Origin of the sequence: Streptomyces sp. SID8374 (assembly GCF_009865135.1) — a bacterium.
Classification (GTDB): Bacteria; Actinomycetota; Actinomycetes; order Streptomycetales; family Streptomycetaceae; genus Streptomyces.
The window spans coordinates 626,849-742,191 of sequence record NZ_WWGH01000002.1; the positions used below are offsets into that span (position 1 = coordinate 626,849).

Annotated in this window: 85 protein-coding genes, 1 tRNA gene, 3 rRNA genes and 1 pseudogene (2 of these 90 running past the window's edge); 53 read left to right on the forward strand and 37 right to left on the reverse strand. The window is 70.8% G+C overall.

All coding sequences use genetic code 11. The features are described from left to right. From GTY67_RS26535 to GTY67_RS26555, 5 genes are all read left to right on the forward strand, one after another. Positions 1–405, forward strand: the 3' end of a protein-coding gene (locus tag GTY67_RS26535) for a site-2 protease family protein (protein WP_093686699.1). 906 nt of this gene lie to the left of the window's left edge; only the last 405 of its 1,311 coding nucleotides appear in the window; its start codon lies beyond the left edge, outside the window; its stop codon occupies positions 403–405. 187 nt (positions 406–592) lie between these two features. Then, the gene (ispG, locus tag GTY67_RS26540; RefSeq protein ID WP_161280531.1) at positions 593–1,747 is read left to right on the forward strand and encodes a flavodoxin-dependent (E)-4-hydroxy-3-methylbut-2-enyl-diphosphate synthase; all 1,155 of its coding nucleotides are present in this window, start codon (positions 593–595) and stop codon (positions 1,745–1,747) included. Between the two features lie 166 nt (positions 1,748–1,913). Beyond that, on the forward strand, positions 1,914–2,756 hold the full coding sequence (locus GTY67_RS26545; protein ID WP_093686700.1) for a GNAT family N-acetyltransferase: 843 nt from the start codon (positions 1,914–1,916) through the stop codon (positions 2,754–2,756). Positions 2,757–2,846: 90 nt separating this feature from the next. After that, positions 2,847–3,422 carry a GNAT family N-acetyltransferase gene (locus GTY67_RS26550; protein ID WP_093686701.1) on the forward strand — a complete coding sequence of 192 codons (576 nt, stop codon included), beginning with the start codon at positions 2,847–2,849 and terminating at the stop codon, positions 3,420–3,422. Between the two features lie 69 nt (positions 3,423–3,491). Beyond that, complete coding sequence (locus GTY67_RS26555; protein WP_093686702.1) at positions 3,492–5,195, forward strand: proline--tRNA ligase; 1,704 nt, start codon at positions 3,492–3,494, stop codon at positions 5,193–5,195. Between the two features lie 191 nt (positions 5,196–5,386). Here the strand turns inward: GTY67_RS26555 and GTY67_RS26560 are convergent, their stop codons facing one another. The 3 genes from GTY67_RS26560 to GTY67_RS26570 are packed head-to-tail and all read right to left on the reverse strand — an operon-like array spanning position 5,387 to position 7,358. Continuing rightward, positions 5,387–6,304, reverse strand: a complete 918-nt coding sequence (locus GTY67_RS26560) for an aminoglycoside phosphotransferase family protein (RefSeq protein WP_161280532.1) — start codon at positions 6,302–6,304, stop codon at positions 5,387–5,389. Between the two features lie 29 nt (positions 6,305–6,333). Continuing rightward, a complete protein-coding gene (locus GTY67_RS26565; RefSeq protein WP_093686704.1) occupies positions 6,334–6,843 on the reverse strand; it encodes a ferritin-like domain-containing protein in 510 nt (169 codons plus the stop codon). Further along, on the reverse strand, positions 6,840–7,358 hold the full coding sequence (locus tag GTY67_RS26570) for a hypothetical protein (protein WP_161280533.1): 519 nt from the start codon (positions 7,356–7,358) through the stop codon (positions 6,840–6,842). The genes GTY67_RS26565 and GTY67_RS26570 overlap by 4 nt, the downstream gene beginning before the upstream one ends. Before the next feature lie 176 nt (positions 7,359–7,534). Between GTY67_RS26570 and rimP the strand changes: the two genes are divergently transcribed. The 10 genes from rimP to GTY67_RS26620 all read left to right on the forward strand — a co-directional run bounded on the left by rimP (position 7,535) and on the right by GTY67_RS26620 (position 20,706). Beyond that, positions 7,535–8,038 carry a ribosome maturation factor RimP gene (rimP, locus tag GTY67_RS26575; RefSeq protein ID WP_093686706.1) on the forward strand — a complete coding sequence of 168 codons (504 nt, stop codon included), beginning with the start codon at positions 7,535–7,537 and terminating at the stop codon, positions 8,036–8,038. A gap of 2 nt (positions 8,039–8,040) precedes the next feature. Beyond that, positions 8,041–9,081: a transcription termination factor NusA gene (nusA, locus tag GTY67_RS26580; RefSeq protein WP_093686707.1), complete on the forward strand. Its 1,041-nt coding sequence runs from the start codon at positions 8,041–8,043 to the stop codon at positions 9,079–9,081. Between the two features lie 113 nt (positions 9,082–9,194). After that, a complete protein-coding gene (locus tag GTY67_RS26585; RefSeq protein ID WP_176727377.1) occupies positions 9,195–9,473 on the forward strand; it encodes a YlxR family protein in 279 nt (92 codons plus the stop codon). A 153-nt stretch (positions 9,474–9,626) separates the two neighbouring features. Continuing rightward, complete coding sequence (gene infB, locus GTY67_RS26590) at positions 9,627–12,758, forward strand: translation initiation factor IF-2 (protein WP_161280534.1); 3,132 nt, start codon at positions 9,627–9,629, stop codon at positions 12,756–12,758. Between the two features lie 177 nt (positions 12,759–12,935). Then, on the forward strand, positions 12,936–13,229 hold the full coding sequence (locus tag GTY67_RS26595; RefSeq protein WP_015611818.1) for a DUF503 domain-containing protein: 294 nt from the start codon (positions 12,936–12,938) through the stop codon (positions 13,227–13,229). 36 nt (positions 13,230–13,265) lie between these two features. Next, positions 13,266–13,742, forward strand: coding sequence for a 30S ribosome-binding factor RbfA (gene rbfA / locus GTY67_RS26600; protein WP_093693584.1), 477 nt, complete (start codon positions 13,266–13,268; stop codon positions 13,740–13,742). Then, complete coding sequence (gene truB, locus GTY67_RS26605) at positions 13,739–14,695, forward strand: tRNA pseudouridine(55) synthase TruB (protein ID WP_202462354.1); 957 nt, start codon at positions 13,739–13,741, stop codon at positions 14,693–14,695. Before rbfA ends, truB begins: the two co-directional genes overlap by 4 nt. A gap of 218 nt (positions 14,696–14,913) precedes the next feature. Further along, positions 14,914–18,492, forward strand: coding sequence for a serine protease (locus tag GTY67_RS26610; RefSeq protein WP_161280535.1), 3,579 nt, complete (start codon positions 14,914–14,916; stop codon positions 18,490–18,492). A gap of 47 nt (positions 18,493–18,539) precedes the next feature. Beyond that, the gene (locus tag GTY67_RS26615; protein ID WP_161280536.1) at positions 18,540–19,496 is read left to right on the forward strand and encodes a bifunctional riboflavin kinase/FAD synthetase; all 957 of its coding nucleotides are present in this window, start codon (positions 18,540–18,542) and stop codon (positions 19,494–19,496) included. Between the two features lie 49 nt (positions 19,497–19,545). Further along, positions 19,546–20,706 (forward strand): XdhC/CoxI family protein, encoded by a 1,161-nt coding sequence (locus GTY67_RS26620; protein WP_343238769.1) that lies wholly within the window; start codon positions 19,546–19,548, stop codon positions 20,704–20,706. On the opposite strand, the pseudogene GTY67_RS26625 reads toward GTY67_RS26620, so the two are convergent. The 11 genes and pseudogenes from GTY67_RS26625 to eccE form a co-directional block, all read right to left on the reverse strand. After that, positions 20,657–21,922: pseudogene (locus GTY67_RS26625) on the reverse strand (MFS transporter); the annotation flags it as partial. The gene GTY67_RS26620 and the pseudogene GTY67_RS26625 sit on opposite strands and share 50 nt — an antisense overlap. After that, complete coding sequence (locus GTY67_RS26630) at positions 21,919–22,551, reverse strand: helix-turn-helix domain-containing protein (RefSeq protein WP_161280538.1); 633 nt, start codon at positions 22,549–22,551, stop codon at positions 21,919–21,921. The pseudogene GTY67_RS26625 and the gene GTY67_RS26630, both read right to left, overlap by 4 nt. A gap of 81 nt (positions 22,552–22,632) precedes the next feature. Continuing rightward, entirely contained in the window at positions 22,633–23,673 is a 1,041-nt protein-coding gene (locus GTY67_RS26635; RefSeq protein ID WP_161280539.1) for an ABC transporter ATP-binding protein, read from the reverse strand. Then, positions 23,670–24,722, reverse strand: coding sequence for an ABC transporter ATP-binding protein (locus GTY67_RS26640; RefSeq protein ID WP_161280540.1), 1,053 nt, complete (start codon positions 24,720–24,722; stop codon positions 23,670–23,672). The genes GTY67_RS26635 and GTY67_RS26640 overlap by 4 nt, the downstream gene beginning before the upstream one ends. Continuing rightward, positions 24,719–25,648, reverse strand: coding sequence for an ABC transporter permease (locus GTY67_RS26645; RefSeq protein WP_161280541.1), 930 nt, complete (start codon positions 25,646–25,648; stop codon positions 24,719–24,721). Before GTY67_RS26645 ends, GTY67_RS26640 begins: the two co-directional genes overlap by 4 nt. Further along, on the reverse strand, positions 25,645–26,736 hold the full coding sequence (locus tag GTY67_RS26650) for an ABC transporter permease (RefSeq protein ID WP_093693576.1): 1,092 nt from the start codon (positions 26,734–26,736) through the stop codon (positions 25,645–25,647). Before GTY67_RS26650 ends, GTY67_RS26645 begins: the two co-directional genes overlap by 4 nt. Positions 26,737–26,739: 3 nt before the next feature. Beyond that, a complete protein-coding gene (locus GTY67_RS26655) occupies positions 26,740–28,617 on the reverse strand; it encodes an ABC transporter substrate-binding protein (protein ID WP_161280542.1) in 1,878 nt (625 codons plus the stop codon). 196 nt (positions 28,618–28,813) lie between these two features. Further along, a complete protein-coding gene (locus tag GTY67_RS26660; RefSeq protein WP_161280543.1) occupies positions 28,814–31,951 on the reverse strand; it encodes an SCO5717 family growth-regulating ATPase in 3,138 nt (1,045 codons plus the stop codon). A 243-nt stretch (positions 31,952–32,194) separates the two neighbouring features. After that, entirely contained in the window at positions 32,195–32,428 is a 234-nt protein-coding gene (locus GTY67_RS26665) for a DUF397 domain-containing protein (RefSeq protein WP_093692929.1), read from the reverse strand. A gap of 97 nt (positions 32,429–32,525) precedes the next feature. Continuing rightward, on the reverse strand, positions 32,526–33,248 hold the full coding sequence (locus GTY67_RS26670) for a hypothetical protein (RefSeq protein ID WP_161280544.1): 723 nt from the start codon (positions 33,246–33,248) through the stop codon (positions 32,526–32,528). Positions 33,249–33,277: 29 nt separating this feature from the next. Next, entirely contained in the window at positions 33,278–34,615 is a 1,338-nt protein-coding gene (eccE, locus tag GTY67_RS26675) for a type VII secretion protein EccE (RefSeq protein WP_202462355.1), read from the reverse strand. Between the two features lie 182 nt (positions 34,616–34,797). Between eccE and eccB the strand changes: the two genes are divergently transcribed. From eccB to GTY67_RS26710, 7 genes are all read left to right on the forward strand, one after another. Next, complete coding sequence (gene eccB / locus GTY67_RS26680; protein WP_093692946.1) at positions 34,798–36,324, forward strand: type VII secretion protein EccB; 1,527 nt, start codon at positions 34,798–34,800, stop codon at positions 36,322–36,324. A 14-nt stretch (positions 36,325–36,338) separates the two neighbouring features. Next, entirely contained in the window at positions 36,339–37,592 is a 1,254-nt protein-coding gene (mycP, locus tag GTY67_RS26685; RefSeq protein WP_161280545.1) for a type VII secretion-associated serine protease mycosin, read from the forward strand. 149 nt (positions 37,593–37,741) lie between these two features. Next, positions 37,742–38,191 (forward strand): hypothetical protein, encoded by a 450-nt coding sequence (locus GTY67_RS26690; RefSeq protein WP_161280546.1) that lies wholly within the window; start codon positions 37,742–37,744, stop codon positions 38,189–38,191. Next, positions 38,188–39,858, forward strand: a complete 1,671-nt coding sequence (locus tag GTY67_RS26695; protein WP_161280547.1) for a hypothetical protein — start codon at positions 38,188–38,190, stop codon at positions 39,856–39,858. The genes GTY67_RS26690 and GTY67_RS26695 overlap by 4 nt, the downstream gene beginning before the upstream one ends. 28 nt (positions 39,859–39,886) lie before the next feature. Next, positions 39,887–41,128 (forward strand): S8 family serine peptidase, encoded by a 1,242-nt coding sequence (locus GTY67_RS26700; protein ID WP_161280548.1) that lies wholly within the window; start codon positions 39,887–39,889, stop codon positions 41,126–41,128. Between the two features lie 73 nt (positions 41,129–41,201). Next, positions 41,202–41,564: a WXG100 family type VII secretion target gene (locus GTY67_RS26705; RefSeq protein ID WP_093692934.1), complete on the forward strand. Its 363-nt coding sequence runs from the start codon at positions 41,202–41,204 to the stop codon at positions 41,562–41,564. Between the two features lie 34 nt (positions 41,565–41,598). Next, positions 41,599–41,898, forward strand: coding sequence for a WXG100 family type VII secretion target (locus GTY67_RS26710; protein ID WP_161280549.1), 300 nt, complete (start codon positions 41,599–41,601; stop codon positions 41,896–41,898). A gap of 241 nt (positions 41,899–42,139) precedes the next feature. On the opposite strand, the gene eccCa is transcribed toward GTY67_RS26710, so the two are convergent. Then, positions 42,140–46,114, reverse strand: a complete 3,975-nt coding sequence (gene eccCa / locus GTY67_RS26715) for a type VII secretion protein EccCa (RefSeq protein WP_161280550.1) — start codon at positions 46,112–46,114, stop codon at positions 42,140–42,142. A 350-nt stretch (positions 46,115–46,464) separates the two neighbouring features. Between eccCa and eccD the strand changes: the two genes are divergently transcribed. The 6 genes from eccD (at position 46,465) to GTY67_RS26745 (ending at position 53,578) form a co-directional block, all read left to right on the forward strand. Continuing rightward, positions 46,465–47,967, forward strand: a complete 1,503-nt coding sequence (gene eccD / locus GTY67_RS26720; RefSeq protein ID WP_093692937.1) for a type VII secretion integral membrane protein EccD — start codon at positions 46,465–46,467, stop codon at positions 47,965–47,967. Between the two features lie 195 nt (positions 47,968–48,162). After that, entirely contained in the window at positions 48,163–48,453 is a 291-nt protein-coding gene (gene rpsO, locus GTY67_RS26725; protein WP_003965855.1) for a 30S ribosomal protein S15, read from the forward strand. A gap of 303 nt (positions 48,454–48,756) precedes the next feature. Further along, the gene (locus GTY67_RS26730; RefSeq protein WP_093692938.1) at positions 48,757–50,970 is read left to right on the forward strand and encodes a polyribonucleotide nucleotidyltransferase; all 2,214 of its coding nucleotides are present in this window, start codon (positions 48,757–48,759) and stop codon (positions 50,968–50,970) included. Further along, entirely contained in the window at positions 50,967–52,346 is a 1,380-nt protein-coding gene (locus tag GTY67_RS26735; RefSeq protein ID WP_093692939.1) for a pitrilysin family protein, read from the forward strand. The genes GTY67_RS26730 and GTY67_RS26735 overlap by 4 nt, the downstream gene beginning before the upstream one ends. Before the next feature lie 17 nt (positions 52,347–52,363). Continuing rightward, positions 52,364–53,116, forward strand: coding sequence for a 4-hydroxy-tetrahydrodipicolinate reductase (gene dapB / locus GTY67_RS26740; protein WP_161280551.1), 753 nt, complete (start codon positions 52,364–52,366; stop codon positions 53,114–53,116). Positions 53,117–53,125: 9 nt separating this feature from the next. Beyond that, positions 53,126–53,578, forward strand: a complete 453-nt coding sequence (locus tag GTY67_RS26745; RefSeq protein ID WP_093692941.1) for a tetratricopeptide repeat protein — start codon at positions 53,126–53,128, stop codon at positions 53,576–53,578. A gap of 85 nt (positions 53,579–53,663) precedes the next feature. Here the strand turns inward: GTY67_RS26745 and GTY67_RS26750 are convergent, their stop codons facing one another. Together GTY67_RS26750 and GTY67_RS26755 are read right to left on the reverse strand one after the other, a co-directional pair. After that, a complete protein-coding gene (locus GTY67_RS26750) occupies positions 53,664–54,215 on the reverse strand; it encodes a hypothetical protein (RefSeq protein ID WP_093692942.1) in 552 nt (183 codons plus the stop codon). Positions 54,216–54,333: 118 nt separating this feature from the next. Next, positions 54,334–54,573: a hypothetical protein gene (locus GTY67_RS26755; protein WP_093692943.1), complete on the reverse strand. Its 240-nt coding sequence runs from the start codon at positions 54,571–54,573 to the stop codon at positions 54,334–54,336. 197 nt (positions 54,574–54,770) lie between these two features. Between GTY67_RS26755 and thyX the strand changes: the two genes are divergently transcribed. The 7 genes from thyX to GTY67_RS26790 all read left to right on the forward strand — a co-directional run bounded on the left by thyX (position 54,771) and on the right by GTY67_RS26790 (position 64,437). Then, positions 54,771–55,508, forward strand: coding sequence for an FAD-dependent thymidylate synthase (gene thyX, locus GTY67_RS26760; RefSeq protein ID WP_030569294.1), 738 nt, complete (start codon positions 54,771–54,773; stop codon positions 55,506–55,508). 152 nt (positions 55,509–55,660) lie between these two features. Further along, complete coding sequence (gene dapA, locus GTY67_RS26765; protein WP_018512715.1) at positions 55,661–56,560, forward strand: 4-hydroxy-tetrahydrodipicolinate synthase; 900 nt, start codon at positions 55,661–55,663, stop codon at positions 56,558–56,560. A gap of 139 nt (positions 56,561–56,699) precedes the next feature. Continuing rightward, positions 56,700–58,385, forward strand: a complete 1,686-nt coding sequence (locus tag GTY67_RS26770; RefSeq protein WP_030569288.1) for a ribonuclease J — start codon at positions 56,700–56,702, stop codon at positions 58,383–58,385. 643 nt (positions 58,386–59,028) lie between these two features. Next, positions 59,029–60,554, forward strand: a 16S ribosomal RNA gene (locus GTY67_RS26775). A 307-nt stretch (positions 60,555–60,861) separates the two neighbouring features. Next, positions 60,862–63,986 (forward strand): 23S ribosomal RNA (locus tag GTY67_RS26780). 79 nt (positions 63,987–64,065) lie between these two features. Next, positions 64,066–64,182: ribosomal RNA gene (rrf, locus tag GTY67_RS26785) — 5S ribosomal RNA — on the forward strand. The 16S, 23S and 5S rRNA genes sit together here with 1 tRNA gene alongside, the layout of an rRNA operon. Positions 64,183–64,364: 182 nt before the next feature. Then, a tRNA-Thr gene (locus GTY67_RS26790) sits at positions 64,365–64,437 on the forward strand. A 60-nt stretch (positions 64,438–64,497) separates the two neighbouring features. Here GTY67_RS26790 and GTY67_RS26795 read toward each other — a convergent pair. Beyond that, complete coding sequence (locus GTY67_RS26795; RefSeq protein ID WP_161280552.1) at positions 64,498–67,125, reverse strand: SpoIIE family protein phosphatase; 2,628 nt, start codon at positions 67,123–67,125, stop codon at positions 64,498–64,500. A gap of 400 nt (positions 67,126–67,525) precedes the next feature. Here GTY67_RS26795 and GTY67_RS26800 point away from each other — a divergent pair, with 400 nt between their 5' ends. The 10 genes from GTY67_RS26800 (at position 67,526) to GTY67_RS26845 (ending at position 82,470) form a co-directional block, all read left to right on the forward strand. Further along, the gene (locus GTY67_RS26800; RefSeq protein WP_161280553.1) at positions 67,526–72,958 is read left to right on the forward strand and encodes a HAMP domain-containing protein; all 5,433 of its coding nucleotides are present in this window, start codon (positions 67,526–67,528) and stop codon (positions 72,956–72,958) included. Between the two features lie 244 nt (positions 72,959–73,202). Continuing rightward, positions 73,203–73,886, forward strand: a complete 684-nt coding sequence (locus tag GTY67_RS26805) for a response regulator (protein ID WP_093692369.1) — start codon at positions 73,203–73,205, stop codon at positions 73,884–73,886. Between the two features lie 201 nt (positions 73,887–74,087). After that, positions 74,088–76,910, forward strand: a complete 2,823-nt coding sequence (locus GTY67_RS26810) for a DNA translocase FtsK (RefSeq protein ID WP_161280554.1) — start codon at positions 74,088–74,090, stop codon at positions 76,908–76,910. Positions 76,911–77,218: 308 nt separating this feature from the next. Then, positions 77,219–78,022, forward strand: coding sequence for a helix-turn-helix domain-containing protein (locus tag GTY67_RS26815; protein WP_093692368.1), 804 nt, complete (start codon positions 77,219–77,221; stop codon positions 78,020–78,022). Positions 78,023–78,181: 159 nt separating this feature from the next. Beyond that, positions 78,182–79,663: a 30S ribosomal protein S12 methylthiotransferase RimO gene (gene rimO / locus GTY67_RS26820; RefSeq protein WP_093692367.1), complete on the forward strand. Its 1,482-nt coding sequence runs from the start codon at positions 78,182–78,184 to the stop codon at positions 79,661–79,663. Continuing rightward, positions 79,660–80,529, forward strand: a complete 870-nt coding sequence (gene pgsA, locus GTY67_RS26825; RefSeq protein ID WP_093692366.1) for a CDP-diacylglycerol--glycerol-3-phosphate 3-phosphatidyltransferase — start codon at positions 79,660–79,662, stop codon at positions 80,527–80,529. The genes rimO and pgsA overlap by 4 nt, the downstream gene beginning before the upstream one ends. Beyond that, positions 80,526–81,053: a nicotinamide-nucleotide amidohydrolase family protein gene (locus tag GTY67_RS26830; RefSeq protein WP_161280555.1), complete on the forward strand. Its 528-nt coding sequence runs from the start codon at positions 80,526–80,528 to the stop codon at positions 81,051–81,053. Before pgsA ends, GTY67_RS26830 begins: the two co-directional genes overlap by 4 nt. 109 nt (positions 81,054–81,162) lie before the next feature. Continuing rightward, a complete protein-coding gene (locus GTY67_RS26835) occupies positions 81,163–81,546 on the forward strand; it encodes a helix-turn-helix transcriptional regulator (protein ID WP_003965837.1) in 384 nt (127 codons plus the stop codon). A gap of 243 nt (positions 81,547–81,789) precedes the next feature. After that, on the forward strand, positions 81,790–82,260 hold the full coding sequence (locus tag GTY67_RS26840; RefSeq protein WP_093692364.1) for a DNA starvation/stationary phase protection protein: 471 nt from the start codon (positions 81,790–81,792) through the stop codon (positions 82,258–82,260). A gap of 36 nt (positions 82,261–82,296) precedes the next feature. Next, a complete protein-coding gene (locus GTY67_RS26845; protein WP_093692363.1) occupies positions 82,297–82,470 on the forward strand; it encodes a CsbD family protein in 174 nt (57 codons plus the stop codon). Positions 82,471–82,997: 527 nt separating this feature from the next. Here GTY67_RS26845 and GTY67_RS26850 read toward each other — a convergent pair. From GTY67_RS26850 to GTY67_RS26860, 3 genes are all read right to left on the reverse strand, one after another. Further along, positions 82,998–83,771, reverse strand: coding sequence for an SDR family NAD(P)-dependent oxidoreductase (locus tag GTY67_RS26850; protein WP_161280556.1), 774 nt, complete (start codon positions 83,769–83,771; stop codon positions 82,998–83,000). Positions 83,772–83,888: 117 nt separating this feature from the next. Beyond that, on the reverse strand, positions 83,889–84,761 hold the full coding sequence (locus GTY67_RS26855; RefSeq protein WP_161280557.1) for an Fpg/Nei family DNA glycosylase: 873 nt from the start codon (positions 84,759–84,761) through the stop codon (positions 83,889–83,891). A 143-nt stretch (positions 84,762–84,904) separates the two neighbouring features. After that, positions 84,905–89,611: a DEAD/DEAH box helicase gene (locus tag GTY67_RS26860; protein ID WP_161280558.1), complete on the reverse strand. Its 4,707-nt coding sequence runs from the start codon at positions 89,609–89,611 to the stop codon at positions 84,905–84,907. Positions 89,612–89,701: 90 nt separating this feature from the next. Between GTY67_RS26860 and GTY67_RS26865 the strand changes: the two genes are divergently transcribed. The 3 genes from GTY67_RS26865 (at position 89,702) to GTY67_RS26875 (ending at position 91,773) form a co-directional block, all read left to right on the forward strand. Continuing rightward, positions 89,702–90,559 (forward strand): AraC family transcriptional regulator, encoded by an 858-nt coding sequence (locus tag GTY67_RS26865; protein ID WP_161280559.1) that lies wholly within the window; start codon positions 89,702–89,704, stop codon positions 90,557–90,559. A gap of 111 nt (positions 90,560–90,670) precedes the next feature. After that, on the forward strand, positions 90,671–91,471 hold the full coding sequence (locus GTY67_RS26870) for an AzlC family ABC transporter permease (RefSeq protein ID WP_161280560.1): 801 nt from the start codon (positions 90,671–90,673) through the stop codon (positions 91,469–91,471). Beyond that, a complete protein-coding gene (locus tag GTY67_RS26875; protein ID WP_093692357.1) occupies positions 91,468–91,773 on the forward strand; it encodes an AzlD domain-containing protein in 306 nt (101 codons plus the stop codon). The genes GTY67_RS26870 and GTY67_RS26875 overlap by 4 nt, the downstream gene beginning before the upstream one ends. A gap of 11 nt (positions 91,774–91,784) precedes the next feature. Here GTY67_RS26875 and GTY67_RS26880 read toward each other — a convergent pair whose 3' ends face one another. Next, complete coding sequence (locus tag GTY67_RS26880; protein ID WP_161280561.1) at positions 91,785–92,699, reverse strand: hypothetical protein; 915 nt, start codon at positions 92,697–92,699, stop codon at positions 91,785–91,787. A 79-nt stretch (positions 92,700–92,778) separates the two neighbouring features. Between GTY67_RS26880 and GTY67_RS26885 the strand changes: the two genes are divergently transcribed. Both GTY67_RS26885 and GTY67_RS26890 read left to right on the forward strand, forming a co-directional pair. Continuing rightward, complete coding sequence (locus tag GTY67_RS26885; protein ID WP_093692355.1) at positions 92,779–92,973, forward strand: DUF3046 domain-containing protein; 195 nt, start codon at positions 92,779–92,781, stop codon at positions 92,971–92,973. Between the two features lie 153 nt (positions 92,974–93,126). Next, a complete protein-coding gene (locus GTY67_RS26890; protein ID WP_093692354.1) occupies positions 93,127–94,272 on the forward strand; it encodes an AI-2E family transporter in 1,146 nt (381 codons plus the stop codon). Between the two features lie 11 nt (positions 94,273–94,283). Here GTY67_RS26890 and GTY67_RS26895 read toward each other — a convergent pair whose 3' ends face one another. From GTY67_RS26895 to GTY67_RS26925, 7 genes are all read right to left on the reverse strand, one after another. Next, positions 94,284–95,060 carry a cytochrome d ubiquinol oxidase subunit II gene (locus tag GTY67_RS26895; protein ID WP_161280562.1) on the reverse strand — a complete coding sequence of 259 codons (777 nt, stop codon included), beginning with the start codon at positions 95,058–95,060 and terminating at the stop codon, positions 94,284–94,286. Between the two features lie 9 nt (positions 95,061–95,069). Further along, entirely contained in the window at positions 95,070–96,368 is a 1,299-nt protein-coding gene (locus GTY67_RS35580) for a cytochrome ubiquinol oxidase subunit I (RefSeq protein WP_161280563.1), read from the reverse strand. Between the two features lie 156 nt (positions 96,369–96,524). Then, positions 96,525–97,190 (reverse strand): response regulator transcription factor, encoded by a 666-nt coding sequence (locus GTY67_RS26905; RefSeq protein ID WP_161280564.1) that lies wholly within the window; start codon positions 97,188–97,190, stop codon positions 96,525–96,527. Then, positions 97,187–98,404: a sensor histidine kinase gene (locus GTY67_RS26910; protein ID WP_093692350.1), complete on the reverse strand. Its 1,218-nt coding sequence runs from the start codon at positions 98,402–98,404 to the stop codon at positions 97,187–97,189. The genes GTY67_RS26905 and GTY67_RS26910 overlap by 4 nt, the downstream gene beginning before the upstream one ends. A gap of 81 nt (positions 98,405–98,485) precedes the next feature. After that, the gene (locus tag GTY67_RS26915; RefSeq protein WP_161280565.1) at positions 98,486–99,430 is read right to left on the reverse strand and encodes an SDR family oxidoreductase; all 945 of its coding nucleotides are present in this window, start codon (positions 99,428–99,430) and stop codon (positions 98,486–98,488) included. Positions 99,431–99,553: 123 nt separating this feature from the next. Beyond that, positions 99,554–102,415: a helix-turn-helix transcriptional regulator gene (locus tag GTY67_RS26920; RefSeq protein WP_161280566.1), complete on the reverse strand. Its 2,862-nt coding sequence runs from the start codon at positions 102,413–102,415 to the stop codon at positions 99,554–99,556. A 327-nt stretch (positions 102,416–102,742) separates the two neighbouring features. Further along, a complete protein-coding gene (locus GTY67_RS26925) occupies positions 102,743–104,332 on the reverse strand; it encodes a S8 family peptidase (RefSeq protein WP_161280567.1) in 1,590 nt (529 codons plus the stop codon). A gap of 530 nt (positions 104,333–104,862) precedes the next feature. Here GTY67_RS26925 and recA point away from each other — a divergent pair. Together recA and recX are read left to right on the forward strand one after the other, a co-directional pair. Then, positions 104,863–105,993, forward strand: coding sequence for a recombinase RecA (gene recA, locus GTY67_RS26930; RefSeq protein WP_161280568.1), 1,131 nt, complete (start codon positions 104,863–104,865; stop codon positions 105,991–105,993). Between the two features lie 3 nt (positions 105,994–105,996). After that, positions 105,997–106,767: a recombination regulator RecX gene (gene recX / locus GTY67_RS26935; RefSeq protein WP_093692345.1), complete on the forward strand. Its 771-nt coding sequence runs from the start codon at positions 105,997–105,999 to the stop codon at positions 106,765–106,767. A gap of 156 nt (positions 106,768–106,923) precedes the next feature. Here recX and GTY67_RS26940 read toward each other — a convergent pair whose 3' ends face one another. The 8 genes from GTY67_RS26940 to GTY67_RS26975 form a co-directional block, all read right to left on the reverse strand. After that, complete coding sequence (locus GTY67_RS26940; protein WP_161280569.1) at positions 106,924–107,583, reverse strand: hypothetical protein; 660 nt, start codon at positions 107,581–107,583, stop codon at positions 106,924–106,926. Positions 107,584–107,764: 181 nt separating this feature from the next. After that, positions 107,765–108,208: a rhodanese-like domain-containing protein gene (locus GTY67_RS26945; RefSeq protein ID WP_202462533.1), complete on the reverse strand. Its 444-nt coding sequence runs from the start codon at positions 108,206–108,208 to the stop codon at positions 107,765–107,767. A gap of 11 nt (positions 108,209–108,219) precedes the next feature. After that, positions 108,220–108,840 carry a cysteine dioxygenase gene (locus GTY67_RS26950; RefSeq protein ID WP_161280570.1) on the reverse strand — a complete coding sequence of 207 codons (621 nt, stop codon included), beginning with the start codon at positions 108,838–108,840 and terminating at the stop codon, positions 108,220–108,222. A gap of 192 nt (positions 108,841–109,032) precedes the next feature. Further along, complete coding sequence (locus tag GTY67_RS26955; RefSeq protein WP_161280571.1) at positions 109,033–110,739, reverse strand: FAD-dependent monooxygenase; 1,707 nt, start codon at positions 110,737–110,739, stop codon at positions 109,033–109,035. 166 nt (positions 110,740–110,905) lie between these two features. After that, entirely contained in the window at positions 110,906–111,859 is a 954-nt protein-coding gene (locus GTY67_RS26960) for an amino acid ABC transporter permease (RefSeq protein WP_093692341.1), read from the reverse strand. Beyond that, a complete protein-coding gene (locus GTY67_RS26965) occupies positions 111,856–112,503 on the reverse strand; it encodes an amino acid ABC transporter permease (protein WP_093692340.1) in 648 nt (215 codons plus the stop codon). Before GTY67_RS26965 ends, GTY67_RS26960 begins: the two co-directional genes overlap by 4 nt. Positions 112,504–112,657: 154 nt before the next feature. After that, on the reverse strand, positions 112,658–113,581 hold the full coding sequence (locus tag GTY67_RS26970) for a glutamate ABC transporter substrate-binding protein (RefSeq protein ID WP_093692339.1): 924 nt from the start codon (positions 113,579–113,581) through the stop codon (positions 112,658–112,660). 46 nt (positions 113,582–113,627) lie between these two features. After that, positions 113,628–114,413, reverse strand: a complete 786-nt coding sequence (locus GTY67_RS26975) for an amino acid ABC transporter ATP-binding protein (RefSeq protein WP_093692338.1) — start codon at positions 114,411–114,413, stop codon at positions 113,628–113,630. 407 nt (positions 114,414–114,820) lie between these two features. Here GTY67_RS26975 and GTY67_RS26980 point away from each other — a divergent pair, with 407 nt between their 5' ends. Then, positions 114,821–115,343, forward strand: the 5' portion of a protein-coding gene (locus GTY67_RS26980) for a response regulator transcription factor (protein ID WP_093692337.1). It continues 170 nt past the right edge of the window; 523 of the gene's 693 nt are visible here — the first part of the coding sequence; its start codon is at positions 114,821–114,823; its stop codon lies off the right edge, out of view.

Here is a 115,343-nt window from a genome sequence, read left to right on the forward strand (position 1 = left end):
TCCAAGATCCCGGACCTGTGGAACGCGGCGTTCAGCGACGGCCAGCGCGCCGACGACTCACCGGTCGGTGTCGTGGGCGCCGCCCGGATCGGCGGCGAGGTGATGAACCTCGACATCCCGGCGCAGAACCAGGTCGCGATGATGCTGTTCCTGCTGGCGGGGTTCAACCTGTCGTTGTTCCTGTTCAACATGTTGCCGCTGCTCCCACTGGACGGGGGGCACATCGCGGGCGCGCTCTGGGAGTCGCTGCGGCGCAATGTGGCCAAGGTCTTCCGGCGCCCCGACCCGGGCCCGTTCGACGTGGCCAAGCTGATGCCGGTCGCCTATGTGGTCGCCGGGCTCTTCATCTGCTTCACGCTGCTGGTCCTGGTGGCCGACATCGTGAATCCGGTCAAGATCACCTGATGGTCCGATAAGTGAACGCCTCATCCGCCCCAGAAGTGGCCGCCGGGCACACGCGTCGTGTCCGGTCGGTCACCATCTGGTTGACTTGTCCGTACGGTGCGTGCGCCCCGGCTCCGGTGCCGTAACCTCGAAGCCTGGAGCCCGCCGACATCGGGACCTTGATCCACACCTTGGGGATGCACAGCGCATGACTGCGATTTCTCTCGGAATGCCGGCCGTTCCGACCAAGCTCGCCGACCGACGGGTCAGCCGACAGATCCAGGTCGGCTCGGTCGCGGTCGGCGGTGACGCGCCCGTTTCCGTGCAGTCGATGACGACGACACGTACGTCGGACATCGGTGCCACCCTCCAGCAGATCGCCGAGCTGACGGCCTCCGGCTGCCAGATCGTCCGGGTGGCCTGCCCGACCCAGGACGACGCCGACGCCCTCGCCACGATCGCCCGCAAGTCGCAGATCCCGGTGATCGCCGACATCCACTTCCAGCCGAAGTACGTCTTCGCCGCGATCGACGCGGGCTGCGCGGCGGTCCGGGTGAACCCCGGCAACATCAAGCAGTTCGACGACAAGGTCAAGGAGATCGCCAAGGCGGCCTCCGAGACCCGCACCCCGATCCGGATCGGCGTCAACGCCGGCTCCCTGGACGCGCGGCTCCTGAAGAAGTACGGCAAGGCCACCCCCGAGGCCCTCGTCGAGTCCGCCCTGTGGGAGGCGTCCCTCTTCGAGGAGCACGGCTTCGGCGACATCAAGATCTCGGTCAAGCACAACGACCCGGTCGTCATGGTCAACGCCTACCGCCAGCTCGCCGCCCGGAGCGACTACCCGCTCCACCTCGGCGTCACCGAGGCCGGACCGGCGTTCCAGGGCACCATCAAGTCGGCCGTCGCCTTCGGTGCCCTGCTCTCCGAGGGCATCGGCGACACCATCCGCGTCTCCCTCTCGGCCCCGCCCGCCGAGGAGGTCAAGGTCGGCCTCCAGATCCTGGAGGCGCTGAACCTCAAGCAGCGCCGCCTGGAGATCGTCTCCTGCCCCTCCTGCGGCCGCGCCCAGGTCGACGTCTACAAGCTCGCCGACCAGGTCAGCGCCGGTCTGGAGGGCATGGAGGTCCCGCTGCGCGTCGCGGTCATGGGCTGCGTCGTCAACGGCCCCGGCGAGGCCCGCGAGGCCGACCTCGGGGTCGCCTCCGGCAACGGCAAGGGCCAGATCTTCGTCAAGGGCGAGGTCATCAAGACCGTCCCCGAGTCGAAGATCGTCGAGACCCTCATCGAGGAAGCCCTCAAGATCGCCGAGCAGATGGAGAAGGACGGCATCGCCTCGGGCGAGCCCCAGGTCTCCATCAGCTGACCTGCGTCTTCGACGGTTCCCACCGCCCCGCCGAGCCTCGTGCCCGGCGGGGCGGCGGCGTGTCCACGGCCGGTCCGAGAGCCCGCTTCCGGACCCGGGCAGCGTTCTCCGGCCTTGTTGGGTACAGTGCGGAAATCAGCAGACCGCATGGTGAGGCCCCCTCGTGTTGACGCAGACCACCACCCGGGTCCTCGAACCCAGCGACCTCGGCGCAGCGCTCGCCATCCTGGAGAGCGAGCCCGTGGCCAACGCCTTCGTCACGTCCCGCGTGCAGGTCGCGGGACTCGATCCCTGGCGCCTCGGCGGCGAGATGTGGGGCTGGTACGCCGACGGCAGGCTCCGCTCCCTCTGCTACGCCGGTGCCAACCTGGTACCCATCTGCGCCGGGCCCGAAGCCGTACGCGCCTTCGCCGACCGGGCCCGCCGGGCCGGCCGCCGCTGCTCCTCCATCGTCGGCCCCGCCGAACCCACCGCCCTGCTCTGGCGCCTGCTGGAGCCGGGCTGGGGACCCGCCCGCGAGGTCCGCGCCAACCAGCCCCTCATGGTCACCGAGAGCCCGTCCGCCGACGTGACCCCCGACCCGCTCGTCCGCCGCATCCGCAAGGACGAGACCGAGGTCCTGATGCCGGCCTGCGTGGCGATGTTCACCGAGGAGGTCGGCATCTCCCCGCTCGCCGGGGACGGCGGCCTCCTCTACCAGGCCCGGGTCGCCGAACTCATCGGCGCCGGACGCTCCTTCGCCCGCATCGACGACGGCAAGGTCGTCTTCAAGGCGGAGATCGGCGCCGCCACCACCCAGGCCTGCCAGATCCAGGGCGTCTGGGTCGCCCCCGAACACCGCGGCAAGGGCCTCTCCGAGACCGGCATGGCCGCCGTCCTGCGCTATGCCCTCGCCGACGTCGCCCCCGTCGTCAGCCTCTACGTGAACGACTACAACACCCCCGCCCGCAAGGCCTACCACCGCGTCGGCTTCCGCGAGACGGGCACCTTCATGAGCGTTCTGTTCTGAGCGGCCCATACGTCTGAGCTGCCCGTACGGGGGTCTCTTCCCGGCCGCCGCGCGTTCCGGCCCCACCGCCCCGGCCAGTAGGGTTCGCGCATGGCACCAGCAGTCACCGGGAACGGCCCCGCGGACCCCGGCATCGAGGTCGGCCCCATCGACCTGGCCGCACGCGTCGACGAAGCCCTCCACGTCCAGGCCGCCGCCTTCGGGCTCAGCCAGGACGAGATCGACGTACGCCGCCACATCGTCCTGCGCCACCTCGACCACCCCGGGGCCCGCGCGCTCGGCGCCCTCACCCCCGACGGGCGGCTCGTCGGCTTCGTCTACGGGCTGCCCAACGACCGCGCCCACTGGTGGTCCACCGTCGTGGAGCCCTACCTGCGGGCCACCGGCTCCGACGGCTGGCTGGACGACTCCTTCGTCATCACCGAGCTGCACGTCCACCCCGACCACCAGCAGCACGGCCTCGGCCGCACCCTGATCACCACCATCACCGACGGCGTCCCGCACCCCCGGTCGATCCTCTCCGCGATCGACAAGGACAGCCCCGCCCGCGCCCTCTACCGCGCCCTCGGCTACCGCGACCTGGCCCGCCAGGTGGTCTTCCCCAGCGCCCCGCTGCCGTACGCGGTGATGGGCGCGCCCCTGCCGCTCCGGCGGCCCCGGGGCTGAATCGATTTCCGCCTGCCCGCACCCCCCGGCTAACCTCGGGCTCACCACCCTTGCGAGCAGGAGTTCATCATGGCCCAGGTCCAGCGCATGTCCCGATTGATGATCAAGACACTGCGCGACGACCCGGCGGACGCCGAGACGCTCAGCCACAAGCTGCTGGTCCGCGCCGGGTACGTGCGCCGCAACGCGGCCGGCATCTGGTCCTGGCTGCCGCTCGGCAAGAAGGTCCTGGACAACATCTCCAACGTGGTCCGCGAGGAGATGGACGCCATCGGCGCCCAGGAGGTCCTGCTCCCCGCCCTGCTGCCCAAGGAGCCCTACGAGGCGTCCGGCCGCTGGGAGGAGTACGGCGACCTGCTCTTCCGCCTCCAGGACCGCAAGGGCGGCGACTACCTCCTCGGCCCGACCCACGAGGAGATCTTCACCCAGACCGTCAAGGACCAGTGCACGTCCTACAAGGACCTGCCGGTGATGCTCTACCAGATCCAGACGAAGTACCGCGACGAGGCGCGCCCCCGCTCCGGTGTGCTCCGCGGCCGCGAGTTCCAGATGAAGGACTCGTACAGCTTCGACACCACCGACGAGGGCCTCGCGCACTCCTACGCCCTGCACCGGGCCGCGTACATCAAGATCTTCGAGCGCCTGGGCCTGGACCACCGCATCGTCTCCGCCGTCTCCGGCGCGATGGGCGGCTCGGCCTCCGAGGAGTTCCTGGCGCCCGCCGCCGCCGGGGAGGACACCTTCGCGGACTGCCCCAACTGCGACTACGCCGCCAACACCGAGGCCGTGACCTTCGCGCTCGCCCCGGTCGACGGCTCGGCGCACGGCGCGGTCGAGGAGCTGGACACCCCCGACACCCCGACCATCGAGACCCTCGCCGCGCACCTGGGCGTCCCCGCCTCGGCCACCCTGAAGAACCTGCTGGTCAAGGTGGACGGCGAGATCGTGGCCGTCGGCGTCCCCGGCCACCGCGAGGTCGACCTCGGCAAGCTCGGCGAGCACCTGGCGCCCGCCGTCGTGGAGCTGGTCACCGCCGAGGACTTCGTCGGCCGTGACGACCTCGTACGCGGCTACGTCGGCCCCCAGGGCCTGGAGAAGGTCCGCTACCTCGCGGACCCCCGCGTCGCCCCCGGCACCGCCTGGATCACCGGTGCCAACAAGGACGGCAAGCACGCCAAGAACGTCGTCGCGGGCCGTGACTTCGAGGTCGACCAGTACCTCGACGTCGTCGTGGTCGAGGAGGGCGACCCCTGCCCCAAGTGCGGCGCCGGCCTCACCCTGGACCGCGCCATCGAGATCGGCCACATCTTCCAGCTCGGCCGCAAGTACGCCGACACCTTCCAGCTGGACGTGCTGGGCCAGCAGGGCAAGCCGGTCCGCGTCACGATGGGCTCGTACGGCATCGGCGTCTCCCGCGCGGTGGCCGCCCTCACCGAGCAGACCGCCGACGACAAGGGCCTGTGCTGGCCCCGCGAGGTCGCCCCGGCCGACGTCCACGTCGTCGCCGCGGGCAAGGCCCTCCAGACGGAGCTGGCCCTCGACGTCTCGGAGAAGCTCAACGCGGCGGGCCTGCGCGTCCTGGTCGACGACCGCCCCGGCGTCTCGCCCGGCGTGAAGTTCACCGACTCCGAGCTGATCGGCGTGCCGAAGATCCTGGTCGCCGGCCGCCGCTCGGCCGACGGCGTCCTGGAGCTGAAGGACCGCCGCACCGGCGAGCGCGAGGAGCTGACCGTCGACGAGGCGATCGCCCGCCTCACGGCCGACCTGGCCTGACCGGCTGCCGTACGTACGGACCTGGCGAAGGCCCCCGCACCGCGCGGGGGCCTTCGCTCCGTCCCGGCCTGTGCACCGCATACGACGAGGGCACCCGCACGCGGTGTGCGAGGGTCCCGGTCCGATCCCGTACGTACGAGGAGGGCCCCGCACACCGCGTGCGGGGCCCTCCTCGTACGTACGGCGAACCGTTACAGCCAGCCCGCGAACTCCAGGTTGACCTCGCCCATCTGCCGCCGCCCCTCGGCCAGCGCGCGGGTCCCCGACTCGACCGCCCGGAACAGCGTCCAGCCGTGCAGCCGGGCCTGCTCCACCTCCAGCGACTCCGCCAGCCTCTTGACCCGCCGCCGCGCCGTCACCGGGCCGCCGGGGGAGGCGATCAGATCCTCCGCCCGGTCCCGCACCAGCCGCGCCAGGTCGTAGGCGCGCTCGCCCACCAGCGGCTCAGGGCCCACCGTCAGCCAGGGCGCGCGCTCGCCGGAGAGCACCTTGCTCTGGCGGAAGTTGCCGTGCAGCAGCAGGAGTTCGGGGGAGCCCTCGACCAGCTCCGTACGGGCCGCGAGGGCCGCGTCCACCAGCGGGGCGAGCTCCGGATCGGCCTCGGCGGCCGCCCGCATGCCCTCCGTCTGCCGCCCGGTCCGCTCGGCCACCGTCTCGAAGGGGTGGCCGGCGGGCGGCTCCACCCACAGCCGCCGGACCGTGCCCGCCGCCTCCAGCAGGGCCTTGGCCTCCGGCAGCGAACGCAGCGACACCTCGTGGTGCAGCCGCTCCAGCAGCAGCGCCCCGGACGCGTCGGGGGCGGGCGCGTCCAGCAGCTTCACCGCGCCCCAGCCGTTCCAGTGCGCCAGCGCCGCCCGCTCCTGCTCCGGTTCGGCGCGCGGGGGAGCGATCTTCAGCGCGGCCGGGGTCCCGTCGGCCCGCCGGACCAGGAGCACCAGGGCGCTGCGGCCGCCGGGGGCGGCCACCCGCTCCACGGTGAGGTCCGGCCCGGCGGCGTCGATCGCCTGTTCGGTGAGCGTGGGGAGGCGGTCCAGCCAGTCGGCCGCCGCACCGTCCCCGTACATCTCGCCGAGCGCGCGCACCAGGCGCTGCGGCGGTTCGAAACCCATACGTCCGTTGTTCCCTTTCCAGTCCCTCGTCAGGCCGTGCCGTCCGCTCCCGCGGCCTCCACCGGGCCCGTCGTCGAGGCCGGATCGGCGCCCGGGGCCCGCTCGGCGAGCCCCGGAAAGGCTACGTTGCCGCCCCGCCAGCGGGCCGCCCGCACGGCCGCCTCCCGCAGTGCGCCCGCCGCGTCGGCGCGCGCGGGCCCTTCGGTGGCCCGTACGAGATCGGAGTACACGCCCGCCACCCGGTCCTCCAGGACGGCGGCGAGGCGCAGTGCCGACGCGGTGTCGGTAACCGCGAAGGGCAGAGCGTACGCGGCCTCCGCGGCGACCGGCGCACCGCCCAGGTCACGCACGGTGCGCATGAGCGTGTCCCGGCGTGCGCGGTGCCCGTCGTACGCCGCGTTCGCCTCGGTGCGCCGCTTCTCGGCCACCCGGCCGCCGAGCACGCCGTACCCGTAGACGGCCGCGTGTTCGGCGGCGAGCGCGGCCTGGGCGGCGGTGAGGGCGGGGGAGGGGGCCTCGTCCTCGGAGGGCAGGGTCATGACGCGGTCTCCTTGGCCAGCTCGGTCAGCAGATAGGCGTGGACCGCCGCGGCGGCGGCCACCGAGGCCAGCAGGCGGGCCAGTTCGGGTTCCGCGGTGAGCAGCGCCTCGGCGTGTGCGTCGGCCCTGCGGCGCTCGGCGGCGGCCAGTTCCTTGACGGCGGCCTTCGCGTCGGCGGAGACGGGACCGGGCGCGGGTGGGGCGGCGGCCTTCCCGCCACCCGCCGCCAGGGCCTTGGTGTGCTCCCGTACGGCCGCCCGCAGGGGCGCCAGGCCCTCCGCGAGGGCGGGGTGGGCCTCGGCGGCCAGGTCGTAGTGGGCGAGCGTCAGGGCGGCGGTGCGCGCCGCCGCCGTACGCAGGGCCTTCTCCACCCGCACGGCTTCGGCCTCGGTGCGTACGGGTCCGCTCCGGCCCGTGCTCTTGTCGTCCTCCCCGCAGCCGGTCAGCACCGCACCCAGTGCGAGAGCCCCCGTCGCGGTGAGCGCCCCCCTGCGGGTCGTCCCCGTGCGCCGCACGTTTCTCCTTCGGGCCGGGACCGATCCTGACAGGATCTGTCCTGAAGTGATCACCGCAGGCGAGCGTACCCGCGGTGACAGGGCAGGCGGACGGCAACACCCCTGGCGACCGGATACCCTTTGACCTGACACACGACGATCCCCACAACAGCACACGCGGCCGAGGAGTCACCCGGATGAGCACCACCCAGAGCGAGAGGCTGCGCGGGTTGCTGGAACCGCTCGTCAGCGCGCAGCAGCTGGACCTCGAGGAGATCGAGGTGTCCCGGGCCGGCCGACGTGGAGTGCTGCGGGTCATCGTGGACTCCGACGAGGGCGTGGAGCTGGACACCTGTGCGGAGCTGAGCCGCGCGATCTCCCAGAAGCTGGACGAGACCGACGCGATGGGCGAGGGCGAGTACGTCCTCGAAGTCAGCTCCCCCGGCGCCGACCGCCCGCTGACCGAGCACCGCCACTACGTCCGCGCCACCGGCCGGCTGGCCAGGTTCCACCTCGCCGCCGACGGCTCCGGTGAGCTGGTCGCCCGCATCCTCGCCGTGGACGAGGACGGGCTGGACCTCGAAGTGCCCGGCGTCAAGGGCCGCAAGCCCACGTCCCGCCGCCTCGCCTTCGACGAGATCGCCAAGGCGCGCGTGGAGATCGAATTCAACCGCAAGGACAAGAAGGAAGAGGAGGCGTAGCCGTGGACATCGATGTGAAGCTTTTGAAGGGCTTGGCGCAGGACAAGGAGATCCCCTTCGACGTGCTCGTCGGGGCGATCGAGTCGGCCCTCCTCATCGCGTACCACCGCACCGACGGCAGCCACCGCCGGGCGCGCGTGAAACTCGACGAGAACGGCCACGTCACCGTGTGGGCCAAGGAGGACCCGGCCGACCTCGAAGAGGGCCAGGAGCCCAAGGAGTTCGACGACACCCCCTCCGGGTTCGGCCGGATCGCCGCGACCACCGCCAAGCAGGTCATCCTCCAGCGGCTGCGCGACGCCGAGGACGACCGCACCTTCGGGGAGTACGCGGGCCACGAGGGCGATGTCGTCACCGGCGTCGTCCAGCAGGGCAAGGACCCCAAGAACGTCCTGGTCGACATCGGCAAGATGGAGGCCATGCTGCCGGTCCAGGAGCAGGTCCCGGGCGAGGAGTACACCCACGGCCTGCGTCTTCGTACGTATGTCGTACGGGTCGCCAAGGGCGTCCGCGGCCCCTCGGTGACGCTCTCGCGCACCCACCCGAACCTGGTGAAGAAGCTCTTCGCGCTGGAGGTCCCCGAGATCGCCGACGGTTCGGTGGTCATCGAGGCCATCGCCCGCGAGGCCGGCCACCGCACCAAGATCGCGGTCCGCTCCACCCGTTCGGGCCTCAACGCCAAGGGCGCCTGCATCGGCCCGATGGGCGGCCGTGTGCGCAATGTCATGGCCGAGCTGCACGGCGAGAAGATCGACATCGTCGACTGGTCGGACGACCCGGCCGAGATGGTCGCCAACGCGCTCTCGCCCGCCCGGGTGAGCAAGGTCGAGGTCGTCGACCTCGGCGCCCGCTCCGCCCGCGTCACCGTGCCGGACTACCAGCTGTCGCTGGCGATCGGCAAGGAGGGCCAGAACGCCCGTCTCGCCGCCCGTCTCACCGGCTGGCGCATCGACATCCGTCCCGACACCGAGACGGACGAGGAGCGCGAGACCGCCGACCGCGAGCGGGCCGAGCGGGCCCGGGAGCGCTCGGAAAGGCGTTGACCCGGAGCCGCTCCAGGGAATAGATCTTGGCCGTACGCCGCTGAGATCACGACAACATCCGTTCGATTTTTGCCCCAAAGGGGTGAGGTCGGTACGGGGAGGTAGACTTAAACGTGTCTGGCCGGACGCAAGCCCGCGCTTGCCCCGAGCGAACCTGTGTGGGATGCCGGGAGCGAGCGGCCAAGAGCGAGCTGCTGCGCATCGTGGTGGACGAGGGCGCCTGCGCCCCTGATCCACGCGGTACGCTGCCCGGCCGGGGTGCTTATGTGCACCCCACCTCTGTCTGTCTCGACCTGGCGGTTCGCCGCCGGGCGTTCCCCCGGGCCTTCAAGGCCAAGGGGCCGTTCGACACCGCGGCACTCACGCGGTTCGTCGAGCGGGCGACACCGTAAGAAACGAAAGTGAACGGCACGGGACCCCGTGCGGTCAGGTACCTCGCGAGTTGGAAGTAGGTCGAGATTGCGATGAGCACTCGATGAGTACGCGATGAGTACGCCCATGAAGTAGCGACGGTCCGGCGGTAACCCGGACCTAAAAGGAGCGAAGTGGCTAAGGTCCGGGTATACGAACTCGCCAAGGAGTTCGGCGTCGAGAGCAAGGTCGTCATGGCCAAGCTCCAAGAACTCGGTGAATTCGTCCGTTCGGCGTCCTCGACGATCGAGGCGCCGGTTGTACGTAAGTTGACCGACGCACTGCAGGGGCCCGGCGGCAACGCCGGCAAGTCCGCTGCCAAGCCTGGCGCGCCCCGCAAGGCGACGCCCGCAAAGCCCGCAGCGCCCTCCCCGGCCGCTGCGGCACGTCCTGCTGCCCCGAAGCCCGGCGCACCGGCCCCCAAGCCGGCCGCTGCCGAGGCCCCGGAGACCAGCACCCCCGCGGCGCCCTCCGCGCCGTCGGCGGGCCCCCGTCCGGGCCCGAAGCCCGCGCCGAAGGCGGCCCCGGTGACCCCGGTCCCGGCCGCCGAGTTCTCGGCACCGGCTCCGGCCCAGCCGGCCGCCCCCCAGCAGCCCCAGGCCCCGCGCCCCGCGGCCGCCGCCCCGGGACCCCGTCCCGCCGGCAGCCCCGCCCGTCCGGCTCCGGCCGGCGGTCAGCGCGACGGTGGCCAGCGTGACGGCGGCCGTGGTGGCGAGCGTGGCGGCGACCGCCCCGCACGTCCCGCGGGCCAGGGCGCCCCGCGCCCCGGCGGCGCCCGTCCGGCCGGTCCCCGTCCGGGCAACAACCCCTTCACCTCCGGCGGTTCCACCGGCATGGCGCGCCCCTCGGCGCCCCGTCCCGGCGGTGCCCCGCGCCCCGGTGGCGGCTCGGAGCGCCCCGGCGCCCCGCGTCCCCAGGGCGGCCCCGGTGGCGCCCCGCGTCCCCAGGGCGGTCAGGGCCAGGGCGGTGCCCGTCCCACCCCGGGCGGCATGCCCCGCCCGCAGGCTCCGCGTCCCGGCGGCGGTCCCGCCGGTAACCGGCCGAACCCGGGCATGATGCCGCAGCGTCCTGCTGCCGGCCCGCGTCCCGGTGGCGGCCCCGGCGGTGGCCGTGGTCCCGGCGGTGGCGGCGGTCGCCCCGGTGGCGGCGGCGGTGCCGGCCGTCCCGGTGGCGGCGGTGGCGGTTTCGCCGGTCGTCCCGGTGGCGGTGGCGGCGGCTTCGCAGGCCGTCCGGCAGGTCCCGGTGGCGGCGGCGGTGCCGGTCGTCCCGGTGGTGGCGGCGGCTTCGGTGGTCGTCCCGGCTTCGGCGGTCGTCCGGGTGGTCCCGGTGGCCGTGGTGGCACACAGGGTGCGTTCGGCCGTCCCGGCGGTCCCGCGCGTCGTGGCCGCAAGTCGAAGCGGCAGAGGCGCCAGGAGTACGAGGCCATGCAGGCCCCGTCCGTCGGCGGCGTCATGCTGCCTCGCGGCAACGGACAGGCCGTCCGGCTGTCGCGCGGTGCCTCGCTCACCGACTTCGCGGAGAAGATCAACGCCAACCCGGCGTCGCTCGTCGCCGTGATGATGAACCTCGGCGAGATGGTCACGGCGACGCAGTCCGTCTCCGACGAGACGCTCCGGCTGCTCGCGGACGAGATGAACTACGTCCTGGAGATCGTCAGCCCCGAGGAGGAGGACCGCGAGCTGCTCGAGTCCTTCGACATCGAGTTCGGCGAGGACGAGGGCGGCGAAGAGGCCCTGGTCTCCCGTCCGCCGGTCGTGACCGTCATGGGTCACGTCGACCACGGTAAGACCCGACTGCTGGACGCGATCCGCAAGACGAACGTCATCGCGGGCGAGGCCGGCGGCATCACGCAGCACATCGGTGCGTACCAGGTCTCCTCCGAGGTCAACGGCGAGGACCGCAAGATCACCTTCATCGACACCCCGGGTCACGAGGCGTTCACCGCCATGCGTGCCCGTGGTGCGAAGTCGACCGACATCGCGATCCTCGTGGTGGCGGCCAACGACGGTGTGATGCCCCAGACGATCGAGGCGCTGAACCACGCCAAGGCGGCCGAGGTGCCGATCGTGGTCGCGGTCAACAAGATCGACGTCGAGGGTGCCGACCCGACCAAGGTGCGCGGTCAGCTCACCGAGTTCGGCCTGGTGGCCGAGGAGTACGGCGGCGACACCATGTTCGTCGACATCTCCGCCAAGCAGGGCCTCAACATCGAGGCGCTCCTGGAGGCCGTCGTCCTCACCGCCGACGCCTCGCTGGACCTGCGGGCCAACCCGGAGCAGGACGCGCAGGGTATTGCGATCGAGTCCCACCTCGACCGCGGTCGCGGTGCCGTCTCGACCGTCCTGGTCCAGCGCGGAACGCTGCGCATCGGCGACACGATGGTCGTGGGCGACGCCTACGGCCGGGTGCGCGCCATGCTCGACGACAACGGTCAGAACGTGCAGGAAGCGGGTCCCTCGACCCCCGTCCTGGTCCTCGGTCTCACCAACGTCCCGGGCGCCGGCGACAACTTCCTGGTCGTCGACGAGGACCGTACGGCCCGTCAGATCGCCGAGAAGCGTGCCGCCCGTGAGCGCAACGCCAACTTCGCCCGCAAGGGTGTCCGGTTCTCCCTGGAGAACCTGGACGAGGCGCTCAAGGCCGGTCTGGTCCAGGAGCTCAACCTCATCATCAAGGGCGACGCGTCCGGTTCGGTGGAGGCCCTCGAGTCCTCGCTGCTCCAGCTCGACGTCGGTGAAGAGGTCGACATCCGGGTCCTGCACCGCGGTGTGGGTGCGGTCACCGAGTCGGACATCAACCTGGCGACGGGTTCCGACGCCATCGTGATCGGCTTCAACGTGCGCGCCGCGGGGCGCGCCGAGCAGATGGCCGAGCGCGAAGGCGTGGACGTCCGGTACTACTCGGTCATCTACCAGGCGATCGAAGAGATCGAAGCGGCCCTCAAGGGCATGCTCAAGCCGGAGTACGAAGAGGTCGAGTTGGGCACGGCGGAGATCCGCGAGATCTTCCGCTCGTCCAAGCTGGGCAACATCGCCGGTGTGCTGGTCCGCTCCGGCGAGGTCAAGCGCAACACCAAGGCGCGCCTGCTGCGCGATGGCAAGGTCATCGCGGAGAACCTCAACATCTCCGGTCTGCGCCGCTTCAAGGACGACGTCACCGAGATCCGCGAAGGCTTCGAGGGCGGTATCAACCTCGGAAACTTCAACGACATCAAGATCGACGACGTCATCGCGACGTACGAGATGCGCGAGAAGCCGCGAGGCTGATCCGCAGAGATCCGACCGGGTTCCGGGGGTCCGCCCCCGGAACCCGGCCACCACGGTCGGGGCCGGTCGACGGGTCGTATTTCCGTCGATCGGCCCCGGCCGTTCCGGTACGGTTCTGATGTCCCCGCCAAGTTCCGGCGGGGCACGAACCCGAACCGGCGGGACATCCGGACACACATGTATGTGGGGACCCTGTCCTTCGATCTGCTCCTCGGCGACGTACGGTCGTTGAAGGAGAAACGCTCCGTCGTCCGTCCGATCGTCGCCGAACTCCAGCGCAAGTACGCGGTGAGTGCGGCGGAGACCGGCGGGCAGGATCTCCACCGCAGGGCCGAGATCGGCCTCGCCGTGGTCTCCGGTGACACCGGACACCTGACGGACGTGCTGGACCGGTGCGAGCGGCTGGTGGCCGCGCGCCCCGAGGTGGAGCTGCTGTCGGTGAGACGGCGGCTGCACAGTGACGAAGACTGACAGTCAAGCGAAACCAGAAGGAAGAGTGACGGACCGGTGACCGACAACGCGCGGGCCCGCAAGCTGGCCGATCGCATCCAGGTCGTGGTCGCGGAGACCCTGGACCGGCGAATCAAGGATCCGCGGCTGGGATTCGTGACGATCACGGACGCCCGGGTCACCGGCGACCTGCGGGAGGCCACGGTCTTCTACACGGTCTACGGCGACGACGAGGAGCGTGCGGCCTCCGCCGCGGCGCTGGAGAGCGCCAAGGGCGTCCTGCGCTCCGAGGTCGGCCGGCAGACCGGGGTCCGGTTCACGCCGAGCCTGGCCTTCGTCCCGGACGCCCTCCCGGACAACGCCCGCACCATCGAGGACCTCCTCGACAAGGCGCGGGCCAAGGACGCGGAGGTGCGCGAGGTCTCCACGGGCGCCAAGTACGCCGGCGAGGCCGACCCGTACCGCAAGCCCGAGGACGAGGACGACGAGGCCTCCGACCCCGCCGACAAGAACGAGGGTCCCGCCTCCGCATGACCGAGCAGACCACCACGCCGAATGATGACAGTGGGAGCGGAGTGACCTCGGACAAGGGCGGTGGCGGGCGGCGGGAGGACGGCCTTGTCATCGTCGACAAGCCGTCCGGCTTCACTTCGCACGACGTCGTGGCCAAGATGCGCGGCATCGCCCGTACCCGCCGCGTCGGCCACGCCGGGACCCTCGACCCGATGGCGACCGGAGTCCTCGTGCTCGGCGTCCAGCGGGCCACCAAGCTCCTCGGCCACCTCGCGCTGACCGAGAAGGAGTACCTGGGCACCATCCGGCTCGGCCAGGACACCGTCACCGACGACGCCGAGGGCGAGATCACCTCCTCCACCGACGCGTCCGGCGTGACCCGCGAGGCCATCGACGCCGGGGTGGCCGCGCTGACCGGCGCGATCATGCAGGTCCCGTCCAAGGTCAGCGCCATCAAGATCGACGGCAAGCGGTCCTACGCGCGGGTGCGCGGCGGCGAGGAGTTCGAGATCCCGGCCCGCCCGGTGACCGTCTCCTCCTTCAACGTCTACGACGTCCGGGAGGCCGTCGCCGAGGACGGCACCCCGGTCGTGGACTTGGTGGTCTCGGTCGTCTGCTCCTCGGGGACGTACATCCGCGCCCTGGCCCGGGACCTCGGTGCCGGGCTCGGCGTCGGCGGCCACCTGACCGCCCTGCGCCGCACCCGCGTCGGCCCGTACGGACTGGACGCGGCCCGGACCCTGGACCAGCACCAGGAGGAGCTGACGGTGATGCCCGTCGCCGACGCGGCCGCCTCCGCCTTCCCCCGCTGGGACGTCGACGAGAAGCGCGCCAAGCTGCTCCTGAACGGCGTACGGCTGGACATGCCCGCGTACCCGCCGGGGCCGGTCGCGGTCTTCGGGCCCGACGGGGCGTTCCTGGTGCTCGTGGAGGAGGAGAAGGGCAAGGCCAAGAGCCTCGCCGTCTTCGCCTGACCTCCGGGTCGATGTGCCGATGTGTCGATGTATGGAGCGGGCACCACCCCCCCAGCCGGTGCCCGCTCCACCTTCCCCACCCCGGGACCATCTCTGCTCCGCCAGGACACGCCTATTCACCCCAATGGGCGGGCGCTCGGAGTGAAGGCGGGGTGCGCGGGGGGCGCTTTCCCCGTCCGCGCTACTCCTGGAGATCACCGGCGGCCTACCGTCGGACCATGGGCAGTGGGGACCGGTCGACGCTGGTAAGAATCTGTGATCAGGCCGGCCGGCCGCGCGGGACGGGATTCGTCGCGGACGACCGCGGCACGGTCGTCACCGCCCACCAGGCCACCACCGCACCCGGCCCGCTCCGCCTCCACGGCACGGACGGCCGCACCTGCTCCGTCGGCCCCGACGACATCACCGCCCTCCCCGCCCTCGGCCTCGCCCTGCTGCGTACGGGCGGCTCCGAGACCCTCGGCGTGGAGCCGCTGCCCATCGCCGTACGGGAGCGTGCGGAGCCCGGAAGTTACGTCGGGATCGCCGCCCACGGCCGCCGTGAGGCCCGGGTCCTCGGCACGGCCCCCGCCACCTACACCGCCCCCGACGGCGCCCATCCGGTCCCGGCCGCCCTGGAGCTGGCCCTCGGCACCGACGGGCGCGACGCCCTGCGCTCGGGCGGCGCCGCGATCGGGGGACCGGTCACGGACCCGGCCACGGGCGCGGTCCTCGGCCTGCTGTGCACCGCCCTCACCACCCCCTACGAGGCCGCCGGGCTCGCCCTGCCGATCCCGCGCGGCGCCGACGCCGGCCTCGACGCCCTCCTCGCCCGCAACGCCACCGCCGCCCCCGCCTACGGCCCCGACCTCAACCTCGCCGGGGCCCTCCAGCTCACCGCGACCTCCGTCGGCTCGGCGGACGGCCCCAAGGCCCGCACCGCACCGGTCGAGCGCGCCGACGTGACCGCCGAGTTCGCCGCCTTCGAAGCCGGTACGGGGCTGGTCCTGGGCCTCGTCGGCGGACCCGGCACCGGCCGCACCACCGAGCTGGCCGCCCTCGCCGCCCGCCGGGCCGACGGCGCGGCGCCCGCCCCCACGCTCTGGCTGCGCGGCGCCGACCTGCTGGCCGACGACACCTCGGTCGTGGACGCGGCCGACCGTACGCTGACCCGCTCGGCCCGCATCGTCTCGGCGGCCGGAGCCCTCGGCGACATGGCCACGGCCACCGCGGAACGGATCGCCGCTCTCGCCGCCGAGGCGGGCCACCCCCTCCTCGTGGTCCTGGACGGCCCCGAGGAGATGCCGCCGCTGCTGGCCCACCGGCTCGCCGAATGGACGGCGGCCACCGCGATCTGGCTGCGCGAGCACGGCGTCCGGCTCGTCGTCGCCTGCCGCCCCGAGCACTGGGAGACCGCCGGGGCCCTCTACCCGCCCGGCGCCCTGCACCGCCCCCACCGCCCCGCCCGGGGGCTGCCGTCCTCCCTGCGGCTGACCGACCTCACCGCCGACCAGGCCGCACAGGCCAAGGAGCGCCTGGGCATCCCGCCGCACGCCCTCGCCCCCGGCCACGACCGGCACCCGCTCACCCTGCGGCTGCTCGCCGAGGTCCGCGAGGCCCTGCCGCCGGGCGTCCCGGGCCGCCCCGACACCGAGGACGTCTTCGGCGCCCACCTGGACCTCATGTGCGTACGCATCGCGGTCCGGATCGCGGCCGCCGCCGACGAACAGCCCCGAGGCACCGCCGTACGCCGACTGGCCGCCCGGGTCGCGGGCCAGGTCCACGAGGCGGCCCGGCGCTGTCTGGGTCCGGGCCAGGGGGAGCTGGACCAGGAAGCGTTCGAGGAGATCTTCCCCTGGCGCACGGGGTGGGCCTCGGCCGTGCTGACGGAGGGGCTCCTCGTCCCCGCCGGGGCCGGATACCGCTTCGCCCACGAGGAGCTGGGGGACTGGGTGCAGGGCGCCCATCTGGACCTGGACGCGGCCCTGCGCTCCCTGGTGCACCGCTGGCACCGGGGGAGCGGCGGGGTGGTGCGCGTGCCGGCCGCCCGGCCCGACGGGGAGCCGCGCTCCCTGCCCGTGCCCCGGCACCGGATCGGCCCGGTGATCCAGGCGATGGTGCTCCTCGGCCGCCGCCAGGGCACCGCCGCACTCGCGCACCGGATGGCCGACCTGATCGAGGCGCTGGACCGGCTGTGGGCGGATGAGGAGCCGCACGGTGACGCCTCTCGCCGCCCGTACGACGAGGACGCCGCCTGGTGGGCCGCGCACCTCCTCGGGGGCAGCCTGCTCCGGGTGCCCGACGCGCGCCCGTACCTCGGGGTCCTGCGGGTCCTCGCCGGGCGCATCACCCGGCGTTCGGCCGGTGCCACCGGGGGACCGGCGGGCCCGGGGGCGTACGGCGAGTTCGGGCCCTGGTTCTGGCGGCGGCTGCGGCTGCCCGAGGAGGACCGGATCGACCTGTTCCGCCGCCTCGTCCCCGCCGACGGGGTGCCCCGCACCGACGGCGACGAGCGGTACCTCGACGCCGTCGCCCGCCGCCTCACCTACGACGCCCCCACCGTGCAGCCGCTGCTCTGCCGCTGGTTCACCGACGAGCGCCCGCTGCTGATCGGCGGCCCCGGTGCGCAGGACAACGAGCTGCGCCCCACCGTGGCCGCCGCCGCGCAGGCCCTGCTCCACGCCCGCCGCGACCTCGGCCTCGACAGCCTCACCGACGCACTGGTAGCCACCCCGCACACCCGCGCCGGTGAGCTGCTCGCCGCCCTCGCCGAGGACGAGCCCACCGCGCTCTGCCGGGCCGTGGAGCGCTGGGCCCGCGACGAGGACCGCCCGGCACGCCGCTCCGCCGCCGCCCGGTACGCCGGACTCCTCCAGCCCCGCATCACCGCCGAGGGCGACCGGGCGCTGCTCAGGTCCGCCGCCGAGATCCTGCTCGCCCGCCCCGAGGACGCCGACCTCCACCCGGCCGCCCTCACCCTCCTCGTCCGGGACCCGAAGTCCCGCCGCCGCCACCTCCCGCAGGCCCTCCGCCTCTTCGCGTACGGCGACTCCCGGCTCCCCGTGGAGCTGCTCGCCGAGGTCTTCCCCGCCCACCCCGAGCCGGTCCTCGCCGCCCTCCGCGCCCGCCTGGCCCGCCCCGGCGACGGCGCGGCCGAGGTCCTGCGGGCCCTGGCCGGACTCGACACGCCCGCGCTCGCGCTGCACGTCGCCGGGCTCGTACGCGAGTACATCGACGCCCACCCCGAGGACGGCACCCATGCCGCCGAGTACGTCGACCTCCGCCTCGAACACGGCCCCGCCGCCCGCGCCCTGCTCCTCCCCCTGGTCACCGGGCTGCTGAGGGACCGCCCCGCCCCGCCCCCGGTCCGCGCCGCACTGGCCCGGGTCCTCGCCGGGGCCGGGTCCACCGCCTCCCGGCCGCTGCGGGCCGAGCTGCTGGAGGTCCTGCTGGAGTTCGAGCAGACCACCGGCCGGGACCCGGACGTCCTGGACGCCCTCCTCCAGGCCGCGGCGGCAGGGGCGGGAGCCCGCCCGGAGGTCCGTACGCGCGCCCTCGTCCACCGCACCGGCATGCTCCTCGTCCGCACCCCCGAGGGCGCTGCCCGCTTCGACCGCCGCCTGGTCGAACTCGCCCGGGACGTGCCCGGATTCGCCGCCCTCGTCATCCGCTGGCTCGCCGACGCCCCGCAGGAGTGGGCGGCGGTGGTGGGACCCAGCGCCCGGCGCACGGTGGAGGCGTTGGAGACATCACGTCGGGCGATGCCGATGCCGATGCAGGCGGCGGGGCGTGAGCATGGCAGTCTTAGACCTGCGTAATCGGCATACATACACACGTACACAGGTTCGGGCGAGGAGCGGTCACAGTGCAGCGCTGGCGTGGCTTGGAGGACATCCCCCAGGACTGGGGACGCAGCGTCGTCACCATCGGCTCCTACGACGGCGTGCACCGCGGACACCAGCTGATCATCGGCCGTGCCGTGGAACGCGCCCGTGAGCTGGGCGTTCCGTCCGTCGTCGTGACCTTCGACCCGCACCCCAGCGAGGTCGTCCGCCCCGGCAGCCACCCGCCGCTGCTCGCCCCGCACCACCGCCGCGCCGAACTCATGGCGGAGCTGGGCGTGGACGCGGTGCTGATCCTGCCGTTCACCGCGGAGTTCTCGAAGCTGTCGCCCGCCGACTTCATCGTGAAGGTCCTCGTCGACAAGCTGCACGCCAAGGCCGTCATCGAGGGGCCGAACTTCCGCTTCGGCCACAAGGCCGCCGGGAACGTGGCGCTGCTGACCGAGCTGGGTGCCACCTACGACTACACCGTCGAGGTCATCGACCTGTTCGTGACCGGTGAGGCGGGCGGCGGCCAGCCGTTCTCCTCCACCCTCACCCGCCGGCTGGTCGCCGAGGGCGATGTCGCCGGCGCCGCCGAGATCCTCGGCCGCCCGCACCGCGTCGAGGGCATCGTGGTCCGCGGCGCCCAGCGCGGCCGCGAGCTGGGCTTCCCCACGGCCAACGTGGAGACCCTCCCGCACACCGCGATCCCCGCCGACGGCGTCTACGCGGGCTGGCTGGAGGTGGCGGGCGAGTCGATGCCCGCCGCGATCTCGGTCGGCACCAACCCGCAGTTCGACGGCACCGAGCGCACGGTCGAGGCGTACGCGATCGACCGCGTCGGCCTGGACCTGTACGGGCTGCATGTGGCGGTCGACTTCCTCGCGTACGTACGCGGGATGCTGAAGTTCGACACCATCGACGACCTCTTGGTCGCGATGGCCGCCGATGTGAAGCGGTGCAGCGAGCTGATCGCCGCGTACGACCGCGACCACTGACGTACGCCTTGGCCGTGCGTCCGGCCCGGCGACGGCGGATGCTGGCAGGGTGCGCGACATCCTGCCCGGCCTCCGCTCCCGCTGCGCCGCCGGTACGCCCCTCGCCCTGGCGACCGTCGTCGCCGTGCACGGCAGCGCTCCCCGCGACCCGGGCGCGGTCATGGCGGTCGACGGGGCGGGCACCGTGCTCGGCAGCGTCTCCGGGGGGTGCGTCGAGGGCGATGTGTACGAGGTGGCCCGCGAGGTGCTCTCCGGGGCGGCGCCGCGCGTGGTGTCGTACGGGATCAGCGACGACGAGGCGTTCGGCGTCGGGCTGACGTGCGGCGGCACGATCGAGGTGCTGGTGCGCGCGTACGCGTCGGCCGCCGAACTGGCGGAGCTCGCGGCGCTGCTGGACCTGATCGCCGCCGACCTGCCCGTCGCCGAGGCCACCGTCCTGTCGGGCGCGGTGGAGACCGGCGCCCGCCTGACCGTCCGCGCCACCGAGGCCCATGGCACGCTCGGAGCGGACGGGCTGGACGCGGCCGTCACGGACGACGCCCGCGGACTGCTGGAGCAGGGACTGACCGGCATCCAGTGGTACGGGGCGCACGGCCAGCGCCGGATGGCAGAGGTCGCGGTCTTCGTCCGTTCCCACACCCCGCCGCCCCGCATGCTCGTCTTCGGCGCCATCGACCACGCGGCGGCCACCGCCCGCATCGGCTCGTTCCTCGGCTACCGGGTCACCGTCTGCGACGCCCGCCCCGCCTTCGCCACCCGGGAACGCTTCCCGACCGCCGACGAGGTGGTGTGCGCCTGGCCCCACGACTACCTGGAGGCGACCGGGGTCGACGCCCGCACGGTGATCTGCGTCCTCACCCATGACCCGAAGTTCGATGTGCCCCTGCTGGTCGCCGCGTTGCGCACCCCCGCCGCGTACATCGGGGTCATGGGCAGCCGCCGCACCCACCACGACCGCTTGGCCCGCCTCCGTACGGCCGGAGTGGACGAGGCGCACCTGGCCCGCCTCGCCTCACCCGTGGGCCTCGACCTCGGAGCCCGTACGCCGGAGGAGACAGCGGTCTCCATCGCCGCCGAGATCATCCAGCACCGGTGGGGCGGGACGGGCCGGCCGCTCGGCGAACTGACGGGGACGATCCACCATCGCGCGACGGCCCCGGGCGGTCCATCTCACGCCACTCCGGCCGCAGCCCGGCCAGATTCGTGGTGAGGAAGTACGCCGCCCCGCAGACGAGCAGCACCGGCGTGAGCCCGACGGCCGTCACCGCCGCACCGGCGAGCAGCCCGCCGAGCGGGATGCCGGACCAGGAGAGCGAGTCACCGAGGGCGTTGACCCGGCCCAGCATCCGGCGCGGCACCCGTTCGATGAGGACGGCCCCCAGTACGGGGTTGATGAACCCGGCCCCGAACCCGCTGACGGCGAAGACGGCCAGCACCACCCCCAGCGGGGCGTCGGCGGCGAGGACCAGGAACCTCGGCGCCCCGGCCAGCAGGAAGCCGCCGAGGAACGCCACCCTGCGCCGCATCCGGTGCGCGGCCGTCGCGGCGATGAGGCTCCCGGCGACCGCGGCGGCCCCCATCACGCTGCCGATCAGGCCGATCGCCGTCGGGCCGTTCCCGGATTCCCTGGCCCAGACCGGCATCAGCAGGGTGCTCATCGCCGCGTCCAGGAAGTTGGTGATCCCGACCATGACGATGACGGCGAGCAGCAGCGGCTCGCCCCGCAGGAAGGTGAACCCCTCGCCGAACCGGCGCCAGTAGCCCGGTTCCGTTCCCTCCGACGGCGTCGGGGCGTCCGGGGCCGGACGCCCCATACCGCGGGGCAGCGCGACGGCGACGATCACCGAGCCGAGAGCGAAGCAGCCCGCGTTGAGGGCCAGGCCGGTCAGGGGGCCGAGCAGCGCCACCAGCGCGCCGCCCACCACCGGGCCGACGGTGGCGGCCAGCCGCTCCACGACGCCGGACAGTCCGGTGGCCCGTTCCAGCGGTATCCCGCCGCGCTCGGCGGCTTCCGGCACCATGACCTCCTTGGCCAGATCGCCCGGGCCACGGGCCGCGCCGATCGCCGCGACCAGGCCCAGCAGGACCGGGAAGGAGAGCAGGTCCAGGGCGTGGAGCAGCGGGATCGACGCGGCGGCGGCCGCGCTGGCCAGATCCGCGGTCCAGGAGACGGCCCGCGGTCCGGTCCGGTCCACCAGGGGGCCGCTGAACGCCTTGACCAGGACGTAGGGCGTCATCTCGCAGAAGGCGACCAGCCCGGTCCTGGTGGCGCTGCCGGTGGTGACGAGCACGAACCAGGGCAGGGCCACCAGCGAGATCCGCGTACCGGTCAGGGAGACGGCGATGGCCGCCAGCACCCCGCCCAGCGGCCGTAAGGACCGCCGGCCGGATATGCCGTCGGGGTCGCCCGGGGCGGCCGCCGTCACGGTGCGCCCGTCCCCGCCGCAAGGGTGTCCGGCTCGGGGAGGATGTGCGCGATGACGCCGACCCGCTCGGCGCCCTCGGGAGCGGTCGCGGCCGCCTCGGGGGTGTCGCTCCGGTAGCGGGCGAGGACCTCCCCCAGCTCCCGGCGCAGAGCCACGGCTTCCCCGGGCGTGAGCCGCAGGGCCCAGTCGCTCATGTCGAAGGTGCCCCGCCACGCGGGTGGCATCGTCTGGAGCCCGTTGAGCGCCTGCTGTGCGCGAAGGGTGTACGTGGCGGCGACGGACTGCATATACGCCAGCGCGGCTTCCGGCTCCTGGTCGACCACCTGACGGTCGCTGAGGTGCGTCTTCCGGTGCACCGAACGCCACCAGCGCTCGCGCGCGTTGCCGCGTTCCGTGTCCTCCTCGACGAAGCCCGCCGCGCCGAGCTGCCGCAGGTGGTAGCTGGCCGTCCCGGAGTTGACGCCCAGTCGCTCCGCGAGGCGGGTGGCGGTCGAGGGGCCGTACTTCCGCAGAAGTCCGACCAGCTGCACACGTACCGGATGCGCCAGGGCACGCAGCCCCTTGGCATCCAGAACAACGGTTTCCTCTTCGGCGGCAGGGGTGCCCGGCCGCTCCAGCGCATCGGTCATGAGACCCACAGTAGACCGCAAAGAGTTCTTCGCAAAGACTTCTTCGCGAAGAACTCTTTGCGGTTCAGGGAGGGGGCGCTCTCAGGCCTCCTTGCCGCACGCCGCCGCCCAGTGGCACGCCACCTGGGTGTCCGTCCCGCCGTTCAGCACCGGCAGATCCACCGTGCGGCACGCCTCCGCCACCCCGGCCCGCTCCGCCTCACCCGAGGCGAGGACCTGGCAGCGGACGTGGAAGCGGCAGCCGGAGGGCACCTTCGAGGGGTCCGGGGGCTCGCCGGTCAGGACGACCGGGTCGCCCTCCGCCTCCGGGAGGACCGACAACAGGGCCTGTGTGTACGGGTGTTGAGGGGCCGTGAGCAACTGCTCCACCGGGCCCGTCTCGACGATGCGGCCGAGGTACATCACCGCCACCCGGTCCGCGATGTTCCAGGCGAGCCCCAGGTCATGGGTGACGACCAGCGCCGAGAGGCCCAGTTCGTCGCGGAGGCGCAGCAGGAGGGCCAGGATCTCGCCCCGTACCGACGCGTCCAGCGAGGCCACCGGCTCGTCGGCCACGATCAGCTCCGGCTCCAGCACCAGCGCCCCCGCGATCACGACGCGCTGGCGCTGACCGCCCGACAGCTCGTGCGGGTAGCGCAGGAAGAATCGTTCCGGCGGACGCAGCCCGGCCCGGGACAGGGCTTCCGAGACGGCCGCCCGCTCGTCGCCCCCGGACCCGTGGATCCGCAGCCCCTCGGCCACCGCGTCGTACACCGTGTGCCTCGGGTTGAGCGAGCCGCTGGGGTCCTGGAGCACCAGCTGCACGCGCTTCCGGTACGCCTTCAGCGCCCGGCCCGCGTAGTCCAGCGGGGCGCCCGCGAAGGTGACCCGGCCGGCGGTGGGCGGGACCAGGCCGAGCAGCGAGCGGGCCAGCGTCGTCTTGCCGCACCCCGACTCACCGACCAGCGCGACGATCTCGCCGGGCCGGATGTCGAGGTCGACGCCGTCCACGGCGCGGGCGGTGGCGGCGCCGCGCCGGCCGGGGAAGGAGACCTGGAGCGCCTCGGCGCTGAGGAGGGGGGCGGTGCCCGGCGGTGAGGCGTCCGCGGGGAGGGCGGCGCCGGCGGGAGGGGCCGTGCTCATGAGGTGCTCCTTGCGTCGTCGGCGGCCGGGGCGTCCACCAGCACGCAGGCCGCCCGCCGCTCGCCCCCGGCCTCCCGCAGCTCCTGGTCCTCCGTGGCGCAGGAGTCCAGCGCCACCGGGCACCGCGGATGGAACGTACAGCCGCCCGGCAGCGCCGCCGGGTCCGGCGGGTCGCCCGGCAGACCGCGCGGGGCGCGCCGGGAGGCGGGGTCCCCGATCCTCGGGAAGGCGGCGGAGAGCGCTTGGCCGTACGGGTGGCGGGCCTCCGCGTACACCTGCCGGGCCGGACCCTCCTCGACGACCCGGCCCGCGTACATCACCGAGAGCCGGTCGCAGGTGTCCGCCAGCACCGCCAGGTCGTGGCTGATCATGATGAGTCCGACGTCCTGGTCGGCCACCAGCTGTTCGATCAGCCGCAGGATCTGGGCCTGGATCATCACGTCCAGGGCCGTCGTCGGCTCGTCCGCGACGATCAGGCGCGGGTCGCAGGCCAGCGCCATCGCGATCATCACGCGCTGGCGCTGACCGCCGGACAGCTCGTGCGGGTACGCCTGGGCCCGGGCGGCGGGCAGCCCGACCTGTTCCAGCAGCTCGCCCGCGCGCTTGCGGGCGGCGGCCGGAGTGGCCTTGCTGTGCAGCAGGATCGGTTCGGCGATCTGGTCGCCGACCCGGTGGACCGCGTTGAGCGAGTGCATCGCGCCCTGGAAGACGATCGACGCGCCCGCCCAGCGGACCGCCCGCAGCCGCCCCCACTTCATGGTGAGGATGTCCTCGCCGTCCAGCAGGATCTCGCCGGACAGCTCGGCCGATGCGGGCAGGAGCCGCAGCAGCGCGAGAGCCAGGGTCGACTTGCCGCAGCCGGACTCCCCGGCGATGCCGAGCTTCTGTCCGGCCTCCACCCGCAGATCGACGCCCCGTACGGCGGGGACGGTGCCGCCGTAGGTGACGGTCAGGTTCCGCACCTCCAGGAGCGGTGGATCACCGACGGGTTTCGACAGGTCGGGTGAGGCGGACGGCTCAGGTCCGGTCGTGGTGGTTGTTGCCGTCAACGGGACACCCCCAGCTTGGGGTTGAGCACGGACTCGATGGCGCGGCCGCAGAGCGTGAAGGCGAGGGCGACCACGGCGATGGCGAGTCCGGGCGGGGCGAGGTACCACCAGTTGCCGGAGCTGACCGCTCCCGCCTCACGGGCGTCCTGGAGCAGCCCGCCCCAGGAGACGATCGTCGGATCGCTGAGCCCGAGGAAGGCGAGGGTCGCTTCGGTGAGGATGGCGGTGGAGATCACCAGCGTGGTCTGGGCGAGCACCAGCGGCATCACATTGGGCAGGACGTGGCGGGACATGATGTGCCCGTGTCCGCCGCCGAGCGCCCGCGAGCGTTCGATGTACGGGCGGGACTCGACGGACAGCGTCTGCGCCCGGACCAGGCGGGCGGTGGTCGGCCAGGTCGTCACGCCGATCGCCAGGATCGTCGTCCAGATCGACCGGGAGAGGACCGTGGCCAGGGCGATGGCCAGGACGAGGGTCGGCATCACCAGGAACCAGTCGGTGATGCGCATGATGACGGTGGCGTACCAGCCCTTGAAGTGGCCCGCGGTGATCCCGATGAGCGTGCCGATCGCCACGGAGAGGAAGGCGGCCAGCAGGCCGACGGTGAGCGAGACCTGTGTTCCCCAGAGCATCAGGGCCAGCAGGCTGCGCCCGAACTGGTCGGTGCCCAGCGGGAATTCACCGCTCGGCGCCTCCATCGGGCCGCCCGGGGCATTGGTCACGCTCTTCGAGTCGGCGCCCACCAGCAGGGGCGCGGTCAGCGCGAGGAGGGCGATCACCGCCAGCACGGCGAGGCCGACGAGTCCGGCGCGGTGCGTGCGGTACTGGCGCCAGAAGCGGAGGGCGGCCTGCCGCCGCCGGGCCCGGGCCAGGGCGCGCGGGCTGTTCGTCCGTACACCTTCGGCTTTGTCGGTCGTGACAGTCATCGGCCCACCCGGGGGTCCAGCAGCGGATAGATCACATCGGCGAGCGTGTTCATCAGGATCACCGCGGAGGCGAACACGAAGAACAGCGCCTGCACCAACGGCAGGTCCGGCACGCTCAGCGCCTGGTAGAAGAGGCCGCCGAGCCCCGGCCAGGAGAACACCGTCTCCACCAGGATCGCCCCCGCCACCGTCGTACCGAGGTTCACGAAGAGCAGCGTCACCGTCGGCAGCATCGCGTTCGGCACGGCGTGCTTCCGGCGTACGAGGTCGTCCCGCAGCCCCTTCGCCCTGGCTGTCGTCAGGTAGTCGCTGCCCATCTCGTCCAGCAGCGAGGAGCGCATCACCAGCAGCGTGCGCGCGTACTCCACCGCCACCAGCGTGATGACGGGCAGCACCATGTGGTGCGCGATGTCGAGGACGCGGTCGAAGCCGGTGGTGGAGCCGGACTCCATGCCTCCGGTCGGGAAGAGCCCCGGGATCGGGCCGATGCCGACCGACAGCGTGATGATGAGGAGCAGGCCGAGCCAGAACGAGGGCACCGAGTACAGCGTCAGCGCGAACGCGGTGTTGGCCCGGTCCCCGGCGCCGCCGTTGCGCCAGGCGGAGCGGGCGCCCAGCCAGATGCCGAGCAGCGTGTAGATGACGAACGCCGTGCCGGTGAGCAGCAGGGTGGCGGGCAGCGCCTCGCCGATCTTGTCGATGACAGGCGCCCGGAACTGGTACGACGTACCGAAGTCGCCGGTCAGGGCCTTGCCGCAGTACTGGGTGAACTGCTGCCAGAGCGGCAGGTCGAGTCCGAACTCACGGCGCATCGCCGCGATCTGTTCGGTCGACACTTGGCGGCCGCCGGTCATCTGCTTGACCGGGTCGCCCGGGATCAGCCGGAAGAGGAAGAAGCTGGTGACGAGGACGGCGAAGAGGGAGACGGCCGCCCCCACCAGCTTGCCCGCCGCGTAGCGGGCGTAGGCGGCGGCGGAACGGGAGCGCGGGGAGCGGGCCGGCGGCCCGGCCGGAGCCGGGCCGCCGGATTCGGTGCTCTCCACGCCCGCCGCGCCTTTGACCAGCGCGGGAGTGGATTCTGAGCTCATGGACTATTCACGGTCTTCCGCGGTGGAGCGGCGACGCATGGCGAACAGCAGTCCGCCACCGGCGAGGACGACGACGGCGATCCCGACCCCGATGAGCACTCCGGTGGAGGAGCCACCGGAGTCGGAGGAGGCCGACGAGGAGGCCCCTGCGGCAGGGACCGCCGACCACCAGCTCCAGTAGCCGTCCTGGCCGTAGATGTTGCCCGCGGCCGACGGCATGGTGGTGATGGACTCGATGTGGTCGGTGCGGTAGGCCTCGACGGCATTCGGGTACGCCATGACGTTCATGTACCCGGTGTCGTACAGCCGCGACTCCAGTTGCCGTACAAGATCCGCCCGCTTGGCGGGGTCGTACTCCGCCAGTTGCTTCTTGTAGAGCTCGTCGTACTGCTTGTCGCAGATGAAGTTGTCCGTCGCGGCCGACTCCTTCGCCTTGGACGGCAGCGCGGCGCAGGTGTGGATGGAGAGGACGAAGTCGGGGTCCGGGTTGACGGACCAGCCGTCGAAGGCGAGGTCGTACTCACCGGCGTACCAGGGGTCGGAGACGTTGTCGAGGCAGTCGACCTTCAGCCCGATGCCCTGCTCGCCCCACCACTCCTGGAGGTACTTGCCGATCGCCTTGTCGTTCGGGTCGGTGGCGTGGCAGAGGATACGGAAGTCCAGCGGCTTGCCGTCCTTGCCGACGCGCTTGCCCGCGCTGTTCTTCCTGTACCCGGCCTCGTCCAGCAGGGCCGAGGCCTTCGCCGGGTCGTACGCCAGCTTCTGGCCGTCCGACGGCTTCCAGAAGTAGTCCGAGAAGCGCGGCGGGATGTACCCCTCGCCCTCGACGGCGTGGCCCTGGAAGACCTTGTCGATGATGGTCTTGCGGTCGACCGCCATGAACAGGGCGTGCCGCACCTTCTGGTCCAGCAGCGCCGGGTGGCCGTCGCCGAATTTCTTGCCGTCCTTGGTACGGGCTCCGGGGTTGACGGCGAGTGCGAAGAAGCGCCGGCCCGGGGCGTCGTTGACCTTGATGTCCGGGGCGTTCTCCAGCGAGGCGGACTGGGCCGGGGTCAGGCTGGGGCTGCCCGCGACGAAGGAGACCTCACCCTTGCGCAGGGCGGCGACGGCCGCGTCCTGGTCCTTGTAGTAGCGGAAGACCAGCTCGTCGAACTTGGGCGAGCCGCGCCAGAAGTCCTTGTTGGCCTTGAGCTTCACAAAGCTGTCGACCTTGTAGTCCGTCAGGATGAACGGGCCGTTCCCCACGATGGGGAAGTCCTTGTCGTTGTTGAACTTGGAGAAGTCGTCGACCTTCTCCCAGACGTGCTTCGGGACGATCGGCACGTCCAGCGCGGCCATCGTGGCCTGCGGCTCCTTGAGCTTGATGACCAGCTTGTCCTTGCTGGGAGCGGTCACCTTCTCGAAGTTGCCGACGAAGCTGCCGTTGGAGGTGGCCGCGCCCTCGTCGGTCATCATCGTGTTGAACGTCCAGGCCGCGTCCTCGGCGGTGGCCTGCTGCCCGTCGGACCACTTCGAGTCGGGCCGGATCGTGTACGTCCACGTCAGCTTGTCCGCCGACGGCTCCCACGCGGTGGCCAGGCCCGGGATCGCCTTGTTGTCCTTGGCGTCGTAGTTGGTCAGGTAGTCGTACATGAGCCGGTGGATGCTCGTGCTCAGCAGCCGCTGGGCGAGGAACGGGCTCAGCGAGTCGACGCTCTGTGCGACGGCGACCGTGAGCGTCGTCCTGCCGTCGTCGGCGCGGGCCTCGGAGGGCGCGGGCGCGAGCGGGTTCCCCGGGACGACGGCCCCGGCGGTGAGCGCCAGGGCGGCCGCGCCCGAGGCGAGCAGGGTACGCAGGCGCCTGCCGGGCCGGGTGGTTCGGGAGGAAACTCTTGTGACCATGGACGGGGACCTCGCGTCATCACTCGCTTGAGAAGGCGGGTTGATCTCTGGTTCGCCAGTTGGTGAAGCGAAGGTTTATCAGCGGTCGCGAGGCTCGTCAACGGTCCGTCAAACCGCGTGTGGGCTGCGGAAATACCCAAAAGGGCCCGCACCGCGCGAGCGGTACGGGCCCTCATTGGTTTAGACCTCTAACGCCTTACTGGTGAGGAGCTTGCGGCGGCTGCGGAGGCGCCTGCCGCCACCCCTGCGGGTCCACCGGACCCTGTAGACCGGGCTGGCCTGCCGGGTTGTCCTCACCACCGGGCTGACCACCCGGCTGACCCTGCGGCGGCGCGGCCGGGGCCGGTCCACCCGACTGGGCCTGCGGTCCACCCGACTGGGCCTGCGAGGGCAGCGACTGCTGCCAGCCGTTCTGCGGTCCGCCCGGGCCCGGCTGCGGGGGATAGGGCTGCTGCGGGGGCTGGGGAGCGCCTGGCTGTCCGGCCGGCTGATATCCCCCGTACGGCGGCGGGGGCTGCTGCCCGGGGTAGGGCTGCTGACCCTGACCCTGGCCTTGGCCCTGCCCCGGCATCGGCTGGCCCGGGTGGGGTTGGTGGCCCGGCTGGCCTTGCTGGCTTTGCTGCGCTTGCTGGCCGGGGTACGGCGGCTGGTAGGGCTGGCCGGGAGCGGGCTGCTGGGGGGCGTACGGCTGCTGGCCGCCGGGGCCGCCCGGGTGCTGCTGGGGCGGGTAGGGCTGCTGGTGCTGCGGGGCGTGGGGCTGGTGCGGGGCGTGGGGCGGCTGGCCCTGTGCGGGCTGCTGGCCCTGCTGACCGGGGATCGGCCGGCCCTGTGCCGGGTAGCCCTGCTGGCCCGGCATCGGCGGGGCGTACTGCGGCGGCGGGTTCTGGCCGTCCGCCGTCCACAGCCCTTGCTGCTGCTGGGCGCGCGCGAAGTCCTCCGCCACGAGGGCCGAGAGGTTGAAGTACGCTTCACGCGTCTTGGGCCGCATCATGTCGAGGTCGACCTCGGCGCCCGCCGCCAGGTGCTCGTCGAACGGGACGACCACGACACCCCGGCACCGCGTCTCGAAGTGCTGCACGATGTCGTCGACCTTGATCATCTTGCCGGTCTCGCGGACCCCTGAGATGACGGTGAGCGAACGCCGCACCAGGTCCGCGTACCCGTGCGCCGAGAGCCAGTCCAGCGTGGTGGAGGCGCTGGAGGCACCGTCGACCGAGGGCGTGGAGACGATGATCAGCTGGTCGGCGAGGTCCAGCACGCCGCGCATGGCGCTGTAGAGGAGGCCGGTGCCCGAGTCGGTGAGGATGATCGGGTACTGCTTGCCGAGCACGTCGATCGCGCGCCGGTAGTCCTCGTCGTTGAACGCCGTGGAGACGGCCGGGTCCACATCGTTGGCGATGATCTCCAGACCGGAGGGCGCCTGCGAGGTGAACCGCCGGATGTCCATGTACGAGTTGAGGTACGGGATCGCCTGGACCAGGTCGCGGATCGTGGCCCCGGTCTCGCGCCGCACCCGGCGCCCGAGCGTGCCCGCGTCCGGGTTGGCGTCGATGGCGAGGATCTTGTCCTGCCGTTCGGTGGCCAGGGTCGACCCCAGGGCGGTCGTGGTGGTGGTCTTGCCGACGCCGCCCTTCAGGCTGATGACGGCGATCCGGTAGCAGGAGAGCACCGGCGTACGGATCAGCTCCAGCTTGCGCAGCCGCTCGGCCTCCTCCTTCTTCCCGCCCAGCTTGAACCGGGAGGCGGCGGAGGGGTTGCGGCTGCTCTTCGCCTTCTGCTTGCCCCGCACGAGCCGGTCGGAGGAGAGCTCCACCGCCGCCGTGTACCCGAGGGGCGCGCCCGGCACGGAACGCTCGCGCTGGTCGTGCGTGACCGGCGTGGGCCAGGCACCCCCGGCGCGCGGATCGACGGGCTGACCCGGGTGGCCCTGCTGCCCCGGCTGCTGCTGGGCGTGGGGCGGCTGGGGCCGGCCCTGCTGCGGCCCCTGCTGGTTGCCCTGCTGCTGGTACGGCTCCGGCTGCTGCGGGGGAGCCGGGGCGACGGGCGCGGGCAGGTTGGGGGCGCTCTGCGCGGGGAACGGGGCGGGCTGCTGGCCCTGCTGAGGTGCGTTGGGGGCCTGGGGTGGCTGGGCCTGCGGGAAGCCGTAGCCGCCTTGGGCACCCTGCGGGGGCAGCTGCTGGTGCTGCTGCTGCGGGAAGCCGTAGCCGCCCGCGCCCTGGGGGGCCTGAGGGTGGGCCTGCGGCGGAAGGGGTGCTCCCTGGCCGCCCTGGCCGGGGAACTGCTGGGGCGGCTGGGGCTGCTGAGGCGCCTGCGGGAAGCCGTAACCGCCGGGAGCCTCGTTGGGCGCCACCGGGGCGGGCCACTGCGCCGCGGGCTGCGGCGCGACGGGCTGCGGGGCGGCCGGCTGGAAGGCGGGCGGCAGCGGCGGCAGCGCGCCGCCCTCGGCGGGCGCGGACCACGGCACCGGCGCGGCGGAGGCCTGCGGCCCGGGCAGGGCGGCGGGCGGAGCGTCCTGAGGAGCGGCGTCCCGCGGTACGGCGTCGGCCTGGGCACCCGTCTCGGCACCGGCGTCGGGGGCGCTGTCCGAGCTGTCGTCCGAGTCGTCCGAGGCGGACACCTCGGCAGGGTCGGCAGCATCGGCCGGCTGCGGGGCATCGGCGGAGTCCGCGGGCTTCGGGTCATCCGTGGAGGCCGACGCGTCCGCGTCGGTACCCGGGCCCGTCCCCGTGCCCCTGTCCGCGTCGTCGCTGTCGGAGGCGGCGGAACCAGCCCCCGTACCCTCGGCGGACCCGGAGCCCGATTCCGTACGGGAAGAAGCCGCACCCGATTCCGTACCGGACAGGCCGGAATCCCCCTCCGTACCCGAAGCGTTCGCCGCCGCCTCGCGCTCGGCGATCTCCCGCTTGAGGGCGGCCGGGGAGAACCGCATCGTGGCGCCGCTCTCCACATCGCCGCCCCCGAACGGACCCGGGTCACCGGACGCGGCCGGAGCGGTCGGCGCACCGGGCACGACGGGCCCGACCGGATCGGCGGGTTCCACGGGCGCGGGTGCGTCCACCGGAGCCGGGGGAGGAGTGGGCGCCCAGTTGGAGTCGAACCCGCCCTGCGACGGCTGCTCCGGCACGGACACGGGCGCCCCGTGCGGCGGCGGAGGCGGCGGCGCCAGGTGCGAGCCCGCTCCCCCCGACGAGTCCCCCGCCGCGTTCTGCGTGTACCAGGCGGGAGGGGTGTAGTCGATGGTGAACTCACCCGTCATCTCGGCGGGATCCGCGTCGGACGACTCGTCGACGGGCGTGTTCCATCCGCCGCGGATCTCGTCCCGATCGCTGTTCACTATGCCTCCTGGTGTGGTCGAGCACCCTTGTGCCGTGGTGGGTGGGGGCGACCGGTCTCATGGGCCCCGGTACGCCCGGCTCTCCCCCTTGCGACGCGCACAACCCGCTCGCAGGTTTTCTTGTGCCGCGCCCCACCCACCCTAATCGCCATGGGGCGCACTCCGGCAGGCCGTATCGCACGGCAAAGAACGGCGAAGGGTGGCCGCCGGGCCCGGCCGCCACCCTCGCACCGCCGACGACGCCTACTTGAGGTCGAACTCACCGTCGCGAGCGCCCAGGACGAAGGCCCGCCACTCCGCCTCGGTGTACCGCAGGACGGTGTCCGGGTCCAGGGAGGAGCGCATGGCGACCGCGCCGCCGGGCAGATGCGCGATCTCGACCCGCTCCTCGACCTCCTCGGTGCCGGGTGCGCTCAGCCACTCCACGCCCGAGATGTCGAGAGCGTAGAGCTCGTCCTTTTCCTGCTGGGTGCCCATGCCGGCGTCCCTTCCGATCGAACTGTCGAACCGTGTGTCGTTGCGTGGTCCATGCTCCCCGGTGGGAGCGGCACATGGGGGGCGAACGGGCGAGGAATCAGTCCATCCGGCGAGCTGTGCCCAGCAGACCGGTCTCCGCGTCCGTCGCACTCGTCATCACCCAGTGGCGCTCGCGGCCCGCCACCCAGAGCGTCACCCCGTCCGCCAGCGTCGGCAGCGCCTCGCTCTCGGCCGGTGCCAGCCCCAGGATCCGGCCGATCTGCTTCGCCTCGTCGGGCGAGACCCGCTGGATGCCGACGAGCGCCGAGGAGCGCAGCAACCGGGGTGCCACGGGGCTCAGATAGGGGAGCAGCGTCAGCACGGACTGCCAGGGGGAGGAGATGACCCGGCCGCGGGGCGGTCGCATGCCGCAGTCGCGGATGACCACCACGGGGCTGCCGACGGTGGCGCCCGTCGGCGGGACCCGGCCCACGTCGTACAGGGAGACGCACTCAAGACCGGCGCCCGCCGCCTGCGCCAGCGTGTTCCAGGCCTGGACCCGGCCGGTCTCGACCGCCACCCGCGCACCCGTCCCGGCGGCCCGCAGCGCCAGCACCTGCGCCGTCCACAGTCCGCCGATCAGCGTGACGTCGTACGGGACGGGCCGGTGGAACCCGATCAGCTGCGGGCGCCCCTCCGCGTCGTCGCCGATGATCACGCCGTCGTCGCCGACCGGGAGCGACAGGGCACCCAGGTGGTCGGTGAGCACGGTGTGGCCCGCGTGGCGGGGGCCGAGCAGTCCGCGCCCGGCCCCGGTCCGCTCCGCCGTACCGCGCCCCACCGCTGCCCCGCCTCTTCTCGATCCGGTCCTCACTGGGCCCCTCCCAGGGGGAGCGTCGCCAGCACACCCGGCAGCTGCTCGCGGTCCAGCCGCACCAGACCCACCTTGGCGTGCCGGGCCGCCTGCTCCAACGTCCTTCGTACGCCGACGAGTTCGGTGTCCGACCCGCCCGTCACCCGGACATGGCCGCTGACGCTCGTCTCGCCCTGCCGTGCCCCGCGCCGCACGCTGAGGCTGAAGGTCGTGGCGTACGCGGGGACCGACGTCAGCAGTGCGACCAGCTGCGGGAGCGGCGTCGCCCCCCGGCCCAGCTGGGGCCAGCGGTCCACGGCGTACGTGGTGTGCCACCGGTCGTCGCAGCGCCAGACCCGCGAGGTCTCCATCGTGCGCCGCTGCGGCGGAGCATCCGGGCGCCCGGCGCGCCCCGACAGCAGGGGGTTGGCGCAGGCGGAGGTGGCCACGGCCGAGTTCAGCTCGTCCTGGTCCAGCACCACCGCCCGGAACCCGGCCCCCGTGATCCGGCTCGCCACATGGTCCGCGACCCGCACCAGAGCGCGCTGGGCGCCCTCGATCCCGCCGCCGCGCGCCTCGATGGCCTCCCGGCACAGCTCCGGGTCCAGCTTCACCGCGACCCAGGTCATCCGGAGCGCGGGCGCCCCGGTCCGGTCCTGGAGGGGCCCGTACGAGAGGCGGGCCACCGACTGCTGCGGCAGATGCGGCGCGGGAGCGGCCCGCACCTGCTGCACCAACTGCGCCGACTCCAGCACGATGTCGTCGACCTGGAGGGCGTCGCCCAGCAGTGACAGCGGGAGCGAACGGGCGCCGAACGCGGGCCGCAGCGCCTCACCGCTCGCCTCCACCCGCACCGCCGCCGTCAGGAAGGTGCCGTCACCGAGCATGCCCACCGTGCGGTGGTCCCGGTCGACATAGATATAAGGAGCGAAGCCGGGCACGTTCTCCGCGACCGGGGCCAGCATCGGCTCCGCGTCGGCGCCCGGAGCCGCCGCCCGCCGCCGGGCCTTGAGGGTGAGAGCACTTGACAGCCAGTCCTGGAGCGCGCGGCCCCGGCGGCGTACCACCGCGAGCAGCACCAGCACCACGACGAGCACGCCCGCGGGCACCAGCCAGGCACCGCCGAGCGCCGTACCCACCACGGCCACCGCGAGGGCCGCCTCGATGAGCAGCAGCTGCCGCCGCAGGGGCCGGACCCGGCCGGTCCGCGCGGTGGCGCGCAGGGTGGTGGAAGCGGGGGCGGCCGACGGAGTGTCAGGGGCTGTGGCGGCCGGCTCGTTGCTGCGTTGCCGACGGGAAGGTCCAGGGGTTCCGCGGTCGGACCGCCCGGTACGCTCCCGCGTAGCTGCACCCATCGCCGCGTTGCCCCCTCGTGTCCGTATTCACCGTTTTCTGCACGGGTGTTGACCGGGTGGTCACCCTACCTGAGCAGTGGGGGCCGAGCCCCTGGGGGCATAGTAGGGGCCCGGTGCGACACCAGGGGCCGACGGTGCGTGTGGCACCCTGGTCGACCATCGGGGAGAAGGGGCAGCGGAACATGGCATCACGGCGGGATGAGCTCAACGCCTACACCTTTGCGAAGCGGAGGTTGATCGCACAGTTCCTGCAACCCAACCCGACCGGTTCCGAGGAAGGCGCACCGCGCCCGCTGCGCGCGGTCGTGCCGGGAGCGATCATCGGCGTCGTCGTCCTCGCCGTCTTCGGCGCCTGGGGCATGTTCAAGCCGGTGGCCCCCAAGAACTGGGACACCCCCAACGAGAACGTCATCATCGCCAGCAAGTCCACCACCCGCTATGTGGTGTTGACGACCGACGGCAAGAAGCAGCTCCACCCCGTGCTCAACATGTCCTCGGCCAAGCTCCTGCTCGCCCAGGACAAGGGCAAGGTCGTCAACGTCGACGAATCGGTCCTGGACGACGGCACGATCCCGCACGGCGCGACCCTCGGCATCCCGTACGCCCCCGACCGGCTGCCCGACCCCAAGGACGCCGGATCCGCCAAGCGCTGGGCGGTCTGCGAGCAGCCCGGGGAGGGCGGCCGGGCCATCCAGAAGGCGGCCTTCGTCTTCGCCGAGCGAGAGGAGGACAAGACCGAGGGCAAGGCGAAGCTGCGCGGCGGCGAGGTGATGTACGTCGAGGGCCCCGACCGGACCCGCTACCTCGTGGACGCCGAGGGCAAGGCCTACCCGGTCACCGACGACGAACTGCTGCTGCGCACCCTGGTCGACCCGGACGCCAAGCCCCAGCGGGTCTCCGCCGCCTGGCTGGCGACGCTGCACCGGGGCGACCGGATCACCTTCCCGACCCTGGACGGTGTCCCGGGCGCCCCCGCGAACGTCCCGGGCACCCTGGACGAGGACACGAACAAGGTCGGCATGGTCCTGGCCGCCACCGCCGGAACCAGGACCCAGCAGTACGTCGTCCTCCCCGGCAGGGTCGCCCCGGTCTCGGACTTCATCGCCAAGCTCCTGCTCAGCAGCCGGGACCTGGACAAGCTCGGCCAGGCGGGCCGGGAGAAGCCGGTCGGCGCCTCGGCGTTCGCACCGGGCCGGGCCTTCGGCGCGGAGCTGGACTGGCCCGTCCACGAGCCGAAGGCCGTCAACTCCCCGGACATGACGAAGGGAAGCCGGAACACCGTGTGCAACGTCCTGCGCGACGTCGACGCCGACAACGGCGCCACCACCCTCTCCACCTGGGTGGGTACGGGCTTCCCGGCGACGCTCCCCACCGGCTCCTCCAGCGCCTACGTCACCCCCGGATCCGGTGAGTTCTTCCGCCAGTTCCAGGGCTCCAAGACCGACGTCGGCTTCCTCTTCCTGGTCACCGACACCGGACTGCGCTACGCGATGCAGTCCAACAGCGACAGCGGACAGGACGACTCCGGCATCGGCGCGTCCGGCTCGAAGAAGGAGCGGGAGGCGCGCCGGCAGGAGGCCCAGCAGGCGCAGAACCTCCTCGGCTACAAGGACGTCGACCCCACCCCCGTCCCCGCCGCCTGGTCCACGTTCCTGCCGACGGGCCCGCGGCTCTCGACGGGCGCGGCGAGCCAGCCGCAGGGTTCGTGAGGAGCGGTACGCAGATGACGCGCCCCACTGCTGCCCCTGCCAGGCGCCTCCTGACGGCTGTGGCGGCGACCGGAGTCCTCCTGGTCGCCCTGCCGGTCCCTCCGGCCGCCGCCGACGACGCGACCCAGTGCACGTTCGGCGGGAAGAAGTACCCGGGCCGCCCCTGGTCGTTGCAGCGCGTCCTCATGGACGAGCTGTGGAAGCAGTCCACCGGAAAGGGGGTACGGGTGGCCGTCATCGACACCGGCGTCGACGTGAAGAACCCCCAGCTGACCCCCGCCGTGGACGTCAAGGCGGGCAAGAACTTCCTGCCGGAGAAGCTCAAGACCGAGGACGGCCGGGAGATCGAACGCGGCAAGGAGAACGGCACCACGGACACCGTGGGCCACGGCACCAAGGTGGCCGGCATCATCGCCGCGCGCGAGGCGAAGGGCACGGGCTTCACCGGCCTCGCCCCCGACGCCACGATCATCCCGATCCAGCAGAACGACGCCCACGGCAACGGCACCGCGGACACGCTGATCCAGGCCATCCTCTACGCCACCGACACGGCGAAGGCCGACATCATCAACATCTCCCAGGACACCGCCGACGCCGTCGAGCCGACACCGCGCCTGAAGCAGGCCATCGACCACGCCCTGGCCGAGAACATCGTGGTCGTGGCCTCGGCGGGCAACGACGGTGTGGGCGGCAACGTGAAGCGGACCTACCCCGCCTCGTACGAGGGCGTCCTCGCCGTCGCCTCCTCGGACCGCAACAACGAACGCGCCTACTTCTCCCAGGCCGGCCCGTTCGTCGGCATCGCCGCCCCCGGCGTGGACATGATCTCCACCGTCCCCGGCGGCGGCCACTGCGCCGACAACGGCACCAGCTTCTCCGCCCCGTACGTCGCCGGGGTCGCCGCACTGGTCAAGGCCAAGCACCCCGACTGGACGCAGCGGCAGATCGTGGCCCAGCTCCAGCAGACGGCGGAACGCTCGGTGGCCGGCCACGACCGCCACGTGGGCTGGGGAGTCGTCGACCCGGTACGCGCCCTCACCGAGGACGACAAGCCCATCGAACGCCCGGTCGCGAGCGAGGGCATGAGCAAAGGCGAAGCCCCCGCCACGGCCCAACTCCAGCTCGGCGAAACGGCCGACGAACGCAACGCCCGCCTCGCGACGTACGTCGTCGTGGGCGGCGGCGTCCTGGTGGCCGCGATCGCCGGTGCGGCAGTGGCGGTACGGGACATGAGGCGCCGTACGAGGCGGCTGGCGGGCGACAGCTGACGGACGGGAGCTCCGGCCGGCGCATGAGACAAGTCACGTGGCCGCCAACCCAATTGGCCCGGCAGTACGCAGTGACTAGAGTTACCGGTTGAGATGGACTCGGATCGCATCGATGCGATAGCAACGCAGAGCGATCCGAGCAAACGGGGATGCACAACGGGGAGGACGGCATGGGGACCGGTCCAGGTGACCTCAGGCGCGGAGTAGGCGCGCTGGAGACGTTCAAGAAGCGGGTGGACGCCCTGCTCGCGGACCTGGAGGGCTCGGCGGCCGGCAAGTCGAAGGTGGCGGCACAGACCGTGTCCCGCGCCTCCTTGAGCGGCCCGAACGCCCGCTTCGCCGAGGCGGACGGCCTCTACACCCAGTACAACCGCGTCCACGAGTCCCTGGTCTCGCTCTCCAAGTCGCTGGGCGACCAGATCGAGTACCTGAGCCTGGGGGTGCACGCGGCGGCGGTCGGCTTCGACAACGTGGACGACGAGACGCGGCGGCGCTTCCACGAGATCCAGACGCGGATGGACCGGGAGCGCGAGAAGGCCCTCAAGCCCGACGCCGACAACCGTGAAGGCCAGTCCGGCGACGGTTGGGAGACGAAGTGAGCGACGACAAGCAGCCGGAACTGACCCCTGCCGAGCAGCAGAAGCAGGACGAGGGCCGCGTCAAGACCCAGCTGGTCGTCACCGATGCGACGGAGCTGGGCAGAGAGGTCCTGAGCCTCTTCACTCCCGGAAGCGTCGCCAGGGCAGGCCGTACCTCGTTCGAGGGACACGACCTCAACGCCATCATCGACCTGGTGGAGAACGCCAACCCGGCGGACATGGAGAACGCGGGCAAGGCGCTCTGGGAGGCCAGGGACGCGATCCGGAGTGCGTCGAAGGAACTGGGCGACTACATCAAGGGGGTCGACTGGCAGGGCGACTCCGGCGAGGCGTTCCGTAAGTGGGGCCTGGGCCTGGTCACCCACGCCGAGAAGCTCGGCGACTTCGCGGATGCGGCAGGCACCCAGATCACGGTGGCCGGCACCGGCCTGGCGTCGGTACGGAGTTCCATGCCGCCGCGCGACCGCCGGATGATCCAGACGGACGTGGACGACATCCTGTTCCCGGCCCGGACCGAGACCAACCCGGCGTATGCGGCGGCTCTCACGGTGGAGAAGAACCGCCAGGAGGCCATCAACCAGATCAACCGGCTGGCGTCGTACTACGCGGTGTCGGAGGAGGTGCTGGCTGCGCAGGAACCGCCGCGGTTCGATCAGAAGCTCGGCGTCGACATGCCTAAGCCCAGTGGTGGCGTCGAAAGGCCCACGGCCGTCACTGCACCTCCCGGCGCAGACACACTGGGCAGCGGCACGACACACGGCAATCCGGAGCGCTCGGCCGCAGGTCTCTCCAACACTGTCAGTTCTTCCGGTGGCCGTGCCCCCGTCGAGGCTCTGGGTTCTGCACCCGTGCTGGACAAGAGCACGTCCACGGAGATCAACAGTGTCGCGACCCCGACCGCTCCGACGATGAGCACCGGCGCCGCTCCTATCCCTTCGGCCACCAGCAGCTCGGCACCGGCTACTTCACCGATGCCGGTGGCGCCCAGTTTCGGCAAGATGCCATCGGCGAGCTCCGCGCGGGCCACGGGCTCACCGGCTGTGCCTCGGTCCGCGACCCAGGCCGGCGCCGGCCTGGGCAAGGCATCCCCCACGGGCGCGAGTGCCGCAGCCAGGGGTAGCGCCGGTACACCCGTTGGCCGACCAAGTCCGATGGTCGGCGGGTCATCTGTCACGGGCCGCCCCGGCGGTGGCGCAGCGTTGCCCACCGCCGGTCAGTCCGGCGTGACGGGCGGCCGTCCTATGGCGGCTCACGGCGGCACGGCAGCGCCGGGAAGCTCCCGTACGGGACAGGGCAACGGCATCGTGGGTGGTACGCCGCAGCGGGCTACTTCCGGGGTGTCCGGAAGTGGCGGGGCTCGTGGAGTACCGCGAGGAACGGTGATCGGCGGACCCGGCGGGAGTGGCAGTGTGCCGCGCTCCGTCCAGCGTGGCGCGCCTGTTTCGGGTGCTAACGGAGTGGTCGGCGCTCCCCGAGGGACATCGGGCTCCGGCTCCAAGGGCTTCACAGCCGGTGGCGCAGGCCTTGTCCGAGGTCCTGCCGGTCGGCGGAAGACTGACCGGAAGGACGAGGAGAACACCGGGTCGACTCGTCCGGACTACCTGACGGAAGACGAAGAGACGTGGGCGGGCCGACGGCGCGGAGCTGTGCCGCCGGTGGTCGAGTAGCAGCCCCAGGGAAGGTTCGGAAGTCGGGATGACAGCAGGAATGGGCCGACCCCAGAGGCGTGTACTGAGCGCACTGGCCGTGGCAGCTTCGTGGAGCGTTGTCTTTGCCGGTACGGCACAGCCTGCCGTTGCTGCGGACATGCAGTCCAAACAGTGGTACCTCAGTGCTTTGCAGGCTGAGGAAATGTGGAAGGTCACGACAGGCGAAGGCATCAAAGTCGCTGTCATCGACACGGGCGTCAACCCGTCTACGCCTTCCCTGAAAGGGCAAGTCCTTAAGGGGCTCGACGCTACTGATGCTGCCGGTGACGAGCATGATGACTACCGTGGGCATGGCACCAACATGGCCGAGCTGATCGCGGGGACGGGCAAGGGGGGCGGTCTGCGGGGGCTTGCCCCTGGGGTGAAGATCATCCCTATGCGGATCAGCGACACGGAATTTCAAAATGAGAATTCCGTCAATGCGCGTGACTACGAAGTTGCCATCCGGGCGGCAGCTGACAGTGATGCTCAGATCATCAGCATGTCGTTTTCCAGTGACTACTCCTCAAGCGCGGAGCGTGAAGCCGTAAAGTACGCGCAGCAAAAGGGGAAGCTCTTCTTTGCTGGAGTAGGGAATAATGCGGAGGAAGGCAACAAGGAGCAGTACCCGGCTTCGTATCCGCAAGTAGTGGGTGTCGCCGCTGCGGACCGCAAGGGGAAAGTCTCTGAGTTCTCCACAAATGGAAACAGTGTGGACATCGCTGCTCCGGGCAGTGACATCCCGCGCTGGTGCAACAACTCCTTCAAGAGTTACTGCGACGGAGCTGGCGGAACCAGTCCCGCCACCGCCATCGCCTCCGCCTCCGCCGCCCTAGTCTGGTCCGCCCACCCCGACTGGACTGCCAACCAGGTCCTCAACGTCCTCTTCGACACGGCTAGCCGTAGTTGGAAGAAGGGCGACCGCAGCGCCTACCTCGGCCACGGCCTCATCCGCCCCGCGATGAACATCCTCAAGGGCAAGGGCGACCCCGGCGACCCGGACATCAGCCCCCTCACCGAGGAGCGGACCGGCGGCTCCCCGGCGTCGCCCACCCCCTCCGCCTCAGCCTCCGGGCAGCCCGCCCAGAACGAGAAGGCCGGCCAGGTCGACGAGACCGTGGCCGCGGGCGACAGCGAGAAGGCGGCGGGCGGTGGCGCCCCCCTTGGCCTGATCCTCGGCGGCATCGCGGGCGTCGCCGTCCTCGGGGGCGTGGTCTTCGCCGTCGTCCGCAGACGTGGCGCGGCCTGACCGCAGGTACCTCACATGTACCGGCCGGCGATCCATGCCGGCTTGCAGAATCCACCGGAACGAAAGGAAAGCCATGTCGGCAGACCAGAAAGTCTCAGCTGAAGCCCTGATCAGGCTGGAGGGCCAGCTCACCGAGAGGTTCGACTCGGTGAAGGGGCAGCTCAAGCAGCTGCACGCGACGATCGACAGCCTGGAAGGTGCCTGGAAGGGCATCGGGGCCGGTCACTTCAACCAGAAGCAGAACGAGATCAACAGGAGCATGGTCGGCATCGGCAAGGAGCTGCTCCGCTTCCAGGAGGCCATCAAGGCCGCCCGCACCATTTCGGACAACACCGAGGACCAGATCAAGGCCGCCCTCATGGGGGTGGACGTCGTCGACGGCTACTCGGGCGACGCCGCGGCCACGGCCCGGACCTCGAACCTGAACAACTTCTGACCGGTATTCCGTAACTCGACTGAAGGAGGACCACATGGCCAACAACGACGGTACGACGGTCGTCACTTATGCCAGCCTCGACCTCGCGGCCGCCTCGATCGATCGTCAGGCCAAGCAGCTCGACCAGGACCTCCGGGCGATCAAGAGCATGATCGCCTCGGTCTCGGAGCTGTGGGAGGGCGAAGCCAAGTCCGCCTACCGCAGCGCGCAGGACCGCTGGGACACGCAGGCGACGGGCATCAAGGAGAACCTCGCCCAGATCTCCCGCGCCGTGCGCGACGCGGAGACGGCCTACCGCAGCGGTGACAAGCGGGCGGCGGCCAACTTCCACTAGCCGATCCGGCTGGAAGCAAGCCGCGCAGACAGCGGCACATCAGGGTGGACACGCGCGGGAGGTGTCCACCCTGACGCATGTCCGCTGTACGTCAGCACGGCCGACGCGGAGGGGTGGGGGCGCCGACACCCAGTCGGCGCCCCCCATTACCCGCACCCCAAGACCGCCCGGCCCCCATCCGCACCCGAACACCCGGCCCGGCCCGGCCCCCACCCCACCCACACGCTTACTCCGGAGCCAACTACCCCCCGTCCACCAACCCCGTCTGCACCAGCGGGTTCCCCCGCCGCCGGGTGATGAAGACGCCCCGCCCCGCCGGCATCGGCCGCGGTCGTACGCCGCCCAGGACATCGCCCTCCATCGGGTCGCCCGACAGCAGCACCCCCTGCGCGCCCAGCTCCGTCATGCGCTGGAGGAACGGGTCGTACAACGCCCGGCTCGCCCCCGCCGTGTTGCGGGCGATGATGAAGCGGACGCCCACGTCACGGGCGAACGGCAGCAACTCCGTCAGCGACGACAGCGGGTTGCCGCTGGACGTGGCGACCAGGTCGAAGTCGTCGATGATCACGTAGACCGTCGGGCCGCGCCACCAGCTGCGGTCCCGCAGCTCCTGGGCCGTCACGTCGGCCGACGGCGTGCGGCGCTTCATGAGGTCGTGCAGCGCCACCATGTGGTGGTCCATGTTGTTGGACATGGGGATGTACTCCGCCAGGTGCGACGCGGGCGTCACATCCAGCAGCGAGCGCCGGTTGTCGATGACGAAGAGCTTGCAGGTGTCGCCGTCGTACCGCTCGGTGAGCTGCTTGACGACCAGCCGCAGCAGGTTGGACTTGCCGGACTCGCTCTCGCCGAAGATCAGGAAGAACGGGTCGTGGTCGAAGTCGACGAAGACCGGCGCGAGGTTGTTCTCGTCGATGCCGATGGAGATCCCGCGCTCCGGGACGGCGTGGCCCGGCGGGAGTTCGGCCGCCGGGAGGGAGCGCGGCAGCAGACGTACCTTCGGCGCGGGCGGGGCCGTCCAGTGCCGGGAGACCTCCGCGTTCATCGCGGCCGTCGCCTCGGACAGGTCGCTGTCGGAGTTGATGCCGTCGATGCGCGGCACCGCCGCCATGAAGTGCAGCTTCTCCGGCGTCAGCCCGCGTCCCGGCACCCCGGCCGGCACGTTGACCGCGATCTTCCGGTCCAGTTCGGAGTCCATGACGTCGCCGAGCCGCAGCTCCAGGCGGTTCATGAGATGGTCCTTGAGGCTGGCCCGGACCTCCATGGACCGTGACGCGGTGACGATGAGGTGGATGCCGTAACCGAGGCCCCGCGCCGCGATGTCCACGGCCGCGTTCTCCAACGCCTCGTAATCCGTGCGGAAGTTGCCCCAGCCGTCGATGACCAGGAAGACGTCACCCCACGGCTGGTCCGTCACCGAGATCTCGCCGCGCGCCCGCATCCGGCGGAAGGTGGCGATGGAGTCGATGCCCGCGTTGCGGAAGTATTCCTCGCGCCGCGACAGGATGCCGTACACCTCGGCGACCGTACGGCGCACCCGCTCGGGGTCCAGGCGGGATGCGACGCCACCGACGTGCGGGAGGCCCGCGATGGACGACATGCCGCCGCCGCCGAAGTCGAGTCCGTAGAACTGCACTTCCTGCGGGGTGTGGGTGAGCGCGAAGCCCGCGATGAGCGTACGGAGCAGGGCCGACTTGCCGGACTGCGGACCACCGGTGATCTGCATATGGCCGGCCGCCCCGGAGAAGTCCCGGTACAACGTGTCGCGCCGCTGCTCGAACGGCTTGTCGATCACACCCAGCGGTACGACGAGACGCCCCGAACCCTCGAACCCGGGCTGCGTCAGCCCGCGTCCCGGCACCGGCGCGAGCCCGGGCAGGATCTCGTCCAGCGACGGCGGGTTGTCCAGCGGCGGCAGCCACACCTGGTGGGCCGAGGCGCCCCGCCCCTCCAGCCGCCGCACGATCACGTCCAGCACCGTGTCCGCCAGCGCGTCGTCGTCCCCCGCCCGCTGCTCCGGCACCCCGGTCCCGGCCCGCGGGCTCGGCTGCACGTACCGCACCGGCACCGGCGCCGCCGTGAACGGAACCGGCCTGCGGTCCACCGGCAGCGGGCCCCCGGACGCGTCCGCCTGCCGGCCCCCCGCCCGGTACACCCCGGAGACGTACGCGGCCTTGAACCGCACCATCTCCTCCGTACCGAACTTGAGCAGCCCGGAACCGGGCACGTTCGGCAGGTGGTACGCGTCGGGCACCCCGATCGCGGCCCGGGACTCGGCCGCCGAGAAGGTGCGCAGACCGATGCGGTACGAGAGGTACGTCTCCAGACCGCGCAGCCGCCCCTCCTCCAGGCGCTGCGACGCCAGCAGCAGATGCACGCCCAGCGAACGGCCGATGCGCCCGATCTGCACGAACATGTCGATGAAGTCGGGCTTCGCCGTCAGCAGTTCGCTGAACTCGTCGATCACCAGGACGAGGGAGGGGATCGGCTGGAGCGGCGCACCCGCCGAGCGCGCCTTCTCGTAGTCGTGGATGTTGGCGTAGTTGCCCGCGTCGCGCAGCATCTCCTGGCGGCGGTTGAGCTCACCGCTGATGGAGTCGCCCATGCGGTCGACCAGCGTCAGGTCGTCCGCCAGGTTGGTGATCACCGCGGCCACGTGCGGCATCTGCGCCATACCGGCGAAGGTCGCGCCGCCCTTGAAGTCCGCGAGGACGAAGTTGAGGGTCTCCGAGGTGTGCGTGACGGCGAGGCCCAGCACCAGCGTCCGCAGCAGCTCCGACTTCCCGGAACCCGTGGCGCCCACGCACAGCCCGTGCGGGCCCATGCCCTCCTGCGCCGCCTCCTTGAGGTCCAGCATCACCGGCGCGCCGCCCTCGCCGACGCCGATGGGCACGCGCAGCCGCTCGGCCTGGGAGCGGGGGCGCCAGGTCCGGCTGACCTCGATGGAGGCCGCGTCCCCCAGGTTCAGCAGATCGGTGAACTCCAGGTTGGCCAGGAGCGGTTCGTCGTCGTCCCCGCCCGTCGCCATGTGCAGCGGGGCCAGCTGACGGGCGAGCGCCTCGGCAGCCTCGTAACTCAGCAGGTCGGGCACCCCGTCGTAGACGAGCCCCTGCCCCGACTCCAGTTGCAGCGACTGCGGCTGCACCAGGACGGAGAGGCCGCCGCGCGCTCCCTGCACCTCGCCCGGCACCACCTCGATGACCGTCACGCCCTGCAACCCCTCGGCCGAGGCGAGCACCGACATCGGGGGCACCGACTCGCCGTCCAGGACGACCACGATGTGCGGCTGCTCCAGGAGCGGCTGGCCGCCGGGCTGGAAGCGGGGGCGGCCGTCGAGGCGGGCCGCCAGCTGCTGTTCGAGCTCCAGGACGCTGGTGGTGATCAGGCGCCGGCTGCCCGCACCGTCGACCGAACCCTTGTCCTGTACGTGGGGGAGCCACTTCGCCCACTCCCACTGCCGGGCCTCCTCGCGGCCCGTCGCGACCGCGATCACCAGGTCCTCGGGGGAGTGCAGCGAGGCCAGAGCACCGACCACGGCCCGCGCCGAGGAGCGCGCGGAGTCCGCGTGGCCGCTGATCGTCAGGTGGTAGAACGCCCGCAGCGACACCGCCATCGGCAGGCCGTCCAGCGTGGAGTGCGTCGTCAGGAACTGCTGCATCGCCCCGGCGGTCAGCGGTTCCAGCTCCTCGACCGGCGCCGTCTCGGGGGCGACCAGCGGCGTGGCCAGCTCCTGGCTGCCGAGCCCGATCCGTACCTGCGCGAAGTCGGCGTCACCGACCCGCCGCTCCCACACCCGGCTGCCCTCGGCGACCAGCGCCCACAGCTGCTCGGGCGAGGGGTGCAGATAGAACTGTGCGTCACGCTGCTTGCGCGCGGTCCTCACCACCGTGCGCCGGGTCTGCGTCAGGTACTTCAGATAGTCCCGCCGCATGTCCGCGAGCTGACCCTGGGTGCCCCGCCGGAAACGCACCATCATCGCGATCGCCATGGCCACCGTGGAGGCGATCATGATCACGCCCATGATCCGCATGATCGGGTTCGGCGTCATGAAGAAGAAGACGACCGAACCACCCATGCCCAGCATCGGCAGGAGCTGCATGAGCATGCCCTCCTGCTGGCCCCGGGGCAGTTCCGGCGGAGGTTGCAACTGCACCTGTTCGACCGGCACTTCGGAGGGCAGGGCCCGCGGTGGGCGCTTGACGACGATCTGGCTCACAGCTCACCAATTCCCTTGCCGGACGGAAGTGTTCCTATCGGCGCCCCCGTGGCGACGGGCTCCATCCGCGGGATGGATCCTACTGGCGGAGCGGGGGCCGCATGGCGGTAGGGTGTCGCGATGCATATACGCATCCGCTAACTACCGCAAGAAGGCGGTCATTCGGGACGTGGGGCGATATCCACCGTCCTGAGGAGTGTTTCCGGCAGAAGTTCCAGAACGGCGCACAGCGGTTCCGGAACGGCCGCGAACACCCCGCGGCGGCACGGGCGCGCGGAGCCGAGGCACACGCGCGGCGCCGGGCACAGAGGCACGTAGGTCCAGAGCAACAGGGGGAGCAGCAGGTGACAATGACGGCCCAAGCGGCAGCCACCACGACCGGCAGGCCGAGTCACGGAGTTCCGTCCGGCAACGGCACGGGCTTCTGCCGGGTCACGGTCGTCGCACCCGACAGCCGGGTCGACGTGGCGCTGCCCGAGGACGTGCCCGTCGCCGACCTCTACCCCGAGATCCTCCGCCTCTCCGGACAGAGCCCCACCCCCGGTGCCCCCGTCGGCTACCACCTCGTACGCCGCGACGGCACCGTCCTGGACAGCGCCCGTACGCTGGCCGGCCACCGCATCCTCGACGGCGAGCTGCTCTCCCTGCGGCCCTTCGCCGAGTCGCTGCCGCCCGCCGTCTTCGACGACGTCTCCGACGCCGTCGCCACCGCCGTGGCCAAGGACCGCACCCTCTGGGGCGACTCCCTCATGCGCGGCGCGGGCCTCTTCGGCGGCTCCGTCCTGCTGAGCCTGCTGGGCTTCGTGCTCTGGACGGCCGACCCCCGGCACGACATGCACGGCCTGCCCGGCATCCTGGCCGCGGTCGCCGCCGTACTCCTGCTCGCCCTCGCCTGCGTCCGCGCACGCATCTACGACGACCGGGGCTCGGCCATCGCGCTCGGCACCGGCGCCATGGTGAACGCCGCTGTCGCCGGTTCCGGGCTGCTCTCGCTCAGCACGGGCCAGGGCGTGGGACGGCTCCAGTTCCTGCTCGCCTGCGCCGCCGTGCTGGTGGTCGCGGTCATCCTCATGATCACCGCACCCGGCGGCGACGGACCGTTCGTCGCGTTCGTCTTCGCGAGCGCCACCGGCCTGGTGGTCACCTTCATCGCGATCACGGCGGAGCTGGCGCCCATCGAGGCCGCCGCCGTCTGCGCCCCCTTCTCCGTCGGCGCCCTGGCCTTCCTGCCCGGCCTCTCCACCCGCTTCGCCCGCCTCCCCATCGGCTTCGAACCGCCCCGCTCCGCCGTCGGCGACTACGGCACCTCCGAGCCGGCGCCCCAGGGCCCGGTCGACGCCGTACGGATCGCCGCCCAGGCGCGCCGGGGCCACGAGCTGCTCCTCGGCCTGGTCGGCGGCTGCGCCCTGGTGGCCGTGGCCGCCGCCGCCGTGCTCGGCTTCTCCGACAACGTCTGGGGCCAGCTGCTCGCCCTGGCCACCGGCGTCGCCATGCTGATGCGCGCCCACCTGTTCCGCTACACCGCCCAGGTCGGCTGCACCCTCGCCGCGGGCCTCGGCTCCCTGGTGTTCCTCGGCCTCGGCCTCTCCCTCAACCCGCCGCTCACCCTGGTGCGCGACGCCCTGCGGGGGGACGGCACCGCGCTGGACATCCGTACGGTGTGGCTCGCCGCCGCCGTCGCGGGCGTCGCCGCCCTGATCACCGCCATCGGCCTGATCGTGCCGCGCAAGGGGGTGACCCCGTTCTGGGGCCGCTTCCTGGAGATCGCCGAGACGGTCGTCCTGCTCACCCTGCTGCCGCTCTGCCTGGCGGTCTTCGACGTCTACCGTTCGATCCGGGCCCTCACCAGCTGACCAGCGCACCCCGCGCGGGCACCGTCCGGGGGTGACCCGAATGGCTGGTACTCTGACCAGTGGCCGTTTGTGTACGCCTCTCCGGGTCTTCCTGGGGACTGCGCTCATCGGACCTTCGCCTCCGAGTCACGGAAGCTCCCCTGAGATCAAGACCAGGGGCACTCGTGGGCGCTTCGAACATCAAGAGGAGTACGCGTGCCGCTCGACGCCGCTACGAAGAAGCAGATCATGTCCGAGTTCGCCCAGAAGGAGGGTGACACCGGATCCCCCGAGGTCCAGGTCGCCATGCTCTCCCGCCGGATCTCGGACCTGACGGAGCACCTCAAGACGCACAAGCACGACCACCACTCCCGTCGTGGTCTGCTGATCCTGGTCGGCCAGCGTCGCCGCCTCCTGCAGTACCTGGCCAAGAAGGACATCCAGCGCTTCCGTGCGCTGGTCGACCGCCTCGGCATCCGCCGTGGTGCGGCCGGCGGCGCCAAGTAAGTACGCCGTGGAGAGGGAGCGGTTCCCGCGTCTGAGGGGACCGCTCCCTTTGCCGTACGTGCGCGACCGGTGTCAAGCTCAGTAATCTGGACACCGGAACACCAGTAACACCGCACCATCCGTAACACCGCAGTACGAGGGAGAGGCGCAGCGACGCCGCCGCCGGTCCTCGGTAGTGGCCCCCGGGAACATGCCCGGGAGCTTCGATCGAAGACCGGCCCGCACACACGGTGCGCTTCTCCCGCACCGTCCTCCGCCACACGGGCGGCAGGACGAAAGACGACGAGTATGGAGAAATCACTAGTGGAGAACGAGACCCACTACGCCGAGGCCGTTATCGACAACGGAACCTTCGGCACCCGCACCATCCGCTTCGAGACGGGCCGCCTGGCCAAGCAGGCCGCCGGCTCCGCCGTCGCGTACCTGGACGACGACACCATGGTGCTGTCGGCCACCACCGCTTCCAAGCGGCCCAAGGACAACCTCGACTTCTTCCCCCTCACGGTGGACGTCGAGGAGCGGCAGTACGCGGCCGGCAAGATCCCCGGCTCCTTCTTCCGCCGTGAGGGCCGGCCTTCCGAGGACGCGATCCTCACCTGCCGCCTGATCGACCGCCCGCTGCGCCCCTCCTTCAAGAAGGGCCTGCGCAACGAGATCCAGATCGTCGAGACGATCATGGCGCTCAACCCCGACCACCTGTACGACGTGGTCGCGATCAACGCCGCCTCCTGCTCCACGATCCTGGCGGGCCTGCCCTTCTCCGGCCCGATCGGCGCCACCCGCGTCGCCCTGATCAAGGGCCAGTGGGTCGCGTTCCCGACGCACACCGAGCTCGAGGACGCCGTCTTCGACATGGTCGTCGCCGGTCGCGTCCTGGAGGACGGCGACGTCGCGATCATGATGGTCGAGGCCGAGGCCACCGAGAAGACCATCCAGCTCGTCAAGGACGGCGCCGAGGCTCCCACCGAGGAGATCGTCGCCGCCGGTCTGGACGCCGCGAAGCCCTTCATCAAGGCGCTCTGCAAGGCCCAGTCCGACCTCGCCTCCAAGGCCGCCAAGCCGGTCGGCGAGTTCCCGGTCTTCCTGGACTACCAGGACGACGTCTTCGAGGCGCTCTCCAAGGCCGTCACCTCCGAGCTGACGCAGGCGCTCACCATCGCCGGCAAGCAGGACCGCGAGGCCGAGCTGGACCGCGTCAAGGAGATCGCCGCCGAGAAGCTGCTCCCGGCCTTCGAGGGCCGCGAGAAGGAGATCTCCGCCGCGTACCGCGCGCTGACCAAGAAGCTGGTCCGCGAGCGCGTCATCAAGGACAAGGTCCGCATCGACGGCCGTGGCGTCACGGACATCCGTACGCTCGCCGCCGAGGTCGAGGCCATCCCGCGCGTGCACGGCTCGGCGCTGTTCGAGCGTGGCGAGACCCAGATCCTGGGCGTCACCACCCTCAACATGCTCCGCATGGAGCAGCAGCTGGACACCCTCTCCCCGGTGACCCGCAAGCGCTACATGCACAACTACAACTTCCCGCCGTACTCCGTCGGCGAGACCGGCCGCGTGGGCTCGCCCAAGCGCCGCGAGATCGGCCACGGAGCGCTCGCCGAGCGCGCCATCGTGCCGGTCCTGCCCTCGCGCGAGGAGTTCCCCTACGCGATCCGCCAGGTCTCCGAGGCGCTGGGCTCCAACGGCTCCACGTCCATGGGCTCGGTCTGCGCCTCCACCATGTCGCTGCTGAACGCCGGTGTGCCCCTCAAGGCCGCCGTCGCCGGTATCGCCATGGGCCTGATCTCGCAGGAGATCGACGGCAAGACCCACTACGTCGCCCTCACCGACATCCTCGGTGCGGAGGACGCCTTCGGCGACATGGACTTCAAGGTCGCCGGTACGAAGCAGTTCGTGACCGCGCTCCAGCTGGACACCAAGCTCGACGGCATCCCCGCCTCGGTCCTGGCCGCCGCGCTGAAGCAGGCCCGTGACGCGCGTCTGCACATCCTGGACGTCATGAACGAGGCCATCGACGTCCCGGACGAGATGTCCCCGAACGCCCCGCGGATCATCACCGTCAAGATCCCCGTGGACAAGATCGGTGAGGTCATCGGCCCCAAGGGCAAGATGATCAACCAGATCCAGGAGGACACCGGCGCCGACATCACGATCGAGGACGACGGCACCATCTACATCGGTGCCCAGCAGGGTTCGCAGGCCGAGGCCGCCCGCGCCACGATCAACGCGATCGCCAACCCGACCATGCCGGAGGTCGGCGAGCGCTACCTGGGCACGGTCGTCAAGACGACCACCTTCGGCGCGTTCGTCTCGCTCATGCCGGGCAAGGACGGCCTGCTGCACATCTCGCAGATCCGCAAGCTCGCCGGTGGCAAGCGCGTGGAGAACGTCGAGGACGTGCTCGGCGTCGGTGCCAAGGTCCAGGTCGAGATCGCGGAGATCGACTCCCGCGGCAAGCTCTCCCTCATCCCCGTCATCGAGGGTGAAGAGGACGAGACGAAGGACGACACCGACAAGTGACGTCCCGTAGTTCCGCGACGACGGCCCGCCCCTCCTCGGAGGGGCGGGCCGTCGCCCGTACCCAAACGCTTCTCAAGGGCACAGGCGGCATCGGCACCGTCCGCCGCACCGTCCTCCCCGGCGGTCTGCGGATCGTCACCGAGACCCTGCCCTCCGTCCGGTCCGCCACCTTCGGCATCTGGGCCAACGTCGGTTCCCGCGACGAGACGCCCACCCTGAACGGCGCGACCCACTACCTCGAACACCTCCTCTTCAAGGGCACCGCGAAGCGCACCGCCCTCGACATCTCCTCCGCGATCGACGCGGTCGGCGGCGAGATGAACGCCTTCACGGCGAAGGAGTACACCTGCTACTACGCGCGGGTCCTCGACACCGACCTGCCGCTCGCCATCGACGTGGTCTGCGACATGCTGACCGGCTCGCTGATCGCCCCCGAGGACGTCGACGCCGAGCGCGGCGTCATCCTCGAAGAGATCGCGATGACCGAGGACGACCCGGGCGACTGCGTGCACGACCTGTTCGCGCACACCATGCTCGGCGACACCCCTCTCGGCCGCCCGGTCCTCGGCACCGTCGACACGATCAACGCGCTGAACCGGGGCCAGATCGCCCGCTTCTACAAGAAGCACTACGACCCCACGCACCTGGTCGTCGCCGCCGCGGGCAACGTCGACCACGCCACGGTCGTACGCCAGGTCCGCCGCGCCTTCGAGAAGGCCGGCGCCCTCTCCCGTACGGACGCCGTCCCCATGGCGCCCCGCGAGGGCTCCCGCACCCTGCGCACGGCCGGCAAGGTGGAGCTGCTGAACCGCAAGACCGAGCAGGCCCACGTGGTCCTCGGCATGCCCGGCCTGGCCCGCACCGACGACCGCCGCTGGGCGCTCGGCGTCCTCAACACCGCCCTCGGCGGCGGAATGAGCTCGCGCCTCTTCCAGGAGGTACGGGAGAAGCGCGGCCTGGCCTACAGCGTGTACTCGTACACCTCGGGCTTCGCCGACTGCGGCCTCTTCGGCGTCTACGCGGGCTGCCGGCCCAGCCAGGTCCACGACGTCCTGAAGATCTGCCGCGACGAGCTGGACCGGGTCGCCACCCACGGCCTGGACGACGACGAGATCACCCGCGCCATCGGCCAGCTCTCCGGCTCCACCGTCCTCGGCCTGGAGGACACCGGCGCGCTGATGAACCGTATCGGCAAGAGCGAGCTGTGCTGGGGCGAGCAGATGTCGGTCGACGACATGCTGGCCCGCATCGCGGAGGTCACCCCCGACGACGTACGGGAGGTGGCGGGCGAGCTCCTCACCCACCGCCCCTCGCTCTCGGTCATCGGCCCGCTCAAGGACAAGCAGGCGGACCGCCTGGACGAAGCGGTCTCCTAATCCCTTAAGGAATCAAGATGAGCAAGCTGCGCGTAGCCGTTCTCGGTGCGAACGGCCGGATCGGCTCCGAGGCCGTACGAGCCGTCGAGGCCGCCGACGACCTGGAGCTGGTGGCGGCCCTGGGCCGGGGCGACAAGCTGGAGGCCCTCGCCGACGCGGGCGCCCAGGTCGCCGTCGAGTTGACCACCCCCGCATCGGTGATGGGCAACCTCGACTTCTGCGTCCGACACGGCATCCATGCCGTCGTCGGCACCACGGGCTGGAACGACGAACGGCTCGCGCAGCTGACCACCTGGCTGGACAACTCCCCGGAGACCGGCGTCCTCATCGCCCCGAACTTCTCCATCGGCGCGGTCCTGACCATGAAGTTCGCGGAGCAGGCCGCCCGCTACTTCGAATCGGTCGAGGTCGTCGAACTGCACCACCCCAACAAGGTCGACGCCCCCTCCGGCACCGCCACCCGCACCGCCCAGCTCATCGCGGCGGCCCGCGCCAAGGCGGGCAGCGCCCCCCAGCCGGACGCCACCACCACCGCCCTGGACGGCGCGCGCGGCGCGGACGTCGACGGCGTCCCGGTCCACGCGATCCGCCTCCGCGGCCTCCTGGCCCACCAGGAGGTGCTGCTCGGCGGTGAGGGCGAGACCCTCACCATCCGCCACGACTCCCTCCACCACAGCAGCTTCATGCCGGGCATCCTGCTCGGCGTCCGCCGCGTGGTGACCACTCCCGGCCTCACCTTCGGCCTGGAACACTTTCTCGACCTGAACTGACGGGCCCCCATGCGCGCGAAGATCACCTACATCGTCACGGCCGCCGTCCTGGTCCTCTACTTCGTCCTGGTCGGCAGCCGCGGCCTGATGCTCATCCGCCACGGCACGCTGCTCACGGTCACGTTCGGCGTAGCCGTACTGATCCTGCCGGTGATCGGGATCTGGTTCCTCTGGAAGAACACCCAGTTCGTACGCCGCGCCAACGCGCTCGCCGCCGAACTGGACGCGGAGGGCGGCCTCCCGGTCGACGACCTGGCCCGCACCCCGTCCGGCCGCATCGACCGGGACGCCGCCGACGCGGTCTTCACCCGGCGCCGCGAGGAGACGGAGGACGCCCCGGACGACTGGCGCACCTGGTTCCGGCTGGCGGTGGCGTACCAGGACGCGAGGGACACCCCAAGAGCCCGCAAGGCGATGCAGAGGGCAATCGCCCTGCGTGCTTCAAGCCCGTCCGGCGTTTGAGGACATCTTTCACGCCGTACGCAGATGAGCCCGGGACCCCCACAAGGGCCCCGGGCTCACTCACGTACGGCCGACAGGCAACGGCTCACCCGTGCCGATACTCATCCGCCCAGGCCTCCACCGCATCCGTGGCCCGCTCGAACGCCTCCTCGCGCCCGAGGAAGTCCGCGTTGTGGTCGGAGACCAGCGGCGGCAGCGCCTCACCGTTCTGCCGGGTCACGATCAGCGCCTGGCCCTGCACCGTACGGGGCAGCCCCAGCCACTTCACGGGCTGCTGGACCGTCCGGACGGAGGCCGTGGCCCCCCACGGCACCGTGGCGGTCCGGAAGAACCCCACGCGCCGCACACCGTGCCGGCTGACCCACGCGCCGACCCGCAGGAGCCGCAGAGCGGCACCGATCAGCGCACCGGCCAGCAGCAGACACAGCACGGCACCGGAAGGCGCTCCGGCGAAAGCGATGATCATCGCCGCGAGCAGAACGAACGAGGCCAGCAACAACTGGCCGGCCGCCGCCGCGACCCGCCACGGACCGGGGCGGTAGGGCCGCCGCCAGCTGTCGTGGTCGTCGAACGGCAGCGCAACGTCCTCCGCGCTCGCATCGAATGCGCGGTCGGCCGTCAGAAAGGGCAGGGGCACGACTCATCCTCACTCACAAGCACGCTCGATTGCTGTGCCCGGTGAGGCTACCGAGGCGGCCCCCGGCCCGACCACCCCAGGGGGTCCGTACGAGTAGTTCAGCGGCCCCGGGACCTACTCAGCGGCCCTGGGACGCCTCGGACTGCTTGCCGTGCGAGGCGGACTGCCCGGAGTCGAGTGCCGGAATACCCAGCAGCAGCGACCCCACGAGCCCGGCGACCACGGTCAGCCCGACGAGGGAGCGCCCCAGCAGCTCGGGAACGCTGGCACGGGGGGCGGGAGGGGGAGTGACATTACTGCGGAATCGGTCGGCCTCGGCGACGAACGAGAACGGGACGGATTCACGCCGGCGGAACATGAGGAAACTCTCCTTGATCTCAGTGGCGGGTGCTGCTAATGAGTCAGACGTACGAACGGCCGGATCGGTGCCCGAATCGCCGTACTTGTTGGACGGACTCCACGAACGGCTGCCCGACACCGCCTCGTGCATGCGTCGGCCACCCGGCCCGTAAAGTGGTCGCCGCCCGAGCGCCGCCCCTGGAAGGACCCCCGCCGGTGACCGACACCCCCGAACCCGCAAAGCCCCACTTCCGTAGCGATGTCACCGTTGACCTGGTGAAAAGCGCCGCAGGCGACGCGGACGTGCTGTTCGCCGCCCGGGTCTCCACCGCCGGCGAGCAGTCGCTGGAAGAGGTCACCAAGGACCCGGAGCGGTCCAAGGGGCTGATCAACTACCTCATGCGGGACCGGCACGGCAGCCCGTTCGAGCACAACTCGATGACCTTCTTCATCAGCGCCCCGATCTTCGTGTTCCGCGAGTTCATGCGGCACCGCGTGGGCTGGTCGTACAACGAGGAATCGGGCCGCTACAGGGAGCTGGAGCCGGTCTTCTACGTCCCCGGAACCTCCCGCAAGCTCGTCCAGCAGGGCCGCCCAGGCAAGTACGAGTTCGTCGAGGGCACCGAGGAGCAGTACGACCTCACCACCCGCGCCATGGAGGACTCCTACCGGGCCTCCTACGCGGCCTACCAGGAGATGCTCGCAGCGGGCGTGGCCCGCGAGGTCGCCCGCGCGGTCCTCCCGGTCGGCCTCTTCTCGACGATGTACGCCACCTGCAACGCACGCTCCCTGATGCACTTCCTCGGGCTGCGCACCCAGCACGAGCTGGCGAAGGTCCCGTCCTTCCCGCAGCGCGAGATCGAGATGGTCGGCGAGCAGATGGAAGCCCACTGGGCGCAGCTCATGCCGCTCACTCATGCGGCCTTCAACAAAAATGGACGAGTAGCCCCGTAAGCGGTGTCCGTATTGCGGCGTTTCGAGAAGTTCATCTAGGCTGATCAAACGGACCCGGCACTGCTTGAACCCCCGAGCAGGCAGTGCCGGGCTCCTCTTCCCCGTCCCCCCGAGGGGGGACCACGCGCTGAGCAGCGAGTAGCGTGTTACCCATGGCTCCGATCTCCACTCCGCAGACCCCCTTCGGGCGGGTCCTCACCGCTATGGTCACGCCCTTCACGGCGGACGGCGCTCTCGACCTCGACGGCGCCCAGCGGCTCGCCGCCCATCTGGTGGACGCAGGCAACGACGGACTGATCGTCAACGGCACCACCGGTGAGTCCCCGACCACCAGTGACGCGGAGAAGGACCAGCTCGTACGGGCGGTGCTCGAAGCGGTCGGAGACCGGGCGCACGTCGTCGCCGGCATCGGCACCAACGACACCCGGCACAGCGTCGACCTCGCCCGCACCGCCGAGCGCACCGGCGCCCACGGCCTCCTCGCCGTCACGCCGTACTACAACAAGCCGCCGCAGGAAGGCCTCCTGCGCCACTTCACGGCCATCGCCGACTCCACCGGCCTGCCCGTGATGCTGTACGACATCCCCGGCCGCAGCGGGGTCCCGATCGACACGGAGACCCTCGTACGGCTGGCAGACCACCCGCGGATCGTCGCCAACAAGGACGCCAAGGGCGACCTGGGCCGCGCCAGCTGGGCCATCGCCCAGTCCGGCCTCGCCTGGTACTCCGGCGACGACATGCTCAACCTGCCGCTCCTCTCGGTCGGCGCGGTCGGCTTCGTCTCCGTCGTCGGCCATGTCGTCACCCCGGACCTGCGGGCGCTGGTCGAGGCCCACCTGGGCGGCGACGTCCAGAAGGCCACGGAGATCCACCAGAAGCTGCTCCCGGTCTTCACCGGCATGTTCCGCACCCAGGGCGTGATCACCACCAAGGCCGCGCTGACGCTCCAGGGCCTCCCGGCCGGACCGCTGCGTCTGCCCCTGGTGGAGCTCACCGCACAGGAGACGGCCCAGCTCAAGATCGACCTGGCCGCCGGCGGGGTACAGCTGTAACCACAGACTTCACAACTGAATGAAGAAGACGAGCGAGGCACCTCGCGAAGAGCACGACCCAAGACAACAGCAAGTGCACGAATGACATGCGCGCCACGTGCCTCAGCGGTACGTGGCGCGTGTGGTTAAGGAGAGTCTTTTGAGCCATCCGCACCCTGAACTCGGTACCCCCCCGAAGCTCCCGAAGGGCGCCCTGCGGGTCACCCCGCTCGGCGGCCTGGGCGAGATCGGCCGCAACATGACGGTCTTCGAGTACGGCGGCCGCCTGCTCATCGTCGACTGCGGCGTCCTCTTCCCCGAGGAGGAGCAGCCCGGCATCGACCTGATCCTGCCGGACTTCACCACCATCCGGGACCGCCTGGACGACATCGAGGGCATCGTCCTCACGCACGGCCACGAGGACCACATCGGCGGCGTGCCCTACCTGCTGCGCCTGAAGCCGGACATCCCGCTCATCGGCTCGAAGCTGACCCTCGCGCTCATCGAGGCGAAGCTCCAGGAGCACCGCATCCGCCCGTACACCCTCGAAGTCACCGAGGGCCAGCGCGAGCGCATCGGCGTCTTCGACTGCGAGTTCATCGCGGTCAACCACTCCATCCCGGACGCCCTCGCGGTCGCCATCCGCACCCCCGCGGGCATGGCCGTGGCCACCGGTGACTTCAAGATGGACCAGCTCCCGCTGGACGGCCGGCTCACCGACCTCCACGCGTTCGCGCGTCTGAGCGAGGAGGGCATCGACCTCCTCCTCTCGGACTCCACGAACGCCGAGGTCCCCGGCTTCGTACCGCCCGAGCGCGACATCTCCAACGTCCTGCGCACGGTCTTCGCCAACGCCCAGAAGCGCATCATCGTGGCGAGCTTCGCCAGCCATGTGCACCGCATCCAGCAGATCCTGGACGCCGCCCACGAGTACGGCCGCCGTGTCGCCTTCGTCGGCCGCTCCATGGTCCGCAACATGGGCATCGCCCGTGACCTCGGCTACCTCAAGGTCCCCGCGGGCCTGGTCGTCGACGTGAAGACCCTCGACGACCTCCCGGACGACGAGGTCGTGCTGGTCTGCACGGGCTCGCAGGGCGAGCCGATGGCCGCCCTCTCCCGGATGGCCAACCGCGACCACCAGATCCGGATCGTTCCCGGCGACACGGTGATCCTGGCGTCGTCCCTCATCCCCGGCAACGAGAACGCGGTCTACCGCGTGATCAACGGCCTGACCCGCTGGGGCGCCAACGTCGTCCACAAGGGCAACGCCAAGGTCCACGTCTCGGGCCACGCCTCGGCCGGCGAGCTGCTGTACTTCTACAACATCTGCAAGCCCAAGAACCTGATGCCGGTCCACGGCGAATGGCGCCACCTGCGGGCCAACGCCGAGCTGGGAGCCCTCACGGGCGTGCCCAAGGACCACATCGTCATCGCCGAGGACGGCGTGGTCGTCGACCTGATCGACGGCAAGGCCAAGATCGTCGGCAAGGTCCAGGCCGGTTACGTGTACGTCGACGGCCTCTCCGTCGGCGACGTCACCGAGACCTCCCTGAAGGACCGCCGCATCCTCGGCGACGAGGGCATCATCTCGGTCTTCATCGTGGTCGACAGCTCCTCCGGCAAGATCGTGGGCGGCCCCCACATCCAGGCCCGGGGCTCCGGTATCGACGACAACGCGTTCGTCGGCGTCACCCCGAAGATCCAGGAAGCCCTGGACAAGTCGGCCCAGGACGGCGTGATGGAGCCCCACCAGCTCCAGCAGATGGTCCGCCGCGTCGTCGGCAAGTGGGTCTCCGACACCTACCGCCGACGCCCGATGATCCTCCCGGTCGTCGTCGAGGTCTGACCCCTCTGACCAGCGCGTACGGGAGCGGGGCCCCTCGATTTGCATCGGGGCGCCCCGCTCCAGTACGTTTACGGCTCCGCCCGACCGGGAAGCACCGCGCGCACTCGTGCGCCGGGGACAACCTGGATGGGGGCGGGAATTCCGACTCAGAATCTCTGATAAAGTCGGATCCGCCGAAAGGCAAGGCCACTCCACAGGCCACCGGAAATCAAATTCGGACCGGAAACGGAACGAAAAAGAGTCTGGTAAAGTTGGAACCGCCGGAAAGGAAACACGCGAAAGCGAAGAACCTCGAAAGCACCCCGCTTCGACCGGGAATCGGACACGAAAGAGTCTGATAAAGTCGGAAACGCAAGACAAGAAACAAAAACGAAGGGAAGCGCCCGGAGGGCCCCGGTGAGACGGGACCGAAGGAAGCGTCCGTTCCTTGAGAACTCAACAGCGTGCCAAAAGTCAACGCCAGATATGTTGATACCCCGGCCTGCACCTGGTGCAGGTTGGTGGTTCCTTTGAAAGTCCTGCACCGGGTCGCTTCGGCGGCACACGGGCAGGCAATTACACAGCGAGGACGCTGTGAACAACGGGTCTTATTCCGACCGGTTTGTTCCGCTCTCGTGTGTGTGCACCCGATTACGGGTAAACATTCACGGAGAGTTTGATCCTGGCTCAGGACGAACGCTGGCGGCGTGCTTAACACATGCAAGTCGAACGATGAAGCCTTTCGGGGTGGATTAGTGGCGAACGGGTGAGTAACACGTGGGCAATCTGCCCTTCACTCTGGGACAAGCCCTGGAAACGGGGTCTAATACCGGATAACACTCTGTCCCGCATGGGACGGGGTTAAAAGCTCCGGCGGTGAAGGATGAGCCCGCGGCCTATCAGCTTGTTGGTGGGGTAATGGCCTACCAAGGCGACGACGGGTAGCCGGCCTGAGAGGGCGACCGGCCACACTGGGACTGAGACACGGCCCAGACTCCTACGGGAGGCAGCAGTGGGGAATATTGCACAATGGGCGAAAGCCTGATGCAGCGACGCCGCGTGAGGGATGACGGCCTTCGGGTTGTAAACCTCTTTCAGCAGGGAAGAAGCGAAAGTGACGGTACCTGCAGAAGAAGCGCCGGCTAACTACGTGCCAGCAGCCGCGGTAATACGTAGGGCGCAAGCGTTGTCCGGAATTATTGGGCGTAAAGAGCTCGTAGGCGGCTTGTCACGTCGGATGTGAAAGCCCGGGGCTTAACCCCGGGTCTGCATTCGATACGGGCTAGCTAGAGTGTGGTAGGGGAGATCGGAATTCCTGGTGTAGCGGTGAAATGCGCAGATATCAGGAGGAACACCGGTGGCGAAGGCGGATCTCTGGGCCATTACTGACGCTGAGGAGCGAAAGCGTGGGGAGCGAACAGGATTAGATACCCTGGTAGTCCACGCCGTAAACGTTGGGAACTAGGTGTTGGCGACATTCCACGTCGTCGGTGCCGCAGCTAACGCATTAAGTTCCCCGCCTGGGGAGTACGGCCGCAAGGCTAAAACTCAAAGGAATTGACGGGGGCCCGCACAAGCAGCGGAGCATGTGGCTTAATTCGACGCAACGCGAAGAACCTTACCAAGGCTTGACATATACCGGAAAGCATCAGAGATGGTGCCCCCCTTGTGGTCGGTATACAGGTGGTGCATGGCTGTCGTCAGCTCGTGTCGTGAGATGTTGGGTTAAGTCCCGCAACGAGCGCAACCCTTGTTCTGTGTTGCCAGCATGCCCTTCGGGGTGATGGGGACTCACAGGAGACTGCCGGGGTCAACTCGGAGGAAGGTGGGGACGACGTCAAGTCATCATGCCCCTTATGTCTTGGGCTGCACACGTGCTACAATGGCCGGTACAATGAGCTGCGATGCCGCGAGGCGGAGCGAATCTCAAAAAGCCGGTCTCAGTTCGGATTGGGGTCTGCAACTCGACCCCATGAAGTCGGAGTTGCTAGTAATCGCAGATCAGCATTGCTGCGGTGAATACGTTCCCGGGCCTTGTACACACCGCCCGTCACGTCACGAAAGTCGGTAACACCCGAAGCCGGTGGCCCAACCCCTTGTGGGAGGGAGCTGTCGAAGGTGGGACTGGCGATTGGGACGAAGTCGTAACAAGGTAGCCGTACCGGAAGGTGCGGCTGGATCACCTCCTTTCTAAGGAGCATCTAGATCCCTTCGGGGATCCAGAGCCACTACGTCGGCAAATGTTCGACGGTGGTCAGCTCATGGGTGGAACGTTGACTATTCAGTACCGGGTGGTTCATCCGGGTCGTGAGTACTGCCCCTCGGGGCGTGGAAAGCGGACCGAGTGAATTCGAGGTACTGGGCACGCTGTTGGGTGTCTGAAGGTATGGCCGTAAAGGCTGCCTTCGACGCCGGCCCCAGTGAACTCGTCTGTAAGGACGGGGTGATGGGTGGCTGGTCGTTGCTTGAGAACTGCACAGTGGACGCGAGCATCTGTGGCCAAGTTTTTAAGGGCGCACGGTGGATGCCTTGGCACCAGGAACCGATGAAGGACGTGGGAGGCCACGATAGTCCCCGGGGAGCTGTCAACCAAGCTTTGATCCGGGGGTTTCCGAATGGGGAAACCCGGCAGTCGTCATGGGCTGTCACCCGCTGCTGAACACATAGGCAGTGTGGAGGGAACGAGGGGAAGTGAAACATCTCAGTACCCTCAGGAAGAGAAAACAACCGTGATTCCGGGAGTAGTGGCGAGCGAAACTGGATGAGGCCAAACCGTATGCGTGTGATACCCGGCAGGGGTTGCGCATACGGGGTTGTGGGAGTTCTCTTGATCAATCTGCCGATTGGTCGGCAAGTCAGAAACCGTTGATGTAGGCGAAGGACATGCGAAAGGTCCGGCGTAGAGGGTAAGACCCCCGTAGCTGAAACATCAACGGCTTGCTTGAGAACCACCCAAGTAGCACGGGGCCCGAGAAATCCCGTGTGAATCTGGCGGGACCACCCGCTAAGCCTAAATATTCCCTGGTGACCGATAGCGGATAGTACCGTGAGGGAATGGTGAAAAGTACCGCGGGAGCGGAGTGAAATAGTACCTGAAACCGTGTGCCTACAAGCCGTGGGAGCGTCGCTGTATGTGCTTGCACATGCAGTCGTGACTGCGTGCCTTTTGAAGAATGAGCCTGCGAGTTAGCGGTGTGTAGCGAGGTTAACCTGTGTGGGGAAGCCGTAGCGAAAGCGAGTCCGAACAGGGCGAACTAGTTGCACGCTCTAGACCCGAAGCGGAGTGATCTAGCCATGGGCAGGTTGAAGCGGAGGTAAGACTTCGTGGAGGACCGAACCCACCAGGGTTGAAAACCTGGGGGATGACCTGTGGTTAGGGGTGAAAGGCCAATCAAACTCCGTGATAGCTGGTTCTCCCCGAAATGCATTTAGGTGCAGCGTCGTGTGTTTCTTGCCGGAGGTAGAGCACTGGATAGGCGATGGGCCCTACCGGGTTACTGACCTTAGCCAAACTCCGAATGCCGGTAAGTGAGAGCGCGGCAGTGAGACTGTGGGGGATAAGCTCCATGGTCGAGAGGGAAACAGCCCAGAGCATCGACTAAGGCCCCTAAGCGTACGCTAAGTGGGAAAGGATGTGGAGTCGCAGAGACAACCAGGAGGTTGGCTTAGAAGCAGCCACCCTTGAAAGAGTGCGTAATAGCTCACTGGTCAAGTGATTCCGCGCCGACAATGTAGCGGGGCTCAAGCGTACCGCCGAAGTCGTGTCATTCCAGCATGTACCCCCAACGGGGGCTGGGATGGGTAGGGGAGCGTCGTGTGCCGGGTGAAGCAGCCGCGGAAGCGAGTTGTGGACGGTTCACGAGTGAGAATGCAGGCATGAGTAGCGATACACACGTGAGAAACGTGTGCGCCGATTGACTAAGGGTTCCTGGGTCAAGCTGATCTGCCCAGGGTAAGTCGGGACCTAAGGCGAGGCCGACAGGCGTAGTCGATGGACAACCGGTTGATATTCCGGTACCCGCTTTGAAACGCCCAGTACTGAATCAGGCGATGCTAAGTCCGTGAAGCCGGCCCGATCTCTTCGGAGTTGAGGGTAGTGGTGGAGCCGATGAACCAGACTTGTAGTAGGTAAGCGATGGGGTGACGCAGGAAGGTAGTCCAGCCCGGGCGGTGGTTGTCCCGGGGTAAGGGTGTAGGACGCACGGTAGGTAAATCCGTCGTGCATGAAGTCTGAGACCTGATGCCGAGCCGATTGTGGTGAAGTGGATGATCCTATGCTGTCGAGAAAAGCCTCTAGCGAGTTTCATGGCGGCCCGTACCCTAAACCGACTCAGGTGGTCAGGTAGAGAATACCGAGGCGTTCGGGTGAACTATGGTTAAGGAACTCGGCAAAATGCCCCCGTAACTTCGGGAGAAGGGGGGCCATCACTGGTGATAGCACTTGCTGCTTGAGCTGGGGGTGGCCGCAGAGACCAGCGAGAAGCGACTGTTTACTAAAAACACAGGTCCGTGCGAAGCCGTAAGGCGATGTATACGGACTGACGCCTGCCCGGTGCTGGAACGTTAAGGGGACCGGTTAGTGCACTTTCGGGTGTGCGAAGCTGAGAACTTAAGCGCCAGTAAACGGCGGTGGTAACTATAACCATCCTAAGGTAGCGAAATTCCTTGTCGGGTAAGTTCCGACCTGCACGAATGGCGTAACGACTTCTCGACTGTCTCAACCATAGGCCCGGTGAAATTGCACTACGAGTAAAGATGCTCGTTTCGCGCAGCAGGACGGAAAGACCCCGGGACCTTTACTATAGTTTGATATTGGTGTTCGGTTCGGCTTGTGTAGGATAGGTGGGAGACTGTGAAGCGGCCACGCCAGTGGTTGTGGAGTCGTCGTTGAAATACCACTCTGGTCGTGCTGGATGTCTAACCTGGGTCCGTGATCCGGATCAGGGACAGTGTCTGATGGGTAGTTTAACTGGGGCGGTTGCCTCCTAAAGAGTAACGGAGGCGCCCAAAGGTTCCCTCAGCCTGGTTGGCAATCAGGTGTTGAGTGTAAGTGCACAAGGGAGCTTGACTGTGAGACCGACGGGTCGAGCAGGGACGAAAGTCGGGACTAGTGATCCGGCAGTGGCTTGTGGAAGCGCTGTCGCTCAACGGATAAAAGGTACCCCGGGGATAACAGGCTGATCTTCCCCAAGAGTCCATATCGACGGGATGGTTTGGCACCTCGATGTCGGCTCGTCGCATCCTGGGGCTGGAGTCGGTCCCAAGGGTTGGGCTGTTCGCCCATTAAAGCGGTACGCGAGCTGGGTTTAGAACGTCGTGAGACAGTTCGGTCCCTATCCGCTGTGCGCGTAGGAATATTGAGAAGGGCTGTCCCTAGTACGAGAGGACCGGGACGGACGAACCTCTGGTGTGCCAGTTGTCCTGCCAAGGGCATGGCTGGTTGGCTACGTTCGGAAAGGATAACCGCTGAAAGCATCTAAGCGGGAAGCCTGCTTCGAGATGAGTATTCCCACCCTCTTGAGGGGTTAAGGCTCCCAGTAGACGACTGGGTTGATAGGCCAGATGTGGAAGCCCGGTAACGGGTGGAGCTGACTGGTACTAATAGGCCGAGGGCTTGTCCTCAGTTGCTCGCGTCCACTGTGTTAGTTCTGAAATAACGAACGGCCGTGTTTTCATCCGGTGTTGGTTAATTTCATAGTGTTTCGGTGGTCATTGCGTTAGGGAAACGCCCGGTTACATTCCGAACCCGGAAGCTAAGCCTTTCAGCGCCGATGGTACTGCAGGGGGGACCCTGTGGGAGAGTAGGACGCCGCCGAACAATTTTTCCGGGAAAGCCCCGCACCGTATGGTGCGGGGCTTTTCTGCGTTCCAGGATCAGGCGCAGACCCCTTCCCTCCGGCCGGCGGCAGGGCCCGCAGGCCCGCAAAACTCGTGCCGACCGCGATTATGCGCATCCCCGGATCCCGTGTATGGTTTACCTCGTTGCCACAGCGCAGCGAGGCCCCAATAGCTCAGTCGGTAGAGCGTCTCCATGGTAAGGAGAAGGTCTGCGGTTCGATTCCGCATTGGGGCTCAGAAAGAAAGCGAAAGGCCCCCGCCACTGGCGGGGGCCTTTCGCGTTTGTGGCCTCACATCAGACGTGGGACGGCTCCGGGACGCGCATCGCCAGGATGGCCATGTCGTCCGAGGCGGGCTCCGCCGCGAAGCGCTCCACGGCCCGCAGGATGCGTGCGGCGACCGCTCCGGCCGTCAGGCCCGTACAGGTCGACAGGACCTCCGCCAGGCCGTCGTCGCCGAGCATGCGGGTGCCCTCGCGGCGTTCGGTGACGCCGTCGGTGACGCAGAGGAGGACGTCGCCCGGGTTCAGGGTGACCTCCTGCTCGTACAGCTCCAGGTCCTCCAGGACGCCGAGCAGGGGCTGCGGTTCGGCCGCCGACTCCACCGAGCCGTCCTGGCGCAGGCGCAGCGGGAGCGGGTGGCCGGCGCAGACCACCTTCAGGAGGGCGCTGCCGTCCTCCTGGGGCCACAGCTCGCCGTACAGGAGGGTCAGGAAGCGGCTGCGGGCGCCCTCGTCGAGGATGGCCGCGTTGAGGCGCTCCAGGACCGCGGGGCCGGTGAACCCCTCCTTGGCGAGCAGGCGCAGGGCGTGGCGGGCCAGGCCGGTGACGGCGGCCGCCTCCGGGCCCGTACCGCAGACGTCGCCGATGGCGAAGCCGTACGCGCCGTCGTGGATCGGGAAGACGTCGTAGAAGTCGCCGCCGACCTCGTTGCCCTCGCCCGCGGCGCGGTAGATGACCTCGATCTCGACGTTCGGGACGTCGGGGAGGCCCGGGGGCAGCAGGCTGCGCTGGAGGGACTGGCTGATCGCCATGCGCTCCGAGTACAGGCGCGCGTTGTCCAGGGCCAGGGCGGCCCGGCGGGAGAGGTCCTCGGCCAGTTCCAGGATCTCCTGGCGGAAGTGGTCGTCCGAGGGCTTCCCGAGCGTCAGCATGCCGATCACGCGGTTGCGGGCGACCAGCGGCAGGACCACGGTCTCCCCGCCGACCGCCTGGGCCGTGGCGAGGATGGTGCGGGTGGCCGTGGACATGCTCAGCGGCGCATCGTGGTCCAGGCTGCGGGTGGAGGTGGACAGCGCCGCCCGGTGGCCGGCCTCCGAAGGGGCGGCCCAGATGCGGGCGCCCGGTGTCGGGACCGGGTCGGGCGGGGCGATCTTGGAGAGCAGGGCCTTGAGGCCGTCGATGAGGTCCTCGTCCTCGTGGAGCACGTACGAGAGGTACGGGTCCGAGGACTGGTCCGCGATCGTGTAGACCGCGCACCAGGTGGCGAGGGTCGGGACCGTCATCTGGGCCATCAGCGCCAGGGTCTGGTCGCGGTCGAGGGTGCCGGCCAGCAGGTCGGAGGCCTCCACCAGGAAGGAGAGCGAGCCGCGGCGGAGCCGTTCCAGCTCGCCGAGGCGTGCGGACTCCACGGCCAGGGCGATGCGGTCGGCGGCGAACTGGAGGCGCAGGGCCTCCTCGTTCGAGTAGCGGCCCGGGGCCTCGGCCGCGACGCCCAGGGAGCCGGTGAGGCGTCCCTCGACCTTCAGCGGGACCGTGACGACCGAGCGCATCCCGGTGTCGGTGAGCAGGGGGACGGCGCCGGGGACGGCGGTCAGGTCCTCATGGACCGCGGGCATCCGGGCGGAGCCGTAGCGTCCCGTTCCGGCTTCGACGGGGACTCTCGCGAAGCGCTGGCGGGCCGAGGGGAGGCCCGTCGTGGCGCGGACCTCCAGCTCCGTCTCGTCGTCGGTGGCGAGGAGGAGGAACGCGGAGTCCGCGTCCAGCATGTCGCGGGCCCGCTCCACCGTCCGCTGGAGCAGGCCGTCCAGGTCGTCGGGGGCGGGAGAGCCGATGAAGACCTCGAACGGGTCCGTGGAGCGGTTCTCGGAGGCGGAGTCGGAGACCGGGGCGCGGACCGGGGACTGGAGGACCGCGCGTTCGTAGTCGCGGACGAGGAGGCAGACCGTGGACGGTTCGCCGTCGGTGTCGCGGACCCGCAGGTGTGAGGCGTAGACGGGGGTGACGCGGCCGTCGGCGCAGCGGATCCCGTAGCTGCCCTCCCAGCGGGAGAGCCGGAGCGCGTCGGCGATGCCGGTGTTGGTGCCGGGGGTGTGCGGCCAGGCCACGAAGTCGGTGAGCTGCTTGCCGGCGACCTGGTCCGCCGCGTGCCCGAAGAGGAAGGCCGCGTCGTCGTTCCACGCGGCGATCGACCCGGAGTGGTCGATCTGGACGACGGCGACCCGTACGCGCTGGTCCGCGACGGGCAGCAGCGGGGTCGGCAGGAGCGGTCCGGCGGAGCGGATGCCGACCGGGCGCTCGGGGAGGTCCAGCTGGAACCAGACATGTTTGCGGGTGGGGGTGTACTCGACGCCCCAGCGGGATGCGAGGGCGGCGCAGAGCAGCAGGCCGCGGCCGTTCTCGCGGTCCGGGGAGCCGAAGTCGAGGCCACTGCTCTGGAGCGGGACCTCACGCTCCGGGTAGTGGTCGGCGACCTCGACGCGTACGCCGTCCTCGGTACGGAGGCAGAGCACGTCGGCCGCCGTTCCCGCGTGGACCACGGCGTTGGTGACGAGCTCGCTGGTGAGGACGACGGCGTCGTCGACGACATCGTTGTACCCCCACCCCTGGAGGGTGTCCCGGACAAAGGCGCGGGCGGTCGCGACCGAGCGCCCGACCGGTTCGAAGGTGGCGGCCGCGCGCGCGGTGATCACAGCACTCCCCATATTGGTGTCTCGTCGCTTCCCCGAGTCCTGTGCCCGTTTCTCGCCGCTTCGATTCGCTTGCCAGGCTAGACGTTCGGCAAGGGTGCCGGGTACACGAGGGCCGAGATCGGGACAGGACGCCGCAGGAGTCGTGCGCGGGCGCACGAGTATGTCCGCCGGTGGGAGTGAGGGGGTGCAACCGGGGGAGGTTGCCCGCCGACCTGTTCCGGCCTGGTACGTTGCAACGATTTGACGTCCGCCCGGTCGCCCGTTGACGGTGTGCTGTGGCGGTGGTCCAAAGTGGAACTGGGCAAGCTTCCGGATAGGCCCGAGCGAAACGGTCAACCCCTGCGGGAGGGACACGGTGGAGTCTGGCGTGGCGGCGCGGGGTTCAGAAACGCGTACAAAAGGCGGACAGTCCGTGAAAAAGCAGCGCAATGGCACCGTCGAGGTCGACGCGGCAGCTCTGAACAGACTGCTGGCGGGTCTCGTGGCGATGCGCGACGGCAATTTCCGCAGGCGGCTCACCGTCTCCGGCGACGGCGTGATGACGGAGATCGCGGCGGTCTTCAACGAGGTCGCCGACCGCAATCTCCACCTCACGGGTGAGCTGGCGCGGGTACGGCGGGTTGTCGGGCGTGAGGGCAAGCTCACCGAGCGGCTGGAGACGGGGGCCTGCGAGGGCTCCTGGGCGGCCGCGATCGACGCCTCCAACGAGCTCGTCGACGATCTCGCGCGACCGGTCTCCGAGGTGGGCCGGGTGCTGTCGGCGGTCGCCGACGGTGACCTGGAGCAGCGGATGGAGCTGCGGTCGCACACGACGGACGAGACGGTGCGCCCGCTGCGCGGGGAGTTCCTGAAGGTCGCCCGTACGGTCAACAACCTTGTCGACCAGCTGTCGGTCTTCACCGAACAGGTGACGCGCGTCGCCGTCGAGGTGGGCACCGAGGGCAAGCTCGGCGGGCAGGCGCAGGTGCGGGGCATGTCCGGGTCCTGGAAGGACCTCACGGACTCCGTCAACACCATGGCGTACCGCCTCACCGCCCAGGTCCGTGACATCGCGCTGGTGACGACGGCGGTCGCCAAGGGTGATCTGTCGCGGAAGGTCACCGTCCATGTGGCCGGCGAGATGCTCCAGCTGAAGAACACCGTCAACACGATGGTCGACCAGCTGTCCTCGTTCTCCTCCGAGGTGACGCGCGTCGCCCGTGAGGTGGGTACGGAAGGCGAGCTGGGCGGTCAGGCGACCGTGCCCGGTGTGGCCGGGGTGTGGAAGGACCTCACCGACTCCGTCAACACGATGGCGGGCAACCTCACCTCCCAGGTGCGTGGCATCGCCGAGGTGACGACGGCGGTCGCCAGCGGTGACCTGACGCAGAAGGTCACGGTGAGCGCGCGCGGCGAGGTCGCCCAGCTCGCCGAGACGATCAACCAGATGACCGAGACGCTGCGCACCTTCGCCGACGAAGTGACACGTGTGGCGAGCGAGGTCGGTGGCGAGGGTCTGCTCGGCGGCCAGGCGCAGGTGCCGGGCGCTGCCGGGACGTGGAAGGACCTCACCGATTCGGTGAACACGGTCTTCCGCAATCTGACGACCCAGGTGCGCGACATCGCGCAGGTGACGACCGCGGTGGCCAGCGGTGACATGTCGCAGAAGGTCACGGTCGACGTGGCCGGGGAGATGCTGGAGCTGAAGAACACCGTCAACACGATGGTGGACCAGCTTCAGTCCTTCGGTTCCGAAGTGACGCGCGTCGCCCGGGAGGTCGGCGTCGAGGGCCGGCTCGGCGGTCAGGCCGAGGTGCCGGGCGCCGCCGGGACGTGGAAGGACCTCACCGACTCGGTGAACACCGCCTTCCGCAACCTGACCGGCCAGGTCCGGGACATCGCCCAGGTCACCACGGCCGTCGCCAACGGCGACCTCTCCCAGAAGGTCACCGTGGATGTGGCCGGGGAGATGCTGGAGCTGAAGAACACCGTCAACACGATGGTGGCGCAGCTCTCCAGCTTCGCCGACCAGGTGACGCGGATGGCCCGGGACGTGGGCACCGAGGGCCGCCTCGGCGGCCAGGCGCGCGTGGACGGCGTCTCGGGTACGTGGAAGGAGCTGACGGACTCCGTCAACTTCATGGCCGGCAACCTCACCTCCCAGGTGCGGCAGATCGCCCAGGTGACGACGGCGGTGGCGCGGGGCGACCTGTCGCAGAAGATCGACGTGGATGCCCGGGGCGAGATCCTGGAGCTCAAGAACACCATCAATACGATGGTCGACCAGCTCTCGGCCTTTGCCGACCAGGTGACCCGCGTGGCCCGCGAGGTGGGTACGGACGGGCGGCTCGGCGGTCAGGCGCAGGTGCCCGGTGTGGCCGGGGTGTGGCGCGATCTCACCGACTCGGTGAACGGGATGGCGGGGAACCTCACCGCCCAGGTCCGTAACATCGCGCAGGTCGCCACGGCGGTCGCGCGCGGTGACCTGTCGCAGAAGATCGACGTGGACGCGCGCGGCGAGATCCTGGAGCTCAAGAACACCCTCAACACGATGGTGGACCAGCTCTCCAACTTCGCCGAGCAGGTGACGCGGGTCGCCCGCGAGGTGGGTACGGAGGGCATCCTCGGCGGACAGGCCGAGGTGCAGGGCGTATCCGGTACGTGGAAGGACCTCACCCAGTCCGTCAACGGCATGGCGAACAACCTGACCCTCCAGGTCCGCAACATCGCCGAGGTCACCACCGCCGTCGCCAAGGGCGATCTCTCCAAGAAGATCACCGTCGACGCCAAGGGCGAGATCCTCGAACTGGTCACGACCGTCAACACGATGGTCGACCAGCTGCTCAACTTCGCGGACGAGGTCACGCGCGTGGCCCGCGAGGTGGGTACCGAGGGCATCCTCGGCGGTCAGGCGCGGGTGCGCGGGGCGACCGGCATCTGGAAGGACCTCAGCGACAACGTCAACCTGATGGCCAACAACCTGACCAGCCAGGTACGGAACATCTCCCGGGTCTCCTCAGCGGTCGCCAACGGCGACCTGACGAAGAAGGTCACCGTGGAGGCGCGCGGCGAGGTCGCGGAGCTGGCCGACACCGTCAACACGATGGTGACGACGCTGTCCTCGTTCGCGGACGAGGTCACGCGTGTGGCCCGTGAAGTGGGTACGGAAGGTGAGCTGGGCGGCCAGGCCCGGGTGCCGGGAGTGTCGGGGACGTGGAAGGACCTCACCGAGTCCGTGAACTCGATGGCCTCCAACCTGACCGGCCAGGTGCGCCAGATCGCCACGGTCACCACGGCCATCGCCAAGGGCGATCTGACCAAGAAGATCGACATCGACGCCCGGGGCGAGATCCTGGAGCTGAAGAACACGATCAACACGATGGTCGACCAGCTCTCCTCGTTCGCCGACCAGGTGACCCGGGTCGCCCGCGAGGTGGGTACCGAAGGGCAGCTGGGCGGTCAGGCGCGGGTGCGGGACGTGGACGGCACCTGGCGCGACCTCACCGAGTCGGTGAACGAGATGGCCGGGAACCTGACCCGGCAGGTGCGCGCCATCGCGGCCGTCGCCACGGCCGTCACCCGCGGCGATCTGAACCTGAAGATCGATGTGGACGCGGCCGGCGAGATCCAGGTCCTCCAGGACAACATCAACACGATGATCGCCAACCTGCGCGACACCACCCTCGCCAACAAGGAGCAGGACTGGCTGAAGGGCAACCTGGCCCGGATCTCCGGTCTGATGCAGGGCCGCCGCGATCTGGACGACGTGGCCTCGCTGATCATGAGCGAGCTGACGCCGGTGGTCTCGGCGCAGCACGGCGCGTTCTTCCTGGCCATGTCGCCGGGCGACTCGGACGAGGTGGGTCCGGACAACGGCGACGACGGCTCGTACGAGCTGCGGATGCGGGGGAGTTACGGCTACTCCGCCGGGTCGATGCCGACCTCGTTCCGGCCCGGTGAGACGCTCATCGGGACGGCGGCCGAGGAGAAGCGGACGATCCAGGTCGACAACGTCCCGCCGGGGTATCTGAAGATCTCCTCCGGTCTCGGGGAGGCGCCGCCCGCGCATGTGATCGTGCTGCCGGTGCTCTTCGAGGGCAAGGTGCTCGGCGTGATCGAACTGGCCTCGTTCCAGCCGTTCACGCACATCCAGCGGGACTTCCTCAACCAGCTCGCCGAGATGATCGCGACGAGCGTGAACACGATCAGCGTCAACACCAAGACGGAGAAGCTCCTGGAGCAGTCCCAGGAGCTGACCGAGCAACTGCGCGATCGCTCGCAGGAGTTGGAGAACCGGCAGAAGGCCCTCCAGGCGTCCAACGCCGAACTGGAGGAGAAGGCCGAGCTGCTGGCCCAGCAGAACCGCGACATCGAGGTCAAGAACACCGAGATCGAGGAGGCGCGGCAGGTCCTGGAGGAGCGCGCCGAGCAGCTCGCGGTCTCGATGCGCTACAAGTCCGAGTTCCTGGCGAACATGTCGCACGAGCTGCGTACGCCGCTCAACTCGCTGCTGATCCTGGCCAAGTTGCTGGCGGACAACGCCGAGGGCAATCTGTCGCCGAAGCAGGTCGAGTTCGCCGAGACGATCCACGGGGCCGGTTCCGACCTGCTCCAGCTGATCAACGACATCCTGGACCTCTCCAAGGTCGAGGCGGGCAAGATGGACGTCAGCCCGACCCGGATCGCGCTGGTCCAGCTGGTCGACTACGTGGAGGCGACCTTCCGCCCGCTCACCGCGGAGAAGGGCCTCGACTTCTCCGTACGGGTCTCGCCGGAGCTTCCCGCGACGCTGCACACCGACGAGCAGCGCCTCCTCCAGGTGCTGCGCAACCTGCTGTCGAACGCGGTGAAGTTCACCGACAGCGGGGCGGTGGAGCTGGTGATCCGGCCGGCCGGCGCCGATGTGCCGAACGCGATCCGGGAACACCTGCTGGAGGCCGGTTCACTGCGGGACGCGGACGCCGATCTGATCGCCTTCTCGGTCACCGACACGGGGATCGGGATCGCCTCCAGCAAGATGCTGGTGATCTTCGAGGCGTTCAAGCAGGCGGACGGCACGACGAGCCGCAAGTACGGCGGCACCGGTCTCGGGCTCTCCATCAGCCGGGAGATCGCACGGCTGCTCGGCGGTGAGATCCACGCGGCGAGCGAGCCGGGCCGGGGCTCCACCTTCACCCTGTACCTGCCGCTGCACCGCGCCGAACTGCCTCCCCAGGGCTACCCCCAGGTGGGTTCCGGTTCCAGCGAGGGGCTGGGCGGCGGGTCCGAGAACGGGCAGGGGTCGCCCAACGGCGACTCGGCCCCGCTCGGCGACCCGGCCAACTCCGCCGGGGTGTTCCGGCGGCGGCGCAAGGCCCTCGGGGACGCGGCCCGACGGCCCGCACTGCCCGCCGGGCGGCCGGCCGGGGAGAGCGCCCCGCAGGAGGAGTGGGTGCAGGGGAGTCCGGCCGGTACGGAGGAGGCTCCGGCACCCCGGCGGACGTTCCGGTTCCGGGGCGAGAAGGTGCTCATCGTCGACGACGACATCCGTAACGTCTTCGCGCTCACCAGCGTCCTGGAGCAGCACGGGCTCGCCGTCCTGTACGCGGAGAACGGCCGCGAGGGGATCGAAGTCCTGGAGCAGCACGACGATGTGACGGTCGTACTGATGGACATCATGATGCCCGAGATGGACGGTTACGCGACCACGACCGCGATCCGCCGGATGCCGCAGTTCGCCGGGCTGCCGATCGTCGCGCTCACCGCGAAGGCGATGAAGGGCGACCGGGAGAAGGCGATCGACTGCGGTGCTTCCGACTATGTGACGAAGCCGGTCGATCCCGATCATCTGCTCGCGGTGATGGAGCAGTGGATGCACGGAGAGTGATGAGAATCTGAACGAATCAGCGTGAGTTGCTGACCGACTGTGCGCGAACGGGTGTGAACGCCCTGCATCCGGGGAACCTTCTGGTCTCGCACCGCGTTTGCGGTATGTGCACAGTGACATCGCGGTGACAGGGTGTGGTGACAGGCGGGGTGCGGCTACCATGACCGGCACAAGGACGGACGGCGTAAGGGAGTCGTCCCCTGGGGCGGCACCCGGTGCATTTCCGGGGCGAGGAGGACGGGCCATGGTGCAGAAGGCCAAGATCCTCCTGGTCGATGACCGGCCGGAGAATCTGCTGGCGCTGGAGGCCATCCTCTCTGCGCTCGATCAGACACTGGTCCGGGCATCGTCAGGGGAGGAGGCGCTCAAAGCGCTGCTCACGGACGACTTCGCGGTCATTCTGCTGGACGTCCAGATGCCGGGCATGGACGGTTTCGAGACCGCCGCCCACATCAAGCGGCGGGAGCGGACCCGGGACATCCCGATCATCTTCCTCACCGCGATCAATCACGGCCCGCACCACACCTTCCGGGGATACGCGGCCGGCGCGGTGGACTACATCTCCAAGCCGTTCGACCCGTGGGTGCTGCGCGCCAAGGTCTCGGTCTTCGTCGAGTTGTACATGAAGAACTGCAAGCTCCGTGAGCAGGCCGCGCTCCTGCGGCTCCAGCTGGAGGGCGACGGGCACACGGGCGGCGAGCACGAGAAGGAGCCGGCCGGTCTGCTGGCCGAACTCTCCGCGCGGCTCGCGGCGGTCGAGGAGCAGGCGGAAGCCCTCTCCAAGCAACTCGACGACGAGTCCGCCGATGCCGCAGCCGTCGCCACGGCGGCCCATCTCGAACGCAAGCTGACCGGCCTGCGCCGCGCCCTCGACGCGCTGGAGCCGGGTACGGGCGGCGGCGCCGGGATCCTGCCCGCTCAGAACTAGGGCCTCGCAGCAGGAGAACGCGGGACCGGTCCAGCAGCGGAACGCGGGGGCGATTCGTGCGGATCAGGGGTGCTTCGGGCCGGGCCCGGAGTGCTCCTCGCCATGAGGGCGCGTCAGTTCCCGGTCATCGGGCGGCGACACGGTCGGGTGAACCAGTAGGCGAACGTGTTCACGGGCGTCGACAACGGTAACCTCGGCACCATGGCCTCACGTACGTCCGGCAAGGGTTCCCAGGGCACGGCGGGCACCGCGAAGCGCGTCGGCCGTACTTCAGGGCCGGCGAAGAAAGCCGCGCCCGCCAAGAAGACCGCCCCGAAGAAGACGAGCGCGCCCGCGAAGAAGGCGCCCGCGAAGAAAGCGGCGGCCAAGAGGCCCGCACCCAAACCCGCACCGTCCCCCACCAACGGCGTCTACCGGCTGGTGCGCGCCATCTGGCTCGGCACGGCCCACGGCGTCGGCGCGGTGTTCCGCTCCATAGGGCGCGGCGCCAAGGGACTTGACCCCGCCCACCGCAAGGACGGCCTCGCCCTCCTGCTCCTCGGCCTCGCGCTGATCGTCGCCGCGGGCACCTGGTCCAACCTCCAGGGGCCGGTCGGCGACCTGGTGGAGATGCTGGTGACCGGGGCTTTCGGCCGCCTCGACCTGCTCGCGCCGATACTGCTCGGCGCCATGGCCGTCCGGCTCATCCTCTATCCGGAGCGGCCCGACGCCAACGGCCGGATCGTCATCGGGCTCTCCGCCCTCGTCGTCGGCGTCCTCGGCCAGGTCCACATCGCCTGCGGGTCGCCGGGCCGCGAGGACGGCACCGAGGCCATGCAGGACGCGGGCGGGCTGATCGGCTGGGCCGCGTCCAAGCCGCTGATCTTCATGATGGGCGAGGTCCTCGCCGTACCGCTGCTCGTGCTGCTCACCGTCTTCGGCCTCCTCGTCGTCACCGCCACCCCGGTCAACGCCATCCCGCGCCGGCTGCGCCAGCTCGGCGTCCGCCTCGGCATCGTGGAACCGGCGTACGAACCCGGCGAGATGTACGAGGACGACGACGAGCGCTACGACGAGCAGTGGCGCGAGGCGCTGCCCGCCGGGACCCGCCGCGGCTCCGGGCGCCGCCAGGCACCGGACGCCGACGACGCCGTGTACGACCACGACAGCGCCGAGGCCGAGGCGCTGACCAAGCGCAGGCGGCCCCGGCGGCCCGCCGCGCAGCCCCAGATGAACCGGCCCCTGGACGCGGTGGACGTCGCCGCGGCCGCGGCCGCCGCACTCGACGGGGCCGTGCTCAACGGCATGCCGCCCTCGCCGGTCGTCGCCGACCTGACCCAGGGCGTCTCGGTGGACCGGGACCGGGAACGTACCGGCTCCACGCCTGTGCCCGGAGCACGGGAGGCCGAGCGGGACGGCGGCGCGGGCAAGGACCGGACAGGCGCGGGCAAGGCGGCGGCCGCCGCTCCCGGGCCCGGTGACCCCGGTGGCGTACCCGATCTGACCAAGCCCGTTCCCGAGCGGACCGGGGACCTGCCCGCCCGCGCCGAGCAGCTCCAGCTCTCCGGCGACATCACGTACTCGCTGCCCTCCCTCGACCTGCTGGAGCGCGGCGGGCCCGGCAAGACCCGCAGCGCGGCCAACGACGCCGTCGTCGCCTCGCTGACCAACGTGTTCACCGAGTTCAAGGTCGACGCCGTCGTCACCGGCTTCACCCGGGGCCCGACGGTCACCCGGTACGAGATCGAACTCGGCCCGGCCGTGAAGGTCGAGAAGATCACGGCGCTCGCCAAGAACATCGCGTACGCCGTCGCCAGCCCGGACGTACGGATCATCTCCCCGATCCCGGGGAAGTCCGCCGTCGGCATCGAGATCCCCAACTCCGACCGGGAGATGGTCAACCTCGGCGATGTGCTGCGCCTCGCGGACGCGGCCGAGGACGACCACCCCATGCTCGTGGCGCTCGGCAAGAACGTCGAGGGCGGCTACGAGATGGCCAACCTGGCGAAGATGCCGCACGTCCTGGTCGCCGGCGCCACCGGCTCCGGCAAGTCCTCCTGCATCAACTGCCTGATCACCTCGGTCATGGTGCGGGCCACCCCGGAGGACGTCCGGATGGTCCTCGTCGACCCCAAGCGCGTGGAGCTCACCGCGTACGAGGGCATCCCGCACCTGATCACCCCGATCATCACCAACCCCAAGAAGGCCGCCGAGGCGCTCCAGTGGGTCGTGCGGGAGATGGACCTGCGCTACGACGACCTGGCCGCCTTCGGCTACCGGCACATCGACGACTTCAACCACGCCGTGCGCACCGGCAAGGCGAAGACGCCCGAGGGCAGCGAGCGCGAGCTGTCCCCGTACCCGTACCTCCTGGTGATCGTCGACGAGCTGGCCGACCTGATGATGGTCGCCCCGCGCGACGTCGAGGACTCCATCGTCCGCATCACCCAGCTGGCCCGCGCCGCCGGGATCCACCTGGTGCTCGCCACCCAGCGCCCCTCGGTCGACGTGGTGACCGGGCTGATCAAGGCGAACGTGCCCTCCCGGCTCGCCTTCGCCACCTCCTCCCTCGCCGACAGCCGCGTCATCCTCGACCAGCCCGGCGCCGAGAAGCTCATCGGCAAGGGTGACGGCCTCTTCCTCCCGATGGGCGCCAACAAGCCCACCCGTATGCAGGGCGCCTTCGTCACCGAGGACGAGGTCGCGGCCGTCGTCCAGCACTGCAAGGACCAGATGGCCCCGGTCTTCCGGGACGACGTCGTGGTCGGTACGAAGCAGAAGAAGGAGATCGACGAGGACATCGGCGACGACCTGGACCTGCTCTGCCAGGCCGCCGAGCTGGTCGTCTCCACCCAGTTCGGGTCGACCTCGATGCTCCAGCGCAAGCTGCGCGTCGGCTTCGCGAAGGCGGGGCGGCTGATGGACCTGATGGAGTCCCGCAACATCGTCGGGCCCAGCGAGGGGTCCAAGGCCCGCGACGTCATGGTGAAGCCGGACGAACTCGACGGGGTGTTGGCCGTCATCCGCGGGGAATCCGCTCCGTAGGGGTTATCCACCCGTAAAGGTTTCGTGGGCAACCGTTTCGTGCGGCCGTACGTCAAGTTGGAGGGAGGGGAGGAACGATGCTCCTCCCTCCAGCCCAGCCCGTTGTCCCCCACCCTGTTCGGCCCACTCCAGGTTGCCCAGTCCTCGACAGGGGCACGGTCCCGGTGCCGCTCCGCCCGCGGAGAGGTCCACCGGCCCGTCCGGCGAACCCGATGGCGTACAAAGTCGTCCCTCCCGGTTGCCCCTCCCTTTCGTACCCCCCCTAGACTGAACATCCAGCAGGTGGCTCACGCTCGAAAGGCGCCCCCGTGTCCATCGGCAACTCCCCCGAAGACGACCGGCCTTCGATCGGTCGTGCCCTTCAGCAGGCTCGCATCGCCGCAGGTCTGACGGTCGAGGAAGTCAGCAGCTCCACCCGGGTGCGCATCCCCATCGTGCACGCGATCGAGGAGGACGACTTCTCGCGCTGTGGCGGCGACGTCTACGCACGCGGCCACATCCGCAACATCGCCCGTGCCGTCGGTATCGACCCGGACCCCCTGGTCGAGCGTTACGACGGCGACCACGGCGGTCGTCCCGCACCCACCCCCGCGGCTCCGCTGTTCGAAGCGGAACGCATCCGATCCGAACCGCGGCGGCCCAACTGGACCGCGGCCATGGTCGCGGCCATCGTCGCCGTGATCGGGTTCGTCGGCTTCACCCTCTTCAACGGCGGAGACGACAAGCCCTCGAACACCGCGCAGGTCGCGGAGGGCTCCAAGCCCGACAAGACCGCGGCCAAACCCACCACCACCAAGCCGGCCGACCCCAAGCCCGTGCCGTCCGAGAGTGCCATCGCCGCCGCCCCCCGGGACAAGGTGACGGTCAAGCTCGGCGCGAGCCAGGGCAAGAGCTGGATCTCCGTCAAGGACCACAACGGCCGGCTGCTCTTCGACGGGCTGCTGCTCGAAGGTGAGTCCAAGACCTTCCAGGACAAGGAGCGTATCGACCTCGTCCTCGGCAACGCCGGGGCGATCGAGCTCTTCGTCAACGGCAAGAAGCTCCAGGACCGCTTCGAACCCGGTCAGGTGGAACGGCTCACGTACACCAAGGGTGACCCCGAGGCCGGCTGACCCCGCGCCTTCCCACCCCTTCGACGGGCGTCCGGCCTCGTGCCGGGCGCCCGTCGGCGTCTCCCCGGGGGGCCGCTGCCTGTTACTCCCCGTAGCAGATGAGGAGGCAGGCAACCCTGCTCGGCGGGAGGGCCGCCGGGACGAAGTAGTCTTGAGTCCATGCCCGAACGCCGTACCGTCGCCCTTGTCACTCTTGGCTGCGCCCGTAACGAGGTGGACTCGGAGGAGCTTGCAGGCCGCTTGGCAGCGGACGGCTGGGACCTCGTCGAGGACGCCTCGGACGCGGATGTCGCAGTCGTCAACACCTGTGGGTTCGTCGAAGCCGCCAAGAAGGACTCCGTCGACGCCCTGCTCGAAGCCAACGATCTCAAGGACCACGGCCGCACCCAGGCCGTCGTCGCCGTCGGCTGCATGGCCGAGCGCTACGGCAAGGACCTCGCCGAGGCCCTGCCGGAGGCGGACGGCGTCCTCGGATTCGACGACTACGCCGACATCTCCGACCGGCTCCAGACCATCCTCAACGGCGGCATCCACGCCTCGCACACCCCGCGCGACCGCCGCAAGCTGCTGCCGATCAGCCCCGCCGAGCGGCAGGACGCCGCCGTCGCGCTGCCCGGGCACGCCCAGGAGGCGCCCGCCCCGGCCCCCGAGGACCTCCCCGAAGGCGTCGCACCGGTCTCCGGACCGCGTGCCCCGCTGCGCCGCCGGCTCGGCACCAGCCCCGTCGCCTCGGTGAAGCTCGCCTCCGGCTGCGACCGCCGCTGCTCCTTCTGCGCCATCCCCTCCTTCCGCGGCTCCTTCATCTCCCGCCGCCCCTCGGACGTGCTCCAGGAGACCCGCTGGCTGGCCGAGCAGGGCGTCAAGGAGGTCATGCTCGTCTCCGAGAACAACACCTCGTACGGCAAGGACCTCGGCGACATCCGGCTGCTGGAGACCCTGCTGCCCGAGCTGGCGGACGTGGACGGCATCGAGCGGATCCGGGTCAGCTACCTCCAGCCCGCCGAGATGCGCCCCGGCCTCATCGACGTCCTCACCTCGACGCCGAAGGTCGCCCCCTACTTCGACCTCTCCTTCCAGCACTCCGCCCCCGGCGTGCTGCGCGCGATGCGCCGCTTCGGCGACACCGACCGCTTCCTGGAGCTGCTGGACACCATCCGGAGCAAGGCCCCCGAGGCCGGCGCCCGCTCCAACTTCATCGTCGGCTTCCCCGGCGAGACCGAGGCCGACCTCGCCGAGCTGGAACGCTTCCTCACCGGCGCCCGCCTGGACGCCATCGGCGTCTTCGGCTACTCCGACGAGGAAGGCACCGAGGCCGTCGGCTACGAGAACAAGCTGGACGCCGACACCATCGCCGAGCGGCTCGCCCACATCTCCCAGCTGGCCGAGGAGCTGACCTCGCAGCGCGCCGAGGAGCGCGTCGGCGAGACCCTCCAGGTGCTCGTGGAGTCCGTCGAGTCGGACGAGGACGGCGAGGTCGCGATCGGCCGCGCCGCGCACCAGGCCCCGGAAACGGACGGCCAGGTGGTCTTCACCACACGCGAGGGGCTCGTGCCGGGCCGTATGGTCGAGGCAAAGGCAGTGGGCACCGAGGGCGTCGACCTGGTGGCCGAACACCACGAGCTTGCGGAGGCGGCCAGATGACGGGAGTCCCGGCATCCGCGGCAGGCGGTTCCGGCGCGAAGCCGGTCCGCGGCGGCAAGCTGGGCACTGCGGCCGTCAACCAGGCCAGCCTGTGGAACATCGCCAACATCCTGACCATGGTGCGGCTGCTGCTCGTCCCCGGCTTCGTCATGCTGCTGCTCCACAACGGCGGGTACGACCCGGTCTGGCGCTCCTTCGCCTGGGCGGCCTTCGCCATCGCCATGATCACCGACCTGTTCGACGGTCATCTGGCGCGGGCGTACAACCTGGTCACGGACTTCGGGAAGATCGCCGACCCGATCGCCGACAAAGCGATCATGGGCGCCGCGCTGATCTGCCTCTCCGTCCTGGGCGATCTGCCGTGGTGGATCACGGGGGTGATCCTTGCCCGTGAGCTGGGCATCACGCTGATGCGGTTCTGGGTGATCCGGCACGCCGTGATCCCGGCCAGCAGAGGCGGCAAGCTGAAGACCCTGGCGCAGGGGACGGCGGCCGGGATGTACGTCCTGGTGCTCACCGGACCCCTGGCCACCCTGCGGTTCTGGGTGATGATGGTGGCCGTCGTGCTGACGGTCGTCACCGGTCTCGACTACGTACGCCAGGCCATCGTTCTTCGCCGCAGGAGCCTCGCCGCCGAGCGGGCCGCCGTCGGCCGGACCTCGGAGGCGCTGAACGAGGCGGCCGGGTCTCCTGGGGCGGGTGTGAGCACGGATGCGGGTGTGGCCGGTGGTGTTGCTGGTGCTTCAGGTGCCGGTGGTGCTTCAGGCGTCAGCGGTGCCTCTGGTTCGAGCGTGCGCGTTGCCGGTGGTCCGGCGCCCGTAGAACCCGCTGTACGGGCGCGCGACGGCGCGGAGGCCGAGCGGTGACAGCCGGTGCCACCGCAGCTGTCGCTGCCCGGGTGCTGGGGCGGCTGGTGGAGCGCGGTGAGACGCTCGCCGTCGCCGAGTCGCTGACGGGCGGCCTGGTGGCGGCCGAACTGACGTCCGTACCCGGAGCCTCCCAATCCTTCCGGGGATCGGTGACGGCGTACGCCACAGCCCTCAAGGAAGCCGTCCTCGGCGTGGACGGGACTCTCCTGGCGGAGCGCGGGGCGGTCGATCCCGAGGTCGCGCGGCAGATGGCGGCCGGTGTGCGCCGTGCCCTGGGCGCGGACTGGGGCATCTCCACGACCGGCGTCGCGGGCCCGGAACCGCAGGACGGACAGCCCGTCGGAACGGTCTACGTGGCCGTCGCGGGACCTTCAGGCGTCGAGAAAGTGTCCGCTCTGCGGTTGAACGGTTCGAGGGCGGACATCCGTAGAGAGAGTGTACGAAGCGTCCTCGATCTGCTTGCCGGCGAACTCGGTGAGAATGCGCGGGCACAGGATACGGAACAGATCGGGGGGAATTGATGTTTGCAGCCCTGAGTGAACACGACATCGCTCCCCGCACGGCCGCAGCACAAGGCGGTACGGTAGGGCGTGAAGGATGCGGCTACGCGGTCCGAGGAGGGAGCCACCGATGATTCTGCTCCGTCGCCTGCTGGGTGACGTGCTGCGTCGGCAGCGCCAGCGCCAAGGCCGTACTCTGCGCGAAGTCTCCTCGTCCGCCCGGGTCTCGCTCGGTTATCTGTCCGAGGTGGAGCGGGGGCAGAAGGAGGCATCCTCCGAGCTGCTCTCCGCGATTTGCGACGCGCTTGACGTACGGATGTCCGAGCTCATGCGTGAAGTGAGCGACGAGCTCTCGCTCGCTGAGCTGGCCGAGTCGGCAGCTGCCAGTGATCCGGTCCCAGTACCGGTTCGTCCCATGCTCAATTCCGTCTCCGTCTCGTCGGTCGCAGGTGTGCCGTCGGGCCGGGTGACCATCAAGGCGCCCGCGGAAGCGGTGGACGTCGTCGCCGCCTGATCCGCGCGCGGCACAGTGATCGACCGGAGTCCCGGTCGGCCCCCACAGGGGTCGGCCGGGACTTCTGCGTATGCCGTTTCTGTGCCGGCTGTGCGTGTGTGAGCGGCGGAAGAGAGGGCAGACGGAGGTTGAGGCCAACATGACTGTTTTGTTTGGTTTGTGCCATCGTGGGTGGTGCGCCGAAACGGTCAGCGAAACGCCTGACGACGGTCAGCAGTACGCCTGACGGATGGGAGTTGTTGCATGTCTGTGGTGAAGAGCCCACTGTCCGACAGCGATCTCAAGCTCGTCGGAGAAGCGCTGCAAGGCGCGCTGGTCGACCTGGTCGACCTCTCCCTCGTGGCGAAGCAGATCCACTGGAACGTGGTCGGCCCGCGCTTCCGGTCCGTCCACCTGCAACTCGACGACGTGGTGGCCACGGCCCGGCAGCACTCCGACACGGTCGCCGAGCGCGCCTCCGCGCTCGGGGTCAACCCGGACGGCCGCTCCGCCACCGTGGCCAAGGAAACCGCCATCCGGTCCGTCCCCGAGGGCTGGATCAAGGACACCGACGCCGTGAAGGCGCTCGTGGACGCCCTGGGCGTGGTGATCGGCCGGATGCGCGAGCGCATCGAGGTGACCGACGCGCCGGATCCCGTGACTCAGGACATCCTGATCTCACTGACAGCAGACCTCGAAAAGCACGCCTGGATGTTCCAGGCCGAAAGTGCCTGAGCGGAAGGAACCGACATCGTGACTGGTGACAACGCCATGGACAAGCTCAAGGGCAAGGGCAAGGAGGCCGTCGGCAAGCTGACCGGCGACCGCCGCAAGGAGTCCGAGGGCAAGGCCGACCAGGCCAAGGCCACGGCCAAGGACAAGGTGGACGAGGCCGGCGACCGCGCGAAGGGTGTCACGGACTCCCTGCGCAACGACGACAAGTAACGGCTGGCAGCGCCTCGCAGCGCTGTCCGCCCCGAGTGCCCCCGCCGGTCATCGGCGGGGGCACTCGGCGTTCTCGGGGCGGGTGCCCCTTCGGCCGTCCGTTCTGGATGCAGAGCCGCTGCCGCCAGGGGAAACTGCCCGAAAGGACGTCGGCCGCGGGAGGACAGCGATGGTACGGCGGTGGGTGCCGGCGCTGGTCCTCGGCGGGCTGTGGTGGTGGGCGGTGCTACGGCTGGCGCTCCATCCGGAGCAGGCCGGTGTGGTGGAGGGTGCGGTGGCGGCGGGCGGCTGGGGGCTGAGTCTGCTGCCCGTGCATGTGGCGTCGGGCCTCTCGGGGGGAGTGGGGAGACCGGAGGGGCTGGAGGGGCTGGAGGAGGGGGTGGCGGGGGCTGAGCAGCGGTCTTCGCGGGCCCGTTCGGGGCGGCTGGTGGCGGGGCGTGAGCAGGGGGCTTCGCGTGGCAGGCTGGGGTGGCTTGCGGCGGTGCCTGGGTGGCTTGTGGCGGTGCGTGAGCGGCTGGTGGCGGGGGTCACCAGGGCATGGCGACGCCGCCGTTCGGGCGGAGGATCTGGCCGGTCGTGAAGGCCGACGCGTCGGACGCCAGGTGCAGCACGGTGTGGGCGACGTCCTCGGGTTCACCGACCCGGCCCAGAGGCGAGATCCGGACCATCGTGGCCTCCGCGCGTTGCTGCTGTCCGGCTCCGTGCCGGTCGGTCATCGGCGTACGGATCCAGCCCGGGGCCACCGCGTTCACCCGTATGGCGTGCGGGCCCAGCTCGGTGGCGAGCGTCTTGGTGAGCTGGACCACGGCCGCCTTCGCCGCGCTGTAGCAGAGCAGGCCCGCGCTCGCGGAGTCCACGGCGCCGGACGCCATCGTGATCAGCGAGCCGGGGGCGGCGCGGGCGATCATGGACCGGGCCACCTCCTGACAGGCGTACAGCACCCCCTTGAAATTGACCGCCATCACCCGGTCCAGGTCCTCGTCCTCCGTCTCCAGGACGCTGCTGGTGTGCATGATCCCGGCGACGGCGACCAGGATGTCCAGCTCTCCCGCCGCCCGGACGGCCGTGCTGACCCCGTCCCGGTCGGTGACGTCGAGGGGGTGGGTGCGGGCGGTGCCGCCCGCGCTCGTGATCAGCTCGTACGTTCTCCGCAGGCCGGTCTCGTCGCTGTCGGCGCAGTGGACCGTGGCTCCGGCCTCGGCGAGCAGTACGGCGCTGGCCCGCCCGATCCCGCTCGCCGCGCCGGTGACGAACGCGGAGCGGCCCGTGAGGTCGTAGGCGTCGAACGCGGAGAGGGGCATGACGGGACCGTACGGCTGCATCTGACGGGTCGTCAACTGGTGTGCGGTGCTTACGGCCCCTGGGGCGTGCCCGGCGGACCAGGGCCGGACAGGCCGTGCCAGGCGTCGCGGACCCGGTCAAGATCCGCCGGACACGCCCCAGGGCGTCGGGCCCGATTGGCAGGACGGGCACCAGTACGTGGGCCGGTCCTCCTCGTCGATCTTCCGGATGGGCGTGCCGCAGCGCAGGCAGGGGCGGCGGTTTCTGCCGTAGACGTAGAGGGGCTCCTGTACCCGGAGGGGTGGGAGCGGCCGCTTCCCGGGGGTGGGCGCCGGGGTGTCCGGGCGGGGGCGGCGTTCGGCCCGGATGGTGGTGGTGCGGGTGGGGCGGTCGCGGTTGGCGTCGAGGAGGCGGTGGGCCAGGGCGACCAGCCGGGGCAGGGTGCCGTCGGGGAGGGCGCCCACGGGGAGCCAGGGGGTGACGCGGGCCAGGAAGCACAGCTCGCACTTGTAGACATTGCCGATGCCCGCGAGGTTGCGCTGGTCCAGGAGGGCCTCGCCGAGGGGGCGGTCAGGGGCGGCGAGGAGGCGTTCCACGGCGAGATCGGGGTCCCAGTCCGGGCCGAGCAGGTCCGGCCCGAGGTGGCCGACGGCCTTGCTCTCCTCGCTGGTCCGCAGCAGTTCGAGGACGGGGAGGCGGTAGCCGACGGCCGTGTGGTCGGTGTTGGTCAGGACCGCGCGGATCTGGTGCCCGGGGCCGCCGCGCCAGCGCTCGCCCGGTGCGTAGATCCGCCAGGCCCCGTCCATCCGGAGGTGGCTGTGCAGGGTCAGGCCGCCCTCGACCCGGGTCAGCAGGTGCTTGCCGCGTGCGGTGACGTCGAGGACGGTCCGGCCGCTCAGGTCGGCGGTGGCGAACCGGGGGACGCGCAGGTCTGCGTGGGTGAGGACCCGCCCCGCCAGCGCTGCGTGCAGCCGGGCGGCGGTCTGTAGGACGGTGTCTCCTTCGGGCATACCTCCATGATGGGCCCGCCGGACATGCGGATGGGCCCGACCGGCGCGCGGGCGGGGGCCGGGCGGGGGCCGGGCGTGGTCGGGCGCGGAGCCCGGGCGGGCCCGCCCGGCTCGCCTGAGAGCCTGAGCCGGGCCCGCCCGGCTCAGGCTCTCAGGCGCAGGCCTCTCGGGGTGGCGAGGAAGCCGGCCGCCTCCAGGGTCCGGCCCAGCGGTGAGGTGAGGGCCGAGACCCCGTTCGTACGCTCCACCGTCACGGTGCCGAGCGCTCCGGCACGGGCGGAGGCGGCCAGCGCCTCGGCCGCCGCCAGCAGCGCGGGGGACTCGGGGTCGGAGGGCCAGGCGAGCAGGGACTTGCCGCCGCGCTCCATGTAGAGCGTCAGCTCGCCGTCGACGAGGACCACCAGCGCCCCCGCCTTGCGCCCCGGCTTGTGGCCCGCGGCGTCCGGGGACTCCGGCCACGGCAGGGCGGCACCGTACGCGTTGGCCGGGTCGGCGGCGGCGAGCACCAGGGCGCGGGGCGCGGTGCCCGGGTCCCGGCGGTCGCGGGCCGTGGCGGCCGCCCGCAGCCGGTCCACCGCCCCGTCCATCGCGAACTGGGCCGCCCCCAGCCCCTCCACCACATAGCCCCGCCGGGCCTGGCCGCTGTCCTCGAAGGCGGCCAGGATGCGGTACGTCGCGGAGAAGCCGCCCTCCACCCCTTCGGCCTGCACCGCGCCGCGGGTCACCACGCCGTGCCGGTCGAGAAGGGTGCGGGCCAGGGCGTGGGCGCGGTGGGTCGGCTCCGGCTCGCGGGGGGGCAGCAGGGACCAGCGGCCGGAGACCGTCGGGGGGCCGGTGCGGGAGGCGGGGCGGGCGGCCGCGGTGAGGGATCCGTACCGCCCGCGGGGCACGTTGCGCCGGGCCCGGTGGGCGGTGGAGCCCGCCGTCCGCCCGGAGCCCAGGAGGGAGCGCAGCGGGGCGAGGGTGTCGTTGGTGAGCCTGCCGGACCAGGCCAGCTCCCAGAGGGCGTCGGCGAGCTGCTGGTCCGAGCAGTCCGGGTGGGTGGTGGCCCGGACCTGGTCGGCGATCTGCCGGAAGAAGAGGCCGTATCCCCCGGAGAGAGTGGTGAGCAGGGATTCGTGGAGCGCCGACAGCTCCAGGGGGTGCGGGGCGGGCAGGAGCAGGGGTGCGCTGTCGGCGGGGTAGAGGGAGAGCCAGCCGTCCTTGCCGGGCAGTGCTCCCGCACCCGCCCAGACGACCTCGCCCGTCGTCGTCAGCTCGTCCAGCATCGCCGGGGTGTAGCCCATGACCCGGCTCGGCAGGATCAGCTTCTCCAGGGCCGAGGCGGGGACGGGCGCTCCCTGGAGCTGTTCGACGGCGCGGGCCAGGCCGTCGATGCCCCGCAGGCCGTGGGAGCCGAAGTGCTGCCACTGGGGGAGGAAGGAGGCGAGCGCGGCGGGCTCCACCGGCTCCAGCTCCTGGCGGAGCGCGGCCAGCGAACGGCGCCGCAGCCGGCGCAGCACGGTGGCGTCGCACCACTCCTGGCCGATGCCCGCCGGGTGGAACTCGCCCTGCACGGTCCGGCCGGAGGCGGCCAGCCGTTGCAGCGCGCCGTCCGTGACGGCGGTGCCGAGGCCGAACCGCTCGGCGGCCCGGGCGGCGGTGAACGGGCCGTGCGTCCGGGCGAAGCGGGCGAGGAGGTCGCCGAGGGGGTCCTTCACCGGCTCGGTGAACGCCTCGGGAACTCCGACCGGGAGTGCTGTGCCCAGCGCGTCCCGCAGCCTCCCCGCGTCCTCGATCGCCGCCCAGTGGTCGGCCCCGGCGATCCGGACCTGGATGGCCCGGCGGGTCGTGGCCAGCTCCGGCGCCCAGGAGGGCTCGGCGCCCCGCTCGGCCAGCTCGGCGTCGGTCAGGGGGCCGAGCACGCGCAGCAGGTCCGCGACCCCTTCGACGTCCTTGATCCGGCGGTCCTCGGTGAGCCACTGAAGCTCCTGCTCCAGCTCGGTGAGGACTTCCGGGTCCAGCAGCTCGCGCAGCTCCGCCTGGCCCAGCAGCTCGGCCAGGAGGTGGGAGTCCAGCGAGAGTGCGGCGGCCCGCCGCTCGGCCAGCGGCGAGTCGCCCTCGTACAGGAACTGGGCGACGTAGCCGAAGAGGAGGGAGCGGGCGAACGGGGAGGGCTCCTGGGTGGTGACCTCGACCAGCCGGACCCGGCGCGCCTCCAGGTCACCCATCAGTTCGGTGAGCCCGGGGACGTCGAACACGTCCTGGAGGCACTCGCGCACGGCTTCGAGGACGATCGGGAACGAACCGAACTCGGACGCCACCTGGAGCAGCTGGGAGGCGCGCTGGCGCTGCTGCCAGAGCGGGGTGCGCTTGCCGGGGGAGCGGCGGGGCAGCAGCAGCGCGCGGGCCGCGCACTCACGGAAGCGGGCGGCGAACAGGGCGGAGCCGCCGACCTGGTCGGTGACGATCTGCTGCACCTCGCCCTGGTCGAAGACGACATCGGTGGCGCCGACCGGGGGCTGTTCGCTGTCGTACGAGAAGGCGGGCGGGGTCGCTTCCTTGCTCCCCGCGTCCGTGGTCGCGGGCGGGGCGTCGAAGTCGAGGAGGTCCAGGCCCATCATGTCCGCGTCGGGGAGCCGCAGCACGATCCCGTCGTCGGCGTGCATGACCTGGGCGTCCATCCCGTACCGCTCACCGAGGCGGGCCGAGAGCGCGAGCGCCCAGGGGGCGTGCACCTGGGCGCCGAAGGGGGAGTGCACGACGACCCGCCAGTCGCCCAGCTCGTCCCGGAACCGCTCCACCAGGATCGTCCGGTCGTCCGGCACATGGCCGCAGGCCCGGCGCTGCTCGTCCAGATAGGCCAGGATGTTGTCCGCCGCCCAGGCGTCCAGCCCGGCGGCGAGCAGCCGGAGGCGGGCGTCCTCCTCGGCGAGCCCGCCGATCTCGCGGAGGAACGCTCCGAGGGCGCGGCCCAGCTCCAGGGGGCGGCCCAGCTGGTCGCCCTTCCAGAACGGCAGCCTCCCCGGAACGCCCGGGGCGGGGGAGACGAGGACCCGGTCGCGGGTGATGTCCTCGATCCGCCAGGATGTGGTGCCCAGGGTGAAGACGTCGCCGACACGGGACTCGTAGACCATCTCCTCGTCCAGCTCGCCGACCCGGCCGCCGCCCTTCTTCGGGTCCGCGCCGGCCAGGAAGACGCCGAAGAGGCCCCGGTCCGGAATGGTGCCGCCCGAGGTGACGGCGAGCCGCTGCGCTCCGGGGCGGCCCGTGACCGTACCGCCGACCCGGTCCCAGACGACCCGGGGGCGCAGCTCCGCGAAGGCGTCGGAGGGATAGCGCCCGGCGAGCATGTCGAGGACGGCCGTGAACGCCGACTCGGGGAGCGAGGCGAACGGGGCGGCCCGGCGGACCAGGGCCAGCAGGTCGTCGGCCTGCCAGCTGTCCAGGGCCACCATGGCGACCAGCTGCTGGGCCAGCACGTCCAGCGGGTTGGACGGGATGCGCAGCGCCTCGATCGCTCCTTCGCGCATCCGCTCGGTGACGACGGCGGCCTGCACGAGGTCGCCGCGGTACTTCGGGAAGACCACGCCGGTGGAGACCGCGCCCACCTGGTGCCCGGCCCGGCCCACCCGCTGGAGGCCGGAGGCGACGGAGGGCGGGGACTCGACCTGGACCACCAGGTCGACCGCGCCCATGTCGATGCCGAGCTCCAGGCTGGAGGTGGCCACCACGGCGGGCAGCCTGCCCGCCTTCAGGTCCTCCTCCACCTGGGCGCGCTGCTCCTTGGAGACCGAACCGTGGTGGGCGCGGGCCAGCAGGGCGGGGGCGCCCCGGGCCGCGCCGGACTGGGCCATGACCTCGGCGGGGGCGTGCGCCTCCGGCAGGGCGGCGACTTCCGGCAGGTCGGGGGCGGGGTTGTCCGGGTCGAAGGCGGTGCCCGTGGCCCGCTCGTACGCGATCTCGTTGAGCCGGTTGCACAGGCGCTCCGCCAGCCGGCGCGAGTTGGCGAAGACGATGGTGGAGCGGTGCGACTGGACCAGGTCGGCGATGCGCTCCTCGACGTGCGGCCAGATCGAGGGCTTCTCCGCCTGGGCGGCGTCCCCGTCGGTGGCGGGCGACCCGCCCAGCTCGCCCAGATCCTCGACCGGGACCACCACCGAGAGGTCGAACTCCTTGGTGGACGGCGGCTGGACGATCTCCACGTTGCGCTGCGGTGAGAGGAACCGGGCGACCTCGTCGACCGGCCGGACCGTCGCGGAGAGCCCGATCCGGCGGGCGGGCCGGGGCAGCAGCTCGTCCAGGCGCTCCAGGGAGAGCGCGAGATGGGCACCGCGCTTCGTACCGGCGACCGCGTGCACCTCGTCGAGGATCACCGTCTCGACGCCCGCGAGCGCGTCCCGGGCGGAGGACGTGAGCATCAGGAACAGCGACTCGGGCGTGGTGATCAGGATGTCCGGCGGCCGGGTCACCATGGAGCGCCGCTCGGCGGGCGGGGTGTCACCGGACCGGATGCCGACCCGCACCTCCGGCTCCGGCAGGCCGAGCCGCACCGACTCCTGGCGGATGCCGGTCAGCGGGGAGCGCAGATTCCGCTCCACGTCGACCGCGAGCGCCTTGAGCGGGGACACGTACAGCACGCGGCAGCGCTTCTTCGCATCGGCGGGCGGCGGACCGGCGGCCAGCCGGTCCAGCGAGGCGAGGAACGCGGCCAGCGTCTTGCCGGAACCGGTCGGCGCGACCACCAGCACATCGCTGCCCTCGCCGATGGCCCGCCAGGCACCCTCCTGCGCGGCGGTGGGCGCGCTGAAGGCACCGGCGAACCAGCTGCGGGTCGCGGGCGAGAAGGCGTCGAGAGCTGAGCCGGTCATGTCCCCCATCGTGCACCCCGCCACTGACAACGGGCCCGCGACACCGCCCGCGGCCACCTCCTCACCGCCGGGACCTGCGAGAATGTGGCCATGGCGGGAGCGGATCGGACGAAGGAGTGGGCGCGCCACTGGACGTACGCGGAGCTGCCCGACCTCGACCTCCTGCGCGCCCGGTACGTCCGCCACACCTTCCCCCGGCACAGCCACGAGGGGTACGTGTTCGGCGCGGTCACCGGAGGCGTGGAGGACGTGGGCCTGCCCGGCGGCATGGTGCACGCGGTCCCCGGCACCGTCGTGATGATCAACCCGGAGGTGCCGCACACCGCCCGTCCCGGACGGCCCGAGGGCTGGACGTACGACACGCTCTACCCCTCCTCCCAGGTCGTCAACGACATCGCGGCCGACGTGACGCACCTGCGCGGCACGGTGGGGTTCGCCGAGACACGGGTGAGCGACCCGTACGCCGCCCGGCTGATCACCCAGGTGCACCGGGCCGCCGAGGAGGGCAACGCGCTGGCCGCCGACAGCCTGCTGCGGGTCCTGGTCGTCCGCCTGCTCACCCGGCACGGCAGTTCCCTCCCCAGCGTGGCGCCCCGGGCCGGGAGCGCGCGGGACGCCGAACGCGCCCGCCGCGTGCTGGAGGGGCGGATGGACGCGCCGCCCACCCTGGAGGCGCTCGCCGCCGAGCTGGGCACCAGCCCGTTCGCGCTGCTGAGGGCCTTCAAGAAGGAGTACGGGATGCCGCCGCACACCTGGCTCACCGATGCCCGGGTGCGCAGGGCCCGACGGCTCCTCGACGCGGGCATCGCCCCCGCCGAGGCCGCGGCCGCCGTCGGCTTCACCGACCAGCCGCACCTCAACCGGCACTTCACCCGGATCGTGGGGGTCCCGCCCGGCGCATACCAGCGCGAGCGCGGCGTGTACCGGCGTGGACGCGACGTGTCCTAGGAGAACGGGACGCCTCCTAGGGCCACGCGCCTCAAAAGCGGCACATAGGGACGACGTGAGCGTGCAAGAACGTACAAGACGGGCCCTGACCGTCCCCGTAACGTGCGGCGGGTGGCAGAACAGACAGCACTCCCAGAGAGCACCGGCATGACCGGTGCCATATCCGCCGGGCCGCCCGGCACCCCACCGCGCAAGCCGGACGCGGCCGTCATCAGGGACGCGCTCGGCGTCGGCATCGCCGTCGGGCTCTCCGGCTTCGCCTTCGGCGTCACCGCCACCGGCTCCGGGCTCAGCCTGCTCCAGATCTGTGCCCTGAGCCTCCTCGTCTTCACCGGCGCTTCCCAGTTCGCCCTGGTCGGCGCGTTGGCCGCGGGCGGCAACCCGTACACCGCGGCGGCCGGAGCGTTCTTCCTGGGCGTCCGCAACGCCTTCTACGGTCTGCGGCTCTCCCAGTTGCTCGCCCTTCCCCGCGCGTTGCGCCCCTTCGCCGCCCACTGGGTGATCGACGAGACGACCGCGGTCACCGTGGCCCAGCCCGACCGGCGCTCCGCGCGCCTCGGCTTCACGGTCACCGGGCTCACCCTCTACGTGCTGTGGAACCTCACCACCCTGGCGGGTGCGATGGGCGCGGAGGCGCTGGGCGACACCGAGGCCTGGGGCCTGGACGCGGCCAGCCCCGCCGTCTTCCTCGCGCTGCTCGCGCCGATGCTCAGGAGCACCGCCGAACGCGTCACCGCTGCTCTCGCCGTGCTGCTGGCCCTGACGCTGCTGCCCGTCCTGCCGGCCGGCGTACCGGTCCTGCTGTCCGCGCTGGCGGCGCCCGTCGTCCTCTTCCTCATGGGGCGGCGCAAGCAGGGACCCGGCGCGGCGAAGCGGGAGAAGACCACGGAGAAGGGCGGACGGGACTCATGAACGTCTGGATAGCCATCGGACTGACCGCGGCGAGCTGCTACCTCGCCAAGTACGCGGGCCTGCTGGTCCCCGCCGGAGTGCTGGAGCGACCGCTCGTGCGGCGGATGGCGGTCCTGCTGCCGGTGGCGCTGCTGGCGGCCCTCACCGCCCAGCAGACCTTCGGCGACGGGCAGCAGCTCGTCCTCGACGCCCGGGCCGCCGGGCTCGCCGCCGCCGCGCTCGCGCTGGTGGTGCGCGCCCCCTTCCTGGTGGTCGTCGGCGCGGCCGTGGTGGTCACGGCGGGCGTCCGCGCACTGGGGTGAGAGGGCAGAGGTCAGCCCAGCGGGCGGCCGTAGGCCCGTAACGTCTCCAGGGCTCCCAGGGTGACCAGGGGGCGCGCTTCGAGGGCGGGGCCCGGCGCCCACTGCCGCCAGTTCACCGGCCAGCCGCCGTCCTCCTGCTGCTCGGCCGCCAGATGGTCGAGGGAGCGCTCCAGCTCCTCGTCGGTGAACCAGCGGCGGGCCAGGGAGTCGGGCGTACGGGCGTAGTCGTACGGGAAGTGGTGCTCGCCCGGTGCGTAGCCCGGCGCCACCGGGTACTCCGCCCGCCGGGACGGATCCAGCACCGCGAGCCGCTGGTCGCGCACCAGCCGGCCGAGCCCGTCCGCCGTCCGCTCGGCGCGGGCCCGGTCCGGCACCCCGTCCAGGAAGGCGACCGCGGCCTCGATCTCGTAGGGGTGGGACTGCTCCAGGGCGTCGACGGCGCTCCAGCAGAAGTCCGTGGCCCGGAACAGCCAGGCGTGCCACACCTCGTTGCGGTGCAGCAGTCCGACGACGGGACCGGTGGCGAGCAGTTCGGCCGGTGGGTCGTCGACCACCGGGATGAACGGTGCGGCGGGATATCCGCGCTGGGAGGGGAGCAGCGCGGGCAGCGCTCCTTCTTTGGTCGACACGTCGCTCAGATAGCGGCAGATCTGCTCCACGCGCGGGCCGTCGCAGCGGCCGATCGAGTCGAGGACGGTGAGCGCGTGGGCGGTGTGCAGCGGCTGGCTGACCGGACCGCGAAGGTCGGGTTCCAGCGCGTGGGCGTAGCCGCCGTCCTCGTTCCGGTAGGCGGCGAGGGCCGTCTCGACGGGGTCCGGGTCGCCGTCGAGGAAGCGGTGGGCGAACCTCCGCTGTTCGAGGACGCGGGCGGTGAGCCAGATGAAGTGTTCGGCGCGGGCGAGGGAAGGTGATCCGGTTCCAGCCATGGACCGACCGTAGAGGGGAAAGCCGCCCTGGCACATGCCTGAGGACCGGCTGCACTCTCAGGAGCGCGATACTGATGGCATGCGGTTGACGATTTTCTGGGAGCGGATGGCGGACCACTTCGGTTCCGTGTACGCGGACTCCTTCGCCCGTGACCATGTGATGGCCGAACTCGGCGGCCGTACGGTGCACCAGGCGCTGGACGCGGGCTGGGAGGCCAAGGACGTCTGGCGCGCGGTCTGCACGTCGATGGACGTGCCCGCCGAGAAGCGCTGACCTCGGCCGGAAACCCCGGCCGGAGGACCGGCTGTCGGTGGCGTAGGCGAGACTTGTCCCGTGTCATCGACAGACGAGACCGTTCCGGCCCAGCCGTCCGACGTCCCGCCCGCCGGGCCCCCCGCGCCACCGCCCGGCCCGGGGCCCGCGCGCATGCCGGGCTGGCTGCCGCGCGCGATGGTCCTGGCCCTGGCGCTCTACGCCTGCTTCCAGCTCGGCAGCTGGGCGTTCGACCAGGTCATCGGGTTGCTGACCAATGTGCTGATCGCGTTCTTCCTCGCGCTCGCCATCGAGCCCGCGGTGGGCCGGATGGCAGCTCGCGGAATGCGCCGGGGGCTGGCCACCTTCATCGTCTTCATCGGTCTGATGATCTTCAGCGCCGGGTTCGTCGTCCTCCTGGGGTCGATGCTGGCCGGCCAGATCGTCGACATGGTCGACGACTTCCCCAAGTACATCGACTCGGTGATCAACTGGGTCAACCACACCTTCCACACCGAGCTCTCGCGGGTCCAGGTCCAGGACAGCCTTCTGCACTCCGACTGGCTGCAGAAGTACGTCCAGAACAGCGCCACCGGGGTCCTCGACGTCTCCACCACGGTCCTCGGCGGGCTGTTCCGGCTGCTGACGATCTTCCTGTTCTCCTTCTACTTCGCGGCCGACGGCCCCCGGCTGCGCCGCGCGCTCTGCTCCGTACTGCCGCCGGCCCGGCAGACCGAGGTGCTGCGCGCCTGGGAGATCGCGGTCGACAAGACCGGCGGCTACATCTACTCGCGCGGCCTGATGGCACTGATCTCCGGCGTCGCGCACTACATCCTGCTGGTCGTCCTCGGCGTGCCCTACGCTCCGGCGCTCGCGGTCTGGGTCGGGCTCGTCTCGCAGTTCATCCCCACCATCGGTACGTATCTGGCGGGCGCCCTGCCGATGCTGATCGCCTTCACGGTCGACCCCTGGTACGCGCTGTGGGTGCTCGGCTTCGTCGTCGTCTACCAGCAGTTCGAGAACTACGTCCTCCAGCCGAAGCTGACCGCCAAGACCGTCGACATCCACCCGGCGGTCGCGTTCGGTTCGGTGGTGGCGGGCACGGCCCTGCTGGGAGCTGTCGGCGCGCTGATCGCCATCCCCGCCGTCGCCACGCTCCAGGCGTTCCTGGGCGCCTATGTGAAGCGGTACGCCGTCACCGACGACCCCAGGGTGCACGGCGGCCCGCCACCGAGGCGCGGAGAACCGGTCCTCTCCCGGATACGCCGGGCACTCGGCGGCCCGGGCCGGACGGGCGGCGGAGCGGCCGGGTCGGCCTGACCCACCGGCACTCAGAGGTACGAGGGGTGCGTCACCCGGTGCCGGAAGGCGTGCCAGGTCCACGCCTGGGCGGCCACCAGCAGCGGGCAGAACGCGAGCAGGACGGGGACGAGCAGGGTGAGCGTCGCCCCGTCCGCGGCGTTCTCCGTCAGGTGGAGAGCCGGGCCCGCGAACAGCGGCAGGGCGCCCATCAGGACGGCGGTCAGGGCGAAGGACCTGCCCGCGCCGGTACGTCCGACGAGCCGGTGCGCCCGGGCCCAGGGCCGCCCGGTCAGGCGCAGTGCCGCGAAACCCAGACCGTGTGCGGCGAACAGCGCGGCGACGGCGAGCGCGGTCACGGCCCCGACCGGGGCGGCGGCCGTACGCTCCGGCGCACCCGAGAAGAGCGCGGCCAGCAGCCAGCCCCAGGCCAGCGCCACCGCCCAGCTCCCGCACACCACCGCCCCGTCGCACCCCGCCCGCCACCGCCGCCCGCCGCCCCGCCCGCGTAGCCACAGCCCCGCGTCGCGCACCATCCAGCCCGTGATCAGCGGCACGGCCACGGTGAGCTGGGCGCTCAGCAGCTCGCCCTCCAGGACCGGGAAACACCCCACGAGCACGCCAGCGGTGGCGATCAGCCAGACCTCGTTGCCCAGGAAGAACGGGGCGAAGGAGGCGATCACCAGGCGCCGTTCGCCGTCGTCCGCGCCCAGGTACGGCAGCAGCATGCCGGTGCCGAGGTCCGCGCCCGCGAGGACGAAGTAGCCGGTGGCGAAGAAGGCGAGCAGGCAGACGGCCAGGGTGTCCACGACGGCTCCTCAGTAGCGGGGGGTGATGGGTGGCGGTCCGGCGGTCCCGCCGGAATCCGCAGAGGCGGGGGCCCGCTCGTCGTGTCCGAGCCCCGTCTCCACCGGCCCGAGGCGCGCGTGCCGCAGGAGCAGCCATCCGTTGAGGACGGCCAGCGCCGCGAACAGCACGGTGAAGGTGATCAGCGAGGCGAGCATGGTGCCGGGGGAGTGGCGGGAGACGGCGTCCTCGGTCTTCAGCAGCCCGTACACCACCCAGGGCTGGCGGCCGGCCTCCCGGAAGACCCAGCCGCTGATCATCGCCAGGTACGGCAGCGGTACGGCGGCCATCAGCACCACATGCCAGAGCCGGAAGCGCTCAACGGCCTTGCGGAAACAGGCCAGCACGAGCCCGGCCAGGCTGAGGTACATCATCAGCGCGAACGCGAGCAGCATCACCAGACCGCCGCCCCGCGTCCACAGCTCGGAGGGCACGTAGTCGCCGGGACCGAACCGGGTGACCATCTCCGCCTGGAGATCGGCGATCTCCGCCGTCCTGCTGCTGAAGACGGCGGATTTCATCGGCTGGAGATCCGCCAGCGAGGCCAGCTGGACTCCGCCGAACCCCGCCGTGACCCACAGGGCCGGGAAGGAGACGAACACCCCGATGCGCAGACTCCGTACGAAGAAGGCGACTTCGGGCGTGCGCCGGAAGAGGTGGCAGGCGCTGACGCCCGCCATGAAGAAGCCGGCCGTCAGCAGCGCACCGCCCAGGATGTGCCCGAAGGCCAGCAGGGCGCTGGGGTTGGTGAGCAGCGCCCCGGCGTCCGCGAGGACCAGTTTTCCGTTCTCCGTGCGGTGGCCGACGGGGTTGTTGAGGAAGCCGTTGGAGACGAGGATCCAGTACGCGGAGACGCAGGCGGTCAGGGCGACGACCCAGATCATGGCCAGATGGACCCATCGGTTGAACCGGTGCCATCCGAAGATCCACAGGCCCAGGAACGTCGACTCCACGAAGAACGCGACGATCGTCTCGACGGCCAGCGAGGCGCCGAACACATTGCCCGCGTAGTGCGTCAGACCGCTCCAGCTCAACCCGAACTGGAACTCCATCACCAGCCCGGTGATGATGCCGACCGCGTAGTTGATGACGTACAGCTGCCCCCAGAAGCGCACCATACGTTGATACGGCGTCCTATTGGTCACCGTGGCAGCTGTCTGGAGGCAGGCCACGACGAGGGCCATTCCCAGCGTCAGGGCGACGAAGAGGAAGTGGCCGCCCGCCGTGAGGGCGAACTGAAGCCGCGCGAGGTCGAGGGTTTCCGGATCCACCCCGAGAGCCTCGGTGCACGGCCTGGTGGTGCGCGTCGGCCCGGGGAGGACAACGGGCCTACTACGGGAGTTGTGGCCGCCGCCGTCCCCGTACTACGGAAGTTGACGTCTCGGGCACGCTTCGGGCAGGCCTCAGGACCGCGCCCGGACCGCCGCTCAGGCCATCCAGCCGGGCGTGATCATGCCGGACTCGTAGGCCAGGATCACCAGTTGGGCCCGGTCGCGCACGCCGAGCTTCGTCATGATCCGGCTGACATGGGTCTTGGAGGTGGCGGGGCTGAGCACCAGCCGGGCGGCGATCTCGTCGTTGGAGAGGCCGGCCCCGACCAGCCCCATGACCTCCCGCTCCCGCTCGGTCAGGGCATTGAGGCGCGGGCCCGGCTCGGGCTGCTTGCGGCGGTTCGCGAACTCGGAGATGAGCCGCCGGGTCACCGCCGGGGCGATCAGGGCGTCGCCCCGCGCCACCACCCGTACGCCGTGCAGGAGCTCCATCGGCTCGGTGTCCTTGACCAGGAAACCGGAGGCTCCCGCGCGCAGTGCGCCGTAGACGTGGTCGTCCATGTCGAAGGTGGTCAGGATGACCACCCGGACGGCCGCCAGGCGCGGGTCCGTGGTGATGCGCCGGGTGGCCTCCAGGCCGTCGGTGCCGGGCATGCGGATGTCCATCAGGACCACGTCCGGGCGCTGTTCGTGGGCCAGCGCGACCGCCTGTTCGCCGTCGGCCGCCCCGCCGACGACCTCGATGTCGTCCTCGTCGGACAGGATGGAGCGGAAGCCCGCCCGTACCAGCGTCTGGTCGTCGGCCAGCACCACGCGGATCATTCGGTCCCCTCGATCGGCAGCCGGGCGCTCACGCCGAAGCCCTGTGCGGTGTTCCGCGCCGTCAGTTCGCCGCCGAAGGCCCTGGCCCGCTCGGCCATGCCCCGGATGCCGCTGCCGGCCTCGGCGCCCTCCGGCGAGCCCTCCCCGTCGTCGTCGACCCGTACCCGTACGGCGCGTTCATCGGTGTAGTCGACCGTCACCACCGCGCTGGTCGCCCGCGCGTGCCGGGTGACGTTCGTGAGCGACTCCTGAACGATCCGGTACGCCGCCAGGTCGACCGGGGGAGGCAGCGGCCGCCGCTCGCCCTCGGTGCGGAGGTGGACCTCGATGCCGGTGGAGCGGGCCCGTCCGACGAGTTCGTCCAGCCGGTCGAGACCCGAGGTGGGTGAGGTCGGGGCCGTCTCGTCGGGCTTCCGCAGCGCCCCGAGCGTGGAGCGCAGCTCGCGCAGGGCGTCCTTGCTGGTGGCCTTGACCGCCTCCAGGGCCTCCTCGGCGGCGCACAGGGCGGCGGCGGGCTCCGGGTTCTTGCTCAGCTTGTGCAGGACCGCGCCCGACTGCACGTTGATCAGCGAGATGCTGTGCCCCAGGACGTCGTGCAGCTCGCGGGCGATCCGCAGCCGCTCCTCGGTCGCGCTCTGCTCGGCCCGCGCCTCCTGCTCCCGCTCGGCGGCCAGTGCCCGCTGCTCCACCTCGCCGAGATAGGCGCCGCGGGTCCACTGGGCCCGGCCCACGGCGACGAGGCTGACCAGCCAGCCCGCGAGCATGAACAGCGACATGTCGTCGATCTGCCGGTTGCCGTCGTGCTGGCGCGCCTCGCCGAAGCCGACGGCGATCAGGGTGACGACACCGAGGGCGACCGCCGCCGTGAACCGCCCTTCGGCGGCCGCTGTATAGAGCGCGAGGGCGAACGTGACCATAAGAGGGCCGTCGTACACGGACAGCGGGTAATAGACGACGCATGCGCCCAGCGTCACGACGGCCACGGCGACGGGTGCGCGGCGCCGGAAGTACAGGGCGCCGCAGCCCACCGCGATGAGCGCCCAGCCGATCACCGTACGGTTCAGCGGCTCGCTCTCGTACCGCATGGTCAGCAGCGTCCAGACCACCACCAGCAGGGTGACGGCGGCGGCCACCCCGATGTCGGCCGTACGCGCGGACAGGCCACCGCCGCGTGGACGGAGGGCACCGGTGTGCGGACCGGAAGGGAGGGACATGTCAGGAAGGATAGGTGCGGAGCGGGGGACGGCGACGGCCGGAGGCCGGCGGTAGCCGGTGAGGGTGACGAGGCCCGGAGGTCAGCGGTAGCCCGTGACGTCGGCGGGCAGCCCCCGGTCCTGGACCTCGGTCAGATACCGCCAGGCGTCGGGCCGGCTGCCGTCCGCGTCGGTGAAGCCGTACACCTGGGCGAGCTGTCCGCTGGAGAGCGACTGTCCGTTCCAGCGCGCCACCTCCGGGTCGCGGGCGAGGGCGGCCACGGCCCGGCCCACATAGGCGGGGGACTCGGAGATGGCGAAGTGGGGCGCGTGCGCGATCGCTTCGCGCCAGGTGGCCTCGGTGACCCCGTGGGCCTGGAGCATCGCCTCGGAGCGCAGCCAGCCGGGGGTGAGCGCCACGGCGGTCGCACCGTGCGGCGCCAGCTCATGGGCGAGCGCGAAGGCCATCCGGTTCACGGCGGCCTTCGCCAGGTCGTAGAAGAAGGAGACGCGGTAGTTGGCCGCGTTGTACTCGTCCGTCCCGTCGGTCATCTCGACGACCAGGCCGCCCGGCGTCTCGATCAGCAGCGGCAGCGCGAAGTGACTGGTGATGGCGTGCGTGTCGACCGCCAGCCGCAGGGTGTGCAGCCCGGTGTCGAGGGACGACTCCCAGACCGTCCTGTTCCACTCGATCTCGGCGCCCCAGATGTCGTTCACCAGGATGTGCAGGGCGCCCTGCTCGCTGGAGATACGGGCGACGAGGGCGCTGACCTGGTCGGGGACCAGATGGTCGACCTGTACGGCGATCCCGCGGCCGCCCGCCGCGTCGACCAGGGCCGCGGTCTCCTCGATCGTCTCGGGCCGGTCCATCTCGGAGCGCTCGGAGCCGCTCGTACGCCCGGTGACGTAGACGGTCGCCCCGGCGGCGCCGAGCTGTACGGCGATCCCGCGGCCCGCCCCGCGGGTGCCTCCGGCGACAAGTGCCACCCGCCCGGCGAGATCGGAGCCCGTAACAGGTGAGCTGTCCGGCGCGGGTGAACTGTCCATTGCTGGTGAACTGTCCGGCGATTCCGGTGTCCTAGAGGGTCCCATATCGCCTTAATGTAGGGCGATCCTTTCGTGCGCGCAGGCCACTGCCGTCCGCGTCGGCAAAGAGGGGCACGCGTTGTCTCAGAGCCCGAGCTGTGAGCCGATCTCGGTGCGGGACGAGACCCCCAGCTTCCTCAGGGCCCGCGCCACGTGGTGTTCGACCGTCCGGTGCGACAGGACCAGCTCGCGCGCGATCTCGCGGTTGGAGAGGCCGAGCGAGGCCAGCCGGGCCACCGCCCGCTCCCGGGGCGAGAGGTGGTCGCCGTAGCCCAGGGCCCCGGGCCTGCGGACGGTGACCTGGCCGTGTTCCCGCAGCCCGCGCTGACAGCGCAGCACATCCCAGACGGCGTCGATGTCCTGGTAGGCCGCGATCGCCTCGTGCAGGACGGTGCGCCCGCCCGCCGCCCCGGCGGCCAGCAGCCGCAGCCCCCACGCCTCCCTGACGTACGCGGCCTCGTAGGGCCGCTCCAGAGCCGCCCAGGCGTCAGCGGCGGACGCGTACAGCGCGTCGGACCCGCCGGTCCCGGCCTGCGCGCCGGTCGTGTTCGTGAGCAGTGCCCGGCAGGTCAGCAGAGCGGCCCGGGCGGCCGGCGCGTCCCGGCGGGCGATGCCGTCGGCCAGCTCCCCGACCAGGCAGTGGGCCTCCCCGGCCCGGCCGTCCCGGATCAGCGCCTGGACGGCCGGCGGCGCGAGGGCCGTCGCCCACACCCACGCACCGGTACGGCGGACGTGGTGCAGCGCCCCCTCCACCGCCTGGACGGCCTGCGCGGGACGGTCGGCGGCGAGATGGACCCGCACCACGGCGGCCGCGGCGGAGGTGAGCACGATGCCGGTGTCCAGCGCGGTCGTGCGGACGGCCCGCTCCAGGAAGCGCCGCGCCACAGCGGTCTGCCCCTTGGTGTGCAGGTGCAGCAGCCCGCAGACCAGGAGGGCCTCCGCGTGGAAGTCGGGCACGTCCCGGTACTGCTCCTCGGCGTGCTCGGCCCGCTCCAGCAGCCCCGTCCACCGGCCGCGCGTGAAGGCGGTGAGCATGTCCGTGGTCTCGACGAACGCTTCGAGGTACGGGGCGTGGTTCGTCCGGACGGCCTGCCACGCCCGGCTCTGGAAGGCGCGGGCACGTTCCGGATGGCCCAGGGCGTTCGCGGCACCCGCCAGATTGGCGTGCACCCTCGCCGCCGCCTCGCCGGTGAGGGAGTCCGGCAGATCGGCCACCGCGTCCCAGGCCGACGGGTCGCCCATCAGGGCCAGAGCGGTGGCGCGGTTGGCCAGCACGGCCGAACGCAGGTCCTCCTCGTCGACCCCGGGCAGCAGCCGCTCCGCCTCGGCCAGCAGCCGCCGGTGCTCGCCGATGGGCCACCCCTTCAGGGAGGGGATCGCGATGATCGCCAGCGCCCGTGCGGCCTGTCCCGTCGACACGGCGAGGAGATCGGGAACGGCACGCGCTATCTCCTCCAGCGCCTCAAGGCCGGAACCCGACTGGTTGCGCAGCAACAGACCCAGGAGGAGCCGGATCTCGCCGCTCGGCCCGGGGCCCATGGAGCTCCGGTCGAGTACCTGCCGCAGGGCGGCGGGCACCTGCGGGCCGGTGCGGGCGTTCAGCGCGACCCGGGCCAGTTTCAGTGCGACCCGGTCGCGGACGACGGCGGAGGGGCCGCCGCGCAGGGCGTCGAGATAGCGGTCCGTGGCCGTACCGGCGTCCCCGCTCCCGGCGGCCCGGTCCGCAGCCGCCTCCAGACACCGCACCGCCTGCGCGGGCCGGCCGGCCAGGCGGTGGTGCTCGGCGATCCGTACGAGGGGGAGGGGGCTGGTGTGCCGGGCGAGGGCACGGGCCGCCCGCAGGTGCAGTACGGGCCGTTCCGGTTCGGCGACCGCCTCGTACGCGGCTCTGCGCGCCAGCTCGTAAGGGAAGGCGTAGGTGCCGTCCGCCGCCCGTACGGCACCTTCCTGGAGAGCTGCGGCGAGCGCACGGCGGGTGTTCTGCTCATCCAGCCCCGCGACCGCCCCCAACAGGTGTACGGGTGCGGGCTCGCCGAGCACCGCTGCCGCGGCCACCACCCGCCGCGCGTCCGAAGGAAGGTGACGCAGCCGCTCCACCACCACACGGCGCACGGACGCAGGCAGCGGCACTTCCGGCTCCCCCGCACTCCCGGCAGGGCACGCAGTGGCGTCGGGCCACTCCCGTAGCACCTCTTCGATCACATACGGGAGGCCGCCCGTCCACCGGTGCAGCCGCTCGGCGAACTCCTCCGACACCGCCTGCACGCCGAGCAGCCCGGCGGCCATCGCGCCCGTCTCCGCCACCGGCAGCGGGGACAGGTGCCGTTCGGCCACCACCACAGGGGCCGGTGGGCGCAGCGGGAAGAGGAGCCCGTCGACTCCCTCCGCATCGGTGTGGGGAACGGTCTGGCTGCGTGCGGTGAGGACGAGTCCCAGGTGGGGCGGGGGGCCGGAGACGAGCGTACGGAGGAAGGCGGCCGTGGACTCGTCGGCCCACTGGACGTCCTCCACGGCCAGAACCACCCTCCCTAGGGATGCGGTCAACGCGCACAGGGCCCGGAGAACTTGGTGATGTCGGGCGCGCGGATCGTCCGGAGGGGGTGGTGCGGGCGGCAGAAGGTGCGCGAGGTCGGGCAGCAGAGACCGCAGTGCGCCGGTCACCGGTGGCAGGTCTCCCGGGCGAGGTCTACAGAGCCTCAGCGCGTCCATGAGGGGTGCGAACGGGGTGGCGGCGTCCGACTCCTGACATCGGGCGACGAGGACGAGGGAGTCCGACGAGGCTGTCCGCGCGAGGAGTTCGCGGACCAGCCGGCTCTTTCCCACCCCCGCCTCGCCGGTGATCACCACGACGGCGGGGCGGCGTTCGAGCTTCGTCCGCAGATCGTCCAGGAGAGCGGCGCGTCCGATCAGAGGGCCGGGGACGGAGGTCGGAGAGTCGGCGTTCACGGCTTCCTTCCGTTTCCTTCCGCATCCGTGGGCGGCATGGGCACGAGGCGGGTGGTTCGCCCGGGCCGCCCGGCGGCCTCATGATGGCTCTTCGCGACGGTGGTGAATAGGGGAGTGACGCCTGCGGCGCGTGTGCGGGCGCCGCAGGCGTCCCCCGTCCGGCCGGTGAGTGCGCGGAGAGACATCACCGGCCGGTGTGCCGGTGGTCCACCAGGGTTCGGGACCGTGGACCACCGGCAGTTCGGTGGGGCGGGTGTTCCGGGAGCCGGCCGGCACTCCTAGGTGTTCCGGTAGCCGGTCAGGGCTCCGGAGTGCTCCCGGCGGCGGTCAGAACTTCAGCGACCAGGAGTTCAGCGTGCCGGTGTCGTTGACCCAGTTGTCGCTCACCCGCAGCTTCCAGGACCCGTTGGCGGGCTTGGACGCGGCGTTCACGGTGAAGGTGCCGCGTACGTCGTCGGCGCTGTCGTTGGCGTTGTAGTCCTTGAGCCGGAAGACACCGCCGACGGGGGCGACGAGGTCGACCCGCAGGTCACCGCGGAAGGTGTGCCGGATGTCGACCGTGACGGAGAGTGTCGCGGGAGCGTTGCCCGTGATGCCGCTGACGGTGATCGGGGACTCGACGGTCGAGTTGTCGCGGATCGGGTAGGCGGTGGTGTTCTCGAAGGTCTTGCCGGTGGGCGGAGGCGTGGTGCCGTCGTTCGGGACGTACAGCAGGCGGTTGGGCGAACCGGTCTTCGCGTCGGTGACCTTGTTCGGGGTGGCGTCGGCGATCAGCCGGTCGTGGACCTGCTTGGGCGTCCAGGACGGGTTGGCCGAGAGCAGAAGGGCTGCTGCGCCCGCCACGTGCGGGGAGGCCATGGAGGTGCCGCCGTCGGAGCGGGAGCCGGTGTCGTTGAGGTGGGAGGCCGAGACGATGTCGGAGCCGGGGGCGAACAGGTCCAGGCAGGTGCCGTGGTTGGAGGACTTGCCGCTCGGCCAGATCGACCGGGCGTCACGGTTGTCGGTGGCGCCGACCGTCACCGCGCTCGGCACGGCGGCCGGGGAGGTGTTGCAGGCGTTGGCACCGTCGTTGCCCGCGGCGACGACGTAAGTGACGCCGGAGGCGATCGACTTGGCGAGCGCGTCGTCCACCGAGGACGTCCGCCCGCCGCCGATGCTCATGTTGGCGACCGCAGGCTTGACCGCGTTCTTCGTCACCCAGTCGATGCCGGCCAGCACGGGGGCCCAGGTGGAGCCGGAGGAGCCCTGGCAGTTCAGGACCCGGACGCCCACGAGCTTCACTGCTTTGGCGACGCCGTACGTCGCACCGCCGACCGTGCCGGCCACATGTGTGCCGTGCCCGTTGCAGTCCTGGGCGACGGAATCGTTGTCTATGAAGTCGTACCCGCTGACCGCCCGGCCGCCGAACTCCTGGTGCGAGGTGCGTATCCCGGTGTCGAGGACGTAGGCCGTCACATTGGAGGCGGTGTTGGGGTACGTGAACTTCCGGTCGCCCGGCAGGTCACGCTGGTCGATGCGGTCCAGGCCCCAGGTCGGGTCGTTCTGGGTGCCCAGGGCGTACGCGACTCCGTCGGCCTCCACCCGTGCGACGGAGGGGTCGGCGGCCAGCCGCCGGGCCTGGCCCTCGTCGGCCTTCACGGAGAAGCCGCGCAGGGCGGCCGTGTAGGTGTGGCCGACCTTTCCGCCGTGCCGGCCGGCGAGGGATCTCGCGACCTTGTCCACATCCGTCCGCGCCACCGAGTCCTTGAACGTGACGATGTACGAGCCCGCCACCGCGCCCGCCCGGTCGGCGCCCAGGATGCGGCCTTCGGAGGGCGGGGGCGTGGGTGCCGCCCCCGCCGTACCGGCGCCGACGATCAGTGCGCCGACGGCACACGCGGCAGCGGCGACACGCCGCACCGCAGCTTGAGACACCATGCGATTCCTCCTGAGGGGTTGGCCCGGACCGGCTCCGGTCCGGGCTGGGCCCGCGCACGGCGAACACCGGGCACGGGCGAAGGAAGGGGCAGCGGCGGGGGCTCCGGACGATGGGCCGTCGACCTCGTACGGCGGATGCCGATCTTGGGGGGCCGGCAGATGTACGAGGGGGCGGAGCCACCGCCGCCTCACGAAGAATCGATCCATGGGGGCAGGTCGAACAATGCGTAGGTGTACCCAACCGTTCCGACCGCCCGGACCTCACCGTTCCGGCCGTCCGGACCCGGCGCGCGGCCGCAGCGATCACCGACGCCGGCCCGGAGTGGCGGGGCGCATCCCGGCCTGCGGGGACCCGCGTGGTGCGCTTGACACCAAAATCGAACATCCATTCTCATGGATTTCGGCCGGGTTTTTCCGGGCCCGACCGTGGAGTTGTCCACAGGCCGGGAGGACGTCGAGGCCCATTGTCAGTGGCAGGGGTTAGCGTCTTTGACGTGAAGCGATCGACTCAAGCAAATCGGGTGGAACCCATGGCAGGAACCGACCGCGAGAAGGCGTTGGACGCCGCACTCGCACAGATTGAACGACAGTTCGGCAAGGGTGCGGTGATGCGCCTCGGTGAGCGGCCCAACGAGCCCATCGAGGTGATCCCCACGGGATCGACGGCGCTGGACGTGGCGCTGGGCGTCGGCGGGCTGCCGCGTGGCCGTGTGGTGGAGGTGTACGGGCCGGAGTCCTCCGGTAAGACGACGCTGACGCTGCACGCCGTGGCGAACGCGCAGAAGCTCGGCGGTTCGGTGGCGTTCATCGACGCCGAGCACGCGCTGGACCCCGAGTACGCCAAGAAGCTCGGCGTCGACATCGACAGCCTCATCCTGTCCCAGCCGGACAACGGTGAGCAGGCGCTGGAGATCGTCGACATGCTGGTCCGCTCCGGCGCCCTGGACCTGATCGTGATCGACTCCGTCGCGGCCCTGGTGCCCCGTGCGGAGATCGAGGGCGAGATGGGTGACTCGCACGTGGGCCTCCAGGCCCGTCTGATGAGCCAGGCCCTCCGCAAGATCACCAGCGCGCTCAACCAGTCCAAGACGACGGCGATCTTCATCAACCAGCTGCGCGAGAAGATCGGGGTGATGTTCGGTTCGCCGGAGACCACGACCGGTGGCCGGGCGTTGAAGTTCTACGCCTCGGTGCGTCTGGACATCCGGCGGATCGAGACGCTGAAGGACGGGACCGACGCGGTTGGCAACCGGACCCGCGTCAAGGTCGTGAAGAACAAGGTGGCCCCGCCGTTCAAGCAGGCGGAGTTCGACATCCTCTACGGGCAGGGCATCAGCCGTGAGGGCGGGCTGATCGACATGGGCGTGGAGCACGGCTTCGTCCGCAAGGCCGGCGCCTGGTACACGTACGAGGGCGACCAGCTCGGCCAGGGCAAGGAGAACGCCCGCAACTTCCTCAAGGACAACCCCGACCTCGCCAACGAGATCGAGAAGAAGATCCTCGAGAAGCTGGGCGTCGGCGTCCGCCCGGAGGCCGAGTCCGCCGAGCCGGGTGCGGAAGGAGCGGCGACCACGGGGGCGACGGCGGAGGGTGCGGCGAAGCCGGTGACCGCTGCGGCCACCAAGGCGAAGCCGGCCAAGACCGCGGCGGCCAAGAGCTAGGCCGTGACACGTCGTACGGAGTGGCCGGAAGGCCCCGCGGAGCCCGGAGACGGCCCCGAATTCGACGGCGGACCCATCGACGGGTCCGCCTACGAGCCGGGGACCGGTCGCGGGGGGCGGTCCGGGCGCCGCTCACGCGGGGGAGTGGACGCGGGGGCCGGGTTCGGCGAAGGCGCGGGCCGCCGTGCCCGCTCCACCACCAGGAGCAGCGGCTCCCCCTCCTCGTCGAGGGCCGAGCAGGGGGAGCCGCGTGACCGGCGGGACAAGGGGGAGCCGCGGGACCCGGTGGAGCAGGCGCGCAACATCTGTCTGCGCCTGCTCACCGGGACGCCGAGGACGCGCAAGCAGCTCGCGGACGCCCTGCGCAAGCGGGAGATCCCGGACGAGGCGGCCGAGGAGGTCCTCTCGCGCTTCGAGGATGTCGGGCTGATCGACGACGCGGCCTTCGCCGGGGCATGGGTGGAGTCCCGGCACCACGGCCGGGGGCTCGCGCGCCGCGCCCTCGTCCGTGAGCTGCGGACGAAGGGCGTGGACTCCGCCGTGATCGACGAGGCGGTCGGCCGACTCGACACCGACCAGGAGGAGGAGCGGGCCCGGGAGCTGGTGGCCCGCAAGCTCCGCTCCACCCGAGGCCTGGACCGCGACAAGCGGCTGCGCCGCCTCGCGGGCATGCTCGCCCGCAAGGGGTACGGAGAGGGCATGGCCCTGCGGGTGGTGCGCCAGGCGCTGGAGGAGGAGGGCGAGGACACGGAGGGGCTGGACGAGCCTTTCTGAGAGGACTCACTGATCAGCGAACTCCTCACCGACCTGAGCGGGCCTTCTGAGAGGAGCGGCCGCTCCGAGGCGAGCGAGAGCAGCCGTTCCGAGGAGGGCGGGGACGGGGGAGCGTCCGAGGAGACCGAGGGGGACGGGGACGGATCCGTCGGGCCGTCAGTGTCCGGCGGAGGCCGCTCGGCGGGCGGCCGCGTCGACGAGGGCCAGCGCGTCCGCGGCGGTACGGCCCGGTGCGCGGTTCCACGGGCCGATCAGCCCGGGCCACCCCTGGGCGCGGAGCTCGGTGATCAGCCAGGCGCCGGCCCGGTTCACGGTGGCGGGGGAGCCGTAGCCGAGCCGGTGCGCGGTGAGCAGCGCGCCACAGACACAGCGGGCGCCACGGGCGTTGCGCAGCCGGTACGGGGTGTTCTGCCAGCCCCACTCGGCCAGGATCTGGTGTGCGTATCCGAGGTGGACGGAGGGCCGCAGATCTCCCTGGCCGACCCGCCGCCAGGCATGGACGCGATCGGGCAGGACCGCCCCCAGCCGGCCGGGGAGCGGGCGCTCGGGCGGAGGCGTCGCGGGCAGTGTCCGCAGCGCGTCGTCGATGAGCTGGTCGACGGGGACGGAGAGCAGGTCCCGCCAGTCGGAAGGCGGTCGGCCCTGAGTCGGTTCCGGGGGCTGGGCGCGGCCCGGTTCCGTACGCTCCGCCGGGCGCGGCCCGGGTTCGGGGGCGGTGAGTTCCCACCCCGAGACGATGCTCTGCCACGCCTGGGTGTCGTGCAGCCGGGACGCCTGGGCGTCCAGCTGGTCGGGGGTGAGAACAGGGATCGCCATAAGTGCGTCATCTCCGTACATTTCGCCTCTGTCTGAAGCGAATGTCGGTCGCGCACGGCGATGGCTCTAGTGGAGTGTGGCGTTCGGGTGTGCCCTGTCCCGTTCAGAAAGGGGAGGGGCGGCCACGTCACGCCGGTGGCCGCCCCTCCCTCGCCAGTTTGGCATCATCACCGGCTCGGCGTCAGCCGTCGGCCGCTGCCGGAGTCACCGGGAGGCCCGCCGCACGCCAGGCCTGGAAGCCGCCGACCAGGTCGGTGGAGCGGTGCAGTCCGAGTTGGCGCAGCGACGCCACCGCGAGGCTGGAGGCGTATCCCTCGTTGCAGATGACGACGACCGGGAGGTCGTGGCTCACCGCCTCGGCGGCGCGGTGGCTGCCCTGGGGGTCGAGGCGCCACTCCAGTTCGTTGCGCTCCACGACCAGCGCGCCGGGGATGAGCCCGTCCAGCTCCCGGAGCGCCGCGTACCGGATGTCCACCAGCAGCGCCCCGTCCGTCGCCGCGGCTGCCGCCTCCTGCGGGCCGATCCGGTCGAAGCCGGCCCGGACCCGCTCCAGCAGCTCGTCGATGCCCACCCGCTCCGAAGCGGTCGCGCGCCCGGTCCCGCCCACCTGCTCGGCTCCCCCCAGGTCCTCGGTGCTCACTGCCAGTCCTCCGGGCGCTCGGTCTGCTCCAGCCGGAGCACCGCGCCGGTGCGGCTGAACCGGCGGATCCGCGGCAGCGGCGGGTAGTACGCGTGGACGGAGACGGCATGCACGCTGTCGGACTCGTTGAGGACCTCGTGCACGTGGTTCTGGCCGAAGGCCCGCCCCTGACCGGCCGCCAGCTCCCGTGACCGGTCCACCCCCTCGTTCAGCTCCAGGGTCTTCCAGCCGTCGGTCGGCAGCCGAACGGCGAGCGAGTGCTCCTTGAGGGTGCCGGACGCGGTGGTGAAGGCACCGACCGAGTCGGCGTGGTCGTGCCAGCCCGTCCCGGTCCCCGGCGGCCAGCCGATCAGCCATGCCTCGCTGCCGCCGGGCCCGTCGAGACGGACCCAGGTGCGGCCCTCGGGGTCGAGGGGGAGGGAGGCGATGAGCGCCGTGTCCTCGGCGGCGCGGCGTACGAAGTCGAGGAGTTCGGCGACGGTGGGGCCGGAGGAGACGGCACGGGCCGAGCCGACCCGCGCGGAGACAGCGGGAGGGGCCGGAGCGGCGGTCACCGGACCGGTGACGGGAGAGGGTACGGAAGCAGCCGTGGGCACGGCAGGAGAGGGGGAAGACACAGGGACCGTCCTGAGAGTTCGCGCGAGGTCCCGGCCGTGCGGAAAGCGGCACGGACCGGTAGGAGAGGGCGATTCAGCAGGACGGGCGACACACGCAGCCCGCGTAACGGAGGAGGTCCATATGGACCCTCCGCCACAGGCGCACATCGGTGTCGGTCATGATCTGGAGTACACCATGTGCGCCCGTGACGGTCAATTGATCCTGGCGGCCCGCTCGGCGTGAACGGGGTCACGAGGCCCCGGCGCGCGCGCCGCCCCGCGCTCGTCGTCGCCGCTCTCCGCGCCCCCGGCCTCCGGTGTCCCGCCCAGCATGGCCCGCGCGGCGGCGAGCAGGTCGGCGGGCCGTACGCCGGCGAAGGCGGCCACCAGGTGTCCGTCGGGCCGCACCAGCAGGACGGTATGGGCCGAGGCGCCCGGATAGCTCTCCGCGACCAGCAGCTCCGCCGTCGACGGCAGCGCCCCCACAGCCTCCACCAGGCGTGGCATGAGGCCGGCGGTCAGCCAGTGCCGCCGGTCCCACACCCCGGTGCCGGGCGCCACCAGGATCACCAGCGGATGCCCCTGCCCCAGCCGCTCCCGGAGCCGTACCGCCGTCCCGTCCGGTGCCGTCACCCGTACATCGGCGACCGGCGCACCGGGGGGCGTACCCACTGCGGTGTGCGCCTCGGCGTGCGGTGGTGCGAGAGGGGAGTGCGTGTACGAAGGGGGCGCACCGAGCGCTCCGCGGCCCAGATGGCCGTCGGCGAGCAGGGTGTCATGGCCCCGGGCGGCTCCCGGTACCAGCGTCCGCAGCCCTCCGCCGCCCCGCAGTATCGGCAGGGACTGGTCGGCGGCGCGGAGCCGGGCGGCCACGGCGGCCCGGCGTTCGGCCTGGTAGCTGTCGAGGAGCAGATCGGCACCGCCGTGGTGCCAGGCGTGGGCGAGCTTCCAGGCCAGGTTCTCGGCGTCCCGGATCCCCTCGTCAAGCCCCTGGGTGCCGAGTGCTCCCAGCAGATGCGCCGCGTCCCCGGCCAGGAACGCCCGCTGCACCCGCCACCGCCGGGCGAGGCGGTGGTGGAGCGTGTGGACGCCGGTGTCCAGCAGCTCGTACGGCGGGGTCTCGCCGCACCAGCCGGCCAGGGTGTCCCGGATGCGGGCGATCAGGGCGTCCGGGGTGACCAGTTCGCCGCGCGGCGGGAGCAGCCAGTCCAGCCGCCAGACCCCGTCCGGCAGCGGCCGCGCGCTGATCTCTCCGCCGCCGTTGCGCCACGGCGGCTGCCGGTGCAGCACGGCCTCGCCGGGCCAGGGCAGTTCGGCCCGGAGTGCGGCGACGGCGTGCCGCTCCACCGCCGTACGACCGGGAAACCTGATGTCCAGGAGCTTGCGCACGGTCGACCGGGCGCCGTCGCAGCCGACCAGATAGCTGCCGCGCCACCAGGTCGAACCGGGCCCCTTGGTGTGCACCGTGACACCGTCGCGGTCCTGCTCCAGGGTGTCGAGGCGGCTCAGGGGCACCAGCTTCACCAGCGGCGCCGCCGCGACCGCCGCGCGCAGGGCGGAGGCCAGGGCGTGCTGCGGAACGTGGAGGGGGGCCGGGAGCAGCGGAACGTCCTCGTCACCGGAGTCGGCGAGGCCACCGGAGCCGCCGCGCCCCGCGCCCATCGGCACCTCACGGACCGGCTGCCTGCGGCGCATCAGGCGCCATCCGCTCCACCGCAGCCCGTCCTTCTCCAGGTGGGCGGCGCCCAGGCGCTCCACCAGGTCAGCGGTGTCCTCACGCAGCACCACCGTGCGGGCGAGACGTACTTCCTCCGTGCCGGGACCCTCGTCCAGGAGCACGCACGGGACGCCCTGGGCGGCGAGGGCCAGCGACAGCGTCAGACCGACGGGTCCGGCGCCGACGACGATCACCGGGTCCACGGCGCGTGTCCTCCGGCCCGTACGGTCATGCGGAACGTGGTGGTGGAAGCCGGGTGCGTGATCACAGAACGTATGCAACCCATTGGGGATGCTTGCGTCAAGTGACCGAGGCAGCGACGCGTGCGCCGCTGCCTCGGATGCTTCTGCCGACCGGAGTGGCGGGGCGTCAGTTCTGCGTCACTCCGCCCCCACCAGCACCGTCGGCACCGGTGCCTGCGCCCCCTGCGCCCCCCGCGTCCGGGCCGGGGATGCCGAACGTGCCGGCCGTCGCGTCGATGGTTCCGGGGGCCTGGACGGCCGGCGCCACCGCGATGCCGGTCTTGGCGCGGCGGCCGCGCTTCTCGATCCAGGTCGCCAGCGACGAGAGCAGCAGACACAGCGCGATGTAGATCGTGCCGATGACGGTGATCGTCGAGACGTACGGGTACTGCTCGTTCACCAGCGTGTTGGAGGCGATCAGACGCGCGGTCTGGAGCAGCTCCGGGTACAGGATGATGAAGCCGAGCGAGGTGTCCTTGAGGGTCACCACGAGCTGGCTGATGATCGTCGGCAGCATGGACCGGACGGCCTGCGGCATCAGGACGGTGACCATGACCTGGGTCTTGCGCATGCCGAGCGCGTACGCGGCCTCGCTCTGTCCCCGGGGGACGGCGTTGACGCCGGCGCGCAGCACCTCGGCCTGGACGCAGCCGTTGTAGATGGACAGGCCCGCCGCCAGCGCCCACATCGAGTAGTCGGTGAGGAAGCCGACCCAGATGGCGTAGATCGTGATCAGCAGCGGGAGCGAGCGGAACAACTCGATGAAGGTGGTCGCCACCCAGCGGACCGGCTTGTGGTCGGAGAGGCGCCCCACCGCGAGCAGTACGCCCAGCACGAGCGAGCCGACCGCGGCCAGGCCGAAGGCCTTGAGGGTGGCGACGAGGGCGTCGGCGATGTTCTGCCGGATGCCCGCGTAGTTGAAGATGTCCCACATCTCGGGGGCCAGGTGGCCCTTTTCGGCGAGCCGCAGCAGGCTGACGCCGATCAGCGCCGCGATGGCGAGCGTGCCGATGACGGCGTACAGGCGGTTGCGGACGACGGCCTTGGGGCCCGGGGCGTCGTAGAGAACGCTGGCGCTCATCGGGCGACCTCCATGCGACGCTCCAGCAGCCGGAAGAGGCCGCTGATGGTAAACGTGACGACCAGGTAGCCGAGGGCCACCCAGATGAAGACGGGGACGATGTCGTAACCCTTGTCGCTCATCAGCTTCTGCCAGCCGAAGAGCTCGGCGACGCTGAAGGCACCGGCGATCGCGGAGTTCTTGGTGAGCGCGATGAAGATGCTGCTCAGCGGGGCGATGACGGTCCTCGTGGCCTGGGGGAGCACCACGATGCGCAAGGTCTGGGCGAACGTCATGCCGATCGAACGCGCTGCCTCGGCCTGTCCCAGCGGCACGGTGTTGATGCCGGAGCGGACCGCCTCGCAGACGAAGGAGGAGGTGTAGAAGCCGAGGGCAAGCGAGCCGAGCACGAAGGGGCTCATCCCCGGGAAGAGGATCTCCGGGACGACGAAGAAGAAGATCAGGAAGAGCAGCGTCAGCGGGGTGTTGCGCATCAGCGTCACCCAGGTGGTGCCGAAGTACCGCAGCGGCGGCACCGGCGAGACCCGGAACCCGGCGATGACCACGCCGAGGACGAGGGCGATAACCGAGCTGACGGCGGTGATCGACACGGTTCCTATGAAGCCGTCGCGGAACTCTGGGAAATTGTCGAGCAGTACGTTCATGAGGTCTCCGCGTCGGCGGTCAGCGGCATCAGGGCAGGGGAAGGGGCGCCCCGTACGTCCGCCGCGCCCCGCAGGGGCGGCGGCGTACGGGACGCCTCAAGTCACACGCGGTGCGTCGGTGACGGGGCGTCGGCCGGGGGACGGCCGGGCGGCGTCAGTAGCGCTCGAGCGCCGGCGGCTCGATGTAGTCCGAACCGGACAGGCCCAGCGTGGCCTCGTAGATCTTCTTGTACGTGCCGTCCTTGACGTGGTTCTCCAGCGAGTTGTTGATCGCGTCGCGCAGGACCTTGTCGTCCTTGTTCAGGCCGACGCCGTAGGGCTCGCTGGTGAACGGCTGGCCGACGACCTTGAGCTTGCCGGGGTTGGCGGCCGCGTAACCCTTGAGGATCGAGTCGTCCGTGGTGAGGGCGTCGACCTGCTTGGTCAGCACCTGCTGCACGCAGTCGGAGTACTTGGCCAACTCGACGACGTTCGCGCCGTACTCGGGCTTCTTGATCTCCTGGAGCGGCGTGGAGCCGACGATCGAGCAGACCTTCTTGCCCTTCACCGACTCCTTGCCCTTGATCGAGTCGTCGTCCTTGCGGACCAGGAGGTCGGCGCCCGCCTTGTAGTACGGACCGGCGAAGCCGACCTGCTTCTTGCGCTCGTCGTTGATCGTGTACGTACCGACGAAGTAGTCGACCTGGCCCTTGGAGATGGCCGTCTCACGGATGCCGGAGTCGACGGTCTTCCACTCGATCTGCTTCTCCGTGAAGCCGAGGTCCGCCGCGATCATCTTGGCGATCTCGATGTCGAAGCCGGAGCGCTCCTTGGTGGACTGGTCCTCGAAGCCGAGGTAGGGCTGGTCCGCCTTGGCGCCGATGATCAGCTTGCCGCGCTGCTTCGCCTTCTTGAAGACCGGCGAGTCCAGGTCGACGTCCTTGGCGACGGTGTACGTGGGCAGCTCGGGGGCCTCGGAGGAACCGGGCTTGGTGCCGCCCGGTTTGTCACCGGCGGAACCCTCCTTGCCACCACACGCGGTCGCGGTCAGGGCGAGGACGGCGATGGCCGCGACGGCGGCCGACTTGCGGAGCTTCATGTGAGTTTTCCTTATGCCGTAGGTCGTTGTCGTCAGTCGTCGGTCGTCAGTGGTGCAGGATCTTCGACAGGAAGTCCTTGGCCCGGTCGCTGCGCGGGTTGCTGAAGAACTGCTCGGGCGTGGCCTCTTCGACGATCTTTCCGTCCGCCATGAACACCACGCGGTTGGCGGCGGAGCGGGCGAAGCCCATCTCGTGGGTGACGACGATCATCGTCATCCCGTCCCGGGCCAGCTGCTGCATGACTTCCAGGACCTCGTTGATCATCTCCGGGTCGAGAGCCGACGTGGGCTCGTCGAAGAGCATGACCTTCGGGTCCATCGCCAACGCCCGCGCGATCGCGACGCGTTGCTGCTGGCCACCGGAGAGCTGTGCCGGGTACTTGTCGGCCTGCACGCCGACGCCCACGCGGTCGAGAAGGGTGCGGGCCTTCTCCTCCGCGGCCTTCTTGTCCGCCTTGCGGACCTTGGTCTGGCCCAGCACGACGTTCTCCAGCACCGTCTTGTGCGCGAAGAGATTGAACGACTGGAAGACCATGCCCACGTCTGCGCGCAGCCGCGCCAGCTCCTTGCCCTCCTGGGGCAGGGGCTTGCCGTCGATCGAGATCGCACCCGAATCGATCGTCTCCAAGCGGTTGATCGTGCGGCACAGCGTGGACTTCCCGGACCCGGAGGGCCCGATGACGACCACGACCTCGCCACGGGCGATGGTCAGGTCGATGTCCTGGAGCACATGCAGCGCGCCGAAGTGCTTGTTGACGTCGCTCAGTACGACAAGGTCGTCGCCCGCGGGCGCGGCATCCTCGGCGGCCTTGGTCACTGAAACTCCGCTCATCGGCTTCTTGCTCCGTCCTCCTCGGGTGCCAAGGACACTAATGACGCGGTGCGACCAGCGTCATTACATCTGAGCGGAAATTGAGCATAACGATCCGGCGGCAACCGGACACTCCGCGTGAAGGGGACGCCACGCGCAGCTGCGGGGCGTACCGGGTGCATAACGGAAACCCTGCTGTAACCGGCAACCTCTTGACTGGCATACCCGTCATCGGAGTGGATGCCCTGTGCGGCAAAAGAACGTGAAGCACCGCTGAACGGAGAGTTTCGCCGGGGATCTTCCAGGTGAAGCGCGCGAAACTTGAGGTATCGCCCGGTGACGCCGTGCGACGGTGGCGTGAGATCACGACCGGTTACGTGAACGAGTCCGGGAGAGCCCCACGGCCCGGGGAGAGCGAGAGGAGGGCCATGAGACTGCTGCTCGTCGAGGACGACGACCATGTCGCGGCGGCCCTGTCCGCCGTGCTCGCCCGGCACGGGTTCCAGGTCGTGCACGCCCGCAACGGCGAGGAGGCCCTGCGCGCGCTGCTCCCCGCGGAGAAGGAGCCCTTCGGGGTCATCCTCCTCGACCTCGGCCTGCCCGACCAGGACGGCTACGAGGTCTGCGGCAAGATCCGCAAGCGCACCGCCACCCCGGTGATCATGGTGACCGCCCGCGCCGACGTCCGCTCACGCATCCACGGACTCAACCTCGGCGCCGACGACTACGTCACCAAGCCCTACGACACCGGCGAGCTGCTCGCCCGTATCCACGCGGTCGCCCGGCGCACCACCAGCGGCGAGGACACCGCCCCGACCCCCGTGGCCGCCCTGCGCCTGGGGACCGTGGAGATAGAGCTGCCCACCCGGCGCGTCAGCGTCGACGGCACCGAAGTCCAGCTCACCCGCAAGGAGTTCGACCTCCTGGCCCTCCTCGCTCAGCGGCCCGGCG

Coding starts and splice junctions, on each gene's coding strand:
- eccD (WP_093692937.1), top strand. CDS start 46,465: ATGACGGCCCAAGCGGCAGCCACCACGACCGGCAGGCCGAGTCACGGA.
- GTY67_RS26865 (WP_161280559.1), top strand. CDS start 89,702: ATGGCGGGAGCGGATCGGACGAAGGAGTGGGCGCGCCACTGGACGTAC.
- GTY67_RS26705 (WP_093692934.1), top strand. CDS start 41,202: ATGTCGGCAGACCAGAAAGTCTCAGCTGAAGCCCTGATCAGGCTGGAG.
- pgsA (WP_093692366.1), top strand. CDS start 79,660: ATGACGGGAGTCCCGGCATCCGCGGCAGGCGGTTCCGGCGCGAAGCCG.
- rimO (WP_093692367.1), top strand. CDS start 78,182: ATGCCCGAACGCCGTACCGTCGCCCTTGTCACTCTTGGCTGCGCCCGT.
- GTY67_RS26875 (WP_093692357.1), top strand. CDS start 91,468: ATGAACGTCTGGATAGCCATCGGACTGACCGCGGCGAGCTGCTACCTC.
- GTY67_RS26940 (WP_161280569.1), bottom strand. CDS start 107,583: ATGGCGATCCCTGTTCTCACCCCCGACCAGCTGGACGCCCAGGCGTCC.
- GTY67_RS26645 (WP_161280541.1), bottom strand. CDS start 25,648: ATGACTGTCACGACCGACAAAGCCGAAGGTGTACGGACGAACAGCCCG.
- GTY67_RS26610 (WP_161280535.1), top strand. CDS start 14,914: ATGGGCAGTGGGGACCGGTCGACGCTGGTAAGAATCTGTGATCAGGCC.
- GTY67_RS26550 (WP_093686701.1), top strand. CDS start 2,847: ATGGCACCAGCAGTCACCGGGAACGGCCCCGCGGACCCCGGCATCGAG.
- GTY67_RS26700 (WP_161280548.1), top strand. CDS start 39,887: ATGACAGCAGGAATGGGCCGACCCCAGAGGCGTGTACTGAGCGCACTG.
- GTY67_RS26710 (WP_161280549.1), top strand. CDS start 41,599: ATGGCCAACAACGACGGTACGACGGTCGTCACTTATGCCAGCCTCGAC.
- mycP (WP_161280545.1), top strand. CDS start 36,339: ATGACGCGCCCCACTGCTGCCCCTGCCAGGCGCCTCCTGACGGCTGTG.
- GTY67_RS26745 (WP_093692941.1), top strand. CDS start 53,126: ATGCGCGCGAAGATCACCTACATCGTCACGGCCGCCGTCCTGGTCCTC.
- GTY67_RS26910 (WP_093692350.1), bottom strand. CDS start 98,404: ATGTCCCTCCCTTCCGGTCCGCACACCGGTGCCCTCCGTCCACGCGGC.
- GTY67_RS26665 (WP_093692929.1), bottom strand. CDS start 32,428: ATGGGCACCCAGCAGGAAAAGGACGAGCTCTACGCTCTCGACATCTCG.
- GTY67_RS26565 (WP_093686704.1), bottom strand. CDS start 6,843: ATGACCCTGCCCTCCGAGGACGAGGCCCCCTCCCCCGCCCTCACCGCC.
- GTY67_RS26595 (WP_015611818.1), top strand. CDS start 12,936: ATGTATGTGGGGACCCTGTCCTTCGATCTGCTCCTCGGCGACGTACGG.
- GTY67_RS26835 (WP_003965837.1), top strand. CDS start 81,163: ATGATTCTGCTCCGTCGCCTGCTGGGTGACGTGCTGCGTCGGCAGCGC.
- GTY67_RS26630 (WP_161280538.1), bottom strand. CDS start 22,551: ATGACCGATGCGCTGGAGCGGCCGGGCACCCCTGCCGCCGAAGAGGAA.
- truB (WP_202462354.1), top strand. CDS start 13,739: ATGACCGAGCAGACCACCACGCCGAATGATGACAGTGGGAGCGGAGTG.
- GTY67_RS26850 (WP_161280556.1), bottom strand. CDS start 83,771: ATGCCCCTCTCCGCGTTCGACGCCTACGACCTCACGGGCCGCTCCGCG.
- GTY67_RS26650 (WP_093693576.1), bottom strand. CDS start 26,736: ATGAGCTCAGAATCCACTCCCGCGCTGGTCAAAGGCGCGGCGGGCGTG.
- GTY67_RS26755 (WP_093692943.1), bottom strand. CDS start 54,573: ATGTTCCGCCGGCGTGAATCCGTCCCGTTCTCGTTCGTCGCCGAGGCC.
- GTY67_RS26890 (WP_093692354.1), top strand. CDS start 93,127: ATGCCGGGCTGGCTGCCGCGCGCGATGGTCCTGGCCCTGGCGCTCTAC.
- GTY67_RS26845 (WP_093692363.1), top strand. CDS start 82,297: ATGGACAAGCTCAAGGGCAAGGGCAAGGAGGCCGTCGGCAAGCTGACC.
- GTY67_RS26795 (WP_161280552.1), bottom strand. CDS start 67,125: ATGGGGAGTGCTGTGATCACCGCGCGCGCGGCCGCCACCTTCGAACCG.
- GTY67_RS26690 (WP_161280546.1), top strand. CDS start 37,742: ATGCACAACGGGGAGGACGGCATGGGGACCGGTCCAGGTGACCTCAGG.
- GTY67_RS26960 (WP_093692341.1), bottom strand. CDS start 111,859: ATGAGCGCCAGCGTTCTCTACGACGCCCCGGGCCCCAAGGCCGTCGTC.
- GTY67_RS26860 (WP_161280558.1), bottom strand. CDS start 89,611: ATGACCGGCTCAGCTCTCGACGCCTTCTCGCCCGCGACCCGCAGCTGG.
- GTY67_RS26810 (WP_161280554.1), top strand. CDS start 74,088: ATGGCCTCACGTACGTCCGGCAAGGGTTCCCAGGGCACGGCGGGCACC.
- eccE (WP_202462355.1), bottom strand. CDS start 34,615: ATGGGTGCAGCTACGCGGGAGCGTACCGGGCGGTCCGACCGCGGAACC.
- recA (WP_161280568.1), top strand. CDS start 104,863: ATGGCAGGAACCGACCGCGAGAAGGCGTTGGACGCCGCACTCGCACAG.
- GTY67_RS26965 (WP_093692340.1), bottom strand. CDS start 112,503: ATGAACGTACTGCTCGACAATTTCCCAGAGTTCCGCGACGGCTTCATA.
- GTY67_RS26925 (WP_161280567.1), bottom strand. CDS start 104,332: ATGGTGTCTCAAGCTGCGGTGCGGCGTGTCGCCGCTGCCGCGTGTGCC.
- GTY67_RS26855 (WP_161280557.1), bottom strand. CDS start 84,761: ATGCCCGAAGGAGACACCGTCCTACAGACCGCCGCCCGGCTGCACGCA.
- GTY67_RS26555 (WP_093686702.1), top strand. CDS start 3,492: ATGGCCCAGGTCCAGCGCATGTCCCGATTGATGATCAAGACACTGCGC.
- GTY67_RS26915 (WP_161280565.1), bottom strand. CDS start 99,430: ATGGACAGTTCACCCGCGCCGGACAGCTCACCTGTTACGGGCTCCGAT.
- GTY67_RS26655 (WP_161280542.1), bottom strand. CDS start 28,617: ATGGTCACAAGAGTTTCCTCCCGAACCACCCGGCCCGGCAGGCGCCTG.
- GTY67_RS26970 (WP_093692339.1), bottom strand. CDS start 113,581: ATGAAGCTCCGCAAGTCGGCCGCCGTCGCGGCCATCGCCGTCCTCGCC.
- rimP (WP_093686706.1), top strand. CDS start 7,535: ATGAGCACCACCCAGAGCGAGAGGCTGCGCGGGTTGCTGGAACCGCTC.
- GTY67_RS26975 (WP_093692338.1), bottom strand. CDS start 114,413: ATGAGCGGAGTTTCAGTGACCAAGGCCGCCGAGGATGCCGCGCCCGCG.
- GTY67_RS26560 (WP_161280532.1), bottom strand. CDS start 6,304: ATGGGTTTCGAACCGCCGCAGCGCCTGGTGCGCGCGCTCGGCGAGATG.
- GTY67_RS26885 (WP_093692355.1), top strand. CDS start 92,779: ATGCGGTTGACGATTTTCTGGGAGCGGATGGCGGACCACTTCGGTTCC.
- dapA (WP_018512715.1), top strand. CDS start 55,661: ATGGCTCCGATCTCCACTCCGCAGACCCCCTTCGGGCGGGTCCTCACC.
- dapB (WP_161280551.1), top strand. CDS start 52,364: ATGAGCAAGCTGCGCGTAGCCGTTCTCGGTGCGAACGGCCGGATCGGC.
- ispG (WP_161280531.1), top strand. CDS start 593: ATGACTGCGATTTCTCTCGGAATGCCGGCCGTTCCGACCAAGCTCGCC.
- GTY67_RS26805 (WP_093692369.1), top strand. CDS start 73,203: ATGGTGCAGAAGGCCAAGATCCTCCTGGTCGATGACCGGCCGGAGAAT.
- GTY67_RS26840 (WP_093692364.1), top strand. CDS start 81,790: ATGTCTGTGGTGAAGAGCCCACTGTCCGACAGCGATCTCAAGCTCGTC.
- eccB (WP_093692946.1), top strand. CDS start 34,798: ATGGCATCACGGCGGGATGAGCTCAACGCCTACACCTTTGCGAAGCGG.
- GTY67_RS26635 (WP_161280539.1), bottom strand. CDS start 23,673: ATGAGCACGGCCCCTCCCGCCGGCGCCGCCCTCCCCGCGGACGCCTCA.
- GTY67_RS26880 (WP_161280561.1), bottom strand. CDS start 92,699: ATGGCTGGAACCGGATCACCTTCCCTCGCCCGCGCCGAACACTTCATC.
- GTY67_RS26905 (WP_161280564.1), bottom strand. CDS start 97,190: ATGATCCGCGTGGTGCTGGCCGACGACCAGACGCTGGTACGGGCGGGC.